Genomic DNA, 111619 nt, shown 5'->3' with positions numbered 1-111619 from the left:
GTCGCCGCGGGCCGAGGTGTCGCGGTGTCGGCCGGTGACATCCGGGATTCGTCGACGACGATCCCGAGCCCTGGGCGGTCTCCGAGGACGATGCCTCCGTCGTCGATCTGCTGGTCCACATCGAGACCGACGGGAAAGAGAAGATCCTGCACTTCGCAGGTCAGAAGGTTCGGCACCGCGGCGGCCGCGTGTGCGACCGGGTTCGCGTTGTAGGCGACGGGGCTCACCGGAAGATCGTGAGCGTGCGCGAGCGTCGCGACACGGAGGAAATGGGTGATCCCCCACACGTTGCCGACCTGCACGATGTCGACCGCGTTGGCGTCCAGCAGGGGGCGGTACTGCTCCAGACCGGTCAGGTTCTCGCCGCTCGCGATCGCCGCGCGTACCTTCCCGCGCAGCGCGGCCATTCCTGCCGCATCCCATCGGCGCAGCGGTTCCTCCACCCAGGTGAGGTCCATGCGCTGCTCGATGGCCGCGACGAAGCGGGCGGCCTGGGCGTGGTTCCACGACTCGTTGGCGTCGAACATGATGGCCGGTCGCCGGGAGTTGCGGCTGAGAACCTCGCGCATGATCTCCAGCCGAGGCAGGTCACGGTCGAGGTCACGGCCGCCCTTGAGCTTGCCGGCCTTGAACCCGCGGTCCGCGAACCGGCCGTAGAGATCGGCGAGTTCTTCGTCGGTGAGGCCGTACTCGAGACCGGACGCGTACCCGGGCACGAAGCGCGAGCGGGCGCCGAGTGTGCGCCAGAGCGGTTCCTCGGCGACCTTGGCCTTGATGTCCCACAGCGCCATGTCGACGGCCCCGATGGTGCCGAAGGTGGATCCTGAGTGACCGGCCTTGAACACCCAGGCGAGCATCCGGTCGTAGAGCGCCACGACCGACCGCGGGTCGTCGCCCTCGATCGCGGGGAAGACCCGCGCGATGTCGGCGTGGGACCCGAGGCCGACCCCCTCGATGCCGGTGTCGGTCTCGATGATGAGGACGGGGATCGGTGTCGCGTTACCGGGCTGGACGCCGTTGACGTCGCCGGTGATCCTGCCCCAGTCATGGACGGTGTTCAGGCTGCGGTACCCGGTGATCTTCATCGGCCGTGGCTCTCCTTGCGTACGCTCGCGGTCATTCCTTGGTTCCTCCAGCTGTCATGCCCGCGACCAGGAATCGCTGGGAGAAGAGAAACACGATCAAAACGGGCAGGATCGACACGATCGTCCCCAGCGCCAAGGTGGGCAGCTGAACGGAGTCGGATCCCGCGGAACTGGGATTGAAGGCCGGGGTCGAGGCCAGCAGCGAGGTCAGCCCGACCTGGATCGGATAGCCGTCGCTGGAGGGGAGCATCACGAACGGCAGGAAGAAGTTGTTCCAGTTCTGCACGAAGCTGAAGAACGCCACCAGCGCGACGATCGGGGCGGCCAGCGGAAGGGCGACCCGGGTGAACACCTGGAGTCCGCTGCAGCCGTCGATACGCGCGGCGGCGAGGATGTCGCGCGGGATGCTCGTCGAGAAGTAGATGTAGGTGAGATAGACGCCGAACGGGAAGAACGACATCGGCAGGATCACCGACAGCGGACTGCCGATCAGACCGACACTGTTCAGCTCCAGAAAGATGGGCAGCACCAGTGCGGTGCTCGGGATCAGCATGACGACGAGTGTCAGGACGAGCAGCGCCTGCCGGAGCTTGAACTCCGTGAGCGCGAGTGCGTAGCCGGCGGGGATGCTCACGACGAGCGTGATCACCAGAGCGCCGATCGCGTACAGCGCGGAGTTCCCGATCCATGTCGTCACGGCACCGTCTTGGAAGTCGAACAGCTGATGCCAGTTGGCGACGAGGGCCGACCAGGACCCGGGAGAGAACGGGTGGTCGACGACGAGCGCCTTCGAGGACTTGGTGACCGCGAGGAGCAGCCAGACGATCGGGACGGCGAAGAGCAGGATGAAGACGACGAGCAGGACGCCGATGATGGAGCGCCCGCTCCAGCCGCTCAGACTCGACCGACGGCGTTCGGTGGAGAGTACTGCCATGGTCATTCCTTCTCGAAGAGGCCGCCGCGGGTCACGAACACCCAGGACAACAGGAGCGCGACGACCAGCAGGAGCAACGAGATGGCGGCCGCGCCGTTGAAGTCGTTCTGCTGGAACGCGTACTGGTAAGCCAGTTGGTTGAGCGAGTAGTCGTTGGGCACCACCGCGTTGCTGGCCTGGCTGAGCAGCTGTGGCTCGACGAACAGCTGGGTGCCGGCCGCGAGCGACATGACGCCCATGTACGCGACCCACTTGCGCAGCATCGGAAGCTGGATGCGCAACGCGATCTGGACGGCGTTCGCACCGTCGATGCGGGCGGCCTCGATCACCTCGGTGCTGATGTTGTTGAGGGCGCCGTACATGATGATGATCCACCCGCCAGCTCCGGTCCAGAACGCGATGATGGCGAAGATGGCCGGCAGGTTGCCCGGTTGGATCACCTGTACGAAGCTGTGGAACCCCATCGCGCTCAGCAGACCACTGACCGGGCTGGCCGTCGGATCGAGGACGAACAGCCACAGCAGGACACTGGACGCGCCCGCGAGCGCGCCGGGCAGGTAGTAGACGAAGCGCAGGGTCGCGCTCACCCACCGGACTCCGATGGCGTGCACCATGAGGGCCAGGCCGACGACGAAGACCACCAGCCCGAGGAGCCAGATGACGAGATAGATCGTCACGTGGAACACAGCCGGCCAGAACCGGAAGTCGTCGATGACCTTGGTGAAGTTGTCGAAGCCCACGAATCCACCGTCGGCGTCGGTGAAGGCGAGTACTACCGCGTAGAGGGAGGGAATGATCCCGAAGACGATGGTGAGCAACGCGTAGGGCGAGACGAAGACATAGCTGATCGGGCTGCGGGCGAAGGCGCTGCCGGCCCGCTTGCCGCCGCCCCGGCGTGACCGCCGACCCTGTGAAGGGCCGACGGTCAGTTGGTCACTCGAGGGAGCGAGGGTCATCTCACTTCACCACGTATCCGTTGACCTTGGCCTGGTTCTCGATCGCCGTCCGCCACGTCGGGAGCAGGTCCACGATCGACTTGCCGCCGGTGATCCCCGGGGTCATCGTCTTCGCCCAGATCGCCTCCTGGCTGAAGGTGGGGTAACCCCAACCGGACCAGACCTGCGACGCCGCGGCCTCCACCGGCTTGAGTGAGGTGGCGTAGTACTTGCTCGCCTCCTGCTTGGCGATCCACTTCTCCGCCGCGGGGGCGTACGCCGGGTATCCCGGTGCGGCGTTCACCTGGTACTCGTCGGCCGTGGTGACGAACTGTACGAACTTCTCGGCAGCCTTCAGGTTCTTCGAATGGCTGGAGATGAACCAGGTACCGCCACCCACGTTCCCGGTCACCGCGGCGCTCTCGCCGTTCCACGCCAACGGTGCGGCGACGCCGAGCTGTCCGGCCGGTGTGTCGAGCGACTCGGGGTTGTGGAAGATCGCGCCGGCGTACCACGCCGGACCCGGCATCATCAGCACCTTGCCGGAGTACTTCTTCAAGAACTCGGGGGTGAACACGCTGACCACGGGCACGGTCTTGTTGTCACGCAGCGTGTCCAGCATCGAGGCGGCCCGCTCGCACTCGGCCGAATCGGTCTTCACGGTCACGGACTTGGGACCGGTCACGTCATTGGCCTGGCACTTGCTCGCCCACATGTACACCTCGGGCGTCCACGCGTCCCCGGCCGTGCCGATGATGTAGCCGGGGTGCTCCTTGGCGACCTTCTCCCCGAGCGCCTGGTACTCCTCCCACGTGGTCGGCAGGGCGTAGCCGAACCGCTCCAGCAGGGGCTTGTCGTACCAGAGCACCGCCTGAGCGAGGTCGTTGCGCAGGCAGTACACGCGGCCGTCCACCGTGCACGGGTCGAGCGAGCCCTTGGTGAAATTGTTCAGCGTCTCCTTCGGGACCAGGCCCTTGTCCAGCACGGCAGCGAACGCCTGCTTGCCGCCGTTCTTCTGGCCGGCCCATGCCGCGTCGTTGTTCTGGCTGGAGAAGACGACGTCGGGCCAGCCATTGCCGGCGCGGTCGAAGAGCTGCATCTTCGTCCGGAAGGAGTTGGACCCGTTCGCCGCCCCGTCGTAGGTGACGACCTTGATCTTGGTGTCCGGGTTCGCCGCCTGGAACGCCTTCGCGGCAGCCTGCCGGTCCGCGTCCACCCAGACCGTGATCGTCGAGGATGACTCCTGTTCGGCTTGAGGGAAGCCGTACGCCCCGTTCGCCACGCTGCCTTCGCTGCTGCAGCCAGCGAGGGCGACGAGTGCCGTTGCGGCGCACATCGCGGCAACGATCGACGCCCTGCGGCGTGAACGCACCCCGGTGGGGATTCCGACCATGAGATGTCCTTTGTCTAGTCGACTTCATTGACGACTCCGCGCCAGGGACTTTAGAGCATACGTATTATGTTTGTCACGAGACGGACGCCTGCCACCTTGAGGAGTAGACGTGATCATTACGATCTCGAGGAGGGGACGGACCGTCGATGGCTTTCGCGCCGGGAGCCTGCTCTTCGGTGCTGTGGCCCGCGGCGGGCACGGTGCTGTGCCGACCGAGGCTCTATCGACCGAGCCAGCCGCCGTCGACCGGCAGGATCGCCCCGGAGACGTACCGCGCGGCGTCCGACGCCAAGAACACGGCAGCGCCTGCGACGTCTTCCGGCGCTCCCCATCGTCCTGCCGGGATCCGCTCCAGGATCGCGCGGGACCGGTCGGGGTCGTCCTGAAGCGCTTGGGTGTTGTCGGTCGCGATGTATCCCGGGGCGATGCCGTTGACGGTCACTCCGTGTCCGGCCCATTCGTTCGACAGCGCCCGAACCAGACCCGCCACGCCGGACTTGGCCGCCGCATAGCCCGGCACATTGATCCCGCCCTGGAACGAGAGCAGGGAGGCGGTGAAGACGATGCGCCCGTGCCCCGCCTCCAGCATCCGTCGGCCCAGAACCTGGCTGAGCACGAAGGCGCTCGTGAGGTCGACCTCGAGGACTTCGTCGAACCATTCCAGGGGATGCTCGGCCGCCGGAGCGCGGCGGATGGTCCCGGCGTTGTTGACGAGGATGTCCACCGGGCGCTCGGCTGCGGCGAGTTCCTCGGCGAACCGGGTCACCTGGCTCCGGTCCGCGAAGTCGACGCGGTGCCCCGAGAACTCCCGGCCGAGCTCGCGCACGCGGTCGCCGATCGCCGACGAGGCCGGATCAAGGGCGGCGGACACTGCGACGATGTCGGCGCCGGCGGCGGCCATGGCCTCGGCGACGGCACATCCGATTCCCCGCTTGGCCCCCGTCACGACGGCGAGGCGCCCGGTCAGGTCGAAGGGGTTCATGACGCGCTCACCTCGACGAGCAGCTTCATGGCCTGCCCGGTCTCGAGGAGGCCGAAGGCCGATTCGACCTCCCTCAGGAGCACGATGCCCGTGATGAGTTGCTCGGCCGGGATGGCGCCATCGGCCAGGAGCTCGACGGCGCGCTCGAAGTCGTGGCGTCGGTAGACCCGGGCGCCGAGCAGCCTCAACTCCCGCCAGAACACGCGGTGCAGGTCGATGGGCCTCGGTTGCGAGTGGATGGCCACCACCACGAGCGTGCCGCGGACCTTCGCCAGGCCGGTGGCGCCGAGTACGGCGGCGGCGGAACCGGAGACCTCGAACACGACGTCCGCTCCGGCGCCGCCCGTCCATTCCTCCACCCAGGCGACCTGGTCGACCGACGAGGGATCCATCGTCGTCAGCCCCATCCCCTCGGCGGCGGCCCGCCGGTTCGGGTCGATCTCGGCGATCACGACCTCGGCACCGAAGGCGGCGGCGACGACGGCGATCAGAACGCCGATCGGGCCCGCACCGATGACGACGGCCTTGTCGCCCGCGGCGAGTTCGGACCGCCGTACGTCGTGAACGGCCACCGCGACGGGCTCCACGAGCGCGGCATCTCTCAGCGAGATCCCCGGAGGCAGCCGGACGAGCGTCGGCGCCGGTACGTTCCAGTACTCCTGAAGAGCTCCCGGGCTGTCGATGCCTATGAAATCCAGGTGCTGGCAGATGTGCTCGTGTCCCGCGCGGCAGGCCGGGCAGGTGCCGTCCCAAGCCAGCGGCATGACGGTGACCGCATCACCCACCGCCCAGCCCTCCACGCCGGCGCCGAGGGCGACGATCGTGCCCGACATCTCGTGTCCGATCGTGGCCGGCGTGCTGACCCGGCCGTCCATGTCCCCGTGGAAGACATGGAGGTCCGTGCCGCAGATCCCGACGTAGGCGACGGCGATTCTGACCTCCCCCGCTCCGGGTTCAGCCGGTTGCTGTTCCTCGACGGTCATCGTGCGGGCGCCCACATAGCTTGCCGCCAACATACGGATCGGCTCCTCTTCGCCATGCCGCGGGCTGCGCCGGCCCACAGGGGCGGCGCAGCCCAACAGGAAACATCATACGTATGCTGTCATGATAGAACTCGACCTCGTGCCCAGCAAGCAATCGCCACGCGACCACGCATCGACACAAAAGACGCTGCCCGTCCGCAGCCTGCGGACCGGGCACCAGCTCACGGAACTGGGCCTGGGGGCCGCCCAGTTCGGCAATCTGTTCACCAAGACGACCGACGACGAGTCGCTTCGCGCCGTCAGAGCCGCGACCGAGGAAGGCATCCGCCACCTCGACACCGCGCCGCACTACGGCCTCGGGCTGTCCGAACGCCGCCTGGGGAACGCCCTGCGTGCGACCGCTCGGCAAGCGGTGGTCCTCTCCTCGAAGGTCGGGCGTCTGCTCGTGGACAGCCCGGACACGGCTCACCGGCTCGACGACGACGGGTTCGTCGTACCGGCGACGAAGAGACGGGTCCGGGACTTCAGCCGCGAGGGGATCTTCCGTTCCGTCGAGGAGTCGCTGGCACGACTCGGGACGGACCGGCTCGACATCGCCTATCTGCACGATCCCGACGACCACTGGGAGGCGGCATCGACCAGCGGGATGGCCGCTCTGGCCGAGCTCCGGGACCAGGGCGTCGTCGGCGCCATCGGTGCCGGCATGAACCAGGCGGCGATGCTGGCCGAGTTCGTGAGGCGGACCGACGTCGACGTGGTGATGGTCGCCGGTCGGTTGACCCTTCTCGACCAGTCGGCACTGGACGACCTACTGCCCCTCGCCGGCGCCCGCGGCGTCGGCGTCGTCGCCGCGGCGGTCTACAACTCCGGCCTTCTGAGCAGTGCGACCGTGGACGCCTCGGCGCCCTACGACTACGGGACGGCGCCGCGCTCTGTCATCGAACGCGCCACCCGTATCGCCGCCGTCTGCGAGCGGCACGGCGTGGAGCTCCCCACTGCCGCCGTCCAGTACCCGCTGCGCCACCCCGCGGTCACCTCGGTGGTGACAGGGATGCGCACTGAGGAGCACGTGCGAAGCAATGTGGCGCGATATCGGGCGGTGGTGCCGGAGGCCCTGTGGGAAGAGCTGCACTGCGCGGGACTCGTTCCGGACCCCGCCCGCACAGCGAGCACTCCAGAACCCAAGTAAACATCGTACGAATCTTGTCGCAAACATCATACGTATGCTAACCCTGTGGCGAGCATCAATGCCCCAGTCACAGGAAGCGATCGAACATGACATCGACGTCAGACTCGACACGCTCGGTGAGCGGACGATGGAAGCGCAGGACCGGGCTCCTCGCGACGCTCGGCGTCTGCGCCGCCATCGCGTCAGCACTCATGCCGCTCCAGGCGCAAGCCGCGCCTCGGACGGTGTACTTCGCGGCGCCGGACGGGAAGAACTCCGGCCCCTGCAGCCAGTCGCAGCCGTGCTCGATCAAGCGGGCGCAGCACATGGCCGGCCCCGCCGCCAAGCGGGGTGACGTCAGCGTTCAGCTCGCCGACGGCACCTATCGCCTCTCCGAGCCACTCCGGTTCGGTCCCGGCAATGACGGCGGCGACCACACCGTCACCTGGACCGCCGCCCCAAACGCCAACCCCGTCATCACGGGCGCCTCGAAGGTCACCGGCTGGTCCAAGTCCGATGCGGGGTCGGGCATCTGGGAGGCGGACACCCCTCGCGGCCTCGACACCCGCCAGCTCTACGTGAACGGCGTGATCGCCCCTCGCGCCGCCATCCGCCTGGCCAACTCGGACGTGACTCCCACCGCTACCGGCCTGACCATCAAGAATCCGGCACTGAACTACCTCGCCACGCTCCCCGACCAGGGGCGCATCGAGTTCGAGTCCCTCGGCGACTTCACCAACCGCTACTCACCGGTGCAGAGCATCAGCGGCACCGAGATCACGATGGCGCAGCCGGCATGGGACAACAACACATGGGGCTGGGACACCGTCCAGAACTCGTTCCTGGCCGGACCGAGCTGGTACCTCGACAACTCACTGAAGTTCCTCACCCAGGTCGGCCAGTGGTACATCGACCCGGGCGCCGGGAAGCTCTACTACAAGCCGGCGGACGGGGTCGACCCCGACAAGCTCGACATCGAACTGCCCCGCCTGGAAACACTGATCAGCATCGGCGGGACGTACGACGAGCCGGTGACCGGCCTTGCCTTCAAGGGCATCCAGTTCTCCGGAACCTCCTGGCTCGGCCCCTCGACCGACGGGTACGCGGACCAGCAGAACGGTCTCTTCATCAAGGGCACCTACAAGTACCGCCCCGCCGACGCCTTCACCAGCTGCTCCCGCGGCTGTGAGATGTTCGAACGCGCCCGCACCAGTTGGTACCAGGAGCCCGCGGCCGTACGGGTGTCCGCCGCCAGTCGCATCTCGTTCACCGGCAACACGTTCACCAACCTCGGCCAGTCGGCACTGGGCATCGGAAACGACGCCAACGCCACGATCACCGGTGTCGGACTGGGCGCGGCCGACATCGACGTGGTCGGCAACCGGTTCACCGAGAACAGTGGGCACGGCATAGCGGTCGGCGGCGTACTGCCGGACGCGCACCACCCCAGCGACCCGAGAATGACCAACAAGAACATCCTGATCGCCAACAACACGATCAACCGCGTGGCGGTGGACTACAAGGACAACAGCGGCATCCTCAGCACTTACGTCACCAACGCCCGCATCCTGCACAACGAGGTCGCCAACGTCCCCTACGACGGCATCGACACCGGCTACGGCTGGGGCATCAACGACGCCGGGGGGTCGAACGACTACGTCGACCGTGGCTACTACAAGTGGAACACGCTCTACACGACGCCGACCACGCTCAAGAACAACCGCGTCGAGGGCAACCTCGTGCACAACACCAAGGCACGTTTCGCCGACGGCGGTTCGGTCTACAACCTCTCCGCCAGCCCGGGGACCGTGGTCGCCAAGAACTACCTGTTCAACATCTCAGGAGTCGGCCTCTATCTGGACGAGGGCTCGCGCTCGATGACGTACGAGAACAACGTCGTCCAGGGCGGTTCCTTCGTGTTCACCAACGCATACAGCCTCCGCAACAACACCAGCGACAACACCATCCAGAACAACTGGTACAACTCGGGTGGAGTGTCCGCGCCCAACGCCGAGGCACACAACAACAAGCTGATCAACAACGTGAAGGTCACCGGCGCCAACTGGCCGGCGGGCGCACGCGACGTGATCTGCCAGGCGGGTGTCGCACCGCAGTACCGGACATCGCTCAACGCAAACCAGTTCGGATTCAGCGGATGCGCGTCCACCGCACCGGTGGGGGGCGGCTTCAGCACAGCCGGAGGTTCGGCCGTCAGCTCGTACTTCGGCCAGCACGGGAACGCGTTCGGCATCGCGGCGGCCGGCGCCGACGTCTGGGGTGCCGGGGGTCAGAAGGACGACCAGTTCGGATCGATCTATCGGGCCGGCTCGTACACGGCCGGCTCGAGCGTGTCCACCCGAGTCGTGTCGGTCAACGACGCCGACGCCTGGGCCAAGTCCGGTGTCATGGTCCGCAACGACATGACCAAGGCGGGAGCGTCGGCCGGGTACGCCGTCGTCGCGGTCACCGCTCGCAACGGCGTCGTGTTCCAGTGGGACAGCAACGGCGACGGCTATCTGGACACCGACGCCCGCGCCGATGTCGACGTCTACCGTCCCGTCTGGGTGAAGCTCACCCGGTCCGGAACGTCGTTCACCGCCTCGTACTCCTACGACGGTGCCAACTACGTCCCGATCGGTCAGCCCGTCACGTTGGCCACCGCCGCGGCCAAGCAGGACGCCGGGATCTTCTCCACGTCCCATGACGTGACCCAGTCGGCGATCAACCAGTTCGACTCCAGCACCGTGACGGCGGAAACGATGCCGTAGGCATCGCTCACGGGCGGCGGGCGCACCAGGGTCCGTTCTCGAATGGATCTTGCCCGGAGACAGAACGATGCGGGAGGACCGCCGCTTCGCAGGAGGCGGCGGTTTTCTCGTGCAGCGTTCGATCAAGTCACGCCGCCGATAGGTCGCCCCGGCCTGGGCGGCCAGTGCCGGCCGGCTGTCGCTACCTGCCCCTGACGCCAAAGACCCGTACAAGTACGGGACTTGAAGAGGCCTGGTTTCAGTCTGCGGATGTTGCGGCCTATGGATGTTTCTGTCTGCGGATTCTGCGCGAAGCATTGACGGCATTGATGGGATGTCCAGCATTCTCTCGATCGGGACTTCGACCCTTGTTCGACATATCGGCCATGGATCGCATCACACCGGCATCCGGACAGCCTCTGACCGGGAGGACCGGAGTCGCTTGCTCAAGGATGACGAGGTCCTTACGCACCGACGTAGTTCCAGCCTCAGACGCCCGTCCGCGGTGCTCGCCGCCGTGGTTGCGGCCCTGGCCGCGCTGGCGGCGCTGCTCGTCGCCGGCCCGGCCCAGGCGGCCACCACCGGCGACGTGCGCGGGGTGGCTTCCGGCCGCTGTCTCGATGTGGCGGGCTTCAGCCAGACCGACGGCGCGAACGTGCATGTCCGGGACTGCCACGGCGGCGCCAACCAGCAGTGGACGTTGACGGACAGCAGCCGGCTGACGGTGTACGGCAACAAGTGCCTGGATGCCCGGGGCGGCGCCACCACGTCCGGGACCCGGTGCAGATCTGGACGTGCAACGGCAGTGACAACCAGCAGTGGCGGGTGAACCCCGACGGCACGATCACCGGCGTGCGCTCCGGGCTGTGTCTGGAGGCATCGGGCTGGGGTACGGCCAACGGCACGGGGGGCAGCTCTGGTCGTGCCACGGCGGCGCCAACCAGAAGTGGACCGGCCTGTCCGGGGCGAGCAACGCGTGTGCTCTTCCGTCGAGCTACCGGTGGGCCTCGACGGGCCCGCTGGCGCAGCCGAAGTCGGGCTGGGCCTCGCTCAAGGACTTCACCACCGTGAAGTACAACGGCCAGCACCTCGCCTATGCCACGACACACAACACCCTCGCCGGTGACGAGGGGCGCTGGGGATTGACGGCCTTCAGCCCCTTCACGAACTGGTCCGACATGGCCGCCGCCACCCAGAACACGATTCCCTTCGATGGCATCGCGCCGACGCTGTTCTACTTCGCCCCGAAGAACCTCTGGGTGCTCGCCCACAACGGGGGTTGGGCGTACAGCTTCTCCTACCGCACCTCGAGCGACCCCACCAACCCCAACGGCTGGGGCCCGCAGCAGGAGCTCTTCACAGGCACCCTCCCGAAGGGTGGCCCCCTCGACGTGACCCTCATCGGCGACGACACGAACATGTACATGTTCTTCGCCGACGATGAGGGCGGCCTCTACCGCGCCAACATGCCCATCGGTGACTTCCCGGGCACCTTCGGTTCGTTCACGAAGATCATGAGCGACACGCCGCTCAACCTGTTCGAGGCGGTCGAGGTCTACAAGGTCCAGGGTCAGAACCAGTACCTCATGATCGTCGAGGCCCAGAATTACACAGGGTACGGTCGCTACTTCCGCTCGTTCACGGCCACCAGCCTCGACGGCACCTGGACACCGCAGGCCGACACCGTGACCAACCCCTTCGCCGGCAAGGCCAACAGCGGCGCGACCTGGACCAACGACATCAGCCACGGCGATCTGGTTCGCACCGACCCCGACCAGACCAAGACCATTGACCCCTGCAACCTGCAGTTCCTCTACCAGGGGCGCGACCCCAGCACCGACGGCACGGACTACGGCCTCCTGCCGTACCGGCCGGGCGTGCTGACACTGCAGCGCTGACGACCTCGTGCACGGTTGGCTGTGGCTCGGCGTTCAGGTAGCTCGTGGGATGGGTCATGGTGGGGGCTGGGGCACGGGTCTGTCGCCGACGGTGATCATCAGGCCCGGCTCCTGCCGCCCGGCCACGGCGGCGGGCGGCAGGAGCCGGGGCGAAGCACAGGCGCACCGGACGCTCCACTGGACGTGCCGCCGTGTGTCGTTGGTCGGCGACGGCTTCATCGTGACTCGTCGCGCGCCTGCGGCGGAGCCGCCGGTGTCACAGCCCCGCGGCCCTTCGAGGCGGCGGCGCTGCCCTCCCTTCTCAGGATGCCGAAGGCCCAGCGTTCGTTGAAGCCGGCCACGAAGCCGATGGCGCACCAGAAACCCCAGAATTCGGTGCCGGCCGCGTTGCCCGTCCCGCAGATCTCGGCTGTCGTGACGGGTACCTCGACCACCGGCACGATGCCGCCGCTGAGCACGAAGTAGACGGCGACGGCGAGGATCCAGCCCACGAAGACGCGGTAGACGCCTTCGTGGCGCATACGGCGGGCCAGTTGCCGGCCGGCGGCCGCCCCGCTGCCGGGTCCGGTGGTCTGTCGCCGTGCCAGTTCGCCGACGCTGAGCCGGAGCCGCCCCAGGACGCTGAGCACCGCTCCGAAGGCCCCCATGCCGCCCGCGGTGAAGGCCCCGAGCAGGCCCCAGCCGTCGCCGCAGCCCAGGGTGACGCCGAGCAGGTGCAGCGCGGGCCGGCCGGCGAGGAGCGGCAGAGCGAGCAGCAGCGTTCCCGCGGCGGCGCCCAGAGCCAGGCCGACGTTGAGGCCGCGGCCGACCGCCGTCACGCGGTCCTGCTCCAACCAGCCCTCGACGTCGTCGAGTTCCCGGTCCAGGTAGCCGCGCACATAGTCCCCGGGCGGGCAGGTCTCGGCCAGTACGTTGCGCAGGGCCCCGCGCAGCGCCTGCTGCACGCTGCGGCGCGTGGACCGCTCGAACGCGCGCTGCGAGGCACCGAGTGCCCGCTGCATCCGCAGCAACTGGGCCGGATACGCGGCGCAGAACCCCTTGTAGGCGGGCGCGTCCTCGGACCGTACGAGGTCCTCCAGGCTCTTCGACCGCCCCTCGGCCTCCGCGCCGTCCCACACTTCCCTCACGCGACGCCCCCACCGGCGGCGTCCCCCGTTGTCGTCCCCCATGAACCGGGTGTACCGGCCCGCGCGGGGGCCGGGAACCCTCCCCGCCGCACCAGTACGGTCACCGACGTCACGGAGGCGTCACGTCAGCAGGGGACTAATGTTCGGGCGCCAGCCGGGGCCGAGGAGCCGTTGCGCTTCGAGTTGGAGACCGTCGATCCGGAGCTGCAGGTCACCGTGACCGCCCGAGGCGCGGCGGAGGCCGAGGTGGGGCTCTGGAGCGTGCTGACGGCCGGTACCTCCGCCGACCACAGCCGCGGCTCCGTGCACAAGCTCACGTTGAAGCTGACCCCGCGGCACGCCGACGCCTCCAACGGCGACAAACTGCTGAACTGGCCGGCCTCGATCCGGACGCCTTCCTGCCGGCCTACCTCACCTCCCTGACCGGCCAGGCGGAGCTGTCGCGGAGGCTGGGGCGGCTCGCCGAGGCCGAAGCGACCGAGCAGGAGTACGTCCGCTGGGCGCCGGGGTGACCGTGTGGCGCCCGACAAGCCGTCGCCGCATGTGACGCCCCGTCTCACCTCAGCAGGCCCTTGTCCTCCAGATAGGTCCGGGCCACGTCCTCGGCCAACCGGCGCCAGCTGTCGACCTGTTGGTTCATCGAGGCGAGGTCGGCGGTGGTCAGGACGGCGTTGAGCTTGCCGAGTGCCTTGGTGACGCCCGCGCCGCCCGCCCGGGAGCGGTTGACGACGGGGACGACGTAGTCGGCGTTCTGGAGGTGCTTGTCGTCGGTGAGGAGGACCAGGCCGAAGTCGGACAGGGTGGCGTCCGTGGTCGTGGTCAGCACCATCTGGTCCTGGCCGCTCTGCACGGCCCGCTTGGCCTGGGTGGTGCCGACGCCCTTGGGGTCGACGGCGGTGATGTCGATGCCGTACGTCTTCTTCAACCCCGGCTCGCAGTACGGCCGTTGCACGCACTCGTCGCCTGCCGCGAGCCGCACCCGCAGGCCGGAGGCGCCGAGGTCGCTGAGAGTCTTGAGGCCGTGCTCGCGGGCGTAGGAGGCGCTCACGGCGAAGGCGTTCTGGTCGACGGCCCGGCCGGGGTCGAGGACGGTGAGGCCCCGGGGGGTGGCCAGGCGGCGCAGGGCCTTCATGGTGGCGTTCAGGTCGGGTGAGCCGACCGGCTCGGCGTCGGCGCCGTGGGTCTTGGCGTTCAGCCAGTCGGCGAAGGTGGCCGCGTACTCGGGCACGACGTCGATCTGCCCCGACTCCAGGGCGGGTTCGTACAGTTCGCGGTTGGCGACGGTGAGCAGCGAGGTGCGGTATCCGGCCTGCTCCAGCAGCTGGGAGTACAGCTGGGCGAGGAGGTCGCTCTCGGTGAAGCCGGCGGATCCGACGGTCAGGTGGTGGCTGTCGCCGGGCGGCGCGGTGACCGCGCCCTGGTTCTCCAGGGACGGTCCGGTGGAGCAGCCGGTGAGCAGCAGCAGGAGGGCGGCCGTCGCGGCCCGGGCACGTCTCATCGTGTGCCCCTCGCCCAGCGGGGCGCCAACCGCTCCGCGACCTCGAAGACCGCCTCCACGACCAGCGCGAACCCGGCGACCAGGACGGCACCGGCCACCACCTGGGGCGTACTGGCCAGGTTGAAGCCGGCCGTGATGATCCGGCCCAGCCCTCCCCCGCCCGCCAGGGCGGCGATGGTGGCGGTGGCGACGAGTTGGACGGCGGCGATCCGCACCCCGTTGAGGACCATGGGAAGCGCAAGGGGCAGCTCCACGCGGACCAGCACCTGCGGCCCGGTCATGCCCATCCCGCGCGCCGCCCGCACGATGTCGCGGTCGACCTCGCGCATACCGACGTAGGCGTTGGTGAGCAGGGGCGGCACGGCGAACAGCACGAGGGCGACCACCGTGGGGCCCTCGCCCCATCGGCCCACCGGGGTGAGGAGCAGCAGGACCAGGACGGCGAAGGTGGGGACCGCTCGGCCGATGTTGGAGATGTTGACGGCCAGCGCGCCGCCCTTGCCGAGATGGCCGAGGACCAGCGCGACCGGCAGTGCGATCAGGCAGCTCACGGCCAGGCAGACGACGGTGAGGACGAGGTGCTCGAGAAGCCGGTGCCCGATGCCCTCCTCGCCCGCCCAGTGCGCGGAGTCGGCGAGCCAGTCCCAGGCGTCGGTCAGCGTGTTCATGCGCGTGCCGCCCTCGTCCAGGGGGTGAGCAGCCGCTGCACGGCGAGGAGGAGCAGGTCGGCGGCGATCGCGATCACCACGCACAGGACGGACGCGGTGAGCACCTGGGCCTTGAAGTAGGTGTTCATGCCGGCGTAGATGAGGTTGCCGAGCCCGCCGTGGCCGACGATCGCGCCCACGGTCACCAGCGAGATCGCCGAGACCATGGCGATGCGCAGGCCGGCCATCGCGGCGGGCAGGGCGAGCGGGAGTTCCACGGCGAGCAGGAGCCGGATCGGGCCGTAGCCCATGCCGCGGGCCGCCTGCCGGGTCTCCTCGGGGACCGCGCGCAGCCCGGCGAGGATGTTGCGCACCAGCAGGGTCAGCGAGTACAGCACGAGCCCGGCGACGACGAGGCCCGCGGACAGGCCGTAGACGGGCAGGAGCAGGGAGAACATCGCCAGCGACGGGATCGTGTAGAGGATCGTCGTCCCGGCCAGGACGGGTGCGGCCGCCCAGCCCCAGCGGCGGGCCAGGACCGCGAGGGGCAGGGCGAGGGCGAGGCCGATGAGCACCGAGACCGCGGTCAGCTGGAGATGCTGGAGCACCGCGTCGAGGAGGATGTGCCGGCGGGTACTGAGGTACTCGCCGCAGATCCACTCGTTGCGCGCGAGGCAGTCGTCCGGAGGCGCGGTCACGCCTCCATTGCACCGGGCGGGCCGGGGCGTCGGCGCGTTGTGGTGACCCGTACGAGGGTCACGGACCGGTCAGCAGCAGCGTGGGCAGGGTCCCCTGCACGATCTGCCCGCGCGGCAGGGTGAGGCCGAAGTGCTCCTGGAGGACCCGCAGCGAGGTCCGGTGCACGGTACGGCGGTCCAGGTCCTCGTCGGGCAGTCCGGCGGCGGTGAGCCGGTCCCGGACGGCGGCCGCCACCTCGGGGTCACCGTCGGGGCTCCCCCACGACCAGCCGGCGTCCAGGTGCAGGTTGAACTTGCACATCAGGCGCTCGTCGTGGCGGTAGGCGAACCACGGGGGCACCGGTTTGCCGTTCCACTCGTCGAACTCCAGGTGGAAGACGTGCAGTTCGTGGCGGTCGACCGGCGGTGTGTCGCCGAACTCGCCTTGCCAGCCGCCGTACTTGACGACGTACGACCACTCGTCGAGCTCTCCGTGGCGCAGGGCGACCTCCTTGGACACGTCCTCGAAGACGCCTTCCAGTACGTCCTGCACCTGCCTGCCGGTGAGTTCCCCGATGAAACGGGGCCTGCCCTTCTTGCGGAGCGCGGTCTGGGCGACCCGTCGCGCCAGGGACTCCCCATCGAGGTCGCGGGCGATCACGATGCCGTAGCCGCTCCAGGCGATGGCCTCGGGTTCGGCGAGCCAGGTTATTCCGTCGGTCATGGCGGTCATGGGGATCAACCCTGCCGTATCCGCCGGAGGGTGTCACTGAGTACACCCCCGAAGACGGGTTCTGCGCCCCATGTGTCCGACGCCCCGTCTCCGTAGCGTCTTCATCGGGGCACACGGCGTGCCGGACGGAGATGATGACGATGTTTCGCACAGGCTCGCGACGCAAGCACGACGCGGGACCCGCCGCCGAGGCGCTGCGGCTGGTCAAGGTCACCAAGACCTACGGCACGGACGACAGTGCCGTGACCGCGCTGGACGGGGTCACGCTCGCCCTGGCCCGTGGCACCTTCACGGCCGTGATGGGGCCCTCGGGCTCGGGGAAGTCGACGCTGCTCCAGTGCGCGGCCGGTCTGGACCGGCCCGACAGCGGGATCGTGCGGGTGGACGGCCATGAGCTGACCGGGGGCGGCGAGGCGGAGCTGACGAGGTTCCGGCGGGGCCGGGTCGGGTTCGTCTTCCAGCAGTACAACCTGCTGGAGACGCTGACCGTCGCCCAGAACACGGTGCTGCCGCTCAAGCTCGCCGGGCAGCGGGTGGACCGGAGGAAGGCCCGGGAGATCCTCACCGCCGTCGGCCTCGGCGACCGCCTGGGCCACCTGCCCGACCAGCTGTCCGGCGGGCAGCGGCAGCGGGTGGCGATCGCGCGGGCGCTGGTCGCCGACCCCAGGGTGATCTTCGCGGACGAGCCGACCGGCGCGCTGGACACGCGCAGTGCGCGGGGTGTGCTGGGGCTGCTCCAGGACGCGGTGCGGGTGCACGGCCGGACCGTGGTGATGGTGACACACGACCCGGTCGCCGCCTCCTACGCCGACTCCGTGGTCTTCCTCGCCGACGGCCGGCTCGCCGGGCGGATGGACGGGCCGACCCCGGACGCGGTCGCCGAGCGGCTGGCGCACCTGGGCGACGACATGACGGTGGGGGTGTGAGCCATGTTCCTGCTGGCGATGCGGTCGATACGCAAGCGGCCCGGACGGTTCCTCGCGACGCTGCTGTCCGCCTTCCTGGGCGCGGCGGTCATCATGACGTTCAACTCGATGCACGACACGGCGGCACAGAGCGGTGTCGACCGGGTGAGCAAGGAGACCCTGACCACGGCGGCGAGTGTGGTCGGCGGCTACGGCACCCTGCTGGTGTTCTTCGCCGTCGCCTCGACCCTGACGGTCACCGTGCGCCAGCGGACCGCCGAACTGGAGCTGCTGCGCTGCTCGGGGGCGACTCCGGGGCAGATCAAGCGGATGGTGGTGGGTGAGGCGGTGGCCGTCGCCCTGGTGGGCGCGGTGCTGGCGATCGGTCCGGCGATGCTCGGCGGACAGGCGCTGCTGGGGGTGTTCCAGGACAGCGGTCAGGTCGCCCGGTCCGTCGACCACTCCTTCGGTCCGGTCGCTTTGCTGTCGGGCGTCGACATCACGCTGCTCGCGGCGGCGGGCGCCGCGTTCCTCGCGGTACGGCGGGCGACGCGCGGGCCGCGGCGGGCGGGCAGGGCGCGGACGTACCTCGCGTACGCCGCCCTCGGCCTGGGTGCCGTGGCGGCGACGTCCACCTTCGCCTTCTCGGCGACGGACGAGGCGCTGATGGCGGCACCGGCGTACGGGGCGATCCTGCTCTCCGTGGGCTGCGCGCTGCTGGCGCCGCGGCTGCTGAAGGGTGTGCTGGACGCGCTGCCGCTCACCGGTGCGAGCGGCTGGCTGGCGGTGCGCAATCTGCGTCGCCGGGCGGACCACCTCGCCGGGATCCTGATGTCACTGATCCTGTTCACGGCGGTCTCGACGGCCACCCTGTACATGCAGGCGGTGGAGAGCGATGCCGTGGCGGCCTCGGGTCTGGTGAAGTCGGTCGACGCGAAGAACCTGGAGTCCCTCAACTACACGGTCGTCGGCATCATCGTGGTGTTCGTCTGCGTGATGCTGGTCAACTCGCTGTACGCGGCGACGAGTTATCGCAGCCGGGAGTTCGGGCAGCAGCGGCTCGCGGGGGCGACCCCGGGGCAGGTGCTCGGCACGGTGGGCGCCGAGGGGCTCATCCTGACCGTCGTGGGTCTGTTCTTCGGGACGGTGGCCGCGCTGGCGGGGATCGTGCCGTTCACGATGGTGCGTACCGACTCGGTGCTGCCCGATCAGGGGCTGGGCATCTGGCTGGCGGTCGCGTCGATCGCGGCGGCGGCCACGCTCGGGACGAGCCTGGCCACGGCACGGCGGGTGCTGCGCACTCCGGCGATCGGGGCGGTGGGGCTGGCCGCGTGAGCGGACGCATGAACCGATCAGGGGCGGCCACTTCGGTGGCCGCCCCTTCGTCAACTTCGCCGGCTTCGTCAACTTCGCCGGCTTTGTCAGCGCACTCCCGCCGCGTCCAGCAGGGCCGTCACGGTCACCGTCGTCAGCCCGTCCAGGGTCTCGACGCGGGCACCGGCCCGGGCGCTGGCGCCGTCGAAGACCAGCATCAACTGGCGGGAGAGAAGATCGGGTTCGCGTGCTCCGCCGGCCTCCGCCTCGGCCCGGAGTGCCTCCCGCAGCTTCTCCTTGGCCGCGCGGGCGACCTGGCTCGCCGGGTGGTCGGGGTCCTTCAGCTCGACCAGTGCGGCCAGGAACGGGCAGCCGTGGTAGTCGGGGTCGGTCGAGCTCTTCTCCACCTGCCCGAAGACGTGCAGGATGCGTTCGCGCGGGGTGCCGGTGTCCTCCGGCCCGGGCAGGAGGTAGGCCGCGTAGGCGGGCAGGCGTCGGTCCAGGCTCGCCGCGAGGACCTCGTCCTTGCTCGCGAACAGCTGGTACATCGATCGCTTGGAGACACCGGCCGTGCGGCACAGCGCCTCGACGCCGATGGAGACGCCGTCACGGTAGAAGAGCTCGGTCGCCGCGTCGAGCAGCCGGTCTCTGGTCGATGCCTTCTCTGTGGTGGCCATACGGGGAGGTTACCTCTGCGCACGCAAGGACAAAAACCGATCAGTCTACCGATGTCGCCCGTCCTGCTTTTCGCGTGACAGAGGGAGTGAACAAGCGCTTAGATAGTGCGCTTAGAAGGTGGTTTACGAACGACCGCCGAGCGGTACGACCGTGTCCCCGCCGACCTGGAGGCCCCGTTGCTGTTCACATCCGTCGACGACGTCTCCGCGCGCCTCGCCGAGACCGGCTACCTCGCCTCCCCCGCGGTCGCCACGACCGTCTTCCTCGCCGACCGCCTGGGCAAGCCGCTGCTGGTCGAGGGCCCGGCCGGGGTGGGCAAGACCGAACTCGCCAAGGCGGTGGCCGAGGTGGCGCGGGCACGGCTGGTCCGCCTCCAGTGCTACGAGGGCGTGGACGAGTCCCGGGCACTGTACGAGTGGAACCACGCCAAGCAGCTCCTGCGCATCAGCGCGGGCCGGGACGAGAGCTGGGACGAGGCCCGCACGGACATCTTCAGCGAGGAGTTCCTGCTCTCCCGTCCGCTGCTGACCGCGATCCGCGGCGACGAGCCGAAGGTGCTGCTGATCGACGAGACCGACAAGGCGGACGTCGAGGTCGAGGGCCTGCTCCTGGAGGTGCTCAGCGACTTCCAGGTCACCGTCCCCGAGCTGGGCACCATCTCCGCGACCCGCCGCCCCTTCGTGGTGCTCACCTCGAACGCGAGCCGCGAGCTGTCCGAGGCCCTGCGCCGCCGCTGTCTGTTCCTCCACATCGGCTTCCCCGAGGAGGAGTTGGAGCGCCGGATCGTACGGCTGAGGGTGCCCGGGCTCGACGCGACGCTGGCCGAGTCCGTGGTGCGGGTGGTCGGGGCGCTGCGCGCCATGGACCTGCGCAAGGTGCCGTCGGTGGCCGAGACCATCGACTGGGCCCGCACGCTCCTGGCCCTCGGCGCCGACACCCTGGACGAGACCGTCGTACGGGACACCCTGGGCGTGCTCCTCAAGCATCAGGACGACGTCCTCAAGGCCGGGGCCAAGCTGGATCTGGGGTCGCTGTGAGCGCACCGGCCGGTGTCGCGGAGCGGCTGACGTCGCTGGTCGCGGCGCTGCGCGCGCACGGCGTCCGCGTCGGCACCGGCGAGACCGTCGACGCCGCCCAGGCGATGGAGGCGCTGGGTCTCGCCGACCGGGAACGGCTGCGCGAGGGGCTGGCCGCGACGCTGCTGCACGGCACGGCCCAGCGGCCGGTGTTCGACCCGGTCTTCGACCTGTACTTTCCGCGAGCCGTCGGCGGGCCCGGGTCGCAGCCCGCGGACCGGGACGAGCTGCGCGACCGGCTGGCGGCCGCGCTCGCCGACGACGACGCGGCGCTGCTGGCCCGGCTGGCCGCCGAGGCGGTCGACGGCTTCGGCGGATACGGATCCTCGCCGGCCTCGGACGGCTGGTCGTCGCACCAGGCCCTGGACCGGCTGCGCCCGCAGACGCTGCTGGCCCGGGTCCGCGACGACGTCCGGGCGCGGGGCGGCGGTTCGGGCTTCGCCGACCGGCTGCTGGAGGACGAGATCCGGCGGCGCATCGAGTCGTTCCGCCGGATGGTGGGCGCGGAGGCGCGGCGCCGGGTGGCCGAGCGGCGCGGGCGGGACGAGATCGCCCGGCGGGCGGTGGCCCCGACGGCGGACCGGGTGGACTTCCTGTTCGCGGGCCGGGACCGGCTGGCCGAGCTGCGCAGGACGGTGCAGCCGCTCGCGCGCAAGCTCGCCACCCGGTTGGCGGCCCGCCGGCGCCGGGCCGCCCGCGGCAGCATCGATCTGCGCCGCACCCTGCGCGGTTCGCTGTCCACGGGCGGGGTGCCCATGCGGCCGGTGCTGCGCCGACGCCGTCCGGCGCGTCCCGAACTGGTGCTGCTGTGCGATGTGTCCGGCTCGGTGTCGGGGTTCTCCGACTTCACGATGCTGCTGGTGCAGGCGCTGCACGACCAGTTCAGCAAGGTGCGCGTCTTCGCCTTCGTCAACCGGATCGACGAGGTGACCCCGCTGCTCGCGCACGGCGCCGCCGACCCGGAGGGGCTCGGCGCGCGGATCAGGTCCGAGGCGACCCTCACGGGCTGGCACGGCAGCAGCGACTACGGCGTGGCCCTGGGCGAGTTCGCCGAACGCCACGGCGACGCGGTGGGCCCGCGCACGACCGTGTTCGTCCTCGGCGACGCCCGGACGAACATGAGCGACCCGAACCTGCCGGCCGTCCGGCAGCTCGCCGAACGCGCCCGCCGTGTCTACTGGTTGAACCCGGAGGCGCGCGCCCAGTGGGGTACGGGCGACTCGGCGGCGCCCGACTACGCCGACCTGGTCGAGATGTTCGAGTGCCGCAACGCCCGGCAGCTCAGCGCCCTGGTCGGACGCCTGCTGCCGGTCTGACCGCGAGGACCGGACCCGGTTCGGGACCGGTGGACTCCTTCCGGAGGAGACCGGTGGCTCCACTCGGAGAGGACCGGTGACTCCTCCCGGAGAAGTAGGGCTTGTCCCCGATGTCCCTACCGCCGTGCCGCCTCTACGCTCCGTTCAACGGAGGGGGAACCCATGAAGGCAGTGGTCCAGGACCGGTACGGCTCGGCGGACACGCTGGAGTTCCGGGACGTCGACCGGCCGGTGCCCGGTGCGGGCGAGGTTCTGGTGCGGGTCCGGGCGGCGGCGGTCAACGCCTACGACTGGCACCTCATGCGCGGCGACCCGAGGATCGCCCGCCTGGCGCTCGGGCTGCGCGCCCCCCGGGCGAAGATCCGGGGCCGGGACTTCGCCGGCGTGGTGGAGGCGGTCGGCGGCGGCGTCACGGGACTGCGGCCGGGCGAGGAGGTGTACGGCGAGGCCGACGGGGCGTTCGCGGAGTACGTGTGCGCCCGGGACGGCATGGTGGGTCCGAAACCGTCCGGCCTCACCTTCGAGCAGGCGGCGGCGATGCCCCTGGCCGCGAACACCGCGCTGATCGGCCTGCGGGACGTGGCGCGGCTGCGGGCGGGGCAGTCGGTCCTGGTGAACGGGGCGTCGGGCGGTGTGGGCACGTTCGCCGTCCAGCTCGCCAAGGTCTACGGGGCCGAGGTGACCGGTGTGTGCAGCACCCGGAACGTCGACCTCGTCCGCTCCCTCGGCGCGGACCGCGTCCTCGACTACACCCGGGAGGACTTCACCCGGGCGGGGCACCGGTACGACGTCGTGCTGGACCTGGTGGGCAACCGCTCGCTGGGCGAGTTCCGGCGCGCGCTCACCCCCACCGGCACGCTGGTGCTGTCCGGTGGGGGCATGTACGAGGGCGGCAGCCTCATCGGGCCGATGGGGCTGTTCTTCAAGCGGCGGCTGGTCTCCCCCTTCGTGCGCCAGCGGCTGCTCGAACTCCCGGCCAAGGCGAGCAAGCGGAATCTCGCGGTCCTGCGCGAGTTCGCGGAGGCTGGGAAGATCGCCCCCGTCATCGAGCGGACGTATCCCCTCGGCGAGGCGGCCGAGGCGATCCGTCACCTGGAGGTGGCGCACGCACGCGCGAAGATCGTCGTGACCGTGTGAGGCGGATGCGGCACCGAGGTCAGGCGCTCGGCTGGGTGAACCGGATGTTGTTGCCGAAGGGGTCGCGCAGGCCGCAGTCGATCCCGTAGGGGCGCTCGGTGGGCTCCTCGGTGAACTCGACCCCCTTGCCCCGCAGCGTCTCGTACGTCTTGCGGCAGTCCTCCGTGCTGAAGATGAGGTGCCCGCCCATCGCCCCCTTCGTCAGCAACGCGCGGACCTGCTCCGCGGTCTCCTCGGACATCGCCGGCGGCCCCGGCTTCTCCAGCAGGATCTGCCGCTCCGGGTGGCCGGGCACATGGACGGTCAGCCAGCGCATGAAGCCGAGGTCGACATCGGCGTTGACCTCCAGCCCGAGCTTGCCGACGTAGAAGTCGAGGGCCTCGTCCTGATCCAGGACGTAGATCTGCGAATGCGTGATGGCGGTGAACATGCTCCTCACGCTACCGAGCGGGGCGCTCGGAAACTTATCCAAAACTGCTCGGTCGCCGGACGGTTCGGGTCACCTCAGGTCGATCAGGTCACCTCGGGTCGGTCACAGGGCAGGCGTACGGCCGCGTCCACGCCATCGTGAAGCACGTGGGCACGGCCACGGCCGTCGTTCCCCGCACCTCCTGTGCTTCCTTCGCCCCCTTGCGGTACTCCCGCGGCGACCGGCCCACGATGTCGCGGAACGTGCGGCTGAAGGTCCCCGGGCTGGCGAAACCGACCTCGAAGCAGATGTCGGTGACGCTCCGGTCGGTCTCGCGCAGCAGGAACATGGCGCGCTCGACGCGGCGGCGTTGGAGGTAGCGGTGCGGGGTCTCTCCGAAGGTGGCGCGGAAGGTGCGGGTGAAGTGCGCCTGGGACACATGGGCGATCCGGGCCAGTGCCGGGACGTCCAGCGGCTGGGCGTAGGAACGGTCCATGGCGTCCCGGGCACGCAGCATACGGCGGTTGGTGTCTTCGGAGGCACGGCTCACTGCACCATCTCACCACGGTTCGCAGACGGCCCCGAAGGCAGTGTTCAGTCGGCTTTCGCGTACTCCTGGGCCATGCCGCCCGCGAAGTCGTACACCACGACCTGTTCGTCGCCGACGACCCAGGCGTCGTGTCCGGACGGGCACACGAAGACGTCCCCGGGGCCCACTTCGCTCTCGCCGCCGTCGTTGTCCATCCGGATGTGCATACGGCCCTGGACGACATAGCCGTTGTGGTGGATCTCGCAGCTGTCCGTGCCCGCGATGGGGGCCACGGACTCCGACCAGCGCCAGCCCGGTTCGAAGGTGGCGACGGCGAAGTCCAGTCCGGTGAGGTGGACGGCTTCGAGATGCCCCCGGGGGAAATCGCGGCGCTCGTCCGGCTTGTCGAGTGTCTTCACCTCGATCATGAGGGTTCTTCCTTTCCGGCCGTGCTCGGTGCGGCCGGGGCCGGTCTCCGTCCCCCGCCCGTCGTGGGCGGTGCGGGCGGGGGCCGAGCCCCACCCCTCCATCGTCCGCCCGCCGGTACGGCACCGCCATTCGGGTGATAGCGGCCGGACCCGGATCAGGTACCGGCCCCGCAGATCCGCGCGAAGCGCTCGGCGTCGATGTTCCCGCCGGAGACGATCACACCGATCCGGGGCGGCAGGCCGCCGACCCGGCCGGAGAGCAGGGCGGCCAGCGGGGTCGCGCCGCTGGGCTCGACGACGATCTTCAGGCGCTCGAAGGCGAACCGCATCGCGTCCCGGATCTCGTCGTCCGAGACCAGCGCGATCTCGTCGACGAGCCGCTGGTTGACGGAGAAGGTCAGCTCTCCCGGGGTCTCCAGCGCCTGGCCGTCGGCGATGGTGCGGGGCACGGGGATCCTGACCCGGTGGCCCGCCTCCAGCGAGCGTCTGGTGTCGTCCCCGGCCTCGGGCTCGACACCGATCACACGGATCCCGGCGTCCAGGCCCTTGGCCGCGGTGGCACTGCCGGCGATGAGACCGCCGCCGCCCACCGGTGTCATCAGCGCGCCCAACTCCCCCGCCTCTTCGAGGAGTTCAAGGGCCGCGGTGCCCTGACCCGCCATGACGTGCGGGTGTTCGTACGGCGGGACGAGCGTGAGGTTCCGCTCGGCGGCGAGGGCTTCGCCGATGGCGACGCGGTCGCCGGTGTAGCGGTCGTACGTGACGATCTCGGCGCCGTAGCCTGCGGTGGCCGCCCGTTTCGAGGCCGGGGCGTCCTGCGGCATGACGATCACCGCGGTGGTGCCGAGCTCCCGGGCGGCCAGGGCGACGGCCTGGGCGTGGTTGCCGGAGGAGTAGGCGGCGATGCCCCGGGCCAGCTGTTCGGGGGTGAGCCGGGAGGCCGCGTTGTAGGCGCCGCGGAACTTGAAGGCCCCCACGCGCTGGAAGTTCTCGCACTTGAGGAGGACTTCGGCGCCGACCAGTTCGTCGAGCGTGCGCGAACGCAGGACGGGGGTGCGGTGGGCGACGCCCTTGAGCCGGGCGGCCGCGTCGCGGACGTCGTCGAGGGAGATCGGTGGGGTGGTGGTCGTCACGCGTGCCCTCCAGAGGAGTCGGAAGTGGAGTCGGTCGCTGTTGCTGCTCGTGCTCGGGACTGGGAGAGATAGCTGTACGCGGAGGCCCGGGAGATGCCGAGCCGGGCGGCCACCTGCTCGATCGCGCGACGCACCGCGAACACCCCGCGCTCGTCCAGGCCGCGGAACAGCTCCAGCCGTTCCGCGCGGTCGAGCGCCGCCCACGGCCGGTTCTGGTGGAGCTGGTGGGCGTCGAGCATCACGTCCACGACGGAGTCGATGTCGTTGCCGAAGGTGGTGACCGGCAGTTCGGCGGGGGGCCGGGCGATCCCGGCGAGGGAGCCGAGCAGGGTGTGGGCCTCGGTGACCGCGGAGACGTCGAGATTGACGCACAGCGCGCCGAACACCGCGCCCGTGGAGTCGCGCAGCACCATCGTGGACGACTTGACGATCCCTCCGGACGGGGTCCGGGTGAGGTAGTTCAGCTCGTCGGTCGCCTCCTGGCCGCGGGCGACCATCCGCAGGCCGATCTCGCTCATCGCCCCGCCCACGGTGCGCCCGGTCACCGAGCCGGCGATGGCGACCACCGACTGCTCCGGGCGCCGGTAGTCGTGGAGGACCACCTCGCACACCGGACCGAAGGTGGCCACGAGCCCTTCGAGGACCGGGGCCAGCGCGGCAAGGATCGCGTCCCGTTCGGCGTCCAGGACGGCGCCCGCATTACCCGCCACAGAACTTCTCCCCCTCCACCGACCTCTCCCGACCAGGACACCTAGACTACACGTCCAACTGCTGGACCAACAGTCCAGTTCCCTTTCGGATCCGTCCATGAATCCACCCCTGCCGGGGATCTTGACGGCCGTGATGTTACCGGTAACATCACAGCGTCGGATCGAAGGAGAGGTGCGCGGTGCAGGGGGAGAAACAGGGTGTCGACACCAGCGGCCCGCAGGCGCCCGCGCCCGTCGGGCCGTCCACCGCGGTGTTCAGTCCGGCCGCCGTGGTCGCGTCCTGCGTGGGCTTCGTGCTCATCGGGGCGCTCCAGGCCCTCTACGGGCCGGCCATCCCCGGGCTCCGGGAGGAGTTCGGGCTCACACCGTCGGCGGCGGGGCTCGGTCTGAGCGCCCACTTCGTCGGCGGGGTGGCCGGGGTGCTGCTGTTCGACCGGCTCTTCGGCCGGATCGGCAACCGGCGCATCCTCGGTGCCTCGTACCTGCTCATGGCGGTCGGCGCGGCGGGCTTCGCGCTCGCGCCGAACTGGCCGACCGCGCTGGCGGCGGCGCTGCTGGCCGGGCTCGGCTTCGGCGGTATCGACTACGGCCTCAACCAGCTGTTCGCGGTGGGCTTCGGGCGCCGGTCGGCCGCGATGCTGAACATCCTCAACGCCCACTTCGGCATCGGCGCGATCCTCGGCCCGGCGCTGATCGGCGTGGTCGGTTCCGCGCACTACCCGGCCGTGTTCCTGGGCTTCGCGCTCGTCAACCTGCCCCTGCTGCTGTGCCTCAAGGGCGTCCGCGACCGGGCGACGCAGCCGAGCGACGCGGCGGCCGCCGACGGCGGCGGGCGGGTCCTCGGCCGCAGCCTGGGCTCGGTGCTCGCGGTGTTCGTCGCGCTGTACGTGCTGCACGTCGGCATCGAGGCGGGCGTCGGCGGCTGGGAGCCCACACATCTGGAGACCGTCGGCTACGGCGCCGGCGTCGCCGCGACCGCCACCTCGGTGTACTGGCTGATGATGACCGTCGGCCGGTTCCTGGTCGCCCCGATCGCGCTGCGCTTCTCGGCGCAGGCCATCATCACGGTCTCCTGCGCGGGCATGACGGCCTGTCTGCTGCTGGCCTCGATACCGGCGCTCGCGCCGTACGCCTACGCCGGTGTCGGTCTGTTCATCGCCCCGATCTTCCCCACCGGGCTGCCCTGGCTGCACCGGGCGGCGCCGACCGCCCGCCGGGCCGGAGCCCTGGTCATCGCCGCGTCCATGGTCGGCGGTGTCGTCGCGGGCCCGGCGCTCGGCAAGGCCATCGAGGCGTCCGGGGTCCGCGCGGTACCGCTGCTGCTGGGCGGCGTCTCGGCGCTGTGTCTGGCCGCCACGCTCTGGCTGATCCGCGCCACGAGACGGCACTGAACCGGCCCCCTCCCCCATCCCGGCCGGTCACCCCCGATCCCCCGCTCCCGTCCCATCCGGCCACCCCGCTCAACCTCCTGGAACCAGGCCCCGCACCCCGACCCCGAAGGGAAGCCCCATGCCCGCTCTGACGACGACGTCCGACGGTTTCCTCCTGCACGGTGAGCCGTTCCGGATCATCTCCGGTGCCCTGCACTACTTCCGGGTCCACCCCGACCAGTGGACCGACCGGCTGCGCAAGGCCCGTCTGATGGGCCTCAACACGGTCGAGACGTACCTGCCGTGGAACCTCCACGAGCCCGAGCCCGGCACGCTCGTCCTCGACGGCCTGCTCGACCTGCCCCGCTTCCTGCGGCTGGCCCAGGACGAGGGCCTGCACGTCCTGCTGCGTCCGGGCCCGTACATCTGCGCCGAGTGGCACGGCGGCGGGCTGCCCGACTGGCTCGTCTCGGACCCCGACATCCGGCTGCGCACCAGCGACCCCCGCTTCACCGACGCCTTCGACCGCTACCTCGACCTGCTGTTGCCCCCGCTGCTCCCCCACCTCGCCGCGAACGGCGGCCCGGTGATCGCCGTCCAGGTGGAGAACGAGTACGGCGCCTACGGCGACGACACCGCATACCTCGCACACGTCGAAGAGGCCCTGCGGGCCCGTGGCGTCGAGGAGTTGCTGTTCACCTGCGACCAGGCCAACGCCAAGCACCTGTCCGCCGGCAGCCTGCCCGGCACCGTCAGCGGCGGCACCTTCGGCGGCCGGGTCGACGAACACCTGGCGGCACTGCGGGCGCACCGGCCCGAAGGCCCGCTGTTCTGCTCGGAGTTCTGGATCGGCTGGTTCGACCACTGGGGCGGCCCGCACCACACGCGGTCGGCGGAGAACGCCGCGGCCGACCTCGACAAGCTGCTGGCGGCGGGCGCCTCGGTCAACATCTACATGTTCCACGGCGGCACCAACTTCGGCTTCACCAACGGCGCCAACCACCACCACACCTACGCGCCCACCGTCACCTCCTACGACTACGACGCCGCGCTCACCGAGAGCGGCGACCCCGGCCCCAAGTACCACGCCTTCCGTGACGTCATCGCCCGGTACGCGCCGGTGCCCGACGAGCCCGCCCCGGCGCCGGGCCCCAAGCTCCCGCTCACCACGGTCGACCTGGACCGCCGCGCCCCGCTGCTGCCGCATCTGCGCACCCTGGACGGGGCGGTGCGCACCGAGGACCCGGTGACCATGGACGAACTCGGGGCGCCCACCGGGTACGCGCTCTACCGCGCCACCGTTCCGGCCGCGGGCGACGGTCTGCTGCACTTCGCGGGCGGGGTCGGCGACCGCGCGCAGGTCTTCGTGGACGGCGCCTCCGTGGGCGTACTGGAACGCGAACGCCACGACGAGACGCTGCCGGTGCGCGTCCCGTACGCCGGTGCCACGCTGGAGGTCCTGGTGGAGAACCAGGGCGGGGTCAACTACGGGCCGCGGATCGGCGCGCCCAAGGGGCTGCTGGGTCCGGTGTCGTTCCAGGGGACCGCCCTGCACGGCTGGGAGTGCCGGGCCGTTCCGCTGGACGATCTGGAGGCGCTGCCGTTCGAGCCGTCGGAGGCGGCCTCGGACGCCGTGCCCGCCTTCCACCGCGGGACGTTCGAGGTGGACACACCCGCCGACACCTTCCTGGCGCTGCCGGGCTGGACCAAGGGCCAGGCCTGGGTCAACGGCTTCCACCTGGGCCGCTACTGGAACCGCGGCCCTCAGCACACCCTGTACGTGCCGGGGCCGGTCCTGCGCCCGGGCGCCAACGACCTCGTCCTGCTGGAGCTGCACGCCACCACCGGCACACGCGCCCAGCTCGCCGACACGCCCGATCTCGGACCGGAGAACCACTCGTGACCCAGCCGCACCGACTGCGCGTACCGATCCCCGACCACGCGCCGGTGGCCGGGCACCTGCCCTTCGCCGACGCCCCCGGTGTGCCGGACCCGATCGAGATCAACAGCCGCCGGCTCTCCCGGGGCGGCCGCCCGTGGTTCCCGGTGTCCGGCGAGTTCCACTACTCCCGCTACCCGGCCGAGGAGTGGGAGGAGGAGCTGCTGAAGATGAAGGCGGGCGGCATCACGGCCGTCGCCAGTTACCTCATCTGGATCCACCACGAGGAGGTCGAGGGCCGCGTCCGCTTCGACGGCGACCGCGATGTGCGCCGCTTCGCCGAGCTGTGCGCCCGCCACGGCCTGGACTTCATCCCGCGCGTGGGCCCCTGGTCCCACGCGGAGGTCCGCAACGGCGGGCTGCCCGACTGGGTGCTGGCCCGCGACTGCGCGCCGCGCACCGACGACCCGGCCTACCTGGACGCCGTACGGCCGTGGTTCGCGGCGATCGCCGAGCAACTGCGCGGTCTCGACCGGGCGCACGGCGGCCCGATCGTGGCGATCCAGATCGAGAACGAGCTGTACGACCAGCCCGGCCATCTGCTCACCCTGAAGCGCATGGCCCAACAGGCCGGGATGAGCGCCCCGTTGTGGACGTCGACCGCCTGGGGCGGGGTCCAACTCCCGCCGGACGAGCTGGTTCCGCTGTACGGCGGGTACACCGAGACGTTCTGGACCGAGGCGGACGGCGGCTGGCCCGACACCTGTCGCAAGCACTTCTTCTTCACCCACCAGCGCGACGACGAGGGCATCGGCGCCGACCTCAGACCGACCACCGTGCGGGGCGGCGAGCCGGACGCCTTCGCGGACCGCTTCCCCTGGGCCACCTGCGAGTTGGGCGGCGGCATGGCGGTGTCGTACCACCGACGGCCACGGGTCGAGGCCGCCGACATCGGCGCACTGGGCCTCACCAAGATCGGCTGCGGTTCGGTCTGGCAGGGCTTCTACATGTTCCACGGCGGCACCAACCCCGCCGGGGAGCTCACCACCCTCCAGGAGTCCCACGCCACCGGCTATCCCAACGACCTGCCGGTCCTGACGTACGACTTCCAGGCCCCGCTCGGCGAGTACGGCCAGTACCGGCCGACCTACCACGAACTGCGCCTCCAGCACCTGCTGTTGGCGGACTTCGGGGACCGTATCGCCCCGATGGACTCGGTCCTGCCCGAGCGGCGGCCGGCCGGGCAGGACGACCGGGAGACCTTGCGGTGGGCGGTGCGCACCGACGGCGTCTCGGGGTTCCTGTTCGTCAACAACCACCAGCCGCACGAACCGCTGCCGGACCACCCGGACACGGTGTTCACGGTCGAATTCCCGGACGGTTCCGAGGCGTTGACGCTGCCGAGCGCCCCGGTCACCGTGCCGAGCGGCTCCTACTTCTCCTGGCCGCTGCGGCTCGACGTGGCGGGTCTGCGGCTGGAGTGGGCCAGCGCCCAGCCGGTGTGCACGGTCGAGGTCGACGGCCGTACGGTGCTCGTACTGGCGGCGACCGACGGCATCGTGCCCGAACTCGCCCTGGACGCGGCGACGGTGGCGTCCGTGAGCGTGCCGTCCGGCGATCTCACCCCGGTGGACGGCCGGGTGCTGGTGACCGGGCTGCGGCCCGGTACCGACTGCCTGGTCGAGGTGGACACGGCCGAGGGCGGCCGGGTGGGGCTGCTGGTCCTGGACGCGGCGACCGCCCGTACCGCCTACCGGGGCGAGGCGTGGGGCGCCGAGCGGCTGGTGCTGAGCGAGGCGGGTGTGGTCTTCGACCGCGAGGAGGTACGGCTGCACGCGGCGGACGGGCCGGTGTCGTTCGCGGTGCTGCCCGCTCCGGACCGGGCACAGGTGGTGGATGGCACGGCGGTGGCCGGGGCGGCCGACGGCGTCTTCACACGGTACGCGGTGCAGGACGGACCCGGGGCCGGGGAGGCCCTCGCCGAGGTCACCTCGGTCCGCCCCGCCGGACCGGCTCCGGAGCCCGTGACCGGCGTGCAGGGGCGGGCGAGCGCTCCCGCGGAGAAGTACTTCGACAGCGTGGCCGCCGAGTACCGCGTCGAGGTGCCGGACGACCTGCCCGCGGGGACCCTGCTGCGTCTGCACTGGACCGGTGACGTGGGCCGGGCGTACGTCGGGGAGACGCTGGTCGCCGACCAGTTCTTCTCGGGGCGGGTCTGGGACATCGGCCCGGACCGGCTGCCCGCCGACGCGCCGCGCGCCGAGGGGCTGCGGCTGCGGATCCTGCCCCTGCACCCCGACGCCCGGGCGTACGTGCCGGAGCCGGTGGGCACCGCCGGGCGGACGGCCGAGGTGCTGCGCGCCGAGTGGATCACGAACCGCCGGTGGTCGGTCCGGGCCGGCTGAGCCCGCCGTGCGGGGCCCGGCACCCCGGGTCCCGCACGGCGTCCCGCCTATGCTGTGGTCCTGCCGGGCGGGACCGGACCGCCGCACCGATGCCGAGGACACAGCCATCATGACCCCAAGCGCCACCGGCGGAGCCGTTCCGAAGGGGCGCAGCAGACGGAACTTCGCGGGGGCGCGCCCCGTGATGGACGACGTGGCCCGGCTGGCCGGCGTCTCCAAGCAGACCGTCTCCCGCGTGCTGAACGACCATCCGTCCGTCCGCGCCGAGACGCGCGCGGCGGTCCTGGAGGCCATGCGCACGCTCGGCTACCGGCCCAGCCGCAGTGCCAGGTCCCTGGCCAGCGGGCGGACCCGGATGCTCGGCGTCATCTCCTTCGACGCCGCCCGCTACGGGCCCGCCTCGATCCTCACCGCGATCAACACCGCCGCGCAGGAGGCCGGTTACCTGGTCAGTTCCATCGCCCTGGACACCGCCGACCACGACACCGTGGTGGAGGCCGTGGACCGGCTGTCGGCCGAGGGCGCCGACGGGGTGATCGCCATCGCCCCGCAGCTGTGGGTGGGCCGGGCGCTGGCCGACACCTCCCTGGACACACCGCTGGTGGTCCTGGAGAACGGCCGTGACGCGGAGACCCAGCTGGCCACGGGCGACTCACGGGCCGGGGCCCGCAAGGCGACCGAACATCTGCTGGGGCTCGGCCACGCGACCGTGTGGCACCTCGCGGGCCCGACCGGCTGGACCTCCGCCGAACACCGCCTGACCAGCTGGCGGTCCACACTGCGGACGGCGGGCGTCGAGATCCCCGAGCCGCTCGTCGGCGACTGGAGTGCCGGGTCCGGCTACGACCTGGGCCGCCGTCTGGCCGCGCGCCCGGACGTGACGGCGGTGTTCGTCTCCAACGACCAGATGGCCCTGGGTGTCCTGCACGCCCTGCACGAGGCGGGCCGCTCGGTGCCCGATGACGTCAGCGTCGTCGGCTACGACGACATCCCGGAGGCGGCCCACTTCCTGCCGCCACTGACCACGGTGCGCACCGACTTCGCGGAGATCGGCACCCGCTCGCTGCGGCTGCTGCTGAACCGGATCGACGGCTCCCCCGAGCCGCCCCGGCCCGAGTCGCTGGTCCCGGTGGACCTGGTCGTCCGGGGCAGCAGCGGGCCCGCGCCCACGGCACCGGGGCCTGCTCAGCTGTCGTAGTCGACGCTCAGCGTCTCGGAGACCGGGTACGACTGGCAGGTCAGGACGTAGCCCGCGTCGACCTCGGCCGCTTCGAGGGCGAAGTTGCGCCGCATGTCCGCCTCGCCGTCGGTGACCAGGGCGCGGCAGGTGCCGCAGACACCGCCCTTGCAGGCGAAGGGCAGGTCGAGGCGGGTCTGCTGGGCGCCGTCGAGAATGCTGCGGCCGCGGGGCAGGGCGGAGGTGGTCGTACGGCCGTCGAGGGTGACGGTGACCTGGCTGACGGGTCCGTCGACGGCGGCCTCCTTGTGGTGGACCTCCCGCACGGGCTCGTCGTCCGCGTAAAACAGCTCCTGGTGGACGCGGTCCCCGGGCACGCCGAGATCGGCCAGGACCTGGCGGGCGTCGCGGACCATGCCGTGCGGGCCGCACAGCCACCAGTGGTCGGCGTTCTCGACGTCGACCAGGGAGCCGATGAGCAGGGAGAGCCGGTCCGCGTCCAGACGCCCGGAGAGCACCTCCGCCTCCCTGGGCTCACGGGACAGGACGTGCGCGAGCTGGAAGCGGGCCGGGTGGAGGTCCTTCAGGTCGGCCAGCTCGTCGGCGAACATCACCGTGTCGGTGCGGCGGTTGCCGTAAAACAGGGTGACCGTCGAGCGGGAGTCGGCGGACAGGACGGACTCGGCGATGGAGATCATGGGGGTGATGCCCGAGCCGGCCGCGATCAGCACGTGGTGACCTGGGGTGGTCAGGTCCGGGGTGAAGGCGCCGGTGGGGGCCATCACCTCGACCGTGTCACCGGGGCGCACCTCGTTGACCAGCCACGACGAGAACAGTCCGCCGGGCACCACCCGCACCCCGATGCGCGGTACCGCGCCGACGGGCGAGCAGATCGAGTACGAGCGGCGCTCGTCCCGTCCGTCGATCTCGCGCCGCAGGGTCAGCGACTGGCCCGGCGCGAAGGCGAACTCCGCGGCCAGGTCGTCCGGGATCTCGAAGCCGACGGCCGCCGCGTCCGCGCACAGCGGCTGGATTCCGGCGACGCGCAGCCGGTGGAAGGCAGGGCGACGGCGGGTGCGCGCGGGGACGGGCGCGGGGTTCAGGGTGGGCGGCTCGGCATCGGCCGAACCATCCGGGGTCGTTGAGGCGGAGGCAGCCGCGTCCCTCGCGGGCATGGCGTCGGCCGCAACCGAGACGTCCGGGGCGGCTGAGCTCTTCGGGGCCACCGCGTCCGGCGCGGCCGAACTGTGCCGGGCGGCCGAGGCAGCGGGGCTCGGGGCAGCCGAACCCATCGCAGGCATCGCGTCGCCAACGGCCGAGCCGTGCGGGACTTCCGAGCCCGTCGGAGTCACCGCATCCGGGGCCGGCACGCCGTTCGGGGCCGAGGTGGTCGCAGGGTTCGGGGCGGCCATCAGATCTCCTTGACGTACTCGAACGGCTCGCGGCAGGTGCGGCAGCGCCACAGGGCCTTGCAGGAGGTGGCGGCGAAGCGGGAGGTCTCCTCGGTGTCCGCGGAGCCGCAGCGGGGGCAGGCCACCGTGCGCCGGGTGGGTGACAGCACGAGTGGGAGCGGACCGGACGCCGGGCGGGGAGCGGCCCCGGGCGGGGCGATGCCGTGCTCGGTGAGCTTGCGGCGGCCCTGCGGGGTGATCCAGTCGGTGGTCCACGGCGGGTTCAGGACCGTGCGGATCTCCACGCGCGCGTATCCCGCCTCGCGCAGCCGGGCGGCGACGTCCGCGCGCATCTCGGCCATGGCCGGGCAGCCGGAGTAGGTCGGGGTCAGGCTCGCCACCACCGTGCCGTCCCCGGTCACCTCGACATCGCGCAGGACGCCCAGGTCGGCCAGGGTCAGCATGGGCAATTCGGGGTCCGGGACCTGCTCGGCGACGCGCCGGGCCCGCCGGACGTCCGTCAGGGTGGTCACCATGTCGCCTCCGGGTGGGCGCGGGCCACGCTCTGCAACTCGGCCAGCAGCGGGGCGAGATGCTCGGTGTGCTCGCCCTGCCGGCCGGATCCGGGCAGCGGCCGGTAGACCGGCATGGGCAGTCCGGCGGCCTCGACGACCTGGCGCAGGACCGCGACGACCTCGTCCCGCACGTCATAGGCGGTGAACAGCTCTCCGAAGTACGGGGCGACCTGCTCCAGCGCCTTGCGCGTCCGGCGGTGGGACTCCTCGGTGCCGTCGCCCAGGCGCACCGCCCATTCGGCGGCGTACTGGCGGTGGTAGGCCAGCTCCTTGACGCCCTTCGCGGCGATCGCCGACAGCACCGGGTCGGGGTGCGCGGCGAGCTGCTCGAAGTGGGCCAGCCGCCAGCTGGACAGCACCAGCAGCCGCACGACGGTGAACGCGAAGTCACCGTCCGGCAGTTCGGCCAGCCGTACGCAGCGGAACTCGCCGGCGTCCCGGAAGTAGGCGTAGGCGTCCTCGTCGCGGCCGGTGCCGTCGGCCTGGCCCGCTCGGGTGTAGAGCAGGCGGGCCTGGCCGAGGAGGTCGAGGCCGATGTTGGCGAGGGCGACCTCCTCCTCCAGTTCGGGCGCGCGGGTGGTCCACTCGGCGAGCCGCTGGGCCGAGACCAGGGCGTCGTCGGCCAACGCGACACACAGCGCGGCCAGTTCGGTCGCGTCGACGCCCTCGGGCACGGTGGTGTCCACGCCGTGCAGGGGGTCCTCGAAGCCGGTGCCGTACGCCCAGCGGGCGTCGTCCTCGTGGCCCTCGGCGAGGGTCAGGTAGACGTGGTCGTCGCTCACTGCCCTCTCCTCAGATGTGCGGGACGTCGTCCGGGATGTCGTAGAAGGTGGGATGGCGGTACACCTTGTCGGCGCTGGGGGCGAAGAAGGGATCCTTCTCGTCCCGGGTGGAGGCGGCGATGTGCTCCGAGCGCACCACCCAGATGCTCACGCCCTCGTTGCGCCGCGTGTACAGGTCGCGGGCGTGGGTGAGGGCCATGGTGTCGTCGGCGGCGTGCAGCGAGCCCACGTGGACGTGGTTCAGGCCGCGCTTGCCGCGCACGAACACCTCGTACAGGGGCCAGTCCTGCTTCCCGGGGCTCATGCCACCGCTCCCTTCCGCGCTCGGGCCGCCTGCTTGGCCGCGTGGGCGGTGGCGGCCTCGCGGACCCAGCCGCCGTTCTCGTGGGCGGTGCGCCGCCGTTCCATCCGCTGGTCGTTGCACGGGCCGTGACCCTTGATGACGCGCAGCAGTTCGTCCCAGTCGGGGGTGCCGAAGTCGTGCCGGCCGCGCTCGGCGTTCCAGCGCAGCTCGGGGTCGGGGAGGGTGACGCCGAGCTTCTCGGCCTGGGGGACGGTCATGTCGACGAAGCGTTGGCGCAGTTCGTCGTTGGAGTGCCGCTTGATCTTCCAGGCCATGGACTGCGCGGAGTTGGGCGAGGCGTCGTCGGGCGGGCCGAACATCATCAGGGACGGCCACCACCAGCGGTTCACGGCGTCCTGGACCATCGCGCGCTGGGCCTCGGTGCCGCGCATCATCGTCATCAGCAGTTCGTAGCCCTGCCGTTGGTGGAAGGACTCCTCCTTGCAGATCCGCACCATCGCGCGCGCGTACGGCCCGTAGGAGCTGCGGCACAGCGGTACCTGGTTGCAGATCGCGGCGCCGTCCACGAACCAGCCGATCACTCCGACGTCGGCGAAGGAGAGGGTCGGGTAATTGAAGATCGAGGAGTACTTCTGGCGGCCCTCGATCAGCCGCTCGGTGAGGTCCGCGCGGTCGGCGCCGAGGGTCTCGGCCGCCGAGTACAGGTAGAGGCCGTGCCCGGCCTCGTCCTGGACCTTGGCGAACAGGATGGCCTTGCGGCGCAGCGAGGGCGCGCGAGTGATCCACTCGCCCTCGGGCTGCATGCCGATGATCTCCGAGTGCGCGTGCTGGGCGATCTGCCGCACCAGGGTCTTGCGGTAGCCCTCCGGCATCCAGTCGCGCGGCTCGATCCGCTGGTCACGCGCGATCGTCGCGTCGAAGTGCTCCTGAAGCCCCTGCTCGGACGGCGCCCCGGCCTCGGCGGAGTGTGTCGTGGTCATCGATACCAGCTTCCCAACCGACCATTCGTTCGGTACCAGTGTGACGTGTTTCCCCGGGCCCGGCAAGACCCGGGGAAACGAAGCCGGAATCACACCCGCGGGTTCGGGCCCCCGGCCCGTGCGATGTCGTCCCAGTGGACCGTGCGGTCGCACCAGCGCCGCAGCAGGGTGCGGTCGTGCCCGACGGCGAGCAGTCCCGCGCCGGTGGACCGGCGGTAGTCCTCCACGACCGCGACCAGCGCGGCGGCGGTGGAGGCGTCGAGCATGGAGGTCATCTCGTCGCAGACCAGCAGGCGCGGGCGCAGCACGAGGGCGCGGGCCAGACAGGCGCGCTGGAGCTGGCCGTCACTGACCTCGTGGGGGCGGCGGCCGAGCAGGTCGGGGGTCAGACCGACGGTCGCGGCGAGTTCGGCGACCCGGTCGGGAGCCTCCTCGCGGCGGCCGGTGGCGCGCAGGGGTTCGGCGATCAGGTCGTCCAGGCGCAGCCGGGGGTCGGCGGACAGGCGGGGCTGCTGGAAGACGACCCCGAAGGCGGTGCGCACCTCCCGTGGTGCGCGGTGGCGCCAGTGCCGTACGGGTGCGCCGTCCAGGAGCAGCGTGCCGGAGTCGGGGCGGTGCAGCAGGGCGGCGACCCGGGCGAGGGTGGACTTCCCGCACCCGCTGGGGCCGAGGAGACCGACGGCCTCGCCGGGCTCCACGGTCAGGGAGACGTCCCGCACCACGGGGGTGCGGCGGTCGTAGCCGGCGGTGATGGCGCGCAGTTCAAGCACGGATGTCCTCCGGCATGTGCGGGTGGTGACAGGCGACGGCGGCTGCCGGGGGCGGTGCGGCGCCGGTCCTGAGCGCTTCGGCGGCGGTCGGGAGGCCCCCGCCCGTCGTCACCGGCGCCGTGGCGCAGGCAGCCGCGGCCGTCAGCTCCGGCACCGCCCCGCAGGCGTCCGTGGCCCACGCGCAACGGGCCGCGAACGCGCAGCCGTCGGGCAGGGCGCCGAGTTCGGGGGGCATGCCGGGGATGGGAGTGAAGGCGCGGTCGGGGAGGGCCTGCAGAAGGCCGCGGCTGTAGGGGTGGCGGGGGCCGGGCGAGCCGAAGAAGGTGTCGGCGTCGGTGAGTTCCACGATGCGCCCGGCGTACATGACGGCGATCCGGTCGGCGATGCGCTCGGCGGCCTCCAGGTCATGCGTGATCATCAGCAGGGCCCGGCCGGGCGCGCCGGTGCCGTCGGGGGCGTCGACGTGCCGGCGGAGTTCCTCGACCGTGCGGTCCACCAGGTCGCGGTCGAGCCCGGTGGTCGGTTCGTCGGCGACCAGCAGCGAGGCGTCGCCGACGAGGGCGAGGGCGGTGGCGGCGCGCTGGGCGAGGCCGCCGGAGAGTTCGTGCGGATGGCGGTCGAGGTGGTCCTCGGGGAACGCGGCGCGTGCCGCCGCCGCCCGGGTGGCCGTGTCCAGGGCGTCCCGGCCCCGGACACCGGTGAGTGCGGCCACCGTCTCGGCCAGCTGGGCGCGGACGGTACGGACGGGGGTGAGGTGGGCCGCCGGGCTCTGCGGGACGAGGCCGATCCGGCGGCCCCGTACGGTCCGGGCGAGGGTGCGTTCGTCGGCGGTGAGCAGGTCGAGATCGCCGAGGCGGGCCTCGCCGGCCGTCTGCGCGTTGGCGGGGAGCAGGCCGAGGAGAGCGGAGGCGAGCACGGACTTGCCGCAGCCGCTCTCGCCGATCAGGGCCAGGCACTCGCCGGCCGCCACGTCGAAGTGGGCATCGGTGACGGCGGCGACAACGCGCCCGCCCGGCATCCGGAACCGCACCGACAGTCCGCGTACGGACAGCACCACGGGTCGCTGGGTCACAGCATCAGCTCCGATCGGCGGCGGGGGTTGATCCGTTCCCGCCAAGCACCGGCGAGTCCGGCGAGGGCGAGGGTCGGGATGATGATGAACAGGCCGGGGAAGAGCGTCGGCCACCACTGACCGGCGAGGAGCGAGCCGCGCGCGCTCTGGATGAGGGTGCCGAGGCTCGCCGTGTGCGCGGGCAGTCCGAGTCCGAGGAAGGACAGGGCGGACTCGTGCCACATGGCGTGCGGCACCATGAGTACGGCGGCGAGGGCGGCCTGGGGCGCCACAGCGGGCAGCAGGTGCCGTACCGTCACGCGCCACCGGGAGGCGCCCCCGGAGACGGCCGCGTCGATGTAGGGGCGGGCGCGCAGGGAGAGCACCTCGGCGCGGACGATCCGGGCCGTGGACAGCCAGTGGGTGAGCGCCACCGAGACCACCACCGGCCAGACGCCGGGGCGGAACATGGCGACGACGAAGATGCCGAGCAGCAGGTGGGGCACGGACGAGAAGGTGTCGACGAGCCGCATGACGGCCCGGTCCGCCCAGCCGCCCAGGGCGCCGGCGAGGGCTCCCACGGCGGTCCCGACGATCGTGGCGGTCAGGGCCGCGGCCACGCCCACGAGCAGGGAGACCCGCAGGCCGTAGACGCAGCGCAGCAGCAGGTCGCGGCCGACGTCGTCGGTACCGAACGGGTGCTCCCAGGACGGTGGTTGTAGCTTCGCGGCCAGGTCGACGGCCTGCTGGTCGAGCTGGACGATCGGCGGCACGAGCAGGACCGCGAGGACGGTCAGGGCGACCAGCGCGCCGGAGGTGCGCACCCGCAGGGTGCGGGTGGAGCGGCGCCGGGTGCCGTGGGAGCGCCAGGTTCTCTCGATCGCCGCCTCAGCCATGGGAGTCACATGTCATTGAGCTTCACCCTCGGGTCGAAGAGTCCGTAGAGCAGGTCCGCGAGCAGGTTGCCGACCAGGACAGCGGCGGTGGCCAGCACGGTCAGGGCGGCCAGCAGCGGGAAGTCGACGGCGGTGGCCGCCTCGACGGTGGCGGCGGCGATGCCCGGCCAGCTGAAGACGCTCTCCACCAGCAGGGCGCCGGTGATGAGTTCGGGCACGCGGGAGCCGATCAGGGTGAGCACGGGCAGCAGTCCGGAGCGCAGGGCGTGGCCGAGCAGGACGGTGCGTTCGCTCAGGCCGCGGGCGCGGGCGCCGCGCACGGGGTCCTCGGCGAGGGCGTCGCCGACGCCCTGACGGACGTAGAGCGTGAACCAGGGCAGCTGGGAGACGGCGAGCACGCCGGCGGGCAGCACGATATGGCTCGCGACCTGTCCTGCGGTGACCTGTTCGCTGGCGGTGTCGGTCAGGCCGCCCGCCGGGAGCACGCCCCACTGGAGGGCGAAGAGCCAGATGGCGAGCAGCGCGATCCAGAAGACCGGCGCGGCCTCCAGCGTGTAGGCGAGGGAGGTGACGGTCCGGTCGAGCCAGGAGCCGGGGCGGCGGGCGGCGAGCACCCCGAGCAGGGTGCCGGTCACGACCGCCACGGCGAACGCGACGGCGCACAACAGGGTGGACCAGACGAGCCGTTCGCCGATCACCTGGGCCACCGGCTGGCGCAGCACGCTCGACTCGCCGAGGTCGCCGGTGACCGCTGCGGTCAGCCAGTCCCACCAGTGCGCGACGACGGGCCGGTCCACGCCGAGGTTGGCGCGCAGCCGGTCCAGGGTCTCCTGGTCGGCGCCGAGCGCGGCGGTGCCGGCGTACGCCTTGACGGGGTCGAAGGGGGAGGCCGCGGCGATCGCGAACACGCCGAAGGTGACGACGAGCAGGACGGGGACGGCGAAGAGGGCTCGCCGTCCCGCCAGGCGGGCCATCGCTCCCCAGGGGAGTGAGCTCATGCCGTCGGCTGCCAGTCCTCGATGTTCCACCAGGGGCCGCTGGCGAAGCCGTGCTCGTGCGGCTCGACCTGGGTGGTCAGTCCGTCCCAGCGGTCGGCGAGGACGTACAGGTGGTCGATGTGGGTGAGGAAGGTGTAGCCGGGGTCCTCGACGAGTGCGCGCTGGAGCCTGTCGTACGCCGCCTTGCGGGTGGCCGGGTCCTGGGCGCGGCGGCCGGTGTCGAGGGCCCGGTCCACGGCCGGGTTGTCGTAGCGGCCCATGTTGTTGAAGCCGTTACCGGCGAGGGAGGAGTGCAGCATGGTGTAGAGGCCGAAGTCGGGGTCGCCGGTGCTGCCGAAGCCCGCGAGCACCGCGGTGTCCTTCATGCGCGGCTCGATGACCTCCCAGGTGGCGGACTCGGCCTGGACGTCGATGCCGGCCTTCTTGGCGTCGGAGGCGTAGGCGAGGGCGTGCTCCTGGCGGACCTTGTCGCCCGACGGGTAGAGCAGGGTGAAGGCGGCCCGGGTGCCGTTCCTGGCGCGGACGCCGTCCGCTCCGGGCTTCCAGCCGGCCTGGTCCAGCAGGCGCTTGGCCTGGTCGAGGTCCCGGTCGCGTTCGATGCCCTTCGCGAACCAGGGGTCGTCGCTCGGCAGGGGCCCGTACGCGGGGCGTCCCGCGCCGTCGAGGATCGTGTCGACCATGGCCTCGCGGTCCACGGCGGCGTCGAGGGCCCGGCGGATCGCACGGTCGCCGGTGACCTTGCCGGCCGTGGGGAGGGTGACGGTGCGGTAGTCGTAGGACGTGGCCCGGTACGTCCGCCTGTCAGCGTCGTCCTTGAAGGTGGCGGCCAGGTTGGGCGGGAGGATCGCGCCGTCGAGGTCGCCGGAGCGCAGCCGGGTGGCGCGCACGTCGTCGTCCTCCACGATCGCCATGGTGAACTTCTTCACCTTCGGGGCGCCGCCCCAGTAGCGCGGGTTGGCCTTGAAGGTGAGCTTCTCGCCCTTGCTCCAGCCGGCCAGGACGTACGGTCCGGTGCCGACCGGCTTCGTGTTGAAAGCTCCTGTGTTGGGGTCCTGCTTGCCCGCGATGTGCTCGGGCACGATGGGCAGGACGGTGCGTCCGGCGAAGGCCGCGTAGGGGTACTTGAGCGTGAAGACGACCTTGTCGTCGCCGTCGGCGCGGACCTCCTTGACGGCGTCCAGCTCGCTCCTGGCGGCGTTGTTGGTCTTCTCGTCCAGGACGGTCCGGTAGGTGAAGACCACGTCGGCGGCGGTCAGGGGCTCGCCGTCGCTGAAGGTGACGCCCTCGCGCAGGGTGTAGGTGTAGCTGCGGCCGCCGTCGCGGACCTCGGGCAGCGCCTTGGCCAGCGCGGGTCTGAGCTTCAGGTCGGCGTCCCGGGCCAGCAGTCCGTCGAAGATCTTGGAGTTGCCGTCCTTGCCGTAGCCGAGCAGCGGGTTGAGCGTGTCCGGTTCGGAGGCCACCCCGATCACGACCGAGTCGGCGGCCCCTCCCCCGCTGCCACCCCCGCCGGGTGCCGAGCAGGCGACGGCCCCCGTGACCATCACCGCCACGACGGCGGCTCCTCGTATCCGGCTCGTCCCCATCGGCCTCACACCCTTACTGCGCTCGTTCCGTTGTTGCATATTAATTGCAGGTAAGAGGGGTGGAGGACAAGGCGGCCCCGGCTGTATAGGCTGGCCGCGCAGCTGGTTCGCCCTGCCTGCCAGGCAGGCGCGTCGCAAGAGGGAACCCGGTGGGAATCCGGGACTGCCCCGCAGCGGTGAGCGGGAACGACCGCCGTCATACGCACTGGATCCGGTCAGCGGATCCGGGAAGCGACGGCCAGTAGGTGCCTCGTGGGACACGAGGCGGGCCCGCGAGTCCGAAGACCTGCCACTGCCCGTGTACGACCGGCTCGTGCGCGGAGATCCCGGTGACCCCGAGGGCGGGTCGACGCGGACACGGGCGGGCACGGTCTACATGCGTCCGCCCGGTCGGCCGTTTCCTTCGCCTCTCCCCCGTCACCCGGGTCGTTCGACGTGAACAGCTCGCGAAGGAGAGTTCCGTGACAGCGAAGTCCGCAGCCGCGGCAGCACGGTCCACCGTGTACGGCCATCCCCGCCAGGGCCCGGACCGGGAACTGAAGAAGGCGGTCGAGGGCTACTGGAAGGGCCGCGTCGACGCCGACGGCCTCCACCGGACGGCGGCCGCCCTACGCCGGTCCGCCTGGCGGCAGTTGGCCGACGCCGGCCTGGACGAGGTGCCGACCGGCAACTTCTCGTACTACGACCACGTCCTGGACACCACCGTCATGGTGGGCGCGATCCCCGCCCGGCACCGTGCCGCCGTCGAGGGGGACGCGCTGGACGGCTACTTCGCCATGGCCCGCGGCACGCAGGAGGTGGCGCCGCTGGAGATGACGAAGTGGTTCGACACCAACTACCACTACCTGGTGCCCGAGTTGGGGCCCGACACCGTGTTCGCCGCCGACTCGGCCAAGCAGGTCGGCGAGTTGCGGGAGGCCCTCGCGCTGGGGCTCACCGCGCGGCCCGTCCTGGTCGGCCCGGTCACCTATCTGCTGCTGGCCAAGCCCGCACCCGGTGTCGCGGCCGACTTCGACCCGCTGACCCTGCTGGACCGGCTGCTGCCCGTCTACGCCGAGGTGCTCGCGGACCTGCGCGCCGCCGGAGCCGCCTGGGTCCAGCTGGACGAGCCCGCCCTCGTCCAGGACCGCTCCCCGGCCGACCTGAACGCCGCCGCCCGCGCCTACCGTGAGCTCGGCGCGCTCACCGACCGGCCGAAGCTGCTGGTGGCCTCCTACTTCGACCGGCTCGGCGAGGCCCTGCCCGTGCTGGCCAAGGCGCCGGTCGACGGGCTCGCGCTGGACTTCACCGGTCCGGCCGCCGCGAACCTGGACGGCCTCGCGGCGGTCGGCGGCCTGCCCGGGAAGCGCCTGGTCGCGGGGGTGGTCGACGGCCGCAACGTCTGGATCAACGACCTGGAGCGGTCCCTGTCCGTCCTGGGTACCCTGCTCGGCCTCGCCGACCGGGTCGACGTGGCCGCCTCCTGCTCCCTGCTGCACGTCCCGCTCGACGCCTCCGCCGAGCCGGACATCCCGCCGCAGATCGCACGCTGGCTCGCCTTCGCCCGGCAGAAGACGGACGAGATCGTCACCCTGGGGCGCGGCCTGACCCACGGCACCCACACGATCGCCGCCCAACTGGCCGCCAACCGGGCCGACCTGGCCTCCCGCGCCCGCTCCCCCATCACCCGCGACCCCGCCGTCCGCTCCCGCACGAGCGCGGTCACCGAGGCCGACACCCGGCGCGCGCAACCCTACGCCGAGCGGGTCACGGCCCAGCGCGCCCGCCTCCGCCTGCCCGTGCTGCCGACCACCACCATCGGCTCGTTCCCGCAGACCGGCGAACTGCGCACCGCCCGCGCCGACTTGAGGGCCGGGCGGATCGGTGCCGCCGAGTACGAGCGGCGCATCGAGGCCGAGGTCCGCGAGGTGATCGCCTTCCAGGAGAAGGCCGGCATCGACGTCCTGGTGCACGGCGAGCCCGAACGCAACGACATGGTCCAGTACTTCGCCGAGCGGCTCACCGGCTACCTCGCCACCCGGCACGGCTGGGTGCAGTCCTACGGCACCCGTTACGTCCGGCCGCCGATCCTGGCCGGCGACATCTCCCGCCCGGAACCGATGACGGTGCGCTGGACGACGTACGCCCAGTCGCTGACCGCGCGCCCGGTCAAGGGCATGCTCACCGGTCCGGTCACCATGCTGGCCTGGTCCTTCGTCCGGGACGACCAGCCGCTCGCCGAGACAGCCCGGCAGGTCGCGCTCGCCCTGCGCGAGGAGGTGAACGACCTGGAGGCGGCCGGGACTTCGGTCATCCAGGTCGACGAGCCCGCGCTGCGCGAGACCCTGCCGCTGCGAACCGCCGACCGGCCGGATTACCTGGCGTGGGCGACGGAGGCCTTCCGGCTGACCACCGGCGGGGTGCGCTCCGGCACCCAGATCCACACCCACATGTGCTACGCCGAGTTCGGTGACATCGTCCGGGCGATCGACGATCTGGACGCCGATGTCATCAGCCTGGAGGCGGCCCGCTCCCACATGCAGGTCGCCCGCGAACTGGCCGAGCACGGCTACCCGAGGGAGGCGGGACCCGGTGTCTACGACATCCACTCCCCGCGTGTGCCCAGCACCGCCGAGGCGGCGGCCCTGCTCCGCAAGGGACTTGAGGCGATCCCGGCCGAACGGCTGTGGGTGAATCCCGACTGCGGCCTGAAGACCCGCGGCTGGCCCGAGGTGCGCGCCTCACTGGAGCACCTGGTGGCGGCGGCCCGTGAGGTCCGCGACGACCTCGCCGGGGACGGCTCCTGAAATGGGGCCGGGCCGATGGGGACACTCCCATCGGCCCGGCCTTCTCACACGCTGAGCGCGGCCCGTACGGTCTGCTCGGCGCCCGTGCCTCCCTCGCCCGAGGAGGTCACGCGCCCGGCCTCCAGCACGTAGTACCGCTGGGCGGCGCGCATGGCGAAGCCGACGTGCTGTTCCACCAGCAGGACGGACAGGCCGCCCCGCCGGGTCAGGGCGAGGATCGTCTCCTCGATCTCGGCGACGACGGAGGGCTGGATGCCCTCGGTCGGCTCGTCGAGGAGGAGGAGTCTGGGGCGGGTGATCAGCGCGCGGGCGATGGCGAGTTGCTGGCGCTGGCCGCCGGAGAGCAGGCCCGCGCGCCGGCCGGACAGTTCCCGCAGGACCGGGAAGAGGTCCAGGGCCTCCGCCACGGCCTCCTTGCCCTCGGGGCGGCCGTCCGCGACGAGTTGGAGGTTCTCGGCGGTGGTCAGGTGGGGGAAGGACTGCTGTCCTTGGGGGACGTAGGCCATGCCCCGGGCCACGCGCTGGTTCGGGGCGAGGTGGGTGATGTCCTCGCCGTCCAGCAGGACGGAGCCGCTCCTCGGCTTCAGCAGGCCCATGGCCGCGCGCAGCAGGGTGCTCTTGCCGGCGCCGTTGTGCCCCAGGACGGTCGCGACGCCGTCCTTCGGGACGGTGACGGTCACGCCGTGCAGCACGGTGGTGCGGTCGTAGCCGGCCTGGACGGAGTTGATCTCCAGCATGGGTGTCACGCCTCCTCGGGGACGGGCAGGGAAGCGGCGATCGGCTCGGGTTCCGAGGCGCGCCCGAGGTAGACCTCCTGGACCTTGGCGTCGGCCTGGACCTCGGCGACCGTGCCCTCGCTGAGGACCTGGCCGGCGTGCAGGACGGTGACGCTGCGGGCGAAGGAGCGCATGAAGTCCATGTCGTGCTCGATGACGACGACGGTGTGGTCCTCGCTCACCCGCTGCAACAGCGCGCCGGTGGCCTCGCGTTCGTCGTGACTCATCCCGGCGACCGGCTCGTCGAGCAGCAGCAGTTTCACGTCCTGCACGAGCAGCATGCCGATCTCCAGCCACTGCTTCTGGCCGTGGGCCAGCACGCCCGCCGGCCGGTCGCGCAGGTCGGTCAGACCGGTGGTCTCCAGGGCCTTCGTGACCGCCTCGGGGACGCTTTTGCGGCGCCGCAGCATGGTCAGCGGGCCGCGTCCGGCGCCCGCGGCGATGTCGAGGTTCTGCAGGACGGTCAGCTCCTCGAAGACCGTGGCCGTCTGGAAGGTGCGGCCGATGCCCAGGCGGGCGATGCGGTGCACGGGCCTGCCGAGGAGTTCCTCGTCGCCGAAGCGCACCGAGCCGGTGGCCTTCACCAGGCCGGTGACCGCGTCGACCAGGGTCGTCTTGCCCGCGCCGTTCGGTCCGATGAGGAAGCGCAGGTCGCCGGGGCGGATGTCCAGGTCGACGCCGTCGACGGCCTTGAACCCGTCGAAGGTCACCCGCAGATCGCGGACGGTCAGTCCCTCGCCGCTCATGCTGTCTCTCCCGTGGCAGTCGTACGGTTCCGGGGGCGTCGCCTGCGCAGGACGGCACCGAGGGACGCCAGGCCGCCCGGCAGGAAGCCGACCGCCAGGACGAACAGCAGCCCCTGGAGGTAGGTCCACGCGGCGGGGAAGGCGTCGGAGAGCGTGCTCTGCGCCCAGGCCACGGCGATCGCGCCGAGGACCGCGCCCACCAGCGAGGCCCGGCCGCCGACCGCCGCGCCGATGACGAAGCCGATGGACGGCACGATCCCGATCAGGGCCGGGGAGATGATGCCCACGGCCGGGACGAACAGCGCACCCGCCAGACCCGCCATGCCGGCCGCGACGACGTACGCCACGAGCTTGACGTTGGCCGGGTCGTAGCCGAGGAAGCGCACCCGCTCCTCGGAGTCCCGTACGGCGATGAGGAGTTCGCCGTAGCGGCTGACGAACAGCTGGCGGGCGGCCGCCATCAGCAGGAGCAGCACGGCGGCGATGACGAAGTACACCATCCGCTGGTTCACCGGGTCGTTGAGGTCGTAGCCGAAGAAGCCCTGGATGTCGGTCAGGCCGTTGGTGCCGCCGGTCGTCGCCTGCTGGCCGACCAGCCAGATGGACAGGGCGGCGGCGAGGGCCTGGCTGAGGATCGCGAAGTAGGCGCCCTTGACCCGGCGGCGGAAGACGAGGAAGCCGAGCAGCGCGGCGACCGCCATCGGCAGCAGCACGGTCATGGCGAGCGCGAACAGCGGGTTGGCGAACGGCTGCCACCACCAGGGGAGGGTGTCGCCGGTGCCGTAGAGCTGCATGAAGTCGGGCAGGGTCTGGCCGGTGGCGGCGGCGTCGGCGAGCTTGAGGTGCATGGCCATGGCGTAGCCGCCGAGGCCGAAGAAGACGCCCTGGCCGAGGACCAGCAGGCCGCCGCGGCCCCAGGCGAGGCTCACGCCGACGGCCACGATCGCGTAACACAGGTACTTGGCCAGGAGGTTGAGCCGGAAGTCCGACAGGGCGAGCGGGGCGACGCCCAGGAGGAGGACGGCTCCGAGGAGGAAGGCGCCCGGCACCTTGAAGCGTGCCGGCCGGGACACCGGCGGCGGGGAGACGGGGGCGGGGGTCGTGGTCGTGGTCGTCATGCCAGGCTCCGGGTGCGCAGTGTGTACAGGCCCTGGGGTCGCCACTGGAGGAAGGCGACGATCGCGACGAGCACGACGACCTTGGCGACGCTGACCGTCGTGGAGTACTCCAGCACCGACTGGAGCACGCCGAGCACGAACGCCGTGATCACGCTGCCCTTGAGCTGTCCGATGCCGCCGACGACCACCACGAGGAAGGCGTCGACGATGTAGTTGGTGCCCATGGTGGGGCCGATCGGGCCGACGAGGGTGAGCGCGACGCCGGCCACGCCCGCCAGGCCCGAGCCGATGAAGAACGTCGTCCGGTCGACGCGTCCGGTGGAGATGCCGGACACCTCGGCGAGGTCGCGGTTCTGCACGACGGCCCGGATCCGGCGGCCCAGCGGCGTCAGCCGCAGGACGACCGTGAGGCCGAGCACGCACAGCAGGGCGAGGCCGAGGATGAACAGCCGGTTGTTGGCGAGGGTGATGCCGCCGCCGACGGAGATGTTCTCGGTGAGCAGGTTCGGCGCGGCGGTCTGCACGTTCGGGGCGCCGAAGATGTCCCGGGCCAGTTGCTGGAGCATCAGCGAGACACCCCAGGTGACCAGCAGGGTGTCCAGCGGGCGGGTGTACAGGCGCCGGATGAGGAGCCATTCGAGCAGCACGCCCATGGCTCCGGCGACCAGGAAGGCCACGGGCAGGGCGACCAGCAGGGAGACGCCGGCGCTGCTGATGGACTTCTGGAGCACGTACGTGGTGTAGGCGCCGGCCATGATGAACTCGCCGTGCGCCATGTTGATCACGCCCATCTGACCGAAGGTCAGGGTCAGGCCGAGCGCGATGAGCAGAAGGACGGCACCGATGCTGATGCCGGTGAACGACTGGTTGAGGACGACCGTCATGAAGCGGCTCCGGGTCGGGGACGGGGGTGCGGGCCTGCCACGCGTGGGACCCGGCCTCGTGGTGAGACCGGGTTCCTGCGCGGGGACGCTCAGGAGAGGCCGGAGGCCCAGGAGTAGCCCTTCAGGTACGGGTCCGGCTCGATCGGCTTGCCCGAGTTCCAGACCTCCTCGATGAGGCCGTCCGCGCCGACCTTGCCGATCCGGGCCGTCTTGTAGACGTGCTGGGTGGCGCCGTCGACGGTCACCTTGCCCTCGGGGGCGTCGAGTTCGATGCCGTCGGAGGCCGCCTTGACCTTGGCGACGTCGAAGGAGCCGGCCTTCTCGACCATCTCCTTCCACAGGTACACCGAGATGTAGGCCGCCTCCATCGGGTCGCTGGTCGGCTTGTCCTTGCCGTAGGCGGCCTGATAGGCCTCCACGAACTTCGTGTTGGCCGCGCCGGGAGTGGTCTCGTAGTAGTTCCAGGCGGTCAACTGGCCTTCCAGGTACTGCGTTCCGATGCTCTTGACCTCCTCCTCGGCGATGGAGACCGACAGCACCGGCAGGCTCTTCGCGGTGAGCCCGGAGGACTTGTACTCCTTGAAGAAGGCCACGTTGCTGTCGCCGTTGAGGGTGTTGAACACGGCGTCGGCGCCGGCGTCCTTGACCTTGTTGACGATGGTGCTGAACTCCGTGGAGCCCAGCGGCGCGTAGTCCTCGCCGACCACCGTCATGCCCTGGGCCTTCGCGTACGCCTTGATGATCTTGTTGGCGGTGCGCGGGAAGACGTAGTCGCTGCCCACCAGGTACAGCCGCGTCAGGCCCTGCTTCTTGAGGTAGTCCAGGGCGGGCACGATCTGCTGGTTGGTGGTGGCACCGACGTAGAAGATGTACGGCGACTGCTCCAGGCCCTCGTACTGCACGGGGTAGAACAGCAGCGACTTGTAGCGCTCGAAGACCGGCTTGACGGCCTTGCGGCTGGCCGAGGTCCAGCAGCCGAAGGTGGCCACGACCTTGTCGTCGGTGATCAGGGCCTCGGCCTTCTCGGCGAAGGTCGGCCAGTCGGAGGCGCCGTCCTGGCTGATCGGCTTGAGCTTCTTGCCCAGGACACCGCCGGCGGCGTTGATCTCCTTGACCGCGAGGAGCAGCGCGTTGTGGACGGTCACCTCGCTGATGGCCATCGTGCCCGAGAGCGAGTTCAGCAGACCGACCTTGACGGTGGCTCCGGAGGTGTCGGCCTTGGCGCCGGAGCCGGACGTCGAGGTGCTGCCGGTCTTGGCGCCGCACGCGGTGAGCGCCGCGCCCGCCCCGAGGGCCGATGCGCCCGCCAGAAGACCACGCCTGCTGATACTGAGCCCGGACATGCGGAACCTCCTTGCCCACAAAGGGCGATGTGAAGTGGAGCGGAAGACTCGGGGGGGAGAGCAGAAGAGAGGAGCGAAGAAGAGGGGACGCGCTTCAGGAAGCGTCCACAGCCTGCGAGGGAACTGTTTCCCCTGCGTTTCGGCGCAATTGAAGAATAGTTTCCAGCGGAAGTATTTATTTCCACCGAGGAGAGCGGGCCGTCGCAGGTGAAACGCTGTCACGGGCCTGCAGTCGGGGCACCTTCATTGCTTCCTGGGGAAAGGATCTGTTTTACTGATCCACCAACGCGCGGACGCGAGCTGAGGAGTGCGATGGCGAGGCGGCCCCAGGACCTGCTCCAGCTGCTGACACGGGCCGAGCGGCTGTCCGTACGCCGGGTTCAGTCCGTGCTGGACGAGTTCGGCTGCTCCGTCGAGGCGTGGCGGGTGCTGGACCTGCTCTCCGACGGTCAGGGACACAACATGACGGCCCTCGCCGACCACGCCTTCCTCCCGGCCCCGACCCTGACCAAGCTGATCGACCAACTCGTGGACCAGAACCTCGTCTTCCGCCGCGTCGACCCCGTCGACCGGCGTCGCGTCCTGGCCCACCTCACCCCGCGGGGCCTTGAGCGCTGGCAGCTGCTCACCCGCGAAGTGCGCTCCGACTGGGCCGAGTTGGAGTCCCGGCTCGCCCAGGCCGACGGAGAGCGGCTGGAGCTTGTGCTGCACCGGTTGGCCGACGCGCTGGAGGGCGGAACCGCCACCGGCCGGGGCGGGGTCACAACAGGTCGTGCGGAGCGTCCAGTTGGGCGAGCACGGTGAAGTCGAGACCGTCGGCCTGCGCCAGGTAGATGCGCTGGCGGACATGCCGGCCGTCCAGACCGAGCAGGCCGCGCGGACCCTCGTACGACACACTCCCGGCGGCCGCGCCGATGGCGGACACATCCAGGGTGCGGGCCCGTTCGACGAGGGCCGCGAGCAGCAGCACTCCCTCGTAGCACGACTCGCCCAGGCTGCCGGGGGTGGGCGCGTCCGCTCCGAAGCGGCCGGCGTACTGGCCGTGGAAGTCCATGGTGTTCTGGTCCGCCAGTGAGGCGAAGTACCCGGCCGTGCTGTACAGGTCGGCGGTGGCCTCGGGGCCGCTGCCCAGCAGCATGTTCTCGTCCATCAGGGTGCTCAGTCGCAGGCTGCGCCGGTCGAGTCCGGAGGCGGCGAACGCCCGGTTGAAACGGACCGCGTCGCTGCCCACCAGCAGCATCAGCACGGCGTCCGCGTCCGCCCGCTCGATGCGCCGCAGCACGTCGTGGAAGTCCTCGGCGCCCAGCGGCAGATAGGCCTCGCCGCAGACCCGGCCCCGGCACTCGCGCGCGTAGCGGCGGGCGGCCCGGGCGGTGCGCCGGGGCCAGACGTAGTTGTTCCCGACGACGAACCAACGGCGCACGCCACGGGTCTGAGACAGCAGCCGCATGGCCGGCAACAGCTGCCAGGAGGGTGTCTCGCTGGTCATGAAGACGCCCTCGGTGTGCTCGCCACCCTCGTACAGCGCCGTGTACACGTACGGCACCCGGTGGGCGATCCGCGGGGCCAGCGCCTGCCGGACCGAGGAGATGTGCCAGCCGGTGACCCCCTGCACGGCCCCCGTCGCCACCAGGGCCTCGACGTCCTGGGCGACCTGCTCGGGGTCGCCGCCGCCGTCGACCTCCAGCAGCCGCAGTTCCTTGCCCAGCACTCCCCCGGCCTTGTTGACCTCCTCGGCGGCCAGCCGCGCGCACGCCTCGCAGGTGGGCCCGAAGATCCCTGCGGGCCCCTGCATCGGGTACACGAGCGCGACGTTCAGGGTCGAATCGTCGGCCGTGAACCACTCGGGGGTGGTGAGGCGGAGCTGCGGCCGGTGCATGGGCTCATGATTGCCGGACGGTCCCGGCTGCCCAAGCCGCCTCCGAGATCGAGACCGATTCGTAGGCATGTTCGTGCGCGGCGCCGCACGCCGAGCGGTGTCGTCCGGCAGGGGGGGCACCTCGCAATACGGCGTTCACCACCGGAGGACCTCGCGGAAACACCGGGTTCCTAGCCTGTGCGCCCATGGATTCGGTGCTGTATCCAGGGCGGGACACGGCCGCCGACACGCAGGCGGTCCCGGTCTCGCCCTCGCTGCGTGAGACGGTCTACGCGCAGTTGCGGTCCGCCGTGCTCGACGGGGCGTTCGGACCACGCGACCGGCTCGCCGAACTGCGCCTGGCGGCCCGTTTCGGGGTCTCGCGCACACCGGTGCGCGAGGCGCTGGCCCGGCTGCTGTCGGACGGTCTGGTCGAGCGCGGCGACGGCGGCTTCTTCGTCGCCGTCCCGAGCCTCGCCCAGCTCGGGGACTTCTACGAACTGCGCAACACCCTGGAGTTGCGCGGCATCGCGCGGGCCGTCGAGGATCCCTCCGTACGGCACGATCCGGCGATCGTCGCCGCCGAACTGGACCACTGGTACGCGCTGCGCGACCATCCGCCGGAGCCCGGTCCGCACTTCCTCGGCGAGGACGAGCGGTTCCACACCGAGCTCTCCCGGGCCTGCGGCAACCCGGCGCTCACCGAGGCGCTGGCGACGGCCGCCCGGCGCGTCCGCCAGGTCCGAAGACACGACTTCCTCGGCCCCGACGAGGTGGCGACGGCCGTCTCCGAGCACATCGAGATCCTGGAACTCCTGCGCGACGACCGCCTCGAAGAGGCCCACCGGGCGCTGCACGCCCACCTCGGCGCGTCCCCGAGCGAGGTGCGGGAACACGCCCGCAGGTCCCTGACCAGGATGGCCCTGAACGCGGGCCACCGCTGACCCACGACGGCGGCACGGCTACGACGGGCTCGGCACCGCGCTCGGGCCGATCCCCTGCAGCTGCCGGACGGTCCCGCCGATCCTGGCGCGCAGGGGCTCCAGCAGCTCCGGCTTCGCGCTGACGACCCAGCGCATTCCGACCAGGTACTTCCCGCCGTAGACGCTTGCGGACTCCAGCCAGGTCTCCTTGTACTTCTCCGCGGGGAACGTGGTGATGCGGTAGCCGTCCCTGCCCTTCCGGCACACGCCCTCGCGCAGTTCGTCCGCGTCGACGCGGATCGAGGCCGTGCAGCCGATCAGACCGGCGATGACCTCCACCTTCGCCGGGGCGACGACTCCGGTCGAGGGGGCGCTCGTCGGCCTGGTGTTCACCGACGCCTTGCCCTCGTCGCCGCCACCGCCGCAGGCCGTGGCCAGGGTGAGCGCCGCCAGGCTCGCGGCGAGTGCGATGCCCCGCCTCCGACGGTCGATGTCCGCTCGCTGCCGCTGGTGTGGCACGTACCTCTCCGTATCCGCTGCTGACCTGTCCCCGGGCTGGTGCGGGGCTTCGGCAGGGGGTACGGGTGAACGGCGGCGGCTGTTCACCGCCGCCGTTCACCAGGTGATCCGCTGTGCTACGACCGGCCCAGGACCCGGCCCAGTTCGATGCGGTCGATGTTCGGCGCCCACGCGCTCGGGTTGCCGAAGGTCACGCGGTTGGATCCCTTCTCCAGGTCGACGGGGACGCCGACCGTCCAGTAGTCGTCCCAGCTCCAGGTGTTCTTGAAGGTGACCTTCCGCGGGGCCCCGGTCCCGACCGTGAGGTCCGCCGTGCGGGACATGATGTCCGTGTTGTAGGCGTGGCCGTTGTCGCGCCGGTCGTTGTGCGCGTACTGGACGACCAGCAGGTAGCGGCCGGGCTCCGGCGCGTTCACCGTGAACTCGGCGGTGCTGGACGGGCTGTTGCCGAGCCAGCCGATGTAGGAACCGGCGGAGGCGTACGCGGAGTCGACCAGCTTCGCGCCGCCCGCGAGGGTGGCGGAGACGGCCTCGTAGGACAGCGTGCCCGTGGTGGAGCCGTCGCCCGAGACGTCGAGGGAGCGCACGGCGGCGTGCCCGCCGGTCACCGCGACGCGGTTGTTGCCGGCCACCAGGTACAGCCGCAGCGGACGTCCCGGGGCGGCCGCCACCTTCTCCCCGTGCAGGGCCAGGCTCACGGCCGCCGACGTGCGCGGCACCACCGTGTAGTAGCCGTCGCGCGGGGCGTAGACGTCGAAGACGGCCTTGTCGCCCCGGCGCAGCACGAGCGCGCCCGTGCCGAGTCCGGCCGAGGAGGTGTAGTCGTACGAGGGCCTGCCGCTGATGTCCGCCAGTGTGGCCTCGTACCGCGCGCTCGGCGCGCCGGTGCTGCGGGTCAGGTCGATGCGGTCGAGCGTGACCTCGGTGTTCCCCTTGGCGAGGCTCAGGACGTGGGTGCCCGCGGACAGCTCCACGGTGACGTCCTTCTTGGCGCGGTAGGTCCAGTTCTCCGTGGAGGGGTAGGTCACCGTGACCGGGGTGCCGCCGTCGACGGACAGCTTCTGGGTGGCGGGGGTGCCGGACTGGTTGCCGTAGAGGATCGCCAGGTCGTAGGTGCCGGTCTCGGGCACGGTCACCGTGAAGTCGACCTTGCTGGAGGCCTGGTTGAGGGAGCCGACGTCCTTGGTGCCGGAGGCCGCGTAGCCGTTGGCGTTGCTGACGGTGCCCTGGGTGTAGACCTGGCCGCCGGTGATGGCGGCGTCCTCGGCCTCGTACGACGCCGACCAGGGTATGGCCGGGGCGGTCGGGGTGCCGGTTCCGCCGGGGGTGAGGACGATCCGGTAGGCCGACATCTTGTGCAGGCCGCGCAGCGGCACGGTCACCGTGCCGTCGGCCGCCACCTTCACCTTGGTGCGGGCCAGGACGCGGGGCGTGGCGTGCTGTCCCTCGTAGCCGGACCAGGCGGCCTCGGCGACGGTCGCGGTGACCGTGCGGCCGAAGACGGACCGGGAGACGTTCTGGACGACGACGTCGGAGTCGCCGGCGGAGCCGCCGAGCAGGACCTGGGCCTGGCGGCGCGAGGTGTCGAGGGAGGCGAGTCCCTGGAGGGTGTCGATGGCGTTGGCCTGCGGCGGGGTCACCTTGACGGTATTGCCGGTCAGGCCCGCGTACCAGCGGAAGAACCACCAGCCGCCGTTGGGGATGTTGGAGCGGACGACGTTGCCGTCCATGTTGCCGGCGGCGTCCCAGTAGGCCTGGTTGGCGTACACCTTGTTCCGCTCGAACATCGAGACCCACTGCACGAGTTGCCCGGGCACGGACAGGTCGCGACGGTTGGCGTACTCGTCGATGTTGATCTTCAGCGGGCCTATGCCCAACTCCCGCTCCAGAGCACGGTAGGTGTCGTAGTGGCCCTGGAAGTCGCGCAGCGAGCCGGAGCTCAGCTCGTGCCAGGTCATGATCTGGGGCAGGACGTTCTCGCGCTTGGCGAAGGTGAGGAAGTCCCTGAGCAGGCGCGGGTGGTAGCCGGTCTCGTTGGGGCCGGCGATGCGCGCGTCCGGGTCGATGGCGCGGATCCGCTGGTACACCGTCTTCCAGTGCTGGAGGAACCGGTCGCGCTCGCCCTCGTACTCCGCCTGGGGGCCGTTGAGCTTGTACCAGATGGCGTCGGGCTCGTTGAACGGGATGTAGACGAAGCGGTCGCTGTTGGGGTCGGCCGACACCTCCTTGACGATCTTGTCGACCTTGGGGAGGTAGTCGTCGATGCCGAGATCCTCATACGGCCACTTGGCGTAGACGTCCTGCATCATCACGTTGATCTCGCCGCCGCCGTTCCTGAAGAACGACTTGGAGACGGTGAGGGCGTCGCCGTTGGGGTGCTGGGCACCGCCCTCCGGCTTCTGCGAGATGCTGGTGATCTTCAGGGGTTCCAGGGCGGCGTCACTGGGCACGCCGTCGTCGCTGAGCCCGTACAGCGCGCCGTTGGCGCCGAGCATCACCGGCCCCTCGGAGGCGGCGAGGTCGACGGTGAGGCGCTGCGGTTCCGCGGCGGCTGCCGCGGAACCCGTCGCCGGGAGGGTGGCTGCCATGGCGGCTACTCCAAGTGCGGCTGCTAGCAGGGCGGTTCGGGATCTCGTGCGGGTGGGGGTGATCACGCGGCTGGACCTCCGGTCACTTGACGGCTCCACTGGTGATTCCGGACACGATCTTTCGCTGGCCGACGAGGAAGACGGCGACCATGGGCAGGCTCATCACCACGACGTACGCGAAGACGAGATGCCAGTTGTTGAGGTAGAGCTGGGCGCTGGCGACCTGGTAGAGGTTGAGCGGCAGGGTCGCCCGCTCTCCGCCGCCGAGGACGAAGAACGCGTAGAAGACGTCGCTCCAGGCGTAGAGCATCACCATGATCGTCGCGGTGGCGATCACCGGCCTGAGCAGCGGGAGGACGATCCGCCAGAAGATCCTGTGCGGACTCGCCCCGTCGATCCGGGCGGCCTCCTCCAGCTCCATGGGGATGGCGCGGATGAAGCCGGTCATGAAGAAGATCGACGTGGAGAGGTACATGCCGGTGTACACGGCGATCATTCCGGGGCGGGTGTTGGCCAGGCCCAGCTGCCGCAGCTCCATCACGATGGTGATGACGGCGGGCGGCAGCAGCAGTCCGCTGATGCACAGCGCGTACGCCGCCGAGACCAGCTTGGACTTGCGGCGGGCGAAGACCCAGGCGGCGCCCGCGCCCAGGATCAGCACCAGGATCACCGAAGGCACCACGACGAGCAGTGAGTTGAGGAAGCCGCGCAGCATCTCGCCCTGGCTGACGGCGTCCGCGTAGTTGTCGCCGGGCTGCCAGTGCCGCGGCAGGTCCAGGTTGGGTTCGATGGCCTCGGCCTGCGGCTTGGCCGAGGTGACGGCGACCAGCCACAGCGGGACGCCGACGGCGAGGCCGGCCAGGAGGACGACGAGGGCGGGGCGGCCGTACCGCCAGGTCGCGGTCACAGGGTCTGCTCCCTTCGCCTGAGCCCGACGACCAGCGGGATCGCCACGGCCACCACGACCAGGAAGAGGATCAGGCTCATCGCGGAGGCCTGGGCGTACAGGCCCTGTCCGAAGATCCGGAACATGTAGATGTTGAAGACCTCGGTGGAGGCGGCGGGCCCGCCCGCGGTGGTGGCCTGCACGATGTCGAAGGTGTTCATCGAGCCGATCAGCGCGGTGGTGACGTTGAAGGTGACGGCCGGGGCGAGCATCGGCCAGCGCACCGACCAGAAGGTCCGCCATGGTCCGGCCCCGTCCATCCGCGCGGCTTCCAGCATGTCGCCGGGGATGCCCTTGAGCCCGGCCAGGTAGATCAGCATGGCCAGGCCCATCCACTTCCAGCCGTGGATGAGGGTGACCACGACCAGGGTCCAGGTCGTCGAGCCGAGCCACGGGATGTCCGTGCCCAGCACCGAGTTGACGGCGCCGTCCTGGTCCAGGAGGGCGCGGAAGACGTAGCCCGTGGCCAGGGCCGAGATGAGCACCGGCAGGAAGAAGACGGCGCGGAAGAACCGGTTGAAGCGGCTGTCGTCCTCCAGGAGCAGGGCGAGCACGAGCCCGAAGCCGTTCTGGAAGAGCGCCGCGAGCAGGGCGTACAGCAGGGTCGTGCGGATCGCGCGCAGCAGCGAGCCGTCGTCGGCGATGGTCCTGAAGTTGTCCAGGCCGGTGAAGGCGATGTCCGCGTGGTAGGAGGACCAGTTGGTGAACGGGTAGTAGAAGTTGAGCAGGTTCGGCAGCAGGAAGAAGCCCGCGAAGACGACGACCGCGGGGAGCGCGAACCACCAGGGGTGGTGCACGGCGGCGCGCGGCAGCCGGCCCGCCTTCTTCGGCGGGCCCGCCGCCACCGCGGGCTTGTCACGTACGACTGTGTGAGCCATCGTCAGAATCCGGGCGCGCCCTGGGCCTTGGCCACCTGCGCGAACTGGTCCTGGATGGCCTGGGCGACCTGCTGGGGGCTCTTCTTGCCGTAGATCATGTCGGCGAGGTAGAGGTGGGTGTCCGGGGCGACGATGGCCTTGGCCTGGAAGACGCCGATGGCCTTGGGCAGGGCGGCGACCTGGTTCTTGGAGGTCTGCGGGAGCCCGTCGGGGGTGGGCACGGAGGGCTGCACGGACGGGATCTTCATCGTCTTGATGTAGTCGGCGTAGTCGGGGCCCAGCCAGAAGGCGAGGAACTGGCGGGCCGCGTTCTGCCGCTTGTCGTCACCGGTCCTGAAGGCGACGACGCCGTTGGTCTGGTCGGGCGAGTACAGGCCGGTGGCCGAGGAGTTGGCGACCGGGAACCAGCCGATCTTCTTGTCGATCTCGGCGGTGGAGTACTTGGCCTGCAACTGGGTCTGGAAGGAGGTGACGTTGAGGACCATGCCGGCCTCGCCCTTCCACAGGGCGTCGGCCTGGCCGGTGAAGGTGCCGGTCCGGTAGTTCTTCTGGGCGAGCCCGGCGTCGAGCAGCTTCTCCTTGTACTTCTTGATGGCGCCGACCACGACCGGGTCGGTCCACTTCTTCTTGTTCGCGTTCAGGTCCGCCCACCACTGCGGGTCGAGGTCGGTGAGCTGGACCTGCATCTGCCACTGGAGGGGCCACTGGTCGCCGCCGGCCTCGTAGAAGCCGGCCGCGTCGGTCCTGTCGGTGACGGTCCGGCCGAGGGTCAGCAGGTCGTCGTAGGACTGGGGGAAGTCCTTCTCGCTCAGTCCGGCCTGCCGGAAGACGTCCTTGTTGTAGTAGACGCCGAGCATGGCGGGGCTGGTGACGATCGCCGCGTACCGCTTGCCGTCGATCATGCCGAGCGACTTCTCGGTGGAGCCGAGTTTCGCCTCCCACGGTTCGCCGTCGAGGGTGAGGAGGTTCTGCTTCGGCTGGATGAACGGCAGGGTGGAGATGGAGGGTTGCCAGAACATCAGGTCCGGGCGGTCGCCGGAGGCCAGCTTGGTGGGGACGTTCTGCTCGTAGAGGTCCGGGATCGCCTGGGTCTCCACCTGGGCGCCGGTGGCCTTCTCGAAGGCGTCGATGACCTGCTTGGGCGCGTTGACGGTGTTCTGCGCGGTCCACATGGTCAGCTTCACGCCGTCGAGGCGGGCGGTCGGATTCACCGCCGTCCGCTGCGGGGCGGAGTCGGAGTCCGCGGCGGTGGGGTCGCTGCACGCGGTGGCGGCCAGGCCGAGGGTGCCTATCAGCGCCAGGGCGGGGAGAGCTCTTCTCTTCATCACGCGCCTTTCGAAGCAGGTGGTTCAGGGAGCGGGACTCGCGGCTGCGCTGTTCGTCGGGGGTGTTCGGGCGTGGGGGCGGCTCGGGGGGCGAACCAGTGGTCGAACCGGTGGGCGACGGCACGGGCGGTCAGTCCGGCGGGGGCCCCGAGCTCTCCCGCACCACCAGCTCCGGCACGGACACGGGGTGCGGGGCGATCTGCGCGGACTGCTCCAGGACGCCGTGCAGCAGGGCGAACGCGGAACGTCCGAGGCCGGTGAAGTCCAGGCGTACGGTCGTCAGGGTCGGGGTCAGATAGGCGGAGTGCGGGGCGTCGTCGAACCCGGCCACGCTGACCTCGCCGGGGACGGACCGGCCGGCGTCGTGCAGGGCGCGCAGCACGCCGAGCGCGAGGTCGTCGTTGCCGCACAGGATCGCCGTGACGGCCGGGTCCCGCGCGAGCCGCAGTCCGGCCGCGTGGCCGCCCGCCGGTCCCCAACTGCTCTGCACGGGACGGGGTTCGGGGGCTCCGGCCTCCTTCAGTGCCTGTCGCCAGCCGCTGGTGCGGGCGCTGGTGCGCCGGGTGCTGGAGGGGATGGCGACGTAGTGCACGGTCGCGTGACCGAGGGAGAGCAGATGGCGGGTGGCCTGGTAGGCGGCCTCGCGGTCGTCGGTCCACACCCAGGGGCGGTCGCCGGGGGGCGGGCTCGCCGGGGTCTCGACCACGCCGACGACGGGAAGTTCGGCGGGGACGGCGGCGAGGGCGCCCACACCGGCCGGGTCGTAGGCGATCACGATCAGTCCGCCGCCCGCGTCCGCCGCCCGCCGCACCTCGGCGGTGACGGCGGCCTCGTCGGCCGATTCCAGGACGCCGATCCCGACCGCGTAGGACGCGGCGCGGGCGGCCTCCTCGATGCCCTGGAGGATGGAGGCGTAGCCGTAGTGGGTGGTGTTGGCGGTCAGGACGGTCACGGCCCTGCTGCGCCCGCTGGCCAGGGCGAGCGCGGTCGCGTTGCGCCGGAAGCCCAGCTCGTCGATGGCGGCGAGGACCCGCTCCCGGGTGGCCTGTTTGACGCTGGGATGGCCGTTGATCACCCGGGAGACGGTCTGGTAGGAGACCCCGGCGGCGGTCGCGACGTCCCGGATGCTCGGCGGGCGCCTTGTGTGACCGGTCACATTCATGCCAGGATTGTGACCGGTCACACTGAGGTAGTCAAGAGAACGTAACGAGGGATTCACGAGGGAGAAGCACCTTGACCGGTATGGCGGACGCGGCACTCAACGACACGTCGGGCACGTTCACTTGGGGGCACGCGGGTCTGGAGACCGAGTTCGCCGTCGCCGGGGATGGGACGTTGCGGTTGGTTCGGGTGGGTGGGTCGAGTGACGGGGTGGGTGGTTCGGGTGACCGGGTGGACCGCGAATCCGCCCTGCCCCTTGTCGAGTTGACCGCCCTCGGGCACGGCAGCGGCTGGTCCGGCCCGCGTTTCACCGGCACGGCTCTCGGCAACCGGCTCAGATACCGGGCCCACCGCGCCGGCCGCGAGGGTGACCAGGCGGGTGACCGGGAGTGGCTGACCGTCGAACTCCACGACGTCGGCACCGGGTTGACCGCGTTCGTGGAACTGACGTCCCCCGTCGGACTGCCGGTGCTGCGCTCCCGGGTGCGACTGCGCAACGAGGGCGCCGAGCCGCTGGTCGTGCAGTCCGTCAGCAGTCTGCTGCTCGGCGGCCTGCCCTCCCCCGACGCGCTCGACGTCCACCGGGCACGCAACGACTGGCTGGCGGAGTGCCGTTGGTACGCCGAGCCGCTGCGGGCCACCATCGCCGACATCAACGTCGGCGCCCACCAGCACGACAGCCGGGCCGCCCTCGCGCTGGCCGGGCGCGGCAGCTGGCCCACCGACGGCCATCTTCCGATGGGCGCGCTCACCGAGCGGGACGGGGGCCGCACCTGGCTGTGGCAGATCGAGTCCCCGGCCGGCTGGCGCTGGGACCTGGGCGAACACGCCGGCGGCACGCATCTGGCGCTGAACGGACCCACCGACGCCGAGCACCAGTGGCGGGTCCGGCTGGCGCCGGGCGAGGAGTTCACCACGGTGGCGGGGGTGCTGGCCCTGGGCTCCGGGTTCGACGACGCCCTGGCCGCCCTGACCTCGTACCGCCGTACGGCACGCCGTCCGCACCCGGACCACACCGCGCTGCCCGTCGTCTTCAACGACTACATGAACACCCTGATGGGTGACCCGACCACGGCCAAGCTGCTGCCGCTGATCGACGCGGCCGCCGAGGCCGGCGCGGAGTACTTCTGCATCGACTCCGGCTGGTACGACGACTCGGCGGACGGCGGCTGGTGGAACAGCGTGGGCGCCTGGCAGCCCTCGACCCGGCGCTTTCCCGACGGCGGCCTGCGGGCGGTCCTGGAGCGCATCAAGGAACGCGGCATGGTGCCCGGCCTGTGGCTGGAGCCGGAGGTCATCGGCGTACACAGCCCGCTGGTGGCGGAGCTGCCCCCGGACGCCTTCTTCCAGCGGGACGGGGTGCGCCTCGCCGAGCAGGGCCGCCACCAGCTCGACCTGCGGCATCCGGCCGCCCGCGCCCACCTCGACAAGACGGTGGACCGGATCGTCGGCGACTGGGGCGTGGGCTATCTCAAGCTCGACTACAACATCGTGGTCGATCCCGGCACCTGCGGTCCCGGGGACATCGCCCCGGGCGCCGGGCTGCTGGGCCACGCCCAGGCCTACCTGGACTGGCTGTCCGACGTCCTCGACCGGTACCCGGAGCTGGTGATCGAGAACTGCGCCTCGGGCGGCATGCGCATGGACGGCGCCTCCCTCGCCGTCTCCCAGCTCCAGTCCACCAGCGACCAGCAGGACTCGCTGCTCTATCCGGCGATCTCCGCCGCCGCCCCCACCGCCGTCCCGCCCGAGCAGGGTGCCGTCTGGGCCTACCCGCAGCCCGAGTTCGACGACGACCTGATCACCTTCACCCTCGGCGGGGCGCTGCTCGGCCGGGTCCACCTGTCCGGCCATCTCGACCGCATGTCCGAGCACCAACTCGGCCTGGTACGCGACGCGTTGACCGTGTACAAGGCGATCCGCCCGGACCTCCCGACCGCCGTCCCCTTCTGGCCGCTGGGCCTGCCCGGCTGGACGGACGAGTGGCTGGCCCTGGGGATGCGGGTGCCGGGTGACCTGGTGTCGTACATGCTGGTGTGGCGGCGGGGCGGGGCGGACGAACTCCGGCTTCCCGTACGGCATCTGGCGGGCCGTCAGGTCACGGCGGAGGTGCTGCACCCGTCCGCTCCGGGCGGCGGTACAGCGGTGTGGGACGGGGACGGACTGCGGGTGTCGCTGCCGGCTACGCCCGCTGTACTGCTCGTCCGCCTGAGGTCGTGACAGCGGTTGCACGGTCGCCTTGTCGTCCTTCCATCCATATATCAGCTGGGGGGTCTTGCCACAAGATCCCCCATCCCGGGCACACTCGCTCCTCGCGCGCCGGGCCCCCGGTGCCGGAGGGGAGCGAAATGCGTGTTCTTCTGTCGACGATCGGCTCGCGCGGCGAGGTCCAGCCGGTTGTCGCACTGGCCCGACAGCTGCGGGAACTGGGGCACGACGCCCTGGTGTGCGCGCCGCCGGACTTCCGGCAGTGGGCCGAGTCGCTGGGCGTGACGTACCTGCCCGTGGGCCCCGAACTACGCGGAACCGCCAAGCAGAGCGCCGGGACCGTCCTCACGCCCGAGCAGCGACGCCAGATGATCGAGGGCACGGTCGCCGCGCAGTTCGAGGCGGTCGGCGCGGCGGCGGAGGGCTGCGATGTCGTCGTGGCAGGCGGAGGGCTGGCCGTCGCCGCGCACTCGGTGGCCGAGCTGCGGGGCATCGGCTACGTCTACGCCGCGTTCGCCCCGGTCACCCTGCCGTCCGAGCACCACGCGCCGCCCGTCTTCGGCTCCCTCGGGCAGCAGCCGGGGGACGGGACGGCCGACAACCGGGCACTGTGGGCGCAGGACGCCGAACGCTGGAACGCCGGTTTCCGGGACGCGCTCAACGCGCGGCGGGCGACGGTGGGTCTGCCTCCGGTCGAGGACGTACGAGGCCACATCTTCACCGACGCCCCCTGGCTGGCCGCCGATCCGGTCCTGGCCCCGTGGCCGCGCACGTCCTCGACCGGACCGGCCGTCGTCCAGACCGGGGCCTGGCTGCTGCCGGACACCCGGCCGCTCTCCGGTGAGCTGGAGAGCTTCCTCGACGCCGGCGAGCCGCCCCTGTACTGCGGGTTCGGCAGCGGGCGCGCGCCGGAGGGCGTGACGAAGAGCGTGCTCGACGCGGCTCGCGCGCTGGGGCTGCGCCTGGTCCTCTCCAGCGGCTGGGCGGAGCTGTCCCTCGTGGACGACGCGCCGGACTGTCTACTGGTCGGCGAGGTGAACCAGCGGGAACTGTTCCGCAGGGTCGCCGCCGTGATCCACCACGGCGGCGCCGGCACGACCACCGCGGCCGCCCTGTCCGGGGTCCCGCAGGTGGTCGTCCCGCAGGGATTCGACCAGTTCTCCTTCGCCCACCGCGTCGACCACCTCGGTATCGGCCGCGCACACGCCCCCGGAACACCCACCGCCGACACCCTCCTCACCGCTCTCCGCCACGCCCTCGGCGCCGAGGTCGCCGAACGGGCCCGGACGGTCGCCGCGTCCATGCGCACCGACGGTGCTCTGGTCGCCGCCCGGCGACTGATCGCGCGAGGTGCGTAAGCTCGCCTCTGATCGCCGACCCAGGAAGACGACATGAAGCAACTCGCGCGCAGCGGCCCCGCACCGGTGGAGGTGGCGGTATGAGCACCGTACGGATCTCGCGACGTGCCCAGGCCGTCGCCCCCTTCTACGCCATGGAGTTCGGCAAGCACGCCGCCGCGCTGGAAGCCGAGGGGCACCACGTCGTCAGACTCAACCTGGGCGAGCCGGACTTCGGCGCGCCGCCCGCCGTGCGGGAGGCGATGCGGGAGGTCATGGACGGGCGGCCGATGGCCTACACCGCGGCGCTCGGACTGCCCGCGCTGCGGCAGGCGATCGCGGGGTTCTACGCGGATCAGCACGACGTCGAGGTCGACCCGAGCCGGGTCGTCGTGACGGCGGGGGCGTCGGCCGCGCTGGTGCTGGCCACCGCCGCACTGGTCGATCCCGGCGACGAGGTGCTGATCGCGGATCCGTCGTATCCCTGCAACCGGCAGATCGTCGAGAGCTTCGGCGCCCGGGTCGGTCTCGTGCCCACCACGGCCGCGACGCGGTTCCAGCTGGACACGGCGTCGGTGCGCGCGCACTGGACGGACGGCACCCGCGGCCTGATGATCGCCACCCCGTCGAACCCGACGGGCACCTCGGTACCGGCCGACGAGCTCGCGGCGCTGTGCGGGCTGGCCCGTGAGCGTGGTGCGTGGCGGATCGTCGACGAGATCTACCTCAACCTCGGCGACCACGACGAGCGGGGCAGGCCGCCGCGCAGCGCGCTGTCGTACGACCCGGACGCCGTCGTCATCAACAGTTTCTCGAAGTACTTCGGCATGACGGGCTGGCGGCTGGGCTGGTGCGTGGTCCCCGAGGTGCTGGTGCCGGCGATGGAACGGCTGGCGCAGAACTACTTCCTGTGCGCGTCCACTCCGGCCCAGCACGCCGCGCTGTCCTGCTTCACCGCCGAGTCGCTCGCGGTCTGCGAGTCCCGCCGGGTCGAGTTCGGCGAGCGGCGCGCGCTCGTCCTCGACGGCCTGGAGCGCATCGGCCTGCCGGTGCCCGTCCCGCCCGACGGCGCCTTCTACGTCTACTTCGACGTCAGCGGCACGGGGCTGAGCTCGTGGGAGTTCTGCGAGCGGGCGCTGCGGGAGGCCCACGTGGCCCTCACGCCGGGCCGGGACTTCGGTGTCGGCACCGCGGACAGCCACGTGCGGCTGTCGTACGCGGCCTCGGCCGGCGATCTCCGTGAGGGCATCGCGCGGCTCGGGAAGTTCCTGGACACGCTGGGGTAGGGCCGGGGCCGCGGTGGTCGGTCGTCCCTGGTCGTTGCGGTGGTCAGTCGTCCCTGGTCACCGCCGCGTCGAGGAGGGGACCGAGCTCCCGGGCCACGGTCGTCAGCGGCCCGACGTCCTGCTGGGCCCGGGCCAGCAGGATCGCCCCCTCCACCGCGCTGATCATGAGGGTGGCGAGCGCGCCGGCCCGCTCCTTCGGCACGCCCAGGTCCACCAGGGCCCGCGCCACCGGCTCGGTCCAGGTCGCGAAGGCGGCGGCCGCCGCCTCCCGGGTGGACGCGGTGGACTCGGCGCAGTCCACCGTGGCGGCCGCCACGGGGCAGCCCCTGGCGAAACCGGCGGTCTCGTACTCGTCGGTCCACTGCCGCACCATCTCCGCGAACAGCCCGCTGGGCGTCGGCTCGGGCAGCGCCGCGAGGAACCGGGCGACCCGCCGGCCCGCGTACCGGCCCGCCCAGTCCACCGCCTCGTTGACGAGCTGTTCCTTGCCGCCGGGAAAGTAGTGCTGGAGCGAACCGCGCGGCGCCCCGGCGTGGGCGGCCACCTCCCGCATCCCGGTGGCGGCGACCCCGTCGCGCCGGATGAGCTGCGCCGCGCTGAAGACCATCCGTTCGCGCGGGCCTCGTTCGGCCACCGTCATCTTCGACCACCACCTCGTGCCAGTTCCCGCGCCACCTCATGACCACCGTCATAGTTCCCGCACCAACCCTATGACCGCTGTCATAGTCCCGCACTACTATGACCGCTGTCATAGCCAGTGACCCGGGGGCGGCTCCGCTGCCCGGTCCAGAGAAGGCGGTGCGTCGTGTACGTCGGTTTCGTCGGCCTCGGGACCATGGGAGAGCCCATGGCCCTCAACCTCGCCCGCGCGGGGACACCCCTCGTCGTCTGGAACCGGACGCCCGCCAGGTGCGAGCCGCTGCGCGCCGCCGGAGCCGAGGTCGCCGCGAGCCCCGCCGAGGTCTTCGACCGGGCCGGCACCGTGTTCCTGATGCTGGCCGACGAGGCCGCCGTCGACGAGGTGGTCGGGCGCGGCACCCCGGACTTCGCCGCGCGCGTCGCCGGACGCACCGTGGTCCACATGGGCACGACCTCGGCCGAGTACTCGGGCGGCCTCCAGGACGACATCCGGGCGGCGGGCGGGAGGTATGTCGAGGCGCCGGTCTCCGGTTCCCGCCTCCCGGCCGAGCAGGGTGAGCTGGTCGGCATGCTGGCGGGCGACGCCGGCGCCGTGGCCGCCGTACGGCCTCTGCTGGCGCCCGTGTGCCGGGAACTGTTCGACTGCGGTGCGGTCCCGGGGGCGCTGCTGATGAAGTTCTCGGTGAACCTGTTCCTGATCACCCTGGCCACCGGGCTGGCCGAGGCCTTCCATTTCGCCGACCGGCACGGGCTCGACCAGGGCCTGCTGCGGGACGTCCTGGACGCGGGCCCGATGGCCAGTGCCGTCTCCCGTGCGAAGGCCCCCAAGCTGATGTCCCGCGACTTCGCGGTCCAGGCCGCGGCCGTGAACGTCCTGGAGAACAACCGGCTGATCGCCGAGGCCGCCCGAAAGGCCGGGCTGGCGTCCCCGCTTCTGGACGCCTGTCACACCCTGTTCCGGGAAACCGTGGCGCAGGGCCACGGCGACGAGGACATGGTGGCCGTACTGCACGCGCTGGAGGCCCGCACCGACGGCCGGCCGGGCACTGCCGTACCGAACGGAACGGAGCACCCGGGATGAGCTGGACCATCGAGCGACGTGGCCGTGTCGCCGTCGTGACCATGACGACCAACCCGGTCAACGCGCAGAACCGGGCCTTCTTCGCCGACCTGCACGACGCCTTCGACCGCCTCGAACGCGACCACGCCGACTCCCCCGTCGTCCTGACCGGCACCGGCTCCCGCTTCTCCGCCGGCCTCGACCTCGACGAGCACTTCCCGCTCTTCGCGCGCCACCCGGAGGCCCTCACCCCCTGGTTCCAGGAGTACCGGGCCACGAACATGCGGCTGTTCACCTATCCGCGCCCGACCGTCGCCGCGGTCAACGGACACGCCTTCGCGGGCGGGCTGATCACCGCCGCGGTCTGTGACCACCGGATCGCCGTCGCCGAGGGAGCCCGCTTCGGGCTGAACGAGGTGCCCATCGGCATCCCGATGCCCGCGGTCTACGTCCGGATGCTCACCCATGCCTGGGGCGCCCCCGTCGCCTCCCGCGCCTGCCTTCTGGGGGAGGTCTTCACCCCGGAGCAGGCGCACGCCCTGGGCATGGTGCACGAACTGGCACCGGCCGGCGACCTGCTGGACCGGGCCGTCGCGCTGGCCGGGCGGATCCCCGAGGACTGCGTCGAGCAGTACGCGTTCACCAAGCGCGCCCTTCAGGCCGGCGTCCTGCGGGACATCGCCGAGCTCGCCGATCCGCTGGACGAGGAGTTGTCGGCCGTCATGACGAGCGACCGGGCCCGCGGCGCCCACCGCCGCTCCTGGGAACAGCTCAAGGGGCGGCCCGCGGAGTGGTGAGCCCCTCAGGGCGCCCTCCTGTCTCAACCGCCGTTGTCCGGCCGGGGTTTGACCAGTCCGCTCTGGTAGGCGATGACGACGAGTTGGGCGCGGTCGCGGGCGTCGAGTTTGGTCATGGCGCGCTGGATGTGGCTGCGCACGGTCAGCGGGCTGAGGACGAGGTGCTCGGCGATCTCGGTGTTGGACCTGCCGTGCGCGGCCAGGGACATCACCTCGCGTTCCCGGTCGGTGAGCGCCTTGACGGCCTCGGGGACCGCGAGGAGGCCGTCGGTGTCCGGCGAGGCCAGGAAACGGGTGATCAGGGCGCGGGTGGCGCCGGGCGAGAGCAGGGCTTCGCCGACCGCGACGGTACGGATGCCCGACAGCAGGACCTCGGGGCTGACGCCCTTGCCGAGGAAGCCGCTCGCGCCGGCGCGCAGGGCCTTGGCGACGTTCTCGTCGTTCTCGAAGGTGGTGAGGACGAGGATGTGGGTGTCCGACAGATCCGGCCGGGCGCAGATGGCGGCGGTGGCCGCGACGCCGTCGAGGTTCGGCATCCGGATGTCCATGAGGACCACGTCGGGCCGGTGGGTCGCCGTGAGGTCGACCGCCTCCTGCCCGTCGGCGGCCTCCGCGATCACCGTCATGTCCTCGACCGAGTCGATGAGGATGCGGAAGGTGGCCCGCAGCAGGGCCTGGTCGTCGGCGAGCAGCACGCGGATGGTCATGTGGCGGGGCTTTCGTGGCTGGTGGCGGGATCTTTGTCGCCCGTGGCGTCGCTCGCGTCCGTGGCGAGAGTGTCGCGCGTGGCGGGGCTTGCGCCGCTCGTGGCGGGGCCTTCGTCCGTGCCGAGACAGTCACGCGTGGCGTGGCTTGCGCCGCTCGTGGCATGGCTCGCCTCGCTCATGGCGGGGGTTTCGTCGCTCGTGGCGGAGCCGGTGAGCGGGAGGCTGCAGGCGACATGGAAGCCGCCCTGCGGGCGGTGCCCCGCGTGGAAGGTGCCGCCCGCGGAGGCGGCACGCTCGCGCATGGTGAGCAGGCCGAAGCCGCTCCCGGGCCCTGGCGTCGTGCTCGGGCGTCCGGCGGCGGTGTCGTTGGTGACGGTCAGGGTCAGGTAGCGCGGGGTGTACGCGAGCCGGAGCCGCGCGGTGCGCGTGGCGGCGTGCTTGGTGACGTTGGTGAGGGCCTCCTGGATGATCCGGTAGGCCGTCAGGTCTAGGACGGGGGTGAGCGGGCGTCGCGGCCCCTCCACGGTGACGGTGACGTCCAGGCCGGCCGTCGCGCAGGAGTCGACCAGGTCGGCGAGCCGGTCCAGTCCCGGCGCGGGGGCCAGCTCGTCGGCGGAGTCGGTGTCCTCGCGCAGGAGCCCGACGGTGGCCTTGAGTTCGCGCAGGGCCGCGGCCGTGGTCTCCGGCAGCTTGTCGAGGATCCCGAGGGCCTGGTCGGGGTGGGTCCGCGCGAGGTGCTTCGCGGTGGCGGCCTGGGCGTCGGCCAGGGTCAGGTGGTGGGCGACGACGTCGTGCAGTTCGCGGGCGATGCGCATCCGTTCCTGGATCACCCGGTGCCGTGTCTCCTCCTCGCGTCGGCGGTCGGCGTGCTCGGCGCGGGCCACGGCGTACTCGCGGCGCACCCGGACGTAGCTGCCGAGGGCCGCGAACAGCAGGATCCATGCCGCCGGGTTGACGACGGCGAAGAGCACGGAGTCGAGGAAGGACGGCAGGAGCAGGCCGGTGGCCACCATGCAGCCGGTGACGGCCAGCGCGCTGTTCCAGGTGGCTCGGCGCGAGACGCGCACGCTCGCGGCGTACTGCGCGACCAGGAGCGGCCCCATCAGCAGGGGTGTCAGAAGGTAGCCGAGCGCCCCGGCCGCCATGGTGAACACGGTGACGACGGCGAGGACCTGCAAGGGGCGGCCGCGCCGCCAGAACAGCGCGGCGCAGGCGAGGGCCGACAGGGCGATGCCGGGCCACAGCTCCAGCGACCTGGGCGACAGCCCCCAGGTGAGCAGGACACCGCCGACGGAGAAGGCGAACAGCAGGAGCAGCGCCGCGGACTCGACGGCCTTCGCATGGGTCGCCGCCCGATGCCGCCAGCTGGTACTCATCACGCTCCGAGAGAGGTCCACGGGACTGACATGCTCACACATCGTGGGTCGCGGCGCCGTCGTGCGGGGCGCCGCGACCCATGACCCGCGCTCAGGTACGGGCCGGCACGGGCTCGCTCCCCACGGGTTCGGCAGCGGTCACCGGCGGCCTGGCGAGCCCGGTGCCCTCCACGTCGACGCGGGGCAGCAGCCGGTCGAGCCGGGCGGGCAGCCACCACGCCCTGTCGCCGAGCAGGGCCAGGACCGCGGGCACGAGCGCCATGCGGACGACGAAGGCGTCGAACAGCACCGCCACGGCGAGGCCGAAACCGATCGTCTTGATCATCGACTCGTCGGCCCCGACGAACCCGGAGAACACCGCGATCATGATCACGGCCGCGGCGACGACCACCCGCGCACTGTGCCGGAAGCCCGTGACGACCGCCTGGGGAGCGCGGTCCCCGTGGACGTACGCCTCCCGCATCCGGGCGACGAGGAACACCTCGTAGTCCATCGCCAGGCCGAAGACGATGCCCACCAGGAAGATCGGCATCAGGCTCATGATGGGGCCGGTCTGCTCCACGCCCAGCAGCTGTGCGCCCCAGCCCCACTGGAAGACGGCGACCACCGCGCCGAGGGCGGCCAGCACCGACAGCAGGAAGCCGAAGGCCGCCTTGACGGGGACCAGGATCGAGCGGAAGACCACCAGCAGCAGGATCAGCGCGAGGACGACGATGACGCTCAGGTAGGGCACGAGCGCGTCCTGGAGGGCCTGCGCGACGTCGATGTCCATGGCGGTGCTGCCGGTGACCTCGAAGGTGGCGCCGGTCTCCCGCTCGATGCCCGCGCGTTCGGCGCGGATGCTCTGCACAAGGTCCTTGGTGCGCTCGTCGTTCGGGCCGGTGGCCGGGACCGCCGAGAAGAGCGCGGTGTCACCGGCCGGGTTGAAGCGTGCGGGCGAGACGGACACGACCCCCGGGGTCGCGCCGATCCGCCGGGCGATCTCGGCCGCGGCCGCCTCGGATCCGGTCGCCTCGGATCCGGTCGCCCCCTTGGCGTCGACCACGATCGTCAGCGGTCCGTTGAACCCGGCGCCGAAGCCGTCCGCGAGCGCGTCGTAGGCCCGCCGTTCCGTCGAGGAGACGGGCTTGGACTCGGCCCCCGGCATGCCCATCTCCAGCTGGGCGGCGGGCAGGGCGAGCGTCCCCAGGCCCGCGACGCACGCCACCAGGACGGTCACCGGGCGGCGCAGCACGAACCGCGCCCACCGGGTACCGCCGTTGGCGCGCGACACGTCCGCGGCACCGCCCTTGCGGGTACGGCGGGACAGGACGGCCTCGGGCCACATCCCGAGCAGGGCGGGGACCAGGGTCAGGGCGATCAGGACGGCGACGACCACCGCGCCCGCGGCGCACAGCCCCATCTTGGTCAGCATCGGCACGCCGACCACCGTCAGTCCGGCGAGCGCGATGACGACCGTCAGGCCGGCGAAGACCACCGCGGAGCCGGCCGTGCCGACGGCGAGTCCGGCCGCCTCGTGGGCGGGGTGGCCGTTCGCGCGCTCCTCCCGGTAGCGGGAGACCACGAACAGGGCGTAGTCGATGCCGACGGCGAGGCCGAGCATCGTGGCGAGCGTCCCGGTGGTCAGGGACAGGCCGAAGACGCTGCCCAGGGCCAGGATGGCGGCCGTGCTGATCCCGATGCCGACGACGGCGGTGAGCAGGGGCAGTCCGGCGGCCGCGAGGGACCCGAAGGTGATGAGCAGGACCACGGCGGCCAGGGCGATGCCGATGACCTCCGACGAGCCGCCCGCGGCGGGCTGTTCGGCGAGCGCGTTGCCGCCGACCTCGACGGTCAGCCCGGAGTCGCGGGCGGTGTCGATCGCCTTCTCCAGGGCGGCCTTGTCGGCGTCGGTGAGATCGCCGGCCTTCACCTCGAAGTCGACCGTGGCGTAGGCGGTGGAGCCGTCCTTGCTCACCGCCCGGGCGGTGAACGGGCTGACGACATCGGCGACTCGGGGTTCGTCGGCGGCCTCCGCCACGAAGGTGTCGATGGCGGCGCGGTGGCCGGCCGCGGTCACCTTCTGGCCGTCGGGGGCGACGAACACGATCCGCGCGTTGGCGCCGTTCGCGTCCGAACCGGGGAAGCGCTCGCCGATCAGGTCGGACGCCTTCTGCGCCTCGATGCCGGGCATGAAGGATGTGCCGTCGTCCGAGGCGGCGGGGGCCTGGGCCGCGCCGGCGCCGACGGCGCCGAGCACCACCGCCCACAACAGCACCACGAGCCAACGCCGTTGGAAGGCGGCACGGCCCATCCGATAGAGCAAGGTAGCCACGGGAAAGGGATCTCCAGATCAGTGTCGGGGTAGGTCCCCAGCCTGACCGGAGGGAGGGTGCCGGGACATCGTGCCCGTGCTCGCATTGCCGCCTGGTGCCGTCGCACCAGCCGTCCCGGCCTTCTCCTCCTCAGGGATGAGTGCTCGGTACCGCCGAGGGGGCATCCCCGCGCTCCGCACCGACGAGGACGAAGGCCATGGTCACCGGCCGGTCGCTGTGGTTGCGCCAGGCGTGCCGGGTGCCGTTCTGGATCACGATGTCCCCCGCCGAGAGCGGGGTGCGACGGCCGTCGTCGAGTTCGAGGACGATCTCGCCCTGGAGCACGATGCCGTAGTCCACGGTCGGGGTGGTGTGCATGCCGTCGGGTTCGATGAGTTCGGCGAGGCCGGGTGAGTCGGCCCGCTGTTCCCGGTCGAAGGCGACGGGGTCGAACGCCGGGTCGGCCAGCGCGGAGTCCGGCGGGAAGGTCAGGACCACGAACCGGGTGCCGCCGGGGGCCGGGAGCAGACTGGTGACCTTCGGCGTGGGGTCCTCCCCCGTCGCGCTGACGGGTTCGCCGGGTTCGGTGGCCCACGGCAGGCGGGACACCCAGCCCGGCAGGCTGGTGAACTCACGGCTGCGCGGGATCGGGCCGTCACTGACGACGGTCGACCTGCCGTGCTCGTCATGGCCGGTGACGACTCTACGCATCTGTCTCTCCTCGGTCGGGTCCGTCGGGCCCATGGGACCTGTGGGACCCGTCGGCGCCGGCGAACAGGTCGGGCCATTCCTCGGCGGACCCGGCCGGGTCCGGCAGTGCGGCCTCCCAGGCGTCCACGACATCCGCCGTCGTGGGGGCGGGCGCCCGGAGCAGGGCCGCCGCCACCGTGCGGACGAACGACCGGTGCCGGTCGTCGGTGAGGTACTCCACCGGGGACTTGCCGTCCACACGGGCGAGGAGCAGCGCCGGCAGCAGGGTCGCGGCCCGCTCCTCCAGGGCGCCCGGGGGCTCCCAGTCGACGCGCCGGAGGTACGCCTCGGCCAACGCCCGGGCGGACCGCAGGAGTTCGGCGCGGCGGCCGGGCACGACCAGGGTCTTGAGGAGCAGATGGTTGACGCAGAAGGCGAGGTCGAAGGCCGGGTCCCCGTACCAGGCGCACTCGGCGTCCAGCAGTACCGGCGCCACCGGACCGACGAGGATGTTCTTGGGGCTGACGTCGCCGTGCACCAGGGCCCGACGGGTCGCGGCCGTGCGGTCGGCGAGGCCCTGGAGGACGGGCGCCAGACCGGGGTGCGCGGCGGCCGTCGCCAGCAGGTACGGCTCGATGCGCAGCGCGTGGAAGGTGTCGTCGGTGGCGAACTCCTCGGCGAGGGCGGCATCGCCCGCGCTCGCCGCGTGCACGTGTCCCAGCAGTTCACCGACGGCCGCGGCGGTCGCCACCCGCACCTCGCCGCCCAGGAGCTGCGCCTTCCACATCGGGTACCGCTCGGGGCGCAGGTACGCCATGGCGAAGAGGCCGGCCGCGGGGTCGTGGGCCAACAGCTGCGGCACGCTGTCGGGGCGGTGCCGGGACGCGAAGCGCATCCACGCCCATTCGGAGGCGTTGCGTGACACCGGTGCCTGCCAGTCGGCCGCGACCTTCAGTTTGGCCAGGGCGCGTTTGACGCAGAGGGAGCGCCCTGGCAGGTGCACCCGCCACAGGTCGGACGAGACACCGCCGGCCAGCGGCGTCCAGTGCGCGGGCTCACCGGGCTCGGCGAGGCTGTGGGCGATCAGGAAGTCCGTCAGCGCCGTGTCGGGCACCGCGCCCGGGCCCACCTGCGCGGAGGGCGAGCTCATCGCTGCTCACCCGGCCCGGCGGACAGGCCGCGGGGGCTGTTGCAGGGGTGGGCCGGGGCCTCGTCCGCCAGGATCCGGACGACTTCCTCGGCGGCTCGCCGGCGCAGTTCCGTGACCGACGCGTCGGAGGAGAAGGCGACGTGCGGGGTGAGGAGCGCGCCGGGCTGGTCCAGCAGTGCGGCGGGGACGTGCGGTTCGCTCTCCAGTACGTCGAGGGCGGTGCCGTCGAGCTGCCCGCTGTCCAGCGCCTTGACGACCGCGTCGGTGTCGACCAGGCCGCCCCGGCTGACGTTGACCAGCAGGCCGCCCGGCCGCATCAGGGCCAGTTGTCCGGCGCCGATGATGTGGTGCGTGCCGGGGGTGAGCGGCACATGGAGGATCACCACGTCGCTGCGGCGCAGCAGTTCCTCCAGGCCGGCCATCTCCACGCCGGGGGCGTCCTTCGGCGGGTGCGGGTCGTGGGCCAGGATCCGGCAGCCGAACCCGCCGAGCTTGCGGGCCGTGGCCCGTCCGATCCGCCCGAAACCGACGATGCCGCAGGTCAGGGTCGACAGCCGGCGCAGCCGGGCGCCCGCGGGATTCCAGTGGCCCGCGCGGACCTCCCGGTCGAACACGGCCAGGCCCCGGGTCCAGGCCAGCACCATGCCGACGGCGTGGTCGGAGACCTCGTCGACGCAGTAGTCCGGCACGTTGGTCACCCAGACGCCGCGCTCCGTGGCGGTGTCCACCGCGATGTTGTCGAGGCCGACCCCGAGCCTGGCCACGATCCGCAGCTCCGGCGCGGCGCCGACGGCGGTGGCGGACACGGGGGCCCAGCAGGTGAGGATCCCGGCGGGCCGGTGCTCCGCGACCAGCCCCTCGATCGCCTCGGCGGAGGCGGGCTCGGCGGGGCCGGTCACCAGGGTGTGGCCCGCCGCCTCGATCACGGAGCGCTCGACGGAGTCGTCGGGCCAGGCGTAGTCGGTGAGCAGCACGGTGCCGGGGCGGCTCGGTGGTGTCATGGCAGGTCGTCCTCGCATGAATCGTGCGGCCGCGGCGGCCGGCGGGGCTCTCGCCCGGTCGTAACCGCTCGGCCGGTTCGCCATGGGCGGGTGGGGAGGGTCGTCGGGGGTGGGTGGGCTGCCGGCGCTCGCCGACTTGTGGTCGGCTCGGACGCCGCGGTACGCCCCTTGGACGGGTCACGAAATGTCGGGGCACGTCGAATCACTCTGTCACAGCCACGTGATGCTAACGATAGCATCAGCGGTCTTCAACCCGTCAAGAGTGCGGTGTCCAGGCCTTTCGCCGACCCCCGGCCGAAGAAATCCGCTGCGCACATCTTGACGCGCCGGTCTCTGCCCCTCATGGTTTCTGCCAACGCCGACCGTGTGGCCCGAGAAAGAGCTCCACGAGGCCCGGCTGTCGAAGACGCCATAGCCACGGACGTCCCCGACGGGCGATATACGGCTGAATTCCATGTGCGGCTTCCGACCGCGCGACGGCCTGTCGCCCTTTTCCCGCCAGTCGGCGGTCCGCACTCGCCGCCGACTCCGTCAAGTCCGTGTTCTGCTCACCGCCTTCAGCCGTACGCCCTCGTACCGGCGGGGCATCCGCCGCGGCCTGCCGTGGCCCATTCCTCCTCAGGAGCCGCAATGACTCACGCTGCGCAAGTCGACACCGGCCCCGTGCCCGTCGGCGACGCAAAGGAAAGCAGCCGTCCGCCCATTTCCCGGACCATGATCGGCGTGGGCTTTCTGCTGATCGTCCTGTCCTACATGGTCAACGCGATGGACCGCCAGGTCTTCCCGCCGCTGCTGCCCGCCATCCGCCAGGAGTACGGCTTCTCCCTGGAGCAGGGCGGGCTGCTGGCGACGAACTTCACCCTCGGCATGGCCCTGGCCGGCCTGCCCGCCGGCTACCTGCTGGACCGTTTCCGACGCAAGACCGTCCTGCTGGTCAGCATCGTGATCTACTCCCTGGGCACGATGGCCACACCGCTGGCGACCGGCTTCGCCGACATGACCCTGTACCGGGTCGTGTCGGGCTTCGGCGAGGGCATGCAGTCCGCCGCCATCTTCGCGGCGATGGGCGCCTTCTTCGCCCACCGGCGCGGCCTCGCCTTCGGCGCCATCGGCATGGGCTACTCGGTCGGTGTGTTCATCGCCCCGCTGATCGGCGTCGAGCTCATGCGCATGCACGGCACCTGGCACTCGCCCTTCTACCTCTTCGGCACGGCCGGCCTGCTGATCGCCGCCGCCTCCCTCTTCCTCGTGAAGGCCTCCCTGACCGAGCACTCCGTCGAGAAAGCCCGCTCGACCAGGACGTACGACCACATGCCGGCCTCCGCCTACAACCGCAACACCATCGCGCTGGCCGTCCACTCGGTGGTCAGCGGGGTGGCCATCTACGGGTTCCTCGGCCTCTACCCGACGTACCTCATCACCTCGCTGCACTACTCCACCCAGCAGGCCGCGCTGGCCATGAGCCTCCTCGGCTTCGGCGGCATGACGGCCCTGTTCGGCGGCTGGCTCGGCGACCGCGTCAACCAGCGCAACCTGCTGATCCTGAGCCTGCTGGCCGTCTCCGCCATCAGTGTGTGCATCTACGAGACACAGGCCGGGGTCGGCGTGCAGTGCGTGTTCGCCTTCCTCATGGGCGCCTTCGGCCTGGGCTTCATCTATCCCAACACCAACAGCGTGATGCAGCGGGCCGTCCGCCCGTCGCAGATCGGACGCGCCTCCGGTCTCTTCGTCACCAGCTACTACGGCCCCGCGGCGTTCTCGGGGCTGCTCTTCGCCGCCCTGGTGGACTCCTTCGGCTGGGACCGGGCCGGGCTCCTCCAGGTCACGCTGCTGCCGCTGGCCGGTGCCGTCGCCCTGCTGTTCGTCCGCCCCGGACGGTTCAACAACGCGGTCCGCTAGCGGGCCCCACCGGCACACCGAAGGGGGCCTGCCCACCGCTCGGCGGTGGGCAGGCCCCCTTTCACGCGGTGACCAGGGTCAACGAGCCTCGGCCAGCACCGGGTTGCGCAGGACCCCGATGCCCTCGATCTCGACCTCGACCTCGTCCCCGGGGCGGATCGGGCCGACACCGGAGGGCGTGCCGGTCATGATCACGTCGCCGGGCAGCAGTGTCAGGTGGCGGCTGAGGTAGCCGACGAGGTCGGGCACCGACAGCAGCAGGTCGGCCGTGCTCGCCGACTGCACGACGGTGCCGTTGACGCGGGTGGTCAGGGCGAGGTCCGAGGGGTCGAGACCGGTCGCGACGACGGGCCCGAGAGGGGCGAAGGTGTCCTGGCCCTTGCCGATCAGCAACGTCCCGAACGCGCTTTCCCTGCGCTGGACGACGCGGTCGCTGACGTCATTGCCACAGGTAAGGCCGAGGATGTACTCATGCGCCTCGGCGGGCTTCACATGGCGGGCCTCCTTTCCGATGACGACGACCAACTCGCCCTCGAAATGGATGAGTTCACCATCCGCCGGATAGACGATGGCATCCCCCGGCCCCACCACCGCCGTGCTCGGTTTCATGAAGCACACGGGAATTTCCGGGATTTCACGGTCGGTCTCGCCGACGTGTGAGGCGTAGTTGTAGGCGAACCCGAAGATCCGGGGGCGTTCGACGGGCGACAGAATGCGGACGTCACCGACGTCGTCGATCCGTCCCGTGGGGGACAGCCCGGTAAAGGGATCACCTTCGCATCTGACGATCCTGGCGTCATCGGATTCGAGTTCTCCGTAGTGACGCACGCCGTCGACGGCATACCTGACGATCCGCACGGAAACCTCCGCAACTAGGCAGCCGCGGGCGGCTGCACGGCTCCTCCAGCAATGCTAACGTTAGCACGCAGCTGCCGTCAGACCTGCTTCCCCGCCTTGTCGACCACGGAGCGCGACGAGAGTGCTAACGTTGGCATACGGAAAGTGACGGCACGCGACCAGTCAGTCGAGGGGACCCCTTACGTGATCACGACCAGGGACATCGCCGACCGCCTCGGAGTCTCCGTGTCGACGGTGGGACGGGCACTCGCCGACGATCCGCGCATCAGCGAGGAGACCAAGTTCCGGGTCCGGCAGGCCGCGTCCGAGATGGGGTACGTCGGCAACCGCGCGGCACGGATGATGCGCGGGGCGTCCAGCAACGTGGTCGCGCTGGTGATCCCGGACATCCGCAACAGCTTCTACTCGACCATCGCGCACGAACTGTCCAAGAACATGGAGGCCGAGGGCTTCCAGCTGATGCTCTCGGAGACCGACGACGACCGCACGGCCGAACTGCGCCACCTGCGGGAGCTGTCCGCGAACCGCGTCGCGGGCATCATCATCGTGCCGACGGCGCGCCCGCACGGTGAGTCGGTCAAGCTCCTGCGCGCCGTACCGCACCTGCAGCTGCTGCGCCGGCACCCGTCGCTGGGCTCCCAGTGGTTCGGCGTGGACGACCACGAGGCGTTGCGGCGGGCCACGGCCCACCTGGTGGCCCAGGGCCACACCCGCGTCGCCTACCTCGGCGGCCCCGAGGAGCTGCCCACGGGCGCGGAGCGACTGCGGGGCTTCCGCGACGCGCTTCGGGAGGGCGGCCTGCCGGACGACGCCGGCCGCGCCGAGCTGGGACCGCCGTCGTCGGTCGACCACGGCCGCGAGACGGTACGCCGGCTGCTGACGTCGAAGGACGCGCCCACCGCCCTCGTGCTGGGCTCGATCCAGCTCACCCTGGGCGTGCTGGAGGAGCTGTCCCGGCAGGGGGTGAAGGTGCCCGGGGAACTGTCGGTGGTCGGCTTCGGCGACGAGCCCGGTTTCTCCTGGTGGGGCCCCGGCCTCACCACGATCGGCCTGCCCATCCAGGAGATGGCCACGGGCTGCGCGTTGTGGCTGATGCGTCGCCTGAAGACCAAGCCGAGCCACGACGGCCCTTACACGTCGGTCTCTCCCGGATCGCTGATCCTGCGCGGCAGCACGGCACCTCCCGACGGAAGGGCCGCGCCCAGGTCCTCCTGAGCCTCAGGGAGGCGTGCGAACCGTCGGCCGTGGTCGCGGTTTCGTAGCCACCGCGGCCCCAAGCCGACCCAGTGGGTGCCCAAAGCCCTCTATCGGCAAGGAAGTTGATGGTAGAGGGCTCGCCGCCCGCCGAGCGTCACAGCCATCCGCACTTCGGCATGGCTGTCCGAGTGTCGCGGATCGATTGCTGTGACCCGCGCATCCACGGGCCGGGTGCCCACACTGACCAGAAACACGGCGTGCCCGCTCTCCGGCGCGGGAGTAGCGTCCGCCTCGTCCGGACACGTCCTGCACCATTTCGCCCAGCGACCCGCAGGGGGTGGGAGCATGCCCGACATCTTCGCGAGCGGCGGAGCCGGCAGTCCCGTGATGTTCGTCCACGAGATCACCGGCACGTATCTGGAGACCGACAACTACAACGACAACGTCGGCGAGGCCGTGCAGACCTGGAACCACGACCCGGTGATGACGCAGAAGGGCTGGCTCGGACATCTGTGGCACATCGAGCCGACCGGGGAGTCGGAGGTCTGCCTGCTCCAGAGCTACGAGAACGGCCGGTGTCTGACGGCAGGCGCCACCGCGAAGGACTACCCGCGGCTCCAGCAGCCCGACGGCAGCCGCAAGCAGCAGTGGATCGTGCGCAAGGTGCACGGCAGCGAGCAGCACGCCCACGACGCGGACTGCTACGCCCTCATCCCGCGCCAGTATCCCGACTACGCGCTCGGCCCGCAGAGCAACTACGTGTCGAACAACGTCTACGTCGTCCCCACGCCCATGTGGGGCGGCCCGCCGTCGCTGTCGCAGTACTGGAAGGCCGTCCTCAAGGGAGAGGGCCAGCAGACCACTGACATCTCCTGAGCCTGCGTCTTAGCCGACCCGGCGGGGCCCGTGGGCCTCTCGTCCGCGCACCGCGAAGACGCCAGGAGCGATGCGCTCCGGGCGTCCCTGTACTCGTCCTCGTGCTCGCTTCGCCGTCGTGTCAGTACGTCCCGCCGCGCAGTCGGCGCATCACGGTGGCCGTCCGCACGAGTTCGTCGAGCATCTGCTCAGCGGCCGCGTCATGTATCTTCCCGGCCCGGAAAGCGCCGTCCTCGACCTGTTCGCCGACGAACGGGATGCTCACGGTCGGGCCGATCGGCAGCATCCGCAGGTTGGCCACGATCTGCTTGCCCATCTGCACCGCCCGGGTGCCCGCCGAGACTCCCCCGTAGCTGATGAACGCGGCCGGCTTGTGCTGCCACTCCACGACGAGGTAGTCCCACGCGTTCTTCAGCGGGGCCGGGAAACCGCCGTTGTACTCCGGGGTGACGAACACGAACGCGTCCGACGCCTCGACGATCCGGCTCCAGGCGCGGGTGTGGCTCTTCGTGTACTGCCGCAGCGCCGGAGGGTGCGGCTCGTCGTAGAAGGGGAGTCCGAGTTCGTGCAGGTCGACCAGGTGTGACGCGAACCGGTCGTACTCCGCGACCCGGGCGGTGAACCAGTCCGCCACGGACCTGCCCACACGCCCGGGGCGTGTGCTGGCCACCACGGTGGTGAGGGTCAGGGGTGCCACAGGGGGCTCGGATGTCATGTCAGGGCTCGCTTTCCGGTCGGCCGCGATAGGGCCCGGCGAACCCACGCTGCCTGTGCTGTCCGTCCGTCCAGGAAGCGCGGGCCCGCCGGAGTTCTTGCCGGAGCGCCAAGGGAGGAGTGAACGGGTTGTGCGAACGATAGCACGCACACCGACGACCGATCGGAAGAGCACGGTGAGCGAGGTGGCCCTGAGAGTGGATCACCCCCTACCTCTTGACACAACCACCGACAGTTTGCACGATTGCGCTATCGTTAGCACAGCATGAGCCGCAACGGAGAGCACCTCGCCTCCGCTTCCTTTTCCCTCACCCCGGGGCGCCGCCCCGTTTCCGGCGCCGCCCCGCGGGACCCCGATCGAGCCCGTCGAGCGGCGAGGACGTGCCCCCTCCCCGACTGCGCGAGGGGGACATCGCTTGCCCCTACGAGGGCATCGCCCGGCGCCCCGATCGACCGTCCTCCGAAAGGTTGCACCGCCATGACAGACGCGCGGATCGCCAAGCTCCACGGCCGCAGGGTGTGGGACTCACGCGGGCGACCGACTGTGGAGGTCGAAGCGCACCTCGCGGACGGTTCGACCGGCAGGGCCATCGCACCGGCCGGGGCCTCGACGGGCCAGGGCGAGGCGCTCGACCTGCGCGACGGCGGTCAGCGCTTCGGCGGACTGGACGTCCTGCGCGCCGTCGGCTCGGTGAACGGCGAGATCGCGCCCGCCCTCCTGAACCGCGACGCGACCGACCAGGAGGCCGTCGACCGGCTCCTGGTCGACCTCGACGGCACGCCCGACCGCAGCCGTCTCGGCGGCAACGCGATCGTGGCCACGTCCATGGCCGTGCTGCATGCCGGTGCCGCGTCGGTGGGCGTACCGCTGTGGCAGCACCTGGCCCAGGGGCGACCGGTACGCATCCCGTTGCCGGAGATCCAGATCTTCGGCGGTGGCGCCCACGCGGACCGGCGCGTCGACGTCCAGGACTTCATGGTGGTCTGCCCCGCCGCGCGGAGCTTCTCCGAGGCCCTGGACTGGACGGCGGAGATCTACCGGGCGGCCGGCAGTCTGATGCGCGAGGCCGGAAAGGCCCAGGGCGTGGCGGACGAGGGCGGCTTCTGGCCCGCGTTCGACTCCAACGAGGAGGCCCTGGAGACGCTGACCCGGGCGATCGGGACCGCGGGCTTCACGCCCTCGACCCAGGTCGGCATCTCCCTGGACGTCGCGGCCTCCCAGTTCGGCAGCGGCGGGCGGTACACGCTGGCCCTGGACGACCGCACCCTGGACACGGGGGCGTTGATCGACATGCTGGGCGACTGGATCGAGCAGTATCCGATCCTGTCCGTCGAGGACCCGGTGGGCGAGGACGACACCGACGGCATGGTGGAGTTCACCCGGCGCCACGGCCACCGCTGCCAGGTGATCGGCGACGACTACCTGGTCACGAACGCCAAGCGGGTGGAGGCCGCGGCCGCCGGCGGGGCGGCGAACGCCGTCCTCGTGAAACCGAACCAGGCCGGCACCGTCACCGAGGCGCACCAGGCCCTGCGCGCCGGGAAGGACGCGGGCTTCGGCACGATCGTCTCGGCCCGCTCCGGGGAGACGGAGGACGTCACCATCGCCCATCTGAGCGTCGGCTGGGACGCCGGTCAGCTGAAGGTCGGCTCGTTCACCCGCTCCGAGCGCATGGCCAAGTGGAACGAGGTGCTGCGCATCGAGGAGTCCCTCGGCGCGTCCGCGGAATTCAGCGGCTGGTCCGCTTTCACATTCGGTGGTTCCGGACCATCCACGACCAATCCGTAAAAACGCACCGAAGTATTACAGTCATCGAAATCCAGAGCCGACCGGAGCACGGAGCCCAGCATGCTGCCACCCGTCAATCTGCGCCCGAGTTTCAACATCACCCGCTCCAGCCATGTGCGTCTGACCGTCGCCGACCTCGCCGAGAGCCGGAACTTCTACACGCGGGCCCTCGGGCTCGTCGTCAGCGACGAGGACGAGCGCACCTGCCATCTGCGCGGCCTCGCCGAGGCCTGCCACCACAGCCTCGTGCTGGAACTCGACCAGGAGGGCGCGGGCGCCTGCCGCAGGATCGGCTTCCGCGTCTTCCTCGACGAGGACCTCGACATCGCCTACGCCTGGTTCCGCGAGCGGGGACTGCCCGCCGAGTGGGTCGACCTGCCCCACCAGGGCCGCACCCTGCACGTCAGCGACCCGGTCGGTACGCCGCTGGAACTCTGCGCGCACATGGAGACCCGGCCGAGGCTGCACATCGACTTCGAGCACCACAAGGGCGCCCACGCGCAGCGGCTGGACCACTTCCAGACCTTCGCGCCGAACACGTACGAGCTGACGGCGTTCTACGGCGAACTCGGCTTCCGCAACTCCGAGTACCTGGCGCACGGCGACAAGCTGCTGAGCGCGTTCATGTACCGCAAGGGCACCTGTCTGGACCTCGCGATCGTGGAGAACGCCGGTCCCGCGCTGCACCACTTCGCCTACACCGTCTCCGAGAGCCACGACATCTTCACGGCCTGCGACTGGGCGGGGATCCTCGGCTACGGGGAGGGCGTCGAGCGGGGCCCCGGACGCCACGGTCCGGGCGGGATGCTGTTCACCTACCTCCGCGATCCCGACGGCCACCGGGTGGAGGTCTTCAACAGCCACTACCAGACCATCGACACCGAGGTGGAGCCGGTGCGCTGGGACGCGGGATCGCTGAGCACGAACGTCCGCTGGGGGCTTCCGGCGCTGGAGAAGTGGTACTTCGAGGCGTCGCCCTTCGTGGGAGTGAAGCGGATCCCGGCGGTCGAGGCGCCCAAGCCGATGACGCTGGAGCGGTACCTGCTCGAACAGTCCGCCCACTGATCCCGCCCACCGCCCCCTTCCGTCCCCGAGGAGACGACATGACACGAGTCCCGTATCTGCGCCGCGAGGACGCGGACGAGTCGCTCAAGCCGCTGTACGACCGGCTGGAGAGCGAACGCAAGGTGCCCACGGCGAACATATTCCTCGCCCTCACCCACGCGCCCGCCCAGCTGGACGCCTTCCTGACCTACGCCAACGCGCTGCGCGGCGCCGGCCTCAGCCCGGAACTGCGTGAGCTGGCCATTCTGACCGTGGGACACGCGACCCGGTCCGCCTACGAGGTCGCGCACCACCAGTCGCACGGGCTCAAGGCCGGGCTCAGCGAGGAACAGCTCGCGGCGGTGGCCGACTTCGAGTCGTCCGACCTGTTCGACCCCACGCAGAAGGCGGTCATGCGCCTCGCCGAGGAGTCCACGCTCCGGGTCGACGTCTCGGAGGAGACGTGGCGAGCCGCCGCCGCGCACCTGACGGACCGACAGATGGTCGAACTGTCGTTGTCCATCGCCTGGTACAACTCCGGCGTCCGCATCATGGGGCTGCTGGACATCGACCTTGAGGACAACTACCCGAATCCGTTCCCGAATTCTTTCCCGAATCCGTAGCTCTCGGCACCGTACCGCCCATCAATCCGGAGTATTTCAATGGCGAAAATGCTCGCTGCACGACTGCACGCGCTCGGTGAGCCGATGTCCGTGGACTCGGTCGACGTGCCCACCCCCAGGCCGACCGACGTACTGGTGCGGGTCAAGGCATGCGGAATCGTGCCGAACATGGCGAACGTGATCAACAACTGGCCCACCTGGTACCCGCACCAGCCGCTGCCCCAGCTCCCCGCGATCTTCGGTCTGGATCCCGCGGGCGTGGTCGAGGCGGTCGGCGAGGCGGTGCTCAACACCAGGCCCGGCGACCGGGTCTACGTGAGTCCGCTGCGGTCCTGCGGCAGCTGCCAGGTGTGCCGCGGCGGCGAGCTCAGCCGGTGCCGCTACTTCACGCTGAACGGATACTTCAGCACGTCCCGCGACGGCCAGCGGATCTTCGACCTCTATCCCTACGGCGGCTTCGCGCAGTACATGACCGCGCCGCAGCACGCGATCGTCAACCTCCCCGACACCATGACGTTCGAGCAGGCCGGCAAGCTCGGCTACATCGGCACCTCCTACCGGGCCCTCAAGTACGCCCAGGCCGGCCCCGGCCAGGTGGCGCTGATCGACGGGATCACCGGCACCCTCGGTGTCGCCTCCACCCTCCTCGCACTGGCCTCCGGTGTCGCCAGGGTCCTCGGAACGGGGCGCAACGAGGAACTCCTCAAGCGGGTCAAGGAACTCGCCCCGGACCGGATCGAGGTCATGCGGCTGGGCGAGCGCTCCTCCGGCGCGTGGGCGAAGTCCCGCACCGGCGGCGAGGGGGCGGACTTCGTCATCAGCGCCCTGGGCGCCCAGGCGCCCGCGGAGACGATGCTCGACTCCATGCAGGGCGTCCGGCGTGGCGGCCGGGTGGTCAACGTCGGTGGCGTGGCCGACCGGCTGCCCCTGGACGTGAAGTGGCTCATGGACGAGCAGGTCCAGCTGATCGGCTCCAACTGGTTCTCCACCGCCCAGGGGCAGGAGGTCGCCGACATGGTGGCCACCGGGGCCCTGGACCTGTCGTACCTGATCACCAAGCCCTTCCCGCTGTCCGAGGTCAACGAGGCGATCTCGGGACGCGCCACCGACCTCGACGGCGGGTTCAGCAACTACGTCGTGATCCCCTGAACCGCGGATCCCCCTACGCGGATCCCTCCTACTCACCCCGCGGCGGCCCTGTTCTGCCCTGACGCCGCCGCGGGGTGTTCCGGCACGACGGAGGAGCCGATGGAACTGCGCTGGCTGGAATCGTTCGTCGTCGTCGCGGAGGAACTGCACTTCGCGCGGGCCTCGGACCGACTGCATCTCGCCCCGTCGGCGCTCAGCGCCCAGATCAGAGCGCTGGAGTCCCATCTGGGCGTACGTCTGATCGACCGGGGACGACGTACCCGGCCGGCGCTGACCAGCGCCGGCCGGCTGTTCCTCGACGAAGCGCGGCTGACCCTCGCGCAGGCCGCGCGGGCCGAGGCGGTGGGTCGGCGTGCCGGTCGCGGGGAGCTGGGGCACGCCCAGATCGCCTACGTCGCCTCCGCGGCGTTCTCCGGGGTGCTGACCGACGTCCTCAATCGCTGCACCGCCTCCGGCACCGAACTGACCGTGCAGGTCCGCGAGTTGGAGACCCCCGCCCAGCTGGAGGCGCTGGCCTGCGGGGACGTCGACGTCGGCTTCCTGCGCTGGCGTCCGGAGTACCCGCCCGAGGTCACGGCCACCTGCCTGCTCACCGAGCAGGTCGTCCTGGCCCTGCCGGCCGCCGCGCCGCTGGCGGCGTACGAGGCGGTGCCGGCGGCGGCGCTGCGGGAGGAGTGTTTCGTGGCCCCGCACTTCGACGAGGAGTACGGCTGCCGCGACCAGATCCTGGAAGTGGCCGAGCACGGGGGCTTCAGCCCGCGCTGCGCTCCCCCGGTGCGGGACTTCGTCGCCGCGCTGACGCTGGTGGGCGGTGGTCTCGCGGTGGCCCTGGTGCCGGACTCGCTGCGCCGCGTGCACATCCCCGGCGTGGCCTACCGGCCGCTGGCCGATGTATCGCTGACCACCCGGCTGGTCGGCGCCTACCGCAGGGGCGAGACCTCGCCCGCGGTCCGGGCGGTGATCCGTCGGCTCCGGGAGGCAGCCGCCGCGCCGGCCGACGCCCTGAACCCACACCCCCACCGCGTCCACGAAGAGTAGAGCGGAGAGCACCACATGACATCGATCAAGCACGTGGGCATCGTCGGAGCCGGCCAGATGGGCCGTGGCATCGCCGAGGTCTGCGCCCGGGCAGGAGTGCACGTCGCGCTGTGCGACGTGACCGAGGAACGGGCCCGTGCCGGTCTGGCCGGTATCGCGGACTCCCTGCTCAAGGCGGAGAAGCGGGGCGCCCTGACATCTGAGGACCGAGCCCAGGCACTGACCAGGGTGTCGGTCGGCGACGATCTGTCCCGCCTGTCCGGGGCGGACCTGGTCATCGAGGCCGCCGTCGAGGACGAGCGGGCCAAGACAGCGCTGTTCCGGCGGCTGGGCGAGGTGGTCACGGACCCGGCCGCCGTCCTGGCCAGCAACACCTCCTCTATCCCCATCGCCAGACTGGCGTCTGCGGCCGGCCGGCCGCAGACGGTGATCGGGCTGCACTTCTTCAACCCGGTCCCCGTCATGCCGCTGGTCGAGGTCATCCCCGCGCTGCACACCTCCAAGGCCACGGAGCTGCGGGTGCGCGCCTTCGTGGGCGAGGCGCTGGGCAAGAAGACGATCGTCACCCAGGACCGCGCGGGGTTCGTGGTGAACTCCCTGCTGGTTCCCTACCTGTTGGCGGCGGTGCGCATGGTGAGCTCCGGTACGGCGACGGCGGAGGACATCGACACGGGGATGACCGCCGGCTGCGCCCACCCCATGGGCCCGCTGCGCCTGGCCGACCTCATCGGGCTGGACACGGTGGCGGCGATAGGCGAGGCCCTGTACGAGGAGTACCGGGAGCCGCTGTACGCCCCTCCCCCGTTGCTGCGCCGCATGGTCGAGTCGGGCCTGCTGGGCCGTAAGTCCGGGCAGGGTTTCTTCAGTTACCGGGCCGCCTGACCCATGGACCGAGCCCCCGGGCGGCGGGTGCCGCCCGGGGGCTCTCGTGTTCGGTGGGGCGGGGCCTCGATCCGTGCCGGGACCCCGGACCGCGTCAGCCGGTGGAGCGGCGGGCGGCCACTTCCCGGGTGAGCCGCGGAGCGACCGCGAACAGGTCGCCGACCACGCCGTAGTCGGCCAGGTCCAGGACGGGGGCCTCCGGGTCCTTGTTGACGGCGACGATCGTCCTGGAGGTCTGCATTCCGGCGAGGTGCTGGATGGCCCCGGAGATGCCCAGGGCGATGTACAGCTGGGGGGAGACGGACTTTCCGGTCTGTCCCACCTGGTAGCGGTGGGGGTAGTAGCCGGCGTCGACGGCGGCGCGCGAGGCGCCCACCGCGCCGCCCAGGGCGTCGGCCAGTTCCTCCACCACCTTGAAGCCGTCGGCTCCTCCGACACCGCGTCCTCCCGAGACGACGACGGCCGCCTCGGTGAGCTCGGGACGGTCCCCCGCGACGGCGGCGCGCCGCGCGGTGACGCGGGCGGAGGCCGCGGGATCGACCGGCGGCAGGGTGAGCTGCAGCTCCGCCGCCTCCACGGGGTGCTCCTCCGGCTCGAAGGAACCCGGCCGCAGGGCGATCACCGGGATGCCGTGGGTGACCTGTGAGCGCACGGTGCAGGACCCTCCGAAGACGATCTGGGTGGCCACCCCGGACGGGTCCAGGTCGACCGCGTCGATCAGCAGCCCGGCGTCCAGCCGCGCGGCGAGCCGCCCGGCCACCTCGGTGCCGGCCGTCGTCGCGGAGACCAGAACGGCGGCGGGTGAAGCCGCTTCGGCCGCGAGGTCCAGGACCGCGCGTTCCAGGGCGTCGACGGCGGGCGTACCGAGGAACTCGTCCGCTTCGGTGGATTCGGCCGCGTAGACCCGCCTCGCGCCGTGGCGGGCGAGGGCGTCCCTGAGGCGGGCGGCGGTGCCGGGGGTGCCCACGACGACGGCGGCCGGGTCACCCAACCGCCTTGCGGCGCGGAGGAGTTCGTACGTGGACTTGTGGACACGCTCCCCGTCGTGGTCGACGAGGACGAGGACATCGGGCATGAGGGCCTGCTTCTTGGTCGGGGCGGTTCGGACACGGCAACGGAAGGGTCGGCTCAGACGAGTTTTTGGGCGATCAGGTACTCGGCGAGCCGCCGGCCGGCCGAGCCGTCGTCCGTGACACGGATTCCGGCGGCCCGGGCCGGACGCGGCACGGCCTCCACCACCCGGGTGCGGGTCACGAGGTGGCCGGCGGTGTCCGCGTCGGGGAACAGGTCGTCGAGACCGACCGTCCGCACGGGCTTCTTCTTGGCCGCCATGATCCCCTTGAAGGAGGGATAGCGCGGCTCGTTGATCTTCTCGGTGACGCTGACCAGCGCGGGCAGCGGTGCGTCCAACGTCGTTTCGCCGCTCTCGGTCTCGCGCTCCACCCGCACCCGCCCCGCGTCGACGGTCAGCTCCCGCGCGTGCGTCAGCGGCGGCAGGCGCAGCAGATCGGCCACGGCGGCCGGGACCGCGCCCGCCTGGCCGTCGGTCGTCGCGTCGCCCGCGAGGACGAGGTCGACATCGTCCACCGTCCGCACGGCGGCCGCCAGCACCCGCGCGGTGGTCACCACGTCGGCGCCCCGGAGCCTGTCGTCGCTGATGTGGATGCCCCGGTCGGCGCCCATCGCCAGCACCTTGCGGACGGCGTCGAGCGCGGAGTCGGGACCCATGGACACGACGGTGACGTCGGCGCCGACCGTCTCCTTGAGGGTCAGGGCCTCCTCGGCGGCCCGCTCGTTGATCTCGTCCAGGACGGGGTCGGCACTCTCGCGATCGAGAGTGTGATCGGCCTCGGACAGGGTGCGTTCCGCGCCGGTGTCCGGGACCTGCTTGACCAGTACGACGATGTTCACGTTCGTCTTCCTTCGGCCGGGCCGGTCAGCGGAACGCCGGATAGCCGGTGAGCGCCTGTCCGACGACCAGCGTGTGCATCTCGCCGGTGCCTTCGTATGTGAGCACCGATTCCAGGTTGTTGGCGTGGCGCAGCGGTGAGTACTCCAGGGAGATGCCGTTGGCGCCGAGGATGGTGCGGCACTCGCGGGCGATCGCGATGGCCTCCCGCACGTTGTTGAGCTTGCCGACGCTGATCTGCTCGGGCCGGATACGGTCCTGGTCCTTCAGCCGGCCGAGATGCAGGGCGAGCAGCGCGGCGCCGCCCAGGGACACGCTCATGTCGGCGAGCTTCTTCTGCGTGAGCTGGAAGGCACTGATCGGCTTGTCGAACTGCACGCGGGAGTCGGCGTAGTCGAGGGCCGCCTGGATGCTGTCGCGGGCCGCGCCGACCGCGCCGAACAGGATGCCGAAGCGGGCCTCGTTCAGGCAGGACAGCGGTCCGCGCAGGCCCTGGGCGAGCGGCAGCCGCGCCGCGTCGGGCAGCCGTACGTCGTCGAAGTACAGCTCCGAGGTGACGGACGCGCGCAGGGACATCTTCTGCTTGATGTCCTGGGTGGTGAAGCCGGGCGTTCCGCGCGGTACGAGGAAGCCGCGGACGCCGTCCTCGGTCTGCGCCCACACGGTGGCCACGTCCGCGATACCGCCGTTGGTGATCCACATCTTGGAGCCGTTCAGGATCCAGTCGCCGCCGTCGCGCACGGCCCGGGTGCGCATCCCGGAGGGGTTGCTGCCGAAATCGGGCTCGGTCAGGCCGAAGCAGCCGATCGCCTCACCGGCGGCCAGCCGGGGCAGCCACTGAAGCTTCTGCTCCTCCGATCCCCACTTCCAGATGGAGAACATCGACAGCGAGCCCTGCACGGAGACGAAGCTGCGCAGGCCCGAGTCGGCGGCCTCCAGCTCCATGCAGGCCAGTCCGTAGCTGACGGCGTTGGTGCCGGCGCAGCCGTACCCGTCCAGGTGCATGCCCAGGACGCCCAACTTGCCCAGTTCCGGGGCGAGTTCGCGGGCGAAGTGGGCGGTCTCGAACCACTCGCCGATGTGCGGGCGCACCCGGTCGGTGAGGAACCTGGCGACGGTGGCCTGTATTTCCCGCTCCTCCTCGGACAGGACGGAGGCGATGTCGAGCAGGTCGAGGGGGTCCTTCAGCGGCGTGCCGCTCATGGTGCGCTCCTTGCAGGGCAGGGGTGATGGGGCGTGCGTGGGTGGGACATGGCTGCGCGGTCGGCCGAGGGGCGGCCGGGCGTCACGCAGAGGGGTCGGGGGCCAGTCCGTGGAGGATCTCCTCGGTGTGCCGGCCCAGTCGCGGCGGAGGCAGCAGGTACCGCGCGGGGGTCGCGCTGAGCGCGATGGGATGCGCGACCTGCCGGGAGGGCCCGAGGCGGTCTCCGTCGGCGGCCTCGGCGGGGATCTCCACGATGCCCGGCAGGCCGAGCCGTCGCGCGAAGACGAACGCCTCGTCCAGGCCGTTGACCGGGCCGGCCGGGACTCCGGCGGCCAGCAGGACGGCCGACCAGTGGTCCGCGCCGCCCGAGCCGAGCAACCGGGCGAGGATCTCCCGCAGTTCGGTGCGGTGCGCGACCCGGTCGGTGTTGGTGCGGAAGCGGTCGTCGGCGGCGAGTCCGGGCTCCCCGAGGACCTCGGCGAGCACCGCGAACTGCTTGTCGTTGCCCACCGCGAGGGCGATCGGGCGGTCGGCGGTCGGGAAGGTCTCGTAGGGGGCGATGCTCGGGTGCGCGTTGCCCAGGCGGCCGGGGACGACACCGGCGACGGCGAACGCCGACGCCTGGTTGACCATGGCCGACAGCAGGGAGCCTAGGAGGTTCACCTCCACGAGTTGCCCCTGCCCGGTGGCGTCCCGGTGCCGCAGCGCCGCGAGGATGCCGAGCGAGGCGTGCAGCCCGGTGATCACGTCGACCAGGGCCACGCCGGCCTTCACCGGTTCCCCGTCCGCGGTGCCGGTCACGCTCATCAGGCCGCCGACGGCCTGCACGAGCAGGTCGTATCCGGGGATCGCGGCGCCCGCACCGCTGCCGAAGCCGCTGATCGAGCAGTAGACCAGCCGCGGGTGCCGCGCGCGGAGTTCCTGGTGGCCGAGGCCCAGCCGTTCCATGGTGCCGGGCCGGAAGTTCTCCACCACGACGTCGGCCTCGGCGACCAGGGCTCGTGCCTGTTCCCGTCCAACCTCTGTGCTCAGGTCCAGGGTGAGCGACCTCTTGTTCCGGTTGACGCTCAGGAAGTAGGTCGACGTGCCGTCGTGATCCGCCGGAGGGTGCCAGGCCCGGGTGTCGTCCCCGGTGCCCGGCCGCTCCACCTTGACCACGTCGGCGCCGAGGTCGGCGAGGAGCATGGTGGCGTAGGGACCCGCCAGGACCCGCGAGAAGTCGGCGATGCGGAGCCCCCGCAGCGCGCCCCGCTCCGCTCCGCCGGGTGAGCCGGACCAGCCGTCCGGCGCGTCCTCCTGGGTGCTCACGCGAACTCCTCCCTGGTCGTGCTGCCCTGCGGCGGCTCCGCCCGGGGCGGAAACCGATGTCTCCTCACCCTGACCCTGCGACGCACCGAGCGTCAACGACGAGTTGACGCATGTTTGTGCGCGGAAAACGAATGGGGCACCGGAAGTGTGCTAGACAGGTAGTAATCAAAGGGGTATTTTGCAGCAGCTCAAGCTCGGAATCATGTCGCAGACCCGCAAAGAGAACGAGCACCGTCTGCCGATCCATCCAGCGCACTTCGAGCGCATCGACGACGACCTTCAGGCCGGCATTTATCTGCAGACCGGTTATGGCGAGCACTTCGGTGTACCGGACAGTCAGCTCGCGCCGTTGGTCGCCGGTTTCCGCTCACGCGAGGAGCTGATCGCGGAGTGTGACGTCATCCTGCTGGCCAAGCCCTTGCACGAGGACCTGACGGAACTGCGCGACGGTCAGGTGCTGTGGGGGTGGCCGCACTGTGTGCAGGACGAGAAGGTCACGCAGGCCGCCATCGACCGCAGGCTCACGCTGATCGCCTTCGAGGCGATGAACCACTGGACCCGGGAGGGCGGCTTCAGCCTGCACGTCTTCCACAAGAACAACGAACTGGCCGGCTATTCGTCGGTGCTGCACGCCATGCAGCTGACCGGCGCGACCGGTGACTACGGCCGTCGGCGGCGAGCGGCGGTGATCGGCTTCGGCGCCACCGCCCGCGGCGCGGTGACCGCGCTCAGCGCGCTGGGCGTCCACGACGTGGATGTGCTGACCGCCCGCGGCACCACCGCCGTCAGCTCACCGATCCACTCGGCGCGGATCGTCCACTTCGACCACGACGCGGCCGACGACACCCCCGACCCGCGGCGCAGCGTCGCGCTCACCGAGGACGGCCCGGAGCCGCTGGCCGAGTTCCTCGCCGGGCACGACATCATCGTCAACTGCGTGCTCCAGGACACCGCGGCGCCGCTGATGTTCCTGATAGAGGAGGACCTGCCGAAGCTCGCGCCCGGCACCCTCGTCATCGACGTCTCCTGCGACGAGGGCATGGGGTTCGCCTGGGCCCGGCCCACCACCTTCACCGAGCCGATGTTCACCGTCGGCGACCACGTCCACTACTACGCCGTGGACCACAGCCCCTCCTACCTGTGGGACGCGGCCACCTGGGAGAACAGCGAGGCGCTGATCCCGTTCCTGCGACCGGTCCTCGAAGGGCCGGCCGGCTGGGACGGTGACCGCACGATTCGCCGAGCGATCGAGATCCGCGACGGCGCCATCCAGAATCCCGCGGTCCTGGCATTCCAACACCGCGCCGAGCAGTACCCGCACGCGTCGCTGCGCTGAATCAGCCCTTCCCGGGCGCCGAAGTCCGCCTCCCGCAGGTCGCGCGCCACCTCGTCGGCGTGAGCGCGGGCTAGCGTTTCGCGACGGTGTAGGTCAGGTGGGTCACCCGGGACGAGGCGTCCGCGCGGGTCTGGTCCAGCGTGAGACGGTCGGGGTCCACGCGGTCGAACAGGCGGATGCCGGTGCCGAACAGCACGGGCGCGAGGGTGAGGGAGAACTCGTCGATCAGGCCGCCGTCCAGGTACTGCTGGATCGTCTCGGCGCCGCCGGCGATGCGCACGTCGCGGTCGCCGGCGGCCTCGCGGGCCTGGAGCAGCGCGCTCTCGATGCCGTCGTCGACGAAGTGGAAGGTGGTGCCGCCCGGCCGCTCCCACGGGTCACGCCGGGTGTGGGTGACGACGAACACCGGGGTGTGGAACGGCGCTTCCTCCGGCCAGGCCGGTTCACCGCCGTCGAACATGCGCTTGCCCATGACGCTCGCGCCGGTGCGCTCGTACGTCGCCCGCGCGATGTCGTTGTCGAGTCCTTCCTCGCCGCCCTCGCCGAGCTTGAGGTTCTCCCGGAACCACCGCTGCGGGAACAACCACGCCTGCAGCTCCGACCACTTCGCCATCCAGCGCCGGACCCTCGGGTCGTCCCGGCCTTCGGGCGAGAAGACGTACCCGACGGGCACGGCGTCGGGCGCCATGAATCCGTCCAGGGACATCGTCACGCTGAAGAACACCTTCCCGGCCATCAGCTCTCGGCCCCCTCGGGAGGCGTCTCGTCCCGGGTGGGTTCGCTTCCCGTGAGTCCGCTCCGGGTGAGTTCGGCGACGTAGGCCGCCAGGTTGCGCAGCGTCTGCTCGCCGCCCTCGATCGCGTGGTACTTCTCCACCGCCTCGTCGCGGAGTGCCTTGGTGGGGAACACCGTGCGCATCACGATCCGGGTCCGCTCGCCGGCCGGTTCAAAGGTCAGGACCGACTCGAAGGCGTTCGGGTCGTCGCGGGACTCGCCGTGCAGCAGCGCGATCCGCTCCGGCGGGACGATCTCCCGCCAGGTGATCCACTCCTGGTAGTCGGTCCCGTCCGGTCCGTGCATCACGAAGTCCCAGGTCCCGCCGACGCGGAACTCGAAGGACCGCGTGCTGGTGGTGAAGCCCTCCGGTCCCCACCACCGCGACAGATGCCGGACTCGCGTGAACGCCTCGAACACCAGAGCCTGCGGGGCGCCGATCTCCCGGGAGATCACGACCTCGCGGTCCGCGATCGCGTGCGCGCCCTCGCCGCCACTACTGGTCGTCGTCATCGTGTGGTCCCTCCTGCCGTTCCTGCTTCAGTTCCTGCACGTACGCGTCCAGGCGGTCGAAGCTCTCGCTCCAGAAGCGCTCGAAGCCGCCCACCCACTCGTGGATCGGCCGCAGCCCGCGGGCGTCCAGGCCGTACAGCCGCTGCTTGCCCGCCCCGCGGACCCGCACCAGCCCGACCTCCCGGAGCACCCGCAGGTGCTTGGACGCCTGCGGCTGGGTCATCCCCAGGTCCCGCGCCAGATCGGTCACCGGACGTTCGCCGCCCCGCAGCAGCGTCAGGATCTCCCGCCGCTGCGGTTCGGCGATCGCGTTGAACGCGTCCGAGGTCGTTGCCGCTCGCGCCATGGCAACATCATATGCCTATATTGGCATGCGTCAACGCGGACGCCGGGGATGCCGGAGAGCGGGGCGCCATCGGCCCGCGGGCACCGCCGCCTCCCGCGGGCCGGTACCGGAGGCCGGCTGCCGGTCACCGTCGCGGCGGCCGCAGTTCCGTCAGGTCGTGCGGCAGCAGATCCGGGTGGTGCGCGGCCAGGGCCGCGCCGCCGAGCCACCAGCCGCGGTACACCAGGGCGCGGCACAGACCGGGGTCGAGGCGGTCGAAGACCGTCGGGACGAGGGCCAGGTGCCGGCCCTCGAAGGTGCGGTGTTCCGGGAAGGCCGCGTGCCAGCGGCGCAGGGCGTCCGGGCCGTCGGCCGGGAAGTCGGTGGAGAGCTGGACGAGGACTCCCCTGCGGGCACCGCGCGGCAGTTCGCCGTCCGGGCCCGCGTCCCTCGCGTGCTCGAAGCGTTCGACGACGGCCCGGGTCCGCAGGGCGGTGCTCTGCCGGTACAGCAGGGAGTTCGCCCGGGCCAGGTCGCGGACGACCGGGACGCGCCCGTACACACCGGGGCTCAGCAGTCCGCCGGCGTTGAGGGCGCACAGGAAGGTGTGGCGGTACCGATCGCCGTCGATCGCCTCCAGGCCGGTGTTGTCGTACGTACCGCCGTCGAGCAGCGCGGGCGGATGGGTGGCGCACGGGAACGGGGTCCGGTCCAGGACGACGGGCGGGAAGGCGCCGGGCACCGCCGCGGAGGCCGACACGGCCCGGCTCAGCCGCAGTCCCGTTCCGGCTGTGCGGGCCAGGCCGATGGTGTAGTCGCCGTAGACGTCGCGTTCGAAGGTGAGGCGGGCGCCGGTGGTCAGATTGGCCGTGTTGACGATCCAGCGCACCTGCGGGTCCAGTCGTTCCAGTTCGGCCCTCTCGAAGAACCACTCGTCCAGACGCCTGGCCAGCAGATCCGTGCGGGTGGTGGGGCCGAGGGTGCGCCACAGGCCGCGGACGAGGGCGCGTTTGAGGGAGCGGGAGGCAAGGCGGTCCACGAGCGGTGCGATGACGATCGCGTCGACGGCCTGCGCGGTGAAGCCCTCCTGCCGCAGTTCCGGCCAGGCGGCGGCCAGACAGCCGTTGGCGATCGAGCCTCCGGACACGGAGGAGGAGTACCGCACCCGGGGCAGCAGCCCGGTGTCGGCCAGCAGCCGGACGAAGCCCAGTCCGGCGAGAGTGGCGCGGAATCCTCCGCCGGACAGGGCGAGCGCGACCGGGTGGGCCGTGGCGGGTGGTTCGGCCGGGCGGAGGGCGTCACCGCAGGGTCGGGCGGTGAGACCGGTGCCGACGGCGGGCGAGTCCACGGCCCACCCCGGTCCGGCGGCCGGCACGGTGTCCGCCGGGGGCGCGGCAGGGGCGGGGGCGTGCCGGGAGGAGGTCATGGCCGGTCTCCGATCGTGATGACGAGCGCCTGCTCGGCGGGCTCGCGGACATCGACGTCGAAGGCGCGGCCCTGGCGCAGTCCCGTCAGCGTCTCCTCGGCGAACGGGATGTGGTTGGTCAGGTGGACGACGTACTCCTCGTCCGGTGCCCGGGACTCGACGAGCCAGCGCAGGGTGTCCTCGTTCGGATGGTGGTGGCGGACGCCGTCGGCGGATATGACGTAGTGGTCGGCCCGCACCTGCTCGAAGAACCCGGCTTCCACGTTGCGGTCGCTGCCGTGGTGCGGCAGCTTGAGCAGGTCGACGTGGGGCGGTTCCGCGTCGGCGAGCAGGTCCAACTCGCGCAGCCCGGCCAGGACGTGGTCGCCGCGGGCGTCACCGGTGAGCAGCGCGGTGCGGCCCTCGTGGCGCAGCAGCAGGACGATGCTGGAGAGGTTCTGCACCGAGTCGTCGGCGTACGCCGCGGTGATGACCTCGGGGTCGCCGCGCTGTTTCGCCTTGCGCCAGCATTCCTCCAGTTCGGCCAGCGCCGCCTCGTCGGGTGCGACGACGGTGACGTCCAGGTTGCCGAGGGTGGCCTCGGCGCCTTCGGTGAGCGGGCCGCCGAACGGGGCGTTGCCGTCCAGGTGCAGCGCGGCGGCCGCGTTGCGGATGTCGCGGCCCTGGTGGTAGCTGGCCCCGACCGCAGCGTCGGCGGCGGCGCTTTCGAGGAGCGGCCGGACGGAGGCGCTCAGTCCGGGGGCCCGCTGGTCGACCAGTTCTTCCACGGAGTTGAACCACAGGGTGTCCACCGCGTACGGCAGTGCCTCCCCGTCCTGCTGGGCCTGCCGCATGTCGCGGAAGAGCCGTACGAGCCCGTCGGCGTGGTCGTCGTCGACATGGGACAGGCATACGGCGTCGAGGTGCGGCGATTCGTCGCCGTCCGGCCCTCCGAGCTGCCGCAGTCGGCCCTGGAGCGTCGCCCGGTAGACGCCGCCGGGACCGCCGTCCACGAGCATGACGCGCTCGTCGGGCGTGCCCCAGCGGACGAGGAAGCAGTCACCGTGCCGGGCGTCGAGGAAATCGAAGGTGAACATGTCGCCCCTGCCTCACTGGTGGTGTCGGCCCCTCAGAGGGACTGCCTGGTGGTGCGGCCGGTCAGACGGACTGCACGGCACGCAGCACGTCGACGAGCCCATGGCCCTGGAAGTTGCGTTCGCGAGCGAGGTCGGTGGCCGTCGCGCACAGGATCTCCTTCACGCGTTCGGGACGGCCGAGCAGCTCTCGGTGGCGGGCCAGCAGCATGGCCGCGGCCCCGCTGACGTGGGCCGCCGCCTGACTGGTCCCGTGCATGGCGGCGATGCCCTCGCCGGGGATGGGTCCGTCGATGCCCTCCCCCGGCGCCACCAGGTCGGGCTTGGGTCGCCCGTCGCCGGTGGGTCCCCGGCTGGAGAAGTAACTGACGCCGTGGCGGTGCGGGTTGCTGCGGTGGGTGGAGCCGACGGTGATGACGGACTCCGCGTTGCCGGGGTCGGAGATGCCGATGTCCCGGTAGTCGGCGCCCAGGGTCCGCGCGGCGCTGCCGGTGAACCCCGCGTTCCCCGCCGCCGTGACGACCACGACACCCGACCGGGTCAGGCGGTCGCACTCGACACACACGGGTGTCCACCCGGTGGAGTGGGTGGCGACGTCGTACGGGACAGACAGGCTGATGTTGACCCCGGCGACGATGTACCGCCCGGCCTGGTCGTTGAGGTGACGGATCGCCTGGAGCGCGGTGACGATGGAGAACTCGTCGCCCTCACCGTCGTCGAGGACCCGGAAGTCGTAGAGCCGGATACGCGGGCAGATACCGCGGAAGTCCAGCTCGGGCCACCAGCCGCCGATGATGCCGGCGATGTGGGTGCCGTGCTGGTCGCCCGGCGGCTGGGCGGGCTGCCCGGACGGACCGGGAGTGGTGTCGACGGACGGCAGGGCGGCCGCCCAGTTGACGAGTCCGCCCACGAGCACGTCGGCGGAGAGTTTCTCCCGTACGCCGGTGAAGTCGAAGGAGCGGGCGATGCGCGTCTCCAGTCGCCGTGGCGTCCGGCCGGTGGTGTCCCAGTCGTGGAAGGCGGGGTGCCGCGCGTCGATGCCGCTGTCGACCACCGCCCAGCCGATGGAGGCGGTGTCGATCGAGAACACCTGCTCCGCCGCGGCGGCCTTGATCGTCCGGCGGGACCGTACGACGGCGCGGGTCGCCCGCCGGTTCGTCGTCACGGAGACGATCGGGTACTTCTGCCGTCGGTCGGCGACGCGCCCGGCGAGTGCGTGCGGCCCGCGCACCGGGGCCGTGTCCACGACGACGGCGTCCAGCATGTCCACGAGCACGCCGGTCACGGCCCGTTCCCGCGACTCGCTGAGGGCCAGGTCCGGCCGCGCGTTCTCGACGACGCGGTACAGCAGCCTCAGGAGCCAGGTGAGATGGCGGCCGCGCTCCTGGCGACGCTCCATGCTGTCGTGGATCTCGCTGGTGGCCGGCGTCCTGACGTGTCCGGCGAGGGCTGCCTCGATGCCCCCCGCCCTGTCGGCCCGGGCGAGTTCGTGGGCGACACGCACCACGCCGGCGAGACTGGTCAGGGGCAGCAGGTCGCTGACCAGTTCCTTCAGGGTCAGCCGCGCCGCCACGAAACTGCCGGACGCGATCGGGCGGCACGTCTCCATCAGCCCCCGGCTCTGGAAACGTTCGAGGACCCGCTCGACGCCGTACTCCTCACGGATCGCGAGAATCAGATCCTGCCGCCCCGCCTCCCACCCGAGCCACGGCTCCGGACCCGCCCGCGCCCCGCCCGAGGCCGACGGCCGGGCGAACGCCAGCCACACGTCGAAGCGGACGGGGCAGTCGGTGGCCCACAGGACAGGTACGGGTCCCTCCCCGGAGAACACCGCTGCGAGATCGGCTCGGTCCACGGGGACTCCCGGTGCGCTGTGCGTACGGTCCTGCGCGTGGCGGTGGGAGAGGGCGGCGGCGGCCGACGGGCCGTTCTTCATTCTCCGCCCTGGTCATGGGCACTGCAACTCAACCGGTACGTCGGTGCCGGGCGCCCACGGACGACGCCCCACCTCTCAGGCGTTCCTGGGGATCAGCGCACTCTGCCTCGCGGCTTCAACGGCAGCGGCGGCAGTTCCGGAGCCGGCAGCGGCGCCCCGTCGTACCCCTTGACCTCGCCGAACCGCGTGCCTTCCATCCAGTCCCGACGAGCCTGTTCGATCTCCTCCTGGGTCCGGCCGATCCAGTTCCAGAACATGATCAGCTCCTCCTCGAACGGCTCGCCGCCCAGGAGCATGAGGCCCGCGTCCGACGCGGCGCGCAGGGGGAGTTCGGTGCGGCCGCAGCCGAGGTAGAGCATCGAGCCCGGGAGGAGCGGCACGCCGTCCACGTGGGCCTCGCCGGACATGGAGAGCACGGCGTACTCGAAGTCCGGTTCCAACGGCAGGCGTACGTCGGTGCCCTGGACGAGGGCCAGGTCGGCGCCGAGGATCGGGGTGTACGTCGTACCGGGTGAGGTGGCGCCGTCGAGGGAGCCGAGGATGAGGGTGGCCGTCAGGCCCGGTGCCGTGATGTGGGGCAGCTCGGCGTGGTGCTCGAAGCGCGGCTCGGTGTGGCGGTGACCGTCGGGGAGGGCGACCCAGAGCTGGGCGCCGTGCAGGAGGCGGGCGTGCGACCTCGGGCTCTCCTCGGAGTGGCTGATCGCCCGGCCGGAGGTCATCAGGCCCAGCTCGCGCGGGCGGATCGTCTGGAGGCTGCCGGTGGAGTCGCGGTGCAGCACCTCCCCCTCGTGCAGCCAGCTCACGGTCTGGAGTCCCATGTGCGGGTGGGGCGGCACCTGCATGCCGGGCTCGTCGGCGATGTCGTCGGGGCCGTAGTGGTCCACGAAGCACCAGGCGCCGACCATGCGCCGGCCCAGGTTGGGCAGCAGTCGGCGGACCTCGGTGGACTCGCCGAGCTTGACGCGGCGAGGGCTGAGGAGTTCGCGCACCGGCTCCGCCACGACGAAACCGCGGCCGCCGCACAGGGCGGGGACCGGCTCCCGATCAAGATTGCTCATGCCGCTCAACCTAGCCCCGCGCGGTGTTCCGCGTCAGGCCGACGAGCCGCCTTCATTTAGTAGCCATAGATACAATCTCCATGTACATTAAATGGGAAGTGACCGGGCGACCGGATACCCAACGCCAGTCTTCGAGGAGTCACCATGACCACCGCCCCCGCCACCACCCCGACCACCTCTACCGTCAACGGCCGCGTCATCGCTCTGGCCCACTACGCCGGCCGCGCGATCGTCGAGTCGGTCGTGACCCCCTACGGCGTCACGTTCCAGCAGATGGTCACCCTGCGGCCGGTCGCGGTCGCCGACGCCCCCGTCGAGCGGGACGACCTGGTCCGCCAGGTCGTCGACAGCCTCAAGATCGACCAGTCCGAGGCGCGGGATGCCGTGGAAGCACTGATCACCAAGGGGCTGCTGGCCCCCGAGGGATCGCTCGTGCGGGTCACCGACAGCGGCCGGGCGCTGTACGCCGGGACCAGCGCCGAGACGGCACAGATCTCCGCCCGGATCTACGCCGGAATCCCCGCCGAGGACCTGGCCGCGGCCGGGCGGGTCCTGGCCCTGGTCACCGAGCGGGCGAACAAGGAGTTGGCCGCCCTGTCCCGGTAGTGCCAGGGGACACCGGGCAGGAGAATGTCCGACCGTCCCGCGCGATGGCTGCTGCCGTCCCGCGCCTACTACCACTCGACCCAACTGCGGCGCTCGGAGAGCGAGTTGCGCGTCATCGTCGAGCGGGACCCGGTGGAGCACTACGCCCGGCTGATGCTCGGCCGCGCCCTGGAGCGGCAAGGCCGGCAGGAGGAGGTTTTCGGGCCCGGCCCCGGACAAGGGGCCGGGCCCGAACCACGTCCCGCGCGGGCCCCGTTGCCCCTCTACTTCACGCCGGCCCCGCTCGTCCGCCCCCGCCGGTGCGCGATCTCCCCGAGGACCACGTCCACGACGATGAACGCGGCCAGCGGGATGCCCAGGAGCGGCACGAAGTAGCCGACGACCGCGATGGCCGCCACGCACGGCAGCAGGGTCTGCGGGGGCACCTGCTGCCAGGCGCCGCGTGGGATCGGCCGGCCGAAGGCGGAGCCGCGGCCGCGCTGCCACCACATGCGGTAGCCCCACACGATCAGCAGGATCAGACTGAGCGCGAGGAGCATCAGGGCGATCTGGTTGACCAGGCCGAAGAGGGATCCCGTGTGCAGGTCGATGCCCCAGCGGGTCAGCTTGGCCAGCAGGGGGTAGTCGGCGAACCGCAGGACGTCGGTGACCTCGCCGGTGGTCGGGTCGACCGCGACGGCGTCCTGCTTCTCGGGCCAGCTGCGCTGGATCTGCTTGACGACGTACGCGGAGGAGGCGTCGGCGGGCGGGACGATCTCGACGGGGTCGCCCAAGCCCTCGGCGCGGGCGGCGGACAGGACCTTGTCGAGGCCGACGCCGTGCTCGCCGCCGGCCGAGGCGGAGGCGCCGTGGCCGGAGTGGTCGCCGCCCGCCGTCGCCGTGACCGACGGGGTGGACTGCCCGAGCGAGGTGCGCAGCTCGTCGATGTTCGCCCCGGCGTAGGTCGACCAGGTCAGTCCGGTCGCCGACAGGAAGAGGAACCCGGCGGCCACCCAGGCCCCGACGGTGCCGTGCAGCCCGAGGGTGCGGCGACGGCCGCTGGTGCCGCGCAGCCTGCGCCGGGCCCGGCGGCGGGAGAACCACAGCGCGAGCCCGCCGAGCGCGATCACGCCCAGCCAGCTGGCGGCGAGTTCGCTGTAGAGGCGGCCGGTCTGGCCCAGGTGCAGATCGCGGTGGAACTCGTCGATCCAGGTGCGCAGGGGGAGCGCGCCGGTCGAGCCGTACTGTTCGAGCGAGCCCCGCACCTTCGCGGTGTACGGGTCGACGAACACGGCGAGCGTGTGGGTCGGGTCGACGCCCTCGACGCCGGACAGCAGCACCCTGGTGGTCGCGTCGTCCGCGGGCGAGGGCCGTACGGCGGCGACCGAGCCCTCGGGGTGTGCCGCGCGGGCGGCCGCCACCTGCTCGGATATCGGCAGCTTGGCGTCGCCGACCGCGGAGACGGTCAGCTCGTCGGCGTAGAGGAGCTTCTCGGCCTGGAACGAGCCGGCGTACAGGAAGCCGGTGAGGGCCGCGACGAGCAGGAAGGGCGCGACGAGCACGCCCGCGTAGAAGTGCAGCCGCAGGATCAGCGGGCGCAGCGGGGACCATCTGCCGGCGGACGGCGCCGGCTCGGCGACGGACTGTGGGGCCTCGTCCGTGGAGGTCGGAGGAGCGGTGGACATCGGCGGGGTTCTCCCGGGGCAGGGGTGTTTCTCGGTTGGGGCGCTCCAGATGTCGGACGAAGGCGGTGTCGAGTTCCCGGGAGTTTGAGTGATCTGCGTCACTTACCGGTGGGAGGTGGGGTGGAGCTCCGTGGCATGCTGGCGCGATGGTTTCTCCCCGTGATCACGTCCCGGTCGCCGACCTCGTCGAGGAACTCCTGTCCACGGACGGGCCGTTGGCCATCGTGGAGGCCGGCGAGCCCGTACTGCGGCGCCGCGCCGAGCCCTTCGACGGCCAGCTGGACCGCGGCCTCCTCGCCCGCTTCGTCGAGGCACTGCGCGTGACCATGCACGCGGCGCCGGGCGTGGGCCTGGCCGCGCCCCAGGTGGGGGTACCGCTGCGGGTCGCGGTCATCGAGGATCCGGCGCCCGTCCCCGAGGAGGTACGGGTGGCCCGCGGGCGGGTGCCGCAGCCGTTCCGGGTGCTGGTCAACCCGTCCTACGAGCCGCTGGGCGGGGCCCGTGCCGCGTTCTTCGAGGGCTGTCTGAGTGTGCCCGGCTGGCAGGCGGTGGTGGCCCGGCCGGCCGAGGTACGGCTGACGTGCGAGGACGAGAACGGCCGGCCGGTGGACGAGGTCTTCACCGGCTGGCCCGCCCGGATCGTCCAGCACGAGACCGATCACCTCGACGGCACGCTCTACCTGGACCGCGCGGAGCTGCGGTCCCTGTCGTCCGGCCGGGCGACGGCGGAGCGGTGGACGCAGCCGACGCCCCGGGAGGCGGCGGAGGCGCTGGGCTTCGACCTCCCGTAGTCACGGGCTGTCGGGCCCGGCCTCCGCCGCGTCGCTCGCTCCGCCCGATCGGCGGCGGCGGCGGCGGTCAGTTGTCCCGGTAGGCCTCCAGCAGCCGCAGCCACACCTCGCTGATCGTCGGGTACGACGGCACCGCGTGCCACAGCCTGCTGATCGGCACCTGGCCGGCGACCGCGACGGTGGCCGAGTGGATCAGCTCGCCGACACCGGGACCGACGAAGGTGACGCCGAGGAGGATCTCGCGTTCGAGGTCGACGACCATGCGGGCGCGGCCGCGGTAGCCGTCGGCGTAGAGCCCGGCGCCGGAGACAGAGGCGAGGTCGTAGTCGACGGCGCGGACGCGGTGGCCGGCCTGTTCGGCCTCGGCGAGGGAGAGGCCCACGGAGGCCGCCTCGGGGTCGGTGAAGACGACCTGGGGGACGGCGCCGTGGTCGGCGGTGGCCGTGTGGGCGCCCCAGGGCTCGGCGTCCAGCTGGGCGGTGCCGGAGGCGCGGGCGGCGATGGCGGCGCCCGCGATACGGGCCTGGTACTTGCCCTGGTGGGTGAGGAGGGCGCGGTGGTTGACGTCGCCGACGCCGTAGAGCCATTCGTTGCCGGTGACGCGCAGGCTGTCGTCGACATCCAGCCAGGAGCCGGGTTCCAGGCCGACGGTGTCGAGGCCGATGTCGTCGGTGCGCGGGGCGCGGCCGGTGGCGAAGAGGATCTCGTCGGCCTCGATGCGGTCGCCGGTGTCGGTGACCGCCACGACCGTGCCGTTCTCCCGACCGACCGATTCCACGGAGGTGCCGGTGCGGACGTCGACGCCCGCCTCTCCGAGCGCCTCGGCGACGAGTTCGCCCGCGAAGGGTTCCATCCGGTTCAGCAGGCCCTTGCCGCGGACGAGGAGGGTGACCTGCGAGCCGAGGGCCTGCCAGGCGGTGGCCATCTCGGTGGCGACCACTCCCCCGCCGACGACGATCAGCCGGCCGGGCGCCGCCTTGGCGCTGGTGGCCTCGCGGCTCGTCCAGGGCCGCACGTCCGCGAGGCCGGGCAGGTCGGGCAGGACGGCGCGGGTGCCGGTGCAGACGGCGACGGCGTGCCGGGCGGTCAGCACCGTCCGCGCGCCGTCGGGGCCGGTGACCGTGACCGTGCGGGGTCCGGAGAGGCGGCCGTGGCCGCGGTGGACGTCGGCGCCGATGCTGTCGAGCCACTGGACCTGGCCGTCGTCCTTCCAGTGGGAGGTGTAGTAGTCGCGGTGGGCGAGGACCGCCGCGGTGTCGAGGGGACCTTGGACCGCGTCCTTGAGTCCGGGTGTGCGGCGGGCGTCGGCGCGGGCGATGACCGGGCGCAGCAGGGCCTTGCTGGGCATGCACGCCCAGTACGAGCACTCGCCGCCGACCAGTTCGCTCTCCACGACCGCGGTGGAGAGGCCGGCCGCACGGGTGCGGTCCGCGACGTTCTCCCCCACGGGCCCGGCACCGAGCACCACGACGTCGTAGGCGATGGATTCCGTTTCCGTCATGGGGCCAGTCTGGTGGGTGGTGTGCGCTCGGGCCACATGGGTACGCGCGCGGAATACCCACCGGGTCGGCCGTGTTGTGGCCGACGGCTTCGCCCCCGATACGAGGAAGAGGGATCACGCCATGAGCAGCACCGTGGAGCTCACCAAGGAGAACTTCGACCAGACGGTCACGGACAACGAGTTCGTCCTGATCGACTTCTGGGCGGAGTGGTGTGGTCCGTGCCGGCAGTTCGCGCCGGTCTACGAGAAGGCTGCCGAGGCCAATCCGGACCTGGTGTTCGGCAAGGTGGACACCGAGGCGCAGCCGGAGCTGGCCGCGGCCTTCGGTATCCAGTCGATTCCCACGCTGATGATCGTCCGTGACCAGGTCGCCGTGTTCGCCCAGCCGGGCGCCCTGCCCGAGGCCGCCCTGACGGACGTCATCGGGCAGGCCCGCAAGCTGGACATGGACGAGGTGCGCAAGTCCGTCGCCGAGCAGCAGGCCCAGGCCGAGCAGAGCGGCCAGTAGCCGGCCGGAGCGAGGACCCTGGAACGCGCGCCCCTGGAGCCTCTAGAACGGGTACGGCGCCACGTCCGCGCGCACCGTCGTCCAGCGCAGCTCGGTGAAGGCCTCCAGGTTGGCCTCGCCGCCGAAGCGGGCGCCGGTGCCGGACGCGGCGATGCCTCCGAAGGGGGCGACGGCCTCGTCGTTCACCGTCTGGTCGTTGATGTGGACGATGCCGGTGGGGATGCGCTCGGCGAGGTCGAGGCCGCGGGCGGCGTCCCGGGTCACGATGCCGAGCGAGAGGCCGTAGGGGCCGGCCGCGGCCAGGGAGGCCGCCTCGTCGGGCGTGCTGAACGACCGGACGGGCGCCACGGGGCCGAACACCTCCTCCGTGTAGGCGGGCGTGCCGTCGTCCACGTCGGCCAGGACGGTGGGCCGGTAGAAGAGGCGGTCGTGGGTGCCGCCGGCGGCCAGTTTGGCGCCGTGGGCGGTGCTGGCCTCCACCAGGCCGTGCACCTTGGCGAGCTGGCCGTCGTCGATGATCGGGCCGAGGTGGACCTGCTCGCGGTGCGGGTCGCCGACGGCCAGTGAGTCGGCCTTCGCCGCCAGCCGCTCGACGTACTCCTGGTACAGGGAGCTGTGGACCAGGTGGCGGCCGGTCGTCATGCAGATCTGGCCCTGGTGGAAGAAGGAGCCCCAGGCGGCCGTGGAGATCACCGCGTCGATGTCGGCGTCCTCCAGCACGATCAGGGCGGAGTTGCCGCCCAGTTCCAGGTGCACGCGCTTGAGGTGGCGTCCGGCCGCCTCGCCGACGGCGCGGCCCGCCGCGGTGGAGCCGGTGAAGGAGATGACCGGGATCCGCGGGTCGGCGACCAGGGCCTGACCGGCGTCGGGTCCGCCCGGCAGGACGTGGAACAGCCCGTCCGGCAGGCCCGCCTCGGCGAAGAGCGCGGCGAGGGAGAGCCCGCCGCAGACGGCCGTGCGCGGGTCCGGCTTCAGCACCACCGCGTTGCCGAGGGCGAGGGCCGGGGCGACGGAGCGGATGGAGAGGATCAGCGGGGCGTTGAAGGGGGAGATCACGCCCACGACGCCGGCGGGGACCCGGCGGGTGTAGGAGAGGCGGGCCGCCTCGCTGGGCAGGACCTGTCCGGCCGGGCGGGAGGCGAGTGCGGCGGCCTCGTAGCACTCCTGGGCCGCGACGTGCAGTTCGAAGTCGGCCTTGCCGGGAATGGATCCGGACTCCCGGACGAGCCACTCGCGCAGTTCGTCGGCGTGCGCGGTGAACAGGTCACCGGCCTTGCGCAGCACGGCGGCCCGGACGAAGTGCGGGACGCGGGCCCAGTCGCTCTGCGCGCCCCGTGCGGTCTCCGCCGCCACGGCGACGTCCTCGGCCGTGGCGAGGCGGACGGTACCGAGCGTGTCGCCGGTGGCGGGCTCGGTGACAGCGTGTTCGGGTCCCCCCAGGGTGCGGGACTGCCAGGTCTTGGGGTCGAGCAAAGGCATGTTCGGCTCTCCGTTCGTCACCGGCGGGACTCACAAGGCGGACGTCCTGTACGACGCCCCAACTTGTTGAGCGTGCAACATCCTAGTCACGCCCTGCCGGAAATGCAGTGCATGTCGTACCGAGAAGTAACCCAACTCCCCTCTATCGAAAGGGACTTGAGCCGAACCGTCGCCGACCCGGCTCAGCTGGACTCGCGATGCACCATCGAGGCGCCCAGCACGGTGTGGGTCTCGGGCGCGGCGCCGGGGTTGCGCACCGCGCGGTCGACCAGCTCGGCGAGATCGCGCCCGGAGGGCAGTTCGACGTGGACCGTGCTCAGCCGGGGCCTGAGCAGCCGGCCGAGCATCAGGTCGTCGGCGCCGATCACCGCCGTGCGCCCGGGTATGTCGACGCCCTCGTCCTGAAGGGCCCGCATGAGCAGCATCGCGTACTCGTCGTTGTAGGCGAACACGGCGTCGAGGCCGAGCTCGCGCCAGCGGGCGGCGAGCCGGGTGGCGGCCGACTCCTCGTAGGCCAGGGGCAGTTCGACGACCGTGGCGTCCGTGCCGCGCAGGGCCCGCCGGACACCCGCGAGACGGGGGGCGGAGAAGGACTCCAGGCCGGGTTCCTCGGGCACGACGACCCCGACACGGCGTCTGCCGCGGGCGTACAGGTGCGCGCCCGCGCAGTGGCCGACGGCCTCGTGGTCCAGGAGCAGGGCGTGGGCGCCCTCGACGGCCTCCGAGGCCAGGGTGACCACGGCACGGGCGCCGGAGCGCTTGAGCACCGTCACGCCCTTCGCACCGAGGTCCGTGCCCGGCACCAGCACCGCGACCGGCCGCAGCTCGGCCCAGGCGCGCGCGGCCTCGTCACCGGGGACGCCGACCGCGCCGTACTGCACGACCGTGTAGTCCAGGCGCCCCAGCGCCCACTGGAGCTCGCTGAGGAACTGGCTGTAGAGCGGGCCGACCGGGAAGTCCGGCGCGGGCATCAGCACCATGCGGCTGTGTCCGGCGCGCAGGCTGCGGGCGGCCGCGTGCGGCACGTACCCGAGCTCCTTGGCGGCCTCACGGACGCGACGGCGCGTGGGCTCGCTGATCCGGACGGCGCTGGTGTTGTTCAGGACGTAGGAGACGGTCGCGCGCGAGACGCCGGCCAGGCGGGCCACATCGGCGCTCGTGGGGACAGAGCGCGGTACGGGCGACGCGGGAACGGGCGTTTTCGGTATCTGCACCATGACGTACCGCATCTTTGCAGAATCTGTGCTCAAGCTTACGACTGGGGGAACTCAGTTGCGGGCTCAACTTTTCACACGCCTGCGCACCCCCACCCCGGCTCACCCCGTCACACGGTCCACCAGGTCGTCCCACCCGGCCTCCAGCCGCTCCAGGGGCAACCCGCACTGCCTGGTCAGATGGTGGATGAGGACGGGGCTGAGATACCCCATCAGGGTGTGGGACAGCAGTTCACTGTCCGCGTCCGGCACGGCCTGCCGCAGCAGCAGCGCCAGGTGGCCGCGCAGCAGTCGGCGCGCCGGAACGGAGAAACGCCGCTCCGGACTCGGTTCGGCCGCCAGTTGCAGATCCAATTCGTCCACCGAGCGGCGCAGCAGGGCGTACCCGACCGCCCGCAACCGCTCCACGGGCGGCGCCCCCGGCCCGAGCGGCGGCGGACCACTCAGAAAGGCGGCCTGGAACTTCCGCTCGGAGTGGTCGAGAAGGGCCGTCAGCAGGCCGGTCCGGTCACCGAACCGCCGGAAGACCGTGCCCTTGCCCACGTTCGCCGCGACGGCCACCGCCTCCATCGTCACCCCGGCCGCTCCGTGCTCGGCCACCAGCCGCGCGGCGGCCTCCAGCAGCCGGGCCCGGTTGCGGGCGGCGTCGGCCCGCAGGCAGGGCTCGTCCTCAGGGGCCCCGAGCTGGAGCAACTGGGGTTCGTCGAAGGGCGGTTGGGGTTGTTCGGCGAGGGGCGGCGGGAAGGCGGACATGAAAACAGCGTAAAGCACCCGGAAGAAAACTGGACCGCGGTCCGTTTAGAGTGCTACAACATTAAACGGACCTCGGTCCGGTTCGTTACCGCAGTGTTTCAGCCCTGGGAGTTTTCGCATGTCTGTTCGCATCCTCGCGCTCGTCGGCAGCCTCCGCGCCGGTTCGCACAACCGCCAGCTCGCCGAAGCCGCCGTCAAGCTCGCCCCCGAGGGCACCGACGTCGACCTCTTCGAGGGCCTGGCCGAGATTCCGTTCTACAACGAGGACCTCGACGTCGAGGGCAGCGTCCCGGCTCCGGCCGCCAAGCTGCGCGCTGCCGCCCAGGCCGCCGACGCCTTCCTGTTCTTCTCCCCCGAGTACAACGGCACCATCCCGGCCGTCCTGAAGAACGCCATCGACTGGCTGTCCCGCCCCTACGGCGCCGGCGCCTTCGGCGGCAAGCCGGTCGCCGTGGTCGGCACCGCCTTCGGCCAGTACGGCGGTGTCTGGGCCCAGGACGAGACCCGCAAGGCCGTCGGCATCGCCGGTGGCAAGGTCCTGGAGGACGTCAAGCTCTCCATCCCCGGCTCCGTCGTCCGCTTCGCCGAGACCCACCCGGCCGACGACGCCGAGGTCGCCGCGCAGCTCTCCGAGGTCGTCGCCCGCCTGCACACCAACGTGGGCGAGAGCGCCGCCGCCTGACCGAGGGCATCGGTTGTCCCCGAGCGAGGGGCCGGAGCATCCGCTCCGGCCCCTCTGTGCCGTCTCAGCGGCCCCTCTCAGCACGCGCCGGCGCCCCTCTCGGCCGCCTCAGCCGCTGTGCAGGACCCTGAAGTGATCGGGCCGGGCCGGATCCCGGTCGACGACCTGGACCGGTGTCCGAGCCCATTGCCACACGCTGATCCCGGGCGCGCGGGTGAACCGGATCGTCCCGCGGGTGCCCTCGACCTCGACCCGCGGCCAGGCCTCGGCGACCCGCGCCCGGTCCGGGCCGTGGGAGCGCAGCGCTTCGGCGAGGACGACGACGGTGTCGTAGCCCTCGAAGGCGACGAAGGAGGGCGCCGCGGCCAGCCGCTCGCACAGGGCCTTCCCGACGCGCGCACCGAGGGGGCCGAGCCGCTCGGGCAGGTAGCGCAGGAACGGGATCGCCGCGCCGTCGACGCCCAGCGAGGCCGCCCATGCGGAGAACTCGGGCTGCCCGGCCGGTGCGCCGATCAGGGTCTCGGCCAGGCGCCGGTCGCGGCGGACGGCCGTGACGATCGACACGGCCGGCTCCGGCTGACCGACCAGCAGAAGCAGGGCCGTCGCACGGTTCTCGACGAGTGCGTCGCACACGGCCGCGGGATCGAGCACGGACATGTCGAGTTCTACGACGGTGCCGCCGCGTTCGGCGAGGTGCTCCCGCAGGATGCGGGTCCCCGTCGCCCAGTAGACGCTCGGCTGGGCCGCCACGGCGATGCGGCGGTGGCCCGCGCCGAGGAGGAAGTCCGCGTAGATCCGCCAGCCGCGCGACTGCGGCGGGGAGAGCCGGGCGACCCACTGGGTGGGCCGTTCGGTCAGCGTGTCGAGAACCGCCGACGAGCACAGATACGGCAGGCCGAGCGCGTCCGCCCTGGAGGCGGCGGAACGGGCGACCACGCTGTGGTACTCCCCCACCAGGGCGGTCACCCCGAGGCCGGCCAGCTCGTCCACCGCCGCCGCGGCCCGCTCCGGATCAGCCGCGGTGTCCCGGACCACCAGCTCCAGCGGCCTGCCGTCGATCCCGCCGGTGTCGTTGACCTCGCCGACGGCCAGCTCCAGTCCGGCGAGCAGGTGTCGGCCCGCCTCGACCCAGCCGGGCCGGGTCAGGGGAACGAGGGCGCCGATCCGCACGGACGACCGGTCGGTCCGCCCCGCGCCGGGCGGCGACGGTGGTGGTGTATGCATGCCGGCCATTGCATCCACCGCGATCACCCGGAGGCAACTCCTTATGGGCCCGCCGCACCATCGGGCCCCTGTGCGCCGGCCCTGTGCTTGCCGTTGGATCGGGCATCAAAAAGCTCCCCAGTGCGCCGCCCGCCTCACGCCACAGCCGTGGACGCCAGTTCCCGCAACTCCCCCAGCGCGGCTTCCACCGCCGGCCGGTTCCGGCCTCCCCGCCGCGTGCAGGTGAGCAGCTTCCGGTGCGGATTGCCCGCGCACCGCACCCGCACGATCGGCAGATGCGGCGTCAACTGCGCCAGGCGCGGGATCAGCGCGACCCCCAGCCCGTGGGCGACCAGGTGAGCCGTGACATTCCAGTCCAGCGCATGGTGCACGACATCGGGGCTGAACCCCGCCTCCCCGCACGCCGACATCACATGGGGACGGCACGGGCTCTCCGGCACCGGCGCGATCCACGCCTCCCGTCCCGCGTCGGCCAGCCCCACCCGCTCCCGCCCCGCCAGCGGGTGCCCCTCGGGTACGACGAGATCGAAGGGATCGTCCAGCAGGGGCTGCTGGTCGAAGCGCGCATCGCTCAGCGGCGGGTTGTGCGGCGTGGCCTCCACGATCGCGAGATCGACCTCGCCCTCGAACAGCAGATCGAAGCTCTCCGGCACCCCCGCCTCCTGGATCCGCACGGCGAGCCGCGTGTACCGCTCGCGCAGTCGCGCCGCCAGGGGCGCCAGCAAGACCGAGATGGCCACCGGGAACCCGCTCAGCCGCAGCGGCCCGCCCGGCTCCCCCCGGTCCGCTCTCAGGTCGAGCTCCGCCTGCTCCCATCGCGCCTGAATGGCGTCGGCATGCGCCAGCAGACTCTCGGCGGCGGGCGTGAGCCGCACGCCCCGCCCCTGCGGTTCGAGCAGGTCCACCTCCAGGTCCCGGGCCAGCTGCCGGATCTGCTGGGACGCGGCGGACGGCGTGAAGTGCAGGGCACGGGCCGCGGCGGTGACCGTCCCGTAGTGAGCCACCGCCCGCAGGACATGGAGCCGACGCAGATCAATCATGAAGTCCACGCTTCAAGGTGCGGTCCACAAAGTCAACCTGGACGTGCACGAACCCGTCGACGCACCCTGGCTGTGTCGCGACGGTCACCCTCGACAACCCACCCCAAGGAGTCACCATGACCAGCACGACCGGCCCCGCCCGCTGCCCGCACTGCGGCTGGCCGGACGGCGCCGAGCCCTTCCAGGTGGTGTCACGGCACTGCACGGCGACGGGCCGCACGGTCTGG

General features: G+C 71.4%; 102 protein-coding genes, 2 pseudogenes and 1 riboswitch (2 of these 105 running past the window's edge). Of the genes and pseudogenes, 37 read left to right on the top strand and 67 right to left on the bottom strand.

From position 1 onward, the window contains the following. From K4B79_RS30820 to K4B79_RS30795, 6 genes are all read right to left on the bottom strand, one after another. Positions 1 to 1085 carry the 5' portion of a mandelate racemase/muconate lactonizing enzyme family protein gene (locus K4B79_RS30820; RefSeq protein WP_232030493.1) on the bottom strand. Its footprint begins 97 nt before the window's first position, so the window shows 1085 of its 1182 coding nt (coding positions 1-1085); the start codon lies at positions 1083 to 1085; its stop codon lies beyond the left edge, outside the window. Between the two features lie 31 nt (positions 1086 to 1116). After that, positions 1117 to 2019 carry a carbohydrate ABC transporter permease gene (locus K4B79_RS30815; protein WP_232030491.1) on the bottom strand — a complete coding sequence of 301 codons (903 nt, stop codon included), beginning with the start codon at positions 2017 to 2019 and terminating at the stop codon, positions 1117 to 1119. 2 nt (positions 2020 to 2021) lie between these two features. Continuing rightward, on the bottom strand, positions 2022 to 2975 hold the full coding sequence (locus K4B79_RS30810; RefSeq protein ID WP_232030489.1) for a carbohydrate ABC transporter permease: 954 nt from the start codon (positions 2973 to 2975) through the stop codon (positions 2022 to 2024). 1 nt (position 2976) lies between these two features. After that, complete coding sequence (locus tag K4B79_RS30805) at positions 2977 to 4347, bottom strand: ABC transporter substrate-binding protein (protein WP_232030487.1); 1371 nt, start codon at positions 4345 to 4347, stop codon at positions 2977 to 2979. 220 nt (positions 4348 to 4567) lie between these two features. Continuing rightward, a complete protein-coding gene (locus K4B79_RS30800; RefSeq protein WP_232030485.1) occupies positions 4568 to 5329 on the bottom strand; it encodes an SDR family oxidoreductase in 762 nt (253 codons plus the stop codon). After that, entirely contained in the window at positions 5326 to 6345 is a 1020-nt protein-coding gene (locus K4B79_RS30795; RefSeq protein ID WP_232030484.1) for a zinc-dependent alcohol dehydrogenase, read from the bottom strand. Before K4B79_RS30795 ends, K4B79_RS30800 begins: the two co-directional genes overlap by 4 nt. Positions 6346 to 6433: 88 nt before the next feature. Between K4B79_RS30795 and K4B79_RS30790 the strand changes: the two genes are divergently transcribed. Beyond that, positions 6434 to 7501 carry an aldo/keto reductase gene (locus K4B79_RS30790; RefSeq protein ID WP_232030482.1) on the top strand — a complete coding sequence of 356 codons (1068 nt, stop codon included), beginning with the start codon at positions 6434 to 6436 and terminating at the stop codon, positions 7499 to 7501. Positions 7502 to 7568: 67 nt separating this feature from the next. Here K4B79_RS30790 and K4B79_RS30785 read toward each other — a convergent pair whose 3' ends face one another. Beyond that, entirely contained in the window at positions 7569 to 7793 is a 225-nt protein-coding gene (locus K4B79_RS30785; protein ID WP_232030480.1) for a hypothetical protein, read from the bottom strand. Between the two features lie 13 nt (positions 7794 to 7806). Here K4B79_RS30785 and K4B79_RS30780 point away from each other — a divergent pair, with 13 nt between their 5' ends. Next, positions 7807 to 10248, top strand: coding sequence for a right-handed parallel beta-helix repeat-containing protein (locus K4B79_RS30780; protein WP_232030478.1), 2442 nt, complete (start codon positions 7807 to 7809; stop codon positions 10246 to 10248). Between the two features lie 484 nt (positions 10249 to 10732). Beyond that, positions 10733 to 12125, top strand: a pseudogene (locus tag K4B79_RS30775) (non-reducing end alpha-L-arabinofuranosidase family hydrolase). Positions 12126 to 12340: 215 nt separating this feature from the next. Here the strand turns inward: K4B79_RS30775 and K4B79_RS30770 are convergent. After that, complete coding sequence (locus tag K4B79_RS30770; RefSeq protein WP_232030476.1) at positions 12341 to 13252, bottom strand: hypothetical protein; 912 nt, start codon at positions 13250 to 13252, stop codon at positions 12341 to 12343. Here K4B79_RS30770 and K4B79_RS47955 point away from each other — a divergent pair. Next, entirely contained in the window at positions 13136 to 13675 is a 540-nt protein-coding gene (locus K4B79_RS47955; protein WP_308280540.1) for a trypco2 family protein, read from the top strand. The two genes, K4B79_RS30770 and K4B79_RS47955, sit on opposite strands and share 117 nt — an antisense overlap. Before the next feature lie 133 nt (positions 13676 to 13808). Here the strand turns inward: K4B79_RS47955 and K4B79_RS30760 are convergent, their stop codons facing one another. From K4B79_RS30760 to K4B79_RS30745, 4 genes are read right to left on the bottom strand one after another with little or no spacing between them, the layout of a single operon-like run. Then, a complete protein-coding gene (locus K4B79_RS30760; RefSeq protein WP_232030473.1) occupies positions 13809 to 14750 on the bottom strand; it encodes an ABC transporter substrate-binding protein in 942 nt (313 codons plus the stop codon). Continuing rightward, entirely contained in the window at positions 14747 to 15418 is a 672-nt protein-coding gene (locus K4B79_RS30755) for an ABC transporter permease (protein ID WP_232030471.1), read from the bottom strand. Before K4B79_RS30755 ends, K4B79_RS30760 begins: the two co-directional genes overlap by 4 nt. Further along, positions 15415 to 16095, bottom strand: a complete 681-nt coding sequence (locus tag K4B79_RS30750; RefSeq protein ID WP_232030469.1) for an ABC transporter permease — start codon at positions 16093 to 16095, stop codon at positions 15415 to 15417. Before K4B79_RS30750 ends, K4B79_RS30755 begins: the two co-directional genes overlap by 4 nt. A 58-nt stretch (positions 16096 to 16153) precedes the next feature. After that, positions 16154 to 16798: a hypothetical protein gene (locus K4B79_RS30745; protein ID WP_232030468.1), complete on the bottom strand. Its 645-nt coding sequence runs from the start codon at positions 16796 to 16798 to the stop codon at positions 16154 to 16156. Positions 16799 to 16947: 149 nt separating this feature from the next. Here K4B79_RS30745 and K4B79_RS30740 point away from each other — a divergent pair, with 149 nt between their 5' ends. Both K4B79_RS30740 and K4B79_RS30735 read left to right on the top strand, forming a co-directional pair. After that, positions 16948 to 17733 (top strand): ABC transporter ATP-binding protein, encoded by a 786-nt coding sequence (locus tag K4B79_RS30740; RefSeq protein WP_232030466.1) that lies wholly within the window; start codon positions 16948 to 16950, stop codon positions 17731 to 17733. A 3-nt stretch (positions 17734 to 17736) separates the two neighbouring features. Beyond that, positions 17737 to 19047, top strand: coding sequence for an FtsX-like permease family protein (locus K4B79_RS30735; RefSeq protein WP_232030464.1), 1311 nt, complete (start codon positions 17737 to 17739; stop codon positions 19045 to 19047). A gap of 86 nt (positions 19048 to 19133) precedes the next feature. Here the strand turns inward: K4B79_RS30735 and K4B79_RS30730 are convergent, their stop codons facing one another. Continuing rightward, the gene (locus K4B79_RS30730; RefSeq protein WP_232030462.1) at positions 19134 to 19703 is read right to left on the bottom strand and encodes a TetR/AcrR family transcriptional regulator; all 570 of its coding nucleotides are present in this window, start codon (positions 19701 to 19703) and stop codon (positions 19134 to 19136) included. A gap of 180 nt (positions 19704 to 19883) precedes the next feature. On the opposite strand from K4B79_RS30730, the gene K4B79_RS30725 reads away from it, so the two are divergent. The 3 genes from K4B79_RS30725 (at position 19884) to K4B79_RS30715 (ending at position 23233) form a co-directional block, all read left to right on the top strand. After that, positions 19884 to 20741, top strand: a complete 858-nt coding sequence (locus K4B79_RS30725; RefSeq protein ID WP_232030544.1) for an AAA family ATPase — start codon at positions 19884 to 19886, stop codon at positions 20739 to 20741. Then, positions 20738 to 22096: a vWA domain-containing protein gene (locus tag K4B79_RS30720; protein ID WP_232030460.1), complete on the top strand. Its 1359-nt coding sequence runs from the start codon at positions 20738 to 20740 to the stop codon at positions 22094 to 22096. The genes K4B79_RS30725 and K4B79_RS30720 overlap by 4 nt, the downstream gene beginning before the upstream one ends. A gap of 162 nt (positions 22097 to 22258) precedes the next feature. Further along, on the top strand, positions 22259 to 23233 hold the full coding sequence (locus tag K4B79_RS30715) for an NAD(P)-dependent alcohol dehydrogenase (RefSeq protein WP_232030458.1): 975 nt from the start codon (positions 22259 to 22261) through the stop codon (positions 23231 to 23233). Positions 23234 to 23252: 19 nt separating this feature from the next. Here K4B79_RS30715 and K4B79_RS30710 read toward each other — a convergent pair whose 3' ends face one another. The 5 genes from K4B79_RS30710 to K4B79_RS30690 form a co-directional block, all read right to left on the bottom strand. After that, positions 23253 to 23663 (bottom strand): VOC family protein, encoded by a 411-nt coding sequence (locus K4B79_RS30710; protein WP_232030456.1) that lies wholly within the window; start codon positions 23661 to 23663, stop codon positions 23253 to 23255. An 88-nt stretch (positions 23664 to 23751) separates the two neighbouring features. Continuing rightward, entirely contained in the window at positions 23752 to 24159 is a 408-nt protein-coding gene (locus K4B79_RS30705; RefSeq protein WP_232030454.1) for a helix-turn-helix domain-containing protein, read from the bottom strand. A 77-nt stretch (positions 24160 to 24236) separates the two neighbouring features. Then, positions 24237 to 24599 carry a cupin domain-containing protein gene (locus K4B79_RS30700; RefSeq protein WP_232030452.1) on the bottom strand — a complete coding sequence of 121 codons (363 nt, stop codon included), beginning with the start codon at positions 24597 to 24599 and terminating at the stop codon, positions 24237 to 24239. Positions 24600 to 24754: 155 nt separating this feature from the next. Continuing rightward, on the bottom strand, positions 24755 to 25732 hold the full coding sequence (locus tag K4B79_RS30695; protein ID WP_232030450.1) for a pyridoxal-phosphate dependent enzyme: 978 nt from the start codon (positions 25730 to 25732) through the stop codon (positions 24755 to 24757). Then, complete coding sequence (locus K4B79_RS30690; protein ID WP_232030448.1) at positions 25729 to 26442, bottom strand: helix-turn-helix transcriptional regulator; 714 nt, start codon at positions 26440 to 26442, stop codon at positions 25729 to 25731. The genes K4B79_RS30695 and K4B79_RS30690 overlap by 4 nt, the downstream gene beginning before the upstream one ends. Before the next feature lie 251 nt (positions 26443 to 26693). On the opposite strand from K4B79_RS30690, the gene K4B79_RS30685 reads away from it, so the two are divergent. From K4B79_RS30685 to K4B79_RS30670, 4 genes are all read left to right on the top strand, one after another. Continuing rightward, positions 26694 to 27833 carry an MFS transporter gene (locus K4B79_RS30685; protein WP_232030542.1) on the top strand — a complete coding sequence of 380 codons (1140 nt, stop codon included), beginning with the start codon at positions 26694 to 26696 and terminating at the stop codon, positions 27831 to 27833. Between the two features lie 118 nt (positions 27834 to 27951). Continuing rightward, positions 27952 to 29715, top strand: coding sequence for a glycoside hydrolase family 35 protein (locus K4B79_RS30680; protein ID WP_232030446.1), 1764 nt, complete (start codon positions 27952 to 27954; stop codon positions 29713 to 29715). Further along, the gene (locus K4B79_RS30675) at positions 29712 to 32096 is read left to right on the top strand and encodes a beta-galactosidase (RefSeq protein WP_232030444.1); all 2385 of its coding nucleotides are present in this window, start codon (positions 29712 to 29714) and stop codon (positions 32094 to 32096) included. The genes K4B79_RS30680 and K4B79_RS30675 overlap by 4 nt, the downstream gene beginning before the upstream one ends. Positions 32097 to 32205: 109 nt before the next feature. Further along, a complete protein-coding gene (locus K4B79_RS30670) occupies positions 32206 to 33294 on the top strand; it encodes a LacI family DNA-binding transcriptional regulator (RefSeq protein WP_232030442.1) in 1089 nt (362 codons plus the stop codon). Here the strand turns inward: K4B79_RS30670 and paaE are convergent. The 10 genes from paaE to K4B79_RS30620 all read right to left on the bottom strand — a co-directional run bounded on the left by paaE (position 33282) and on the right by K4B79_RS30620 (position 42603). Beyond that, complete coding sequence (paaE, locus tag K4B79_RS30665) at positions 33282 to 34448, bottom strand: 1,2-phenylacetyl-CoA epoxidase subunit PaaE (RefSeq protein ID WP_374208528.1); 1167 nt, start codon at positions 34446 to 34448, stop codon at positions 33282 to 33284. The genes K4B79_RS30670 and paaE overlap by 13 nt on opposite strands. A 236-nt stretch (positions 34449 to 34684) precedes the next feature. Next, positions 34685 to 35200: a 1,2-phenylacetyl-CoA epoxidase subunit PaaD gene (paaD, locus tag K4B79_RS30660; protein ID WP_232030439.1), complete on the bottom strand. Its 516-nt coding sequence runs from the start codon at positions 35198 to 35200 to the stop codon at positions 34685 to 34687. After that, positions 35194 to 36021 carry a 1,2-phenylacetyl-CoA epoxidase subunit PaaC gene (gene paaC / locus K4B79_RS30655; protein WP_232030437.1) on the bottom strand — a complete coding sequence of 276 codons (828 nt, stop codon included), beginning with the start codon at positions 36019 to 36021 and terminating at the stop codon, positions 35194 to 35196. The genes paaD and paaC overlap by 7 nt, the downstream gene beginning before the upstream one ends. A 10-nt stretch (positions 36022 to 36031) precedes the next feature. Continuing rightward, positions 36032 to 36325 carry a 1,2-phenylacetyl-CoA epoxidase subunit PaaB gene (paaB, locus tag K4B79_RS30650; RefSeq protein WP_232030435.1) on the bottom strand — a complete coding sequence of 98 codons (294 nt, stop codon included), beginning with the start codon at positions 36323 to 36325 and terminating at the stop codon, positions 36032 to 36034. Then, positions 36322 to 37305, bottom strand: a complete 984-nt coding sequence (paaA, locus tag K4B79_RS30645; RefSeq protein WP_232030433.1) for a 1,2-phenylacetyl-CoA epoxidase subunit PaaA — start codon at positions 37303 to 37305, stop codon at positions 36322 to 36324. Before paaA ends, paaB begins: the two co-directional genes overlap by 4 nt. Before the next feature lie 89 nt (positions 37306 to 37394). Continuing rightward, a complete protein-coding gene (locus K4B79_RS30640; protein ID WP_232030431.1) occupies positions 37395 to 38075 on the bottom strand; it encodes an ABC transporter ATP-binding protein in 681 nt (226 codons plus the stop codon). Continuing rightward, positions 38068 to 39147 (bottom strand): ABC transporter ATP-binding protein, encoded by a 1080-nt coding sequence (locus tag K4B79_RS30635; RefSeq protein WP_232030429.1) that lies wholly within the window; start codon positions 39145 to 39147, stop codon positions 38068 to 38070. The genes K4B79_RS30640 and K4B79_RS30635 overlap by 8 nt, the downstream gene beginning before the upstream one ends. Then, the gene (locus K4B79_RS30630) at positions 39144 to 40022 is read right to left on the bottom strand and encodes an ABC transporter permease (protein WP_232030427.1); all 879 of its coding nucleotides are present in this window, start codon (positions 40020 to 40022) and stop codon (positions 39144 to 39146) included. The genes K4B79_RS30635 and K4B79_RS30630 overlap by 4 nt, the downstream gene beginning before the upstream one ends. A 5-nt stretch (positions 40023 to 40027) precedes the next feature. Further along, the gene (locus tag K4B79_RS30625) at positions 40028 to 40996 is read right to left on the bottom strand and encodes an ABC transporter permease (protein ID WP_232030541.1); all 969 of its coding nucleotides are present in this window, start codon (positions 40994 to 40996) and stop codon (positions 40028 to 40030) included. A 20-nt stretch (positions 40997 to 41016) separates the two neighbouring features. Then, positions 41017 to 42603, bottom strand: a complete 1587-nt coding sequence (locus K4B79_RS30620; protein WP_232030425.1) for an ABC transporter substrate-binding protein — start codon at positions 42601 to 42603, stop codon at positions 41017 to 41019. Between the two features lie 85 nt (positions 42604 to 42688). Beyond that, positions 42689 to 42911, top strand: a riboswitch (cobalamin riboswitch). A gap of 153 nt (positions 42912 to 43064) precedes the next feature. Between K4B79_RS30620 and metE the strand changes: the two genes are divergently transcribed. Next, positions 43065 to 45389: a 5-methyltetrahydropteroyltriglutamate--homocysteine S-methyltransferase gene (gene metE, locus K4B79_RS30615; protein ID WP_232030424.1), complete on the top strand. Its 2325-nt coding sequence runs from the start codon at positions 43065 to 43067 to the stop codon at positions 45387 to 45389. 44 nt (positions 45390 to 45433) lie between these two features. On the opposite strand, the gene urtE is transcribed toward metE, so the two are convergent. From urtE to urtA, 5 genes are all read right to left on the bottom strand, one after another. Beyond that, entirely contained in the window at positions 45434 to 46126 is a 693-nt protein-coding gene (gene urtE / locus K4B79_RS30610) for an urea ABC transporter ATP-binding subunit UrtE (RefSeq protein WP_232030539.1), read from the bottom strand. 5 nt (positions 46127 to 46131) lie between these two features. Then, on the bottom strand, positions 46132 to 46911 hold the full coding sequence (gene urtD, locus K4B79_RS30605; protein WP_232030423.1) for an urea ABC transporter ATP-binding protein UrtD: 780 nt from the start codon (positions 46909 to 46911) through the stop codon (positions 46132 to 46134). Then, complete coding sequence (gene urtC, locus K4B79_RS30600) at positions 46908 to 48029, bottom strand: urea ABC transporter permease subunit UrtC (RefSeq protein ID WP_232030422.1); 1122 nt, start codon at positions 48027 to 48029, stop codon at positions 46908 to 46910. The genes urtD and urtC overlap by 4 nt, the downstream gene beginning before the upstream one ends. Further along, positions 48026 to 48913: an urea ABC transporter permease subunit UrtB gene (urtB, locus tag K4B79_RS30595; protein ID WP_232030421.1), complete on the bottom strand. Its 888-nt coding sequence runs from the start codon at positions 48911 to 48913 to the stop codon at positions 48026 to 48028. Before urtB ends, urtC begins: the two co-directional genes overlap by 4 nt. Positions 48914 to 49002: 89 nt before the next feature. Continuing rightward, positions 49003 to 50256 (bottom strand): urea ABC transporter substrate-binding protein, encoded by a 1254-nt coding sequence (urtA, locus tag K4B79_RS30590; RefSeq protein ID WP_232030420.1) that lies wholly within the window; start codon positions 50254 to 50256, stop codon positions 49003 to 49005. A 312-nt stretch (positions 50257 to 50568) separates the two neighbouring features. On the opposite strand from urtA, the gene K4B79_RS30585 reads away from it, so the two are divergent. Continuing rightward, positions 50569 to 51060, top strand: a complete 492-nt coding sequence (locus K4B79_RS30585) for a MarR family winged helix-turn-helix transcriptional regulator (RefSeq protein WP_232030419.1) — start codon at positions 50569 to 50571, stop codon at positions 51058 to 51060. On the opposite strand, the gene K4B79_RS30580 is transcribed toward K4B79_RS30585, so the two are convergent. Then, positions 51017 to 52135: a substrate-binding domain-containing protein gene (locus tag K4B79_RS30580; protein WP_232030418.1), complete on the bottom strand. Its 1119-nt coding sequence runs from the start codon at positions 52133 to 52135 to the stop codon at positions 51017 to 51019. The genes K4B79_RS30585 and K4B79_RS30580 overlap by 44 nt on opposite strands. 185 nt (positions 52136 to 52320) lie before the next feature. Here K4B79_RS30580 and K4B79_RS30575 point away from each other — a divergent pair, with 185 nt between their 5' ends. Continuing rightward, the gene (locus K4B79_RS30575; RefSeq protein ID WP_232030416.1) at positions 52321 to 53058 is read left to right on the top strand and encodes a GntR family transcriptional regulator; all 738 of its coding nucleotides are present in this window, start codon (positions 52321 to 52323) and stop codon (positions 53056 to 53058) included. An 18-nt stretch (positions 53059 to 53076) separates the two neighbouring features. Here K4B79_RS30575 and K4B79_RS30570 read toward each other — a convergent pair whose 3' ends face one another. The 6 genes from K4B79_RS30570 to K4B79_RS30545 form a co-directional block, all read right to left on the bottom strand. Continuing rightward, positions 53077 to 53556, bottom strand: a complete 480-nt coding sequence (locus tag K4B79_RS30570) for a hypothetical protein (protein WP_232030414.1) — start codon at positions 53554 to 53556, stop codon at positions 53077 to 53079. Between the two features lie 116 nt (positions 53557 to 53672). Further along, positions 53673 to 56144: a CBM35 domain-containing protein gene (locus K4B79_RS30565; protein WP_232030412.1), complete on the bottom strand. Its 2472-nt coding sequence runs from the start codon at positions 56142 to 56144 to the stop codon at positions 53673 to 53675. Positions 56145 to 56226: 82 nt separating this feature from the next. Beyond that, the gene (locus K4B79_RS30560; RefSeq protein WP_232030410.1) at positions 56227 to 57051 is read right to left on the bottom strand and encodes a carbohydrate ABC transporter permease; all 825 of its coding nucleotides are present in this window, start codon (positions 57049 to 57051) and stop codon (positions 56227 to 56229) included. After that, the gene (locus tag K4B79_RS30555) at positions 57048 to 57968 is read right to left on the bottom strand and encodes a carbohydrate ABC transporter permease (protein ID WP_232030409.1); all 921 of its coding nucleotides are present in this window, start codon (positions 57966 to 57968) and stop codon (positions 57048 to 57050) included. Before K4B79_RS30555 ends, K4B79_RS30560 begins: the two co-directional genes overlap by 4 nt. 2 nt (positions 57969 to 57970) lie before the next feature. Next, positions 57971 to 59293, bottom strand: coding sequence for an ABC transporter substrate-binding protein (locus K4B79_RS30550; RefSeq protein ID WP_232030407.1), 1323 nt, complete (start codon positions 59291 to 59293; stop codon positions 57971 to 57973). Between the two features lie 130 nt (positions 59294 to 59423). After that, complete coding sequence (locus K4B79_RS30545; RefSeq protein ID WP_232030405.1) at positions 59424 to 60455, bottom strand: LacI family DNA-binding transcriptional regulator; 1032 nt, start codon at positions 60453 to 60455, stop codon at positions 59424 to 59426. 80 nt (positions 60456 to 60535) lie between these two features. On the opposite strand from K4B79_RS30545, the gene K4B79_RS30540 reads away from it, so the two are divergent. The 3 genes from K4B79_RS30540 (at position 60536) to K4B79_RS30530 (ending at position 65285) form a co-directional block, all read left to right on the top strand. Further along, positions 60536 to 62674, top strand: a complete 2139-nt coding sequence (locus K4B79_RS30540) for an alpha-galactosidase (RefSeq protein ID WP_232030537.1) — start codon at positions 60536 to 60538, stop codon at positions 62672 to 62674. A gap of 128 nt (positions 62675 to 62802) precedes the next feature. Next, complete coding sequence (locus K4B79_RS30535; protein WP_232030403.1) at positions 62803 to 64020, top strand: glycosyltransferase; 1218 nt, start codon at positions 62803 to 62805, stop codon at positions 64018 to 64020. A gap of 80 nt (positions 64021 to 64100) precedes the next feature. After that, positions 64101 to 65285 carry a pyridoxal phosphate-dependent aminotransferase gene (locus K4B79_RS30530; protein WP_232030401.1) on the top strand — a complete coding sequence of 395 codons (1185 nt, stop codon included), beginning with the start codon at positions 64101 to 64103 and terminating at the stop codon, positions 65283 to 65285. A 43-nt stretch (positions 65286 to 65328) separates the two neighbouring features. Here K4B79_RS30530 and K4B79_RS30525 read toward each other — a convergent pair whose 3' ends face one another. Beyond that, positions 65329 to 65925, bottom strand: coding sequence for a TetR/AcrR family transcriptional regulator (locus tag K4B79_RS30525; RefSeq protein ID WP_232030399.1), 597 nt, complete (start codon positions 65923 to 65925; stop codon positions 65329 to 65331). 165 nt (positions 65926 to 66090) lie between these two features. On the opposite strand from K4B79_RS30525, the gene K4B79_RS30520 reads away from it, so the two are divergent. Further along, on the top strand, positions 66091 to 67005 hold the full coding sequence (locus tag K4B79_RS30520; protein WP_308280538.1) for an NAD(P)-dependent oxidoreductase: 915 nt from the start codon (positions 66091 to 66093) through the stop codon (positions 67003 to 67005). Beyond that, a complete protein-coding gene (locus tag K4B79_RS30515; RefSeq protein ID WP_232030396.1) occupies positions 67002 to 67781 on the top strand; it encodes an enoyl-CoA hydratase/isomerase family protein in 780 nt (259 codons plus the stop codon). Before K4B79_RS30520 ends, K4B79_RS30515 begins: the two co-directional genes overlap by 4 nt. 23 nt (positions 67782 to 67804) lie before the next feature. On the opposite strand, the gene K4B79_RS30510 is transcribed toward K4B79_RS30515, so the two are convergent. The 6 genes from K4B79_RS30510 to K4B79_RS30485 all read right to left on the bottom strand — a co-directional run bounded on the left by K4B79_RS30510 (position 67805) and on the right by K4B79_RS30485 (position 74999). Continuing rightward, the gene (locus tag K4B79_RS30510; RefSeq protein WP_232030394.1) at positions 67805 to 68488 is read right to left on the bottom strand and encodes a response regulator transcription factor; all 684 of its coding nucleotides are present in this window, start codon (positions 68486 to 68488) and stop codon (positions 67805 to 67807) included. Continuing rightward, on the bottom strand, positions 68485 to 69864 hold the full coding sequence (locus K4B79_RS30505) for a sensor histidine kinase (RefSeq protein ID WP_232030392.1): 1380 nt from the start codon (positions 69862 to 69864) through the stop codon (positions 68485 to 68487). The genes K4B79_RS30510 and K4B79_RS30505 overlap by 4 nt, the downstream gene beginning before the upstream one ends. Positions 69865 to 69955: 91 nt before the next feature. Continuing rightward, positions 69956 to 72178, bottom strand: coding sequence for an MMPL family transporter (locus tag K4B79_RS30500; protein ID WP_232030390.1), 2223 nt, complete (start codon positions 72176 to 72178; stop codon positions 69956 to 69958). 130 nt (positions 72179 to 72308) lie between these two features. After that, entirely contained in the window at positions 72309 to 72869 is a 561-nt protein-coding gene (locus tag K4B79_RS30495; protein WP_232030388.1) for a cupin domain-containing protein, read from the bottom strand. Next, complete coding sequence (locus K4B79_RS30490; RefSeq protein WP_232030386.1) at positions 72862 to 73998, bottom strand: phosphotransferase family protein; 1137 nt, start codon at positions 73996 to 73998, stop codon at positions 72862 to 72864. The genes K4B79_RS30495 and K4B79_RS30490 overlap by 8 nt, the downstream gene beginning before the upstream one ends. Continuing rightward, positions 73995 to 74999, bottom strand: a complete 1005-nt coding sequence (locus K4B79_RS30485; protein WP_232030384.1) for a C-terminal binding protein — start codon at positions 74997 to 74999, stop codon at positions 73995 to 73997. The genes K4B79_RS30490 and K4B79_RS30485 overlap by 4 nt, the downstream gene beginning before the upstream one ends. A gap of 714 nt (positions 75000 to 75713) precedes the next feature. Between K4B79_RS30485 and K4B79_RS30480 the strand changes: the two genes are divergently transcribed. Then, positions 75714 to 76898 (top strand): MFS transporter, encoded by a 1185-nt coding sequence (locus K4B79_RS30480; protein ID WP_232030535.1) that lies wholly within the window; start codon positions 75714 to 75716, stop codon positions 76896 to 76898. A gap of 78 nt (positions 76899 to 76976) precedes the next feature. On the opposite strand, the gene K4B79_RS30475 is transcribed toward K4B79_RS30480, so the two are convergent. Continuing rightward, the gene (locus K4B79_RS30475; protein WP_232030383.1) at positions 76977 to 77756 is read right to left on the bottom strand and encodes a fumarylacetoacetate hydrolase family protein; all 780 of its coding nucleotides are present in this window, start codon (positions 77754 to 77756) and stop codon (positions 76977 to 76979) included. A gap of 183 nt (positions 77757 to 77939) precedes the next feature. Between K4B79_RS30475 and K4B79_RS30470 the strand changes: the two genes are divergently transcribed. After that, positions 77940 to 78971 (top strand): LacI family DNA-binding transcriptional regulator, encoded by a 1032-nt coding sequence (locus tag K4B79_RS30470; protein ID WP_232030381.1) that lies wholly within the window; start codon positions 77940 to 77942, stop codon positions 78969 to 78971. Between the two features lie 327 nt (positions 78972 to 79298). Then, a complete protein-coding gene (locus K4B79_RS30465) occupies positions 79299 to 79829 on the top strand; it encodes an RICIN domain-containing protein (protein WP_232030380.1) in 531 nt (176 codons plus the stop codon). A 121-nt stretch (positions 79830 to 79950) separates the two neighbouring features. On the opposite strand, the gene K4B79_RS30460 is transcribed toward K4B79_RS30465, so the two are convergent. Then, on the bottom strand, positions 79951 to 80544 hold the full coding sequence (locus tag K4B79_RS30460; protein ID WP_232030378.1) for an NADPH-dependent FMN reductase: 594 nt from the start codon (positions 80542 to 80544) through the stop codon (positions 79951 to 79953). 477 nt (positions 80545 to 81021) lie between these two features. On the opposite strand from K4B79_RS30460, the gene eno reads away from it, so the two are divergent. The 6 genes from eno (at position 81022) to K4B79_RS30430 (ending at position 87068) form a co-directional block, all read left to right on the top strand. Beyond that, positions 81022 to 82332, top strand: a complete 1311-nt coding sequence (gene eno / locus K4B79_RS30455; protein WP_232030376.1) for a phosphopyruvate hydratase — start codon at positions 81022 to 81024, stop codon at positions 82330 to 82332. 60 nt (positions 82333 to 82392) lie between these two features. Next, positions 82393 to 83397: a VOC family protein gene (locus tag K4B79_RS30450; RefSeq protein WP_232030375.1), complete on the top strand. Its 1005-nt coding sequence runs from the start codon at positions 82393 to 82395 to the stop codon at positions 83395 to 83397. A gap of 38 nt (positions 83398 to 83435) precedes the next feature. Continuing rightward, the gene (locus K4B79_RS30445) at positions 83436 to 83999 is read left to right on the top strand and encodes a carboxymuconolactone decarboxylase family protein (RefSeq protein WP_232030374.1); all 564 of its coding nucleotides are present in this window, start codon (positions 83436 to 83438) and stop codon (positions 83997 to 83999) included. Positions 84000 to 84047: 48 nt separating this feature from the next. Continuing rightward, positions 84048 to 85148: an alcohol dehydrogenase catalytic domain-containing protein gene (locus K4B79_RS30440; RefSeq protein ID WP_232030373.1), complete on the top strand. Its 1101-nt coding sequence runs from the start codon at positions 84048 to 84050 to the stop codon at positions 85146 to 85148. 99 nt (positions 85149 to 85247) lie between these two features. Then, positions 85248 to 86186: a LysR substrate-binding domain-containing protein gene (locus tag K4B79_RS30435; RefSeq protein WP_232030371.1), complete on the top strand. Its 939-nt coding sequence runs from the start codon at positions 85248 to 85250 to the stop codon at positions 86184 to 86186. 15 nt (positions 86187 to 86201) lie between these two features. Beyond that, positions 86202 to 87068, top strand: a complete 867-nt coding sequence (locus tag K4B79_RS30430) for a 3-hydroxybutyryl-CoA dehydrogenase (RefSeq protein WP_232030369.1) — start codon at positions 86202 to 86204, stop codon at positions 87066 to 87068. Between the two features lie 94 nt (positions 87069 to 87162). Here K4B79_RS30430 and K4B79_RS30425 read toward each other — a convergent pair whose 3' ends face one another. The 4 genes from K4B79_RS30425 to K4B79_RS30410 form a co-directional block, all read right to left on the bottom strand. Further along, a complete protein-coding gene (locus K4B79_RS30425; RefSeq protein ID WP_232030367.1) occupies positions 87163 to 88143 on the bottom strand; it encodes an electron transfer flavoprotein subunit alpha/FixB family protein in 981 nt (326 codons plus the stop codon). 53 nt (positions 88144 to 88196) lie between these two features. Further along, entirely contained in the window at positions 88197 to 88979 is a 783-nt protein-coding gene (locus K4B79_RS30420) for an electron transfer flavoprotein subunit beta/FixA family protein (protein ID WP_232030365.1), read from the bottom strand. Positions 88980 to 89004: 25 nt separating this feature from the next. Continuing rightward, positions 89005 to 90180, bottom strand: a complete 1176-nt coding sequence (locus K4B79_RS30415; RefSeq protein ID WP_232030363.1) for an acyl-CoA dehydrogenase family protein — start codon at positions 90178 to 90180, stop codon at positions 89005 to 89007. Between the two features lie 82 nt (positions 90181 to 90262). Next, on the bottom strand, positions 90263 to 91489 hold the full coding sequence (locus tag K4B79_RS30410) for a CaiB/BaiF CoA transferase family protein (RefSeq protein WP_232030361.1): 1227 nt from the start codon (positions 91487 to 91489) through the stop codon (positions 90263 to 90265). 178 nt (positions 91490 to 91667) lie between these two features. On the opposite strand from K4B79_RS30410, the gene K4B79_RS30405 reads away from it, so the two are divergent. After that, on the top strand, positions 91668 to 92825 hold the full coding sequence (locus K4B79_RS30405; RefSeq protein WP_232030360.1) for a N(5)-(carboxyethyl)ornithine synthase: 1158 nt from the start codon (positions 91668 to 91670) through the stop codon (positions 92823 to 92825). 70 nt (positions 92826 to 92895) lie between these two features. On the opposite strand, the gene K4B79_RS30400 is transcribed toward K4B79_RS30405, so the two are convergent. From K4B79_RS30400 to K4B79_RS30370, 7 genes are all read right to left on the bottom strand, one after another. Beyond that, positions 92896 to 93561 (bottom strand): dihydrofolate reductase family protein, encoded by a 666-nt coding sequence (locus K4B79_RS30400; protein ID WP_232030359.1) that lies wholly within the window; start codon positions 93559 to 93561, stop codon positions 92896 to 92898. Further along, the gene (locus K4B79_RS30395; protein ID WP_232030358.1) at positions 93561 to 94112 is read right to left on the bottom strand and encodes an SRPBCC family protein; all 552 of its coding nucleotides are present in this window, start codon (positions 94110 to 94112) and stop codon (positions 93561 to 93563) included. Before K4B79_RS30395 ends, K4B79_RS30400 begins: the two co-directional genes overlap by 1 nt. Next, positions 94096 to 94458, bottom strand: a complete 363-nt coding sequence (locus K4B79_RS30390) for an ArsR/SmtB family transcription factor (protein ID WP_232030357.1) — start codon at positions 94456 to 94458, stop codon at positions 94096 to 94098. The genes K4B79_RS30395 and K4B79_RS30390 overlap by 17 nt, the downstream gene beginning before the upstream one ends. Before the next feature lie 124 nt (positions 94459 to 94582). Then, positions 94583 to 95863: a patatin-like phospholipase family protein gene (locus K4B79_RS30385; protein ID WP_232030356.1), complete on the bottom strand. Its 1281-nt coding sequence runs from the start codon at positions 95861 to 95863 to the stop codon at positions 94583 to 94585. After that, the gene (locus tag K4B79_RS30380; RefSeq protein WP_232030355.1) at positions 95860 to 96939 is read right to left on the bottom strand and encodes a ComEC/Rec2 family competence protein; all 1080 of its coding nucleotides are present in this window, start codon (positions 96937 to 96939) and stop codon (positions 95860 to 95862) included. Before K4B79_RS30380 ends, K4B79_RS30385 begins: the two co-directional genes overlap by 4 nt. A 61-nt stretch (positions 96940 to 97000) precedes the next feature. Beyond that, entirely contained in the window at positions 97001 to 98872 is a 1872-nt protein-coding gene (locus K4B79_RS30375; RefSeq protein WP_232030354.1) for a S8 family serine peptidase, read from the bottom strand. A 92-nt stretch (positions 98873 to 98964) separates the two neighbouring features. Next, complete coding sequence (locus K4B79_RS30370) at positions 98965 to 99930, bottom strand: pirin family protein (RefSeq protein WP_232030352.1); 966 nt, start codon at positions 99928 to 99930, stop codon at positions 98965 to 98967. Between the two features lie 144 nt (positions 99931 to 100074). Here K4B79_RS30370 and K4B79_RS30365 point away from each other — a divergent pair, with 144 nt between their 5' ends. Both K4B79_RS30365 and K4B79_RS48855 read left to right on the top strand, forming a co-directional pair. Continuing rightward, positions 100075 to 100536, top strand: a complete 462-nt coding sequence (locus K4B79_RS30365; RefSeq protein ID WP_232030351.1) for a MarR family transcriptional regulator — start codon at positions 100075 to 100077, stop codon at positions 100534 to 100536. A 48-nt stretch (positions 100537 to 100584) separates the two neighbouring features. Next, positions 100585 to 100731 (top strand): annotated as a pseudogene (locus K4B79_RS48855) (tetratricopeptide repeat protein); the annotation flags it as partial. Between the two features lie 68 nt (positions 100732 to 100799). On the opposite strand, the gene K4B79_RS30360 reads toward K4B79_RS48855, so the two are convergent. Next, positions 100800 to 102200, bottom strand: coding sequence for a PepSY-associated TM helix domain-containing protein (locus tag K4B79_RS30360; protein ID WP_232030350.1), 1401 nt, complete (start codon positions 102198 to 102200; stop codon positions 100800 to 100802). A gap of 146 nt (positions 102201 to 102346) precedes the next feature. On the opposite strand from K4B79_RS30360, the gene K4B79_RS30355 reads away from it, so the two are divergent. After that, entirely contained in the window at positions 102347 to 102991 is a 645-nt protein-coding gene (locus K4B79_RS30355) for a peptide deformylase (protein ID WP_232030349.1), read from the top strand. 67 nt (positions 102992 to 103058) lie between these two features. On the opposite strand, the gene K4B79_RS30350 is transcribed toward K4B79_RS30355, so the two are convergent. Beyond that, positions 103059 to 104492 carry a dihydrolipoyl dehydrogenase family protein gene (locus tag K4B79_RS30350; protein ID WP_232030348.1) on the bottom strand — a complete coding sequence of 478 codons (1434 nt, stop codon included), beginning with the start codon at positions 104490 to 104492 and terminating at the stop codon, positions 103059 to 103061. Between the two features lie 121 nt (positions 104493 to 104613). Between K4B79_RS30350 and trxA the strand changes: the two genes are divergently transcribed. Further along, a complete protein-coding gene (trxA, locus tag K4B79_RS30345; protein ID WP_067443325.1) occupies positions 104614 to 105000 on the top strand; it encodes a thioredoxin in 387 nt (128 codons plus the stop codon). A gap of 42 nt (positions 105001 to 105042) precedes the next feature. Here trxA and K4B79_RS30340 read toward each other — a convergent pair whose 3' ends face one another. The 3 genes from K4B79_RS30340 to K4B79_RS30330 form a co-directional block, all read right to left on the bottom strand. After that, positions 105043 to 106479 (bottom strand): benzaldehyde dehydrogenase, encoded by a 1437-nt coding sequence (locus K4B79_RS30340; RefSeq protein WP_232030347.1) that lies wholly within the window; start codon positions 106477 to 106479, stop codon positions 105043 to 105045. A gap of 182 nt (positions 106480 to 106661) precedes the next feature. Next, a complete protein-coding gene (locus K4B79_RS30335) occupies positions 106662 to 107696 on the bottom strand; it encodes a LacI family DNA-binding transcriptional regulator (RefSeq protein ID WP_374208526.1) in 1035 nt (344 codons plus the stop codon). Positions 107697 to 107795: 99 nt separating this feature from the next. Beyond that, complete coding sequence (locus tag K4B79_RS30330) at positions 107796 to 108446, bottom strand: TetR/AcrR family transcriptional regulator (RefSeq protein ID WP_232030345.1); 651 nt, start codon at positions 108444 to 108446, stop codon at positions 107796 to 107798. A 118-nt stretch (positions 108447 to 108564) separates the two neighbouring features. Here K4B79_RS30330 and K4B79_RS30325 point away from each other — a divergent pair, with 118 nt between their 5' ends. Then, a complete protein-coding gene (locus tag K4B79_RS30325) occupies positions 108565 to 109128 on the top strand; it encodes an NAD(P)H-dependent oxidoreductase (protein ID WP_232030344.1) in 564 nt (187 codons plus the stop codon). Positions 109129 to 109236: 108 nt separating this feature from the next. Here K4B79_RS30325 and K4B79_RS30320 read toward each other — a convergent pair whose 3' ends face one another. Both K4B79_RS30320 and K4B79_RS30315 read right to left on the bottom strand, forming a co-directional pair. Further along, positions 109237 to 110352: an ABC transporter substrate-binding protein gene (locus K4B79_RS30320; RefSeq protein ID WP_232030343.1), complete on the bottom strand. Its 1116-nt coding sequence runs from the start codon at positions 110350 to 110352 to the stop codon at positions 109237 to 109239. Between the two features lie 134 nt (positions 110353 to 110486). Further along, entirely contained in the window at positions 110487 to 111392 is a 906-nt protein-coding gene (locus K4B79_RS30315) for a LysR family transcriptional regulator (RefSeq protein WP_232030342.1), read from the bottom strand. Positions 111393 to 111508: 116 nt separating this feature from the next. Here K4B79_RS30315 and K4B79_RS30310 point away from each other — a divergent pair, with 116 nt between their 5' ends. Next, positions 111509 to 111619, top strand: partial view of a hypothetical protein gene (locus K4B79_RS30310; protein ID WP_232030340.1) — the start only. The gene runs 120 nt beyond the window's last position; 111 of the gene's 231 nt are visible here — the first part of the coding sequence; its start codon is at positions 111509 to 111511; its stop codon lies off the right edge, out of view.

Origin of the sequence: Streptomyces lincolnensis (assembly GCF_021173675.1) — a bacterium.
In the GTDB taxonomy this organism is placed as follows: Bacteria; Actinomycetota; Actinomycetes; order Streptomycetales; family Streptomycetaceae; genus Streptomyces; species Streptomyces lincolnensis_B.
The sequence above is the reverse complement of the archived record's forward strand: the minus strand, read 5'-3'. Positions and strand labels throughout refer to the sequence as shown.

Excerpts from the sequence above, each read along its gene's own strand:
- eno (WP_232030376.1), top strand. The coding sequence starts at position 81,022 with ATGACAGACGCGCGGATCGCCAAGCTCCACGGCCGCAGGGTGTGGGAC.
- K4B79_RS30710 (WP_232030456.1), bottom strand. The coding sequence starts at position 23,663 with ATGTTCACCGCCATCACGCATTCGCAGATCTACGTCCTGGATCAGGAC.
- trxA (WP_067443325.1), top strand. The coding sequence starts at position 104,614 with ATGAGCAGCACCGTGGAGCTCACCAAGGAGAACTTCGACCAGACGGTC.
- K4B79_RS30325 (WP_232030344.1), top strand. The coding sequence starts at position 108,565 with ATGTCTGTTCGCATCCTCGCGCTCGTCGGCAGCCTCCGCGCCGGTTCG.
- K4B79_RS30715 (WP_232030458.1), top strand. The coding sequence starts at position 22,259 with ATGAAGGCAGTGGTCCAGGACCGGTACGGCTCGGCGGACACGCTGGAG.
- K4B79_RS30530 (WP_232030401.1), top strand. The coding sequence starts at position 64,101 with ATGAGCACCGTACGGATCTCGCGACGTGCCCAGGCCGTCGCCCCCTTC.
- paaE (WP_374208528.1), bottom strand. The coding sequence starts at position 34,448 with ATGCCCGCGAGGGACGCGGCTGCCTCCGCCTCAACGACCCCGGATGGT.
- K4B79_RS30440 (WP_232030373.1), top strand. The coding sequence starts at position 84,048 with ATGCTCGCTGCACGACTGCACGCGCTCGGTGAGCCGATGTCCGTGGAC.
- K4B79_RS30435 (WP_232030371.1), top strand. The coding sequence starts at position 85,248 with ATGGAACTGCGCTGGCTGGAATCGTTCGTCGTCGTCGCGGAGGAACTG.
- K4B79_RS30700 (WP_232030452.1), bottom strand. The coding sequence starts at position 24,599 with ATGATCGAGGTGAAGACACTCGACAAGCCGGACGAGCGCCGCGATTTC.
- K4B79_RS30580 (WP_232030418.1), bottom strand. The coding sequence starts at position 52,135 with ATGCACCGGCCGCAGCTCCGCCTCACCACCCCCGAGTGGTTCACGGCC.
- K4B79_RS30575 (WP_232030416.1), top strand. The coding sequence starts at position 52,321 with ATGGATTCGGTGCTGTATCCAGGGCGGGACACGGCCGCCGACACGCAG.
- K4B79_RS30795 (WP_232030484.1), bottom strand. The coding sequence starts at position 6,345 with ATGTTGGCGGCAAGCTATGTGGGCGCCCGCACGATGACCGTCGAGGAA.
- K4B79_RS30780 (WP_232030478.1), top strand. The coding sequence starts at position 7,807 with ATGGCCGGCCCCGCCGCCAAGCGGGGTGACGTCAGCGTTCAGCTCGCC.
- urtD (WP_232030423.1), bottom strand. The coding sequence starts at position 46,911 with ATGAGCGGCGAGGGACTGACCGTCCGCGATCTGCGGGTGACCTTCGAC.
- paaD (WP_232030439.1), bottom strand. The coding sequence starts at position 35,200 with ATGGTGACCACCCTGACGGACGTCCGGCGGGCCCGGCGCGTCGCCGAG.
- K4B79_RS30545 (WP_232030405.1), bottom strand. The coding sequence starts at position 60,455 with ATGAATGTGACCGGTCACACAAGGCGCCCGCCGAGCATCCGGGACGTC.
- K4B79_RS30755 (WP_232030471.1), bottom strand. The coding sequence starts at position 15,418 with ATGAACACGCTGACCGACGCCTGGGACTGGCTCGCCGACTCCGCGCAC.
- urtA (WP_232030420.1), bottom strand. The coding sequence starts at position 50,256 with ATGTCCGGGCTCAGTATCAGCAGGCGTGGTCTTCTGGCGGGCGCATCG.
- K4B79_RS30395 (WP_232030358.1), bottom strand. The coding sequence starts at position 94,112 with ATGACGACGACCAGTAGTGGCGGCGAGGGCGCGCACGCGATCGCGGAC.
- K4B79_RS30450 (WP_232030375.1), top strand. The coding sequence starts at position 82,393 with ATGCTGCCACCCGTCAATCTGCGCCCGAGTTTCAACATCACCCGCTCC.
- urtB (WP_232030421.1), bottom strand. The coding sequence starts at position 48,913 with ATGACGGTCGTCCTCAACCAGTCGTTCACCGGCATCAGCATCGGTGCC.
- K4B79_RS30485 (WP_232030384.1), bottom strand. The coding sequence starts at position 74,999 with ATGACACCACCGAGCCGCCCCGGCACCGTGCTGCTCACCGACTACGCC.
- K4B79_RS30425 (WP_232030367.1), bottom strand. The coding sequence starts at position 88,143 with ATGCCCGATGTCCTCGTCCTCGTCGACCACGACGGGGAGCGTGTCCAC.
- K4B79_RS30330 (WP_232030345.1), bottom strand. The coding sequence starts at position 108,446 with ATGTCCGCCTTCCCGCCGCCCCTCGCCGAACAACCCCAACCGCCCTTC.
- K4B79_RS30525 (WP_232030399.1), bottom strand. The coding sequence starts at position 65,925 with ATGACGGTGGCCGAACGAGGCCCGCGCGAACGGATGGTCTTCAGCGCG.
- K4B79_RS30550 (WP_232030407.1), bottom strand. The coding sequence starts at position 59,293 with ATGAAGAGAAGAGCTCTCCCCGCCCTGGCGCTGATAGGCACCCTCGGC.
- K4B79_RS30490 (WP_232030386.1), bottom strand. The coding sequence starts at position 73,998 with ATGAGCTCGCCCTCCGCGCAGGTGGGCCCGGGCGCGGTGCCCGACACG.
- K4B79_RS30740 (WP_232030466.1), top strand. The coding sequence starts at position 16,948 with ATGTTTCGCACAGGCTCGCGACGCAAGCACGACGCGGGACCCGCCGCC.
- K4B79_RS30380 (WP_232030355.1), bottom strand. The coding sequence starts at position 96,939 with ATGTTCACCTTCGATTTCCTCGACGCCCGGCACGGTGACTGCTTCCTC.
- K4B79_RS30385 (WP_232030356.1), bottom strand. The coding sequence starts at position 95,863 with ATGACCTCCTCCCGGCACGCCCCCGCCCCTGCCGCGCCCCCGGCGGAC.
- K4B79_RS30810 (WP_232030489.1), bottom strand. The coding sequence starts at position 2,975 with ATGACCCTCGCTCCCTCGAGTGACCAACTGACCGTCGGCCCTTCACAG.
- K4B79_RS30730 (WP_232030462.1), bottom strand. The coding sequence starts at position 19,703 with ATGGCCACCACAGAGAAGGCATCGACCAGAGACCGGCTGCTCGACGCG.
- paaA (WP_232030433.1), bottom strand. The coding sequence starts at position 37,305 with ATGACCACGACACACTCCGCCGAGGCCGGGGCGCCGTCCGAGCAGGGG.
- K4B79_RS30680 (WP_232030446.1), top strand. The coding sequence starts at position 27,952 with ATGCCCGCTCTGACGACGACGTCCGACGGTTTCCTCCTGCACGGTGAG.
- K4B79_RS30585 (WP_232030419.1), top strand. The coding sequence starts at position 50,569 with ATGGCGAGGCGGCCCCAGGACCTGCTCCAGCTGCTGACACGGGCCGAG.
- K4B79_RS30415 (WP_232030363.1), bottom strand. The coding sequence starts at position 90,180 with ATGAGCGGCACGCCGCTGAAGGACCCCCTCGACCTGCTCGACATCGCC.
- K4B79_RS30670 (WP_232030442.1), top strand. The coding sequence starts at position 32,206 with ATGACCCCAAGCGCCACCGGCGGAGCCGTTCCGAAGGGGCGCAGCAGA.
- urtC (WP_232030422.1), bottom strand. The coding sequence starts at position 48,029 with ATGACGACCACGACCACGACCCCCGCCCCCGTCTCCCCGCCGCCGGTG.
- K4B79_RS30505 (WP_232030392.1), bottom strand. The coding sequence starts at position 69,864 with ATGAGTACCAGCTGGCGGCATCGGGCGGCGACCCATGCGAAGGCCGTC.
- K4B79_RS30340 (WP_232030347.1), bottom strand. The coding sequence starts at position 106,479 with ATGCCTTTGCTCGACCCCAAGACCTGGCAGTCCCGCACCCTGGGGGGA.
- K4B79_RS30515 (WP_232030396.1), top strand. The coding sequence starts at position 67,002 with ATGAGCTGGACCATCGAGCGACGTGGCCGTGTCGCCGTCGTGACCATG.
- K4B79_RS30620 (WP_232030425.1), bottom strand. The coding sequence starts at position 42,603 with ATGGGGACGAGCCGGATACGAGGAGCCGCCGTCGTGGCGGTGATGGTC.
- K4B79_RS30350 (WP_232030348.1), bottom strand. The coding sequence starts at position 104,492 with ATGACGGAAACGGAATCCATCGCCTACGACGTCGTGGTGCTCGGTGCC.
- K4B79_RS30360 (WP_232030350.1), bottom strand. The coding sequence starts at position 102,200 with ATGTCCACCGCTCCTCCGACCTCCACGGACGAGGCCCCACAGTCCGTC.
- K4B79_RS30335 (WP_374208526.1), bottom strand. The coding sequence starts at position 107,696 with ATGGTGCAGATACCGAAAACGCCCGTTCCCGCGTCGCCCGTACCGCGC.
- K4B79_RS30565 (WP_232030412.1), bottom strand. The coding sequence starts at position 56,144 with ATGGCAGCCACCCTCCCGGCGACGGGTTCCGCGGCAGCCGCCGCGGAA.
- K4B79_RS30390 (WP_232030357.1), bottom strand. The coding sequence starts at position 94,458 with ATGGCGCGAGCGGCAACGACCTCGGACGCGTTCAACGCGATCGCCGAA.
- K4B79_RS30555 (WP_232030409.1), bottom strand. The coding sequence starts at position 57,968 with ATGGCTCACACAGTCGTACGTGACAAGCCCGCGGTGGCGGCGGGCCCG.
- K4B79_RS30365 (WP_232030351.1), top strand. The coding sequence starts at position 100,075 with ATGACCACCGCCCCCGCCACCACCCCGACCACCTCTACCGTCAACGGC.
- K4B79_RS30630 (WP_232030427.1), bottom strand. The coding sequence starts at position 40,022 with ATGGCTGAGGCGGCGATCGAGAGAACCTGGCGCTCCCACGGCACCCGG.
- K4B79_RS30735 (WP_232030464.1), top strand. The coding sequence starts at position 17,737 with ATGTTCCTGCTGGCGATGCGGTCGATACGCAAGCGGCCCGGACGGTTC.
- K4B79_RS30760 (WP_232030473.1), bottom strand. The coding sequence starts at position 14,750 with ATGAGACGTGCCCGGGCCGCGACGGCCGCCCTCCTGCTGCTGCTCACC.
- K4B79_RS30815 (WP_232030491.1), bottom strand. The coding sequence starts at position 2,019 with ATGGCAGTACTCTCCACCGAACGCCGTCGGTCGAGTCTGAGCGGCTGG.
- K4B79_RS30745 (WP_232030468.1), bottom strand. The coding sequence starts at position 16,798 with ATGACCGACGGAATAACCTGGCTCGCCGAACCCGAGGCCATCGCCTGG.
- K4B79_RS30430 (WP_232030369.1), top strand. The coding sequence starts at position 86,202 with ATGACATCGATCAAGCACGTGGGCATCGTCGGAGCCGGCCAGATGGGC.
- K4B79_RS30355 (WP_232030349.1), top strand. The coding sequence starts at position 102,347 with ATGGTTTCTCCCCGTGATCACGTCCCGGTCGCCGACCTCGTCGAGGAA.
- K4B79_RS30510 (WP_232030394.1), bottom strand. The coding sequence starts at position 68,488 with ATGACCATCCGCGTGCTGCTCGCCGACGACCAGGCCCTGCTGCGGGCC.
- K4B79_RS30315 (WP_232030342.1), bottom strand. The coding sequence starts at position 111,392 with ATGATTGATCTGCGTCGGCTCCATGTCCTGCGGGCGGTGGCTCACTAC.
- K4B79_RS30625 (WP_232030541.1), bottom strand. The coding sequence starts at position 40,996 with ATGGCCCGCCTGGCGGGACGGCGAGCCCTCTTCGCCGTCCCCGTCCTG.
- K4B79_RS30375 (WP_232030354.1), bottom strand. The coding sequence starts at position 98,872 with ATGAAGAACGGCCCGTCGGCCGCCGCCGCCCTCTCCCACCGCCACGCG.
- paaB (WP_232030435.1), bottom strand. The coding sequence starts at position 36,325 with ATGAGCCCCGGGAAGCAGGACTGGCCCCTGTACGAGGTGTTCGTGCGC.
- K4B79_RS30790 (WP_232030482.1), top strand. The coding sequence starts at position 6,434 with ATGATAGAACTCGACCTCGTGCCCAGCAAGCAATCGCCACGCGACCAC.
- K4B79_RS30400 (WP_232030359.1), bottom strand. The coding sequence starts at position 93,561 with ATGGCCGGGAAGGTGTTCTTCAGCGTGACGATGTCCCTGGACGGATTC.
- K4B79_RS30805 (WP_232030487.1), bottom strand. The coding sequence starts at position 4,347 with ATGGTCGGAATCCCCACCGGGGTGCGTTCACGCCGCAGGGCGTCGATC.
- K4B79_RS30465 (WP_232030380.1), top strand. The coding sequence starts at position 79,299 with ATGCCCGACATCTTCGCGAGCGGCGGAGCCGGCAGTCCCGTGATGTTC.
- K4B79_RS30800 (WP_232030485.1), bottom strand. The coding sequence starts at position 5,329 with ATGAACCCCTTCGACCTGACCGGGCGCCTCGCCGTCGTGACGGGGGCC.
- K4B79_RS30495 (WP_232030388.1), bottom strand. The coding sequence starts at position 72,869 with ATGCGTAGAGTCGTCACCGGCCATGACGAGCACGGCAGGTCGACCGTC.
- urtE (WP_232030539.1), bottom strand. The coding sequence starts at position 46,126 with ATGCTGGAGATCAACTCCGTCCAGGCCGGCTACGACCGCACCACCGTG.
- K4B79_RS30370 (WP_232030352.1), bottom strand. The coding sequence starts at position 99,930 with ATGAGCAATCTTGATCGGGAGCCGGTCCCCGCCCTGTGCGGCGGCCGC.
- K4B79_RS30460 (WP_232030378.1), bottom strand. The coding sequence starts at position 80,544 with ATGACATCCGAGCCCCCTGTGGCACCCCTGACCCTCACCACCGTGGTG.
- K4B79_RS30445 (WP_232030374.1), top strand. The coding sequence starts at position 83,436 with ATGACACGAGTCCCGTATCTGCGCCGCGAGGACGCGGACGAGTCGCTC.
- K4B79_RS30320 (WP_232030343.1), bottom strand. The coding sequence starts at position 110,352 with ATGCATACACCACCACCGTCGCCGCCCGGCGCGGGGCGGACCGACCGG.
- K4B79_RS30705 (WP_232030454.1), bottom strand. The coding sequence starts at position 24,159 with ATGCTGCGTGCCCGGGACGCCATGGACCGTTCCTACGCCCAGCCGCTG.
- K4B79_RS30540 (WP_232030537.1), top strand. The coding sequence starts at position 60,536 with ATGGCGGACGCGGCACTCAACGACACGTCGGGCACGTTCACTTGGGGG.
- K4B79_RS30535 (WP_232030403.1), top strand. The coding sequence starts at position 62,803 with ATGCGTGTTCTTCTGTCGACGATCGGCTCGCGCGGCGAGGTCCAGCCG.
- K4B79_RS30480 (WP_232030535.1), top strand. The coding sequence starts at position 75,714 with ATGATCGGCGTGGGCTTTCTGCTGATCGTCCTGTCCTACATGGTCAAC.